Genomic DNA, 115,343 nt, shown 5'->3' on the forward strand with positions numbered 1-115,343 from the left:
TGGCGGCCACTTCGCGGCTCGCATGCACGCGGTGGCTCGGCAGCGGCGCGGCTGCGGGCGCGGGCGTCGCGCGGGGCAGGGCCCCGACGCGCGGGGGCGCGGTGACGGCCGCGCGGCCCTTCGGCGGCTCGGCTGCCTGCCCGCCCGCGGAGAGCTCGGCCGTGTCCGGCGCTTTGCGCACCACGTAGCGGAGCTTCTTCACCGGATCGACGGCCTTGTAGCCGTCGTCGAGAAGCTCGATCGAGAAGTTGCCGAGCGACCCGTCGTCCCCGCGCATCGCGCGGGCCTTCTGGAGCGCGGGCTGCCACTGCGGCGCCTCCACGGTGAGCTTTGCCGGAGGTTCGGCGGCGGGCCCGGCCGACGAGATTTCCACGAACCAGCGCATCGGTCGTCCATTCGGCGTTGGCGCCTTCCACGACGCTCGAACGCGGTTCTTTTCTACAGGCGCTGCAACGGCCGGTCAACGCGCCCGCCCTTGGAATTCATGGTCCCCCGTTCGGACGAGCCCCGTGCGTCGCGACGAGGTCTCGCGTGGGCCGAGCCGGGGAATCGTGTAAGAAGAGTCCCCCGTGCCCGCCACACTGGACAAAGACGAAGCGGAAACGGCAGCCCCCCTCGGGGCCCGTCGACGCGGCCCCGCCGACGACGCGGGGCTTTTCGCGCGCATCCTCGAGAGCTGGCCCGCGATCGACCGCGTGCTCTACCCCGTCTTCGCCTCGGCCTGCGTCCTCTACGCGGCCACCGTGTTCTACGGGTACATGCACGTGCAGACGCGCGGCGGCTGGTCGGCGCCGCTCGACGACGTCTTCATCCACTTCGACTACGCGCGCGCCGCGGCCCGCGGCTTTCCCTTCCAGTGGTCCGAGGGCAACGGCTTCTCGAGCGGCAACACGAGCCTGCTCTACCCGTTCACGCTCTCGCTCGGCTACCTCCTCGGCTTCCGCAGCCTCGACCTCATGGCCTGGGCGGCGTTCGTCGCGTGCCTCTCGACCACGTTCTTCCTCGTCGCCATGGGCCGCGCGTGCGCGCCGCTCGGGCGCGCCGCGAAGTACCTCGTCCCGCCGGCCGTCCTCTCGCTCGGCGCGCTCGACTGGTCGCTCTTCAGCGGCATGGAGAACGCGTTCCACCTCGGCGTCTGGGCGCTCATGCTGCTGCCGATCCTGGCGATCGGAAGCAAGCCCGACGACGCGGCCGCCGTGCGCCGCAACGGCCTCCTCGCAGGCCTCGCGGGCGCGCTGCTCTACGCGACGCGGCCCGAGTCCGTCGTGTGCATCGCGGTCTTCGGGTTCTACGCCGCGTTCGCCGCCTTCCGGCCCCTCGGCCTCCGCGCGGCGCTCGCGACGCTCCTTCGCGCCTCGATCCCCGGCGCGATCGTGGCCGTGGCCCAGGCCGTCGCGAACCGCGTCTTCACCGGCGAATGGGCGGCGGCCGGCGCGATCGTCAAGCTCGCGCTGAACCACCCCTACATGAACGGGGAACAGAAGCTCGACGAGTACCTCTCGCACCTGAAGTACGTCGTCCTCCGCAACACCCAGCACCACTTCGCCGACTGGATCCCCGGGCAAAACCTCCCCTGGGGCTGGATCGTCCCGCTCGTCGCGCTCATCCCGTTCTTCTCGAAGAAGACCCGCGGCGTCGCGGCCATGCTCTGGGCGCAGGTCGTCGCCTGGCTCCTCATGGTCTCGCTGAACGGCCAGGTCCGCTGGCAAAACGAGCGCTACACGATGAGCGCCGTCGCGTGGCTGCTCGTGCTCGCGGCGATGGGCCTCGGCGTGCTCCTCGTGCCCGCGCTCGAAGCGACGCGGCGCGCGCGGGGCCTCTTCGCGCTGCGGGTCGCGATCGCGTGCGGCGTCGTCGTCCTCTACGGCGTCCACCAGGCGCCGAACATGCGCGACCAGATCTGGTTCTTCGGCCGCGCGAGCCGCAACATCCGCGATCAGCACGTGGTCGCGGGCAAGGTCCTCGCCGAGCGCAAGGCGAAGCGCGTGCTCGTCGGCGACGCCGGCGCGCTGATGTACGCCTCGGACCTGCCCGGCCTCGACATCATCGGCCTCGGCGGCTACCACGACCTGCCCTTCGCGCGCGCCGGCGTGAATGGCCTCGGCTCCACGATCGAGCTCATCGAGCGCATCGCGCCCGAAGATCGACCCGACCACATGGCGATCTACCCGTCGTGGTGGGGCGACCTCCCCGGCCTCTTCGGCCGCCGCCTCGTCGGCGTGCCCGTCGTCGGCAACGTGATCTGCGGCGGCGCGGAGAAGGTCATCTACAAGGCCGACTGGAGCGCGCTCGACAGGAACGGCTGGCCGCGCACGCAACGCGAAGGCGAGCGCGTGATCGACGAGCTCGACGTCGGCGATCTCGTCAGCGAAAAAGCCCACGGCTACAACTTCCCGCGCCCGGGCATGGGCTTCGTCGTGCACCGCGTCCTGCCCGAGCCCGGCCAGAAGCTCCGCGAGCTCTTCGACGCCGGCCGTATCGTCCCGCACGGCGAACCCGAGCTCGCCATGGTGAAGGCGCCGCGACGCGGAGGCCGCCTCGTCGTGCGCACCGTCGCGGGCCTGCAAGTCGCGGCCGAAGTCCGCGTCGAAGGCCGCCTCCTCGGCAAGCTCGAAGCGCGCCCCGGGCCCACGTGGACCGAGCCCAGCATCGATCTGCCGGCCGATCTCCCGCCGCGCTTCCAGCTCGCGATCACGCCCATCGAGGGCGAGTGGATCACCTACCACGCGTGGATCCTGGAGGACGACGGCGCGCCGTCGGCGGGGCGCTGATGCGCTCCACCACGAAGATCCCGCTCGGGCTCGTCCTCGCCGTCGCGATGATCGGCTGCGGCCGAACGGACGCGGAGAACGCGCGACGCCTGGCCGTCTCGCCGCGCGGCGCGCGTATGGTCTCGATCCCCGGCGCGACGTTCTCCTTCCGCGAATCGATGGCGACGAGCCGCTCTGTCGTCACGGTGCAGCCGTTCCAGATCGAAGCGACCGAGGTGACGGTCTCCGGGTACGCCGCGTGTGTCGGCGCGAAGGCGTGCGTCGTGCCCGCGGGCGAAAGCCGCGTCGCGAAGCACGACGAGCCGATGTGCAACTGGGGCAAGCCCGGCCGCGGCGACCACCCGATCAACTGCGTGAGCCCGGCCGAAGCCGAGGCCTACTGCCAATGGAACGGCGGCCGCCGCCTGCCGACGATCTACGAGGCTTACTGGGCCGCGCTCGGCGACGCGCGCATGAGCGAAGCAGAGCGCCTCGGCGAGCGGCACCGCATCTATCCGTGGGGCCGCGACGAGCCGGAGAAGATCGAGCATTGCTGGCAACGCGGCTCGGTCCCAGGGACACAAGGCGGCGTGGTCGGACCGATCACGAGCACCGCGCCACCCGCCCCCGTGGACCTCGGCACCTGCCCCGTCGCGAGTTACACCGGCGATCGCAGCCCGTTCGGCCTCTACGACACGGCGGGCAACGTCGCCGAGTTCGTCTTCGATCCGAAGCCGATCACGTGCATCTCGACCGAAGGCGAGCTCCCGTGCCCGCGCGAAAAGATGTTCCGCGTGACCGGCGGCACGTGGCACGATCACGGGCTCATGGGCAACCAGTCCCCGGCGGACAACCACCCCGTCGCGAGCGAGCGACACCCTTGGTACGGCTTCCGCTGCGTGGCGGGGGCGGGGTGAGGAAAAGCCTCGCGCTCGCCCTCCTGCTCACGGGGTGTGCCTCGTTCGAGCCTCCGAAAACGAAGACCGCGGCCGAGCTCCTCGCGGCCGGTGATCCCGGGGGCGCGCTCGACGTGGCCGCTCCCTCCCTTAGGCTGGACGACGCCACCCGGGAGCGCGTCGCGCGCGCTGCCATGGCGGCCGCCGGGCCGATGGTCACGGTCGAGGCGATCCCGGTGGACGAGCTGAGAAAAACGACCGGCATTCACTTCCTGCGCACCGTGGATCCCGCGTGGGTCTTCTTGCGCGTGCGCGGCTCTTCGCGCGACGCCGCCTTCGGCGCCGTGGAGGCGCGCGCGCACATCAGGTCCGAGGACAAGCTGCTCTTCGCCCTGCCCAAGGACGCGAAGTCGCTCACCGTGCTCACGGGCGAGACCTATCCGCCCGATATCGAGCACTCGCAGCTCAAGTTCGCCGATTTCCCATTGCCTTTGCACATGCTCACGTTCGGCGTGCTCACGGTGCTGACGTCGCGCTTCGAGACGACGTACACGCGGCCGCCGGAGGAGATCGTGCGCGCCGCGTTGCCGCGCGCCCTCTTGCTCGAGAAGACGCTCGCCGGGAGCTCTACGAATGGCGCTTGGGATCGCCGCTTCGTGCTCAGGCGCCCGCTGCACGAGGACGCGCCGTTCTCGCTCGACGTGGTCGTGAATGTCCGGCGACCCTCGGGCGCGGTCGTGTCGGCGGTGGCGACGATCCCCTTGCCTGAAGGGGGCCGGCTCGAGGAGCGGCTCGCACGTGCGGCGACGAGCGTCCCCGTCGCGGAGCTCGCGGGCGCGCGCGTGGCGATCGGCCCGGGCGCCGTGCCGGACAGGGGGACTTGCGAGAAAGACTTCCTGCACTCCCCCGGCTCGCCCTGCGTCGCGAGCGCGCCGTGGCCCACGGACGCGTTCACGCCGATCGGTCTCGAGCTGCCGCCCGTCCCCGAGCGGATCGCCTCCGCGAAGGAGAGCCGCGCGGCGCGGCCCGCCTGGGTGACCGGTGACCGTGATGCGCCCATGCCGAAGGTCGCGTCGCTCGACGCATCCCTGCCCGTCGCGGCGCAGGTGGAGGGCGGCGTGCTCGCATGCGACACCGAGGCGTTCAACACCCCGGGGGACGATGCCGATCACGTGTTCGCGAAGGTGACGATCGACGGCCGCACCTCCACGGTGAGCGACGCCCCTTTCGCGCTCCCCCTGGTCTCGCTCGGCCCGAAGTCCAAGGTCACGGTTTCCTTTTATGACGCGGACTGGCTGAGCGGCTCCGACCTCCTCGCCACCGTCGCGCTGAAGCGCGAGGGCGCCACCCTGACAGGCTCCGTCGGCTCCGCGGCGCGCCTCGATCGGACGCACGTGGCCTTGAAATGCCGCCTCTTCGATCGGAGCGCCGTGGAGGCGGCGTTCGCGAAGGCGTGGTACCGCGCGGCGGACGCCCTCGACGCGTGCGCCGAGTCGCCGGTGATCGTGCATCCGGAGAAGCGCGATTACGGACTCGGCGACTCCCCTCTTGTTGAGGCGCAGCGCCGCGTGACGGATGCGGCGGCCTTCGTGGGGTGGAGCGATCCGCGGGTCGCCGGGCTCGTGTCTCGCTGGGACGAGCAAAAGAGGCGGTTCTGGCCGGGCGTACGGAAGTCGATCGAAGGGCTGAAGACGGATCCTTCGGGCAGGGTCGTGCTGGAGCGCTCCAACACGCCCGACGGGAAGATTCATGGAGTGAGCGTGCGCTGCGGCGAGGCGGTGACGCGCGACATCAAGGCGCACGGCAAGGCTGCGGCGAGGCTCTACGACGCGGCGTATCTCCCGGACGTCTGCGCGGTCGACATCGATTTCGAGAACCTCGGCAGGTACCCGAATTACCCGGGCACGCTCGGCGACAACAGCCAGATCGTGCTGGACGATGGCTACGCGCTCGACGTGCTCGTCCTCCAGGACGCCGCGATTGCGCCGGGCACGCGGGCGAAGCTCACGCTCGTGCCCAAGGCAACGCCACCTCCCTCGTCCCGCGCGGCGAAGCCGTGGAGGTTCGTGATGCGCGGCTTCCGCTGGACGGAGATCGTGCCCGTCTCGCCGCCGTGAGGGCCGGGGCGCACGCGGAGCGGCCTTTGGGGGAGCCCCATGCCGCATTCCGCGCTCTCTCAGAGACCGTCGCAGATCGGGGGCGGGAAGCCGCAGATCTTGTCACTGCAGAGGTGTGTCATGCACTCCATGCCCGAGTCGCAGGCGGCACCGTCCGGCTTCTCTGCGGTGCACATGGAGGTGGTGGTATCGCAATATCCTTCGGGCACGCAGCGACCGCCATTGCTACAACTCGCGCCGATTGGCAGCGGATCGACGCAAACGAGGTTGTCGCAGATACCGCTTTGGCAATCATCGGGGTAGCCGCACGCGGCCCCGGTGGGAACCGGCGCAGCGCATAGGTTCGTTGGGAATTTGCAGTACAGGCCCTGGGCGCACTCGTTGAAAAGGCAAGGTTCGCCGTCGCCCCGCGCCATATTGCACGTCCACGGGCTCTCATCGAGGGCCGCGGGAAAACAGAGCGCGCCCTCATCTTTGCAGTCGCCCTGGTCCAAGCACGCACCCCCGAGCGCCACGCCCGGGTCGATGGCTCCCTTGCAGTCCGGATCCTTGGAGGGGGTCCGGTTCACGTAGAAATCGACGCACGAGGCGGCCTTTGCCTTCGCGACGCACGCTTCCGCGTGGTCTGGACTGTAGATGAGCCGGCCGGCGGCGACCTTGGCCTTCGTCGGGTCCAACTGTGCGGTGAAATAAGCCGAGAGTTGCTCGGTGCAAGCTTCCACTGTCGCGGGCGGCGGGTCGAAGCCCAGGGCGTCGACGAGCTCTGTCATTTCGCAGCAATCGAATGCCTTCATGCACTCGACCTCCGCAAGCGCCGCGTAATACTTGTCGAGCGTATACGTGGTCCCGCTGCTCGGGTCGGGCTCGCTGCCACATCCCGCCCAGACCAGGCCGCAAACGAGCATCCTTGCGACCAACCCTTCGACCTTGCCTGAAGCCATAAGCTCTTCAACTCCCCGCCCAGCTCAAATTCCCGGCGTTCCGCGTGAACATACACCGGATTTCACCCTGGAACTTGGCGGACCTGCCTTTGGCGGAGCGCCAAGCGCTCCCCCACCGCGCGGACCTCGCTCTTGGCGGAGCGCCAAGCACTCCCCCACCGCGCGGACCTCGCTCTTGGCGCAGCGCCAAGCCCTCCCCCACACGCCCAAACCTCCCCTTGGCGCAGCGCCAAGCCCTCCCCCACACGCCCGGACCTCCCCTTGGCGCATCGCCAAGCCCTCCCCCACACGCCTGGACCTCCCGTCGGCGCATCGCCAAGCCCTCCCCCACACGCCCGCACCTCCCGTCGGCGCAGCGCCAGGCCCTTCCCACCACCCCCGCACCTCCCTCCGGCGCAGCGCCAAGCCTTTCCCACCACGCCCGGACCCCTCTTCCCGCCCCGGAACGTAAGCATCCCGCCATCCGCGAAGACTCCGCACCCCTTCGGCTTCCGATGTACCCTCTCCGTCCACCTCCCCGGCACCTCCCGCGCTTCCCCCCTTGACATCCCCCCGTGCGCTTCGGCCTCCCCCGTGACCCCGCGCAGATCGCCGCCCTCCTCGCCGCGCTGATCGCCCTCGCCTTCGCCCCGCGCGTCGTTCGACCCCAAGCGAAGAGCCGCCTCTTCCTCGCCCTCGCGTCCCTCACGGCCGCCGCCCTCTCCGCCGCGTACGTCGCGCTCTACCTCCGCGGCGGGCCACGCATCATCGACGCCACGAGCTACTTCCTCGAAGCGCGCGCCCTCGCGAACGGCCACGTCGCCTTCCCTCTCGACGAGCCCGTCGCCTCCACGCTCGGCCGCTTCCTCGTCCGCACGGACGGCCCCGACGGGCCCACCGCGGCCGTCCTCTTTCCGCCCGGTTATCCCGCGCTCCTCGCGCTCGGCTTCCTCGCCCACGCGCCCCTCGCGGTAGGCCCGCTCCTCGCCGCCGCGCTCACGATCGCGACCTACGCCCTCGCCGAGCGTGTGATCCCCGAAGGCTCGGCCCTCGCGGCGGATCGCCTCTCGATCCCTCGCCTCGCGACCCTCTTCTCCGTCCTCTGCGCCGCGCTCCGCTACCACACGGCCGACACCATGTCGCACGGCCTCGCCGCGCTCTGCTTCACGAGCGCGCTCGCCCTCGCGCTCACCGCCGTGCGCGCGCTCGAAGCCGGCACCGGGACGCGCGCCCTTCTCCCCTCGCTCGGCGCAGGCTTCTTCGCAGGATGGCTCGCCGCGACGCGCCCTCCCTCCGCGTTCGCCCTCCTCCTCGCGCTCGCCTTCCTCGTCGTCACGACACGCCGCACCATCGCGCGCGCTCCCGGAAGCTCGCGCCTCACCGCCCTCGCGCTGCTCGCCCTCGGCGCCCTCCCCGGCCTCGCCCTGCTCGTCGCCCATCAACACGCGGCCACCGGCGAGCTCTTCACCTCGTCGCAGCGCCTCTACTACGCCGTCTCCGATGGCCCGCCCGGCTGCTTTCGCTACGGCTTCGGCGCCTCGATCGGTTGCCTCGGCGAGCATGGGGACTTCGTCCGGCACAACCTCCCGAACGGCTACGGCGCCTACGCCGCCGCCGCGACCACGCTCCGCCGTCTCAAGCAACACCTCGTCGACGCCGGCAACGCCGAGCCCTTCACGCTGCTCGTCCTCTTCGGCGCGATCCTCGCCGCGCGCCTCCCGCGCGCGCGCCTCCTGCCGATCGCCGTCCTCCTCCAGATCGCCGCGTACGTCCCCTTCTACTTCGACGGCAACTACCCCGGCGGCGGCGCGCGCTTCTACGCCGACGTCCTGCCGCTCGAACACATCCTCGCCGCGCTCGCCGCCGTGCACCTCGCCGCGCGTGCGAAGGACCTCGGCCGCGCATCACGCCGCATCGCCGCGATCGTCGCCCTCGTCCCGCTCGGCTTCGCCTTCCGCGCCGGCTTCGATCACGCCTTGCTGCGGGATCGCGAGGCCGGCCTCCCGATGTTCGAGCCAGCCCGCCTCGCGAACCTGCCCGCGCGCGCGCTCGTCTTCGTCGACACGGATCACGGCTTCAACCTCGCCTACGATCCTTGGACCTCGAACGACCGTGCGATCGCCCGTCACCGCGGTGACGCTCTCGACCGCTTCGCCTGGGAGGCGCACGGGAGGCCTCCTGCCTACCGGTACGTCTTCCCCATCCCGCCCGACGGCGAGGCGCCTCCCTCCCCGCCGCACGTCGTCCCGTACTCCTTTGACCTCCAAGCACCGCTCACCGTCGAAGGCGAAAACCTCTGGCCCGCGCTCGCCCAGGAGGACGCCTGGGCCCTGCCCGCCTGGGCCACCGACGCCTGCGCCTCGGATCGCCGCTGGCTCGCCATGTCCCCGGCGGATCCCTCGAAAGGCGGCGCTGTCACCCTCTCCCTCCCCGCGCCCTTCGTCGCCGGCCACAGCCTCGCGCCGCGCCTCGCCGTCCTCGGCCCCGCCTCGGTCACCGTCTCGCTCGTCGTCGACGGTCGCACCCTGCACGTCCACGAGCTCGGTCCCGCCGCGGCCCCGCCCTCGCCTTGCGTCACGCTCCCGCCCTTCCCGATCCCGAGCGCCGCTCGATCCGTCGCGCTCACGCTCCGCCTCGGCCCCCATCCCGCGGGTTCGCTTGTCGCGCTGGACCGGTTGGATTTGTTGGAGAACGAAAGTCGTTGACGCTGAGCGTCCAGGATGCGAGGGGTGTCCTAAGTTCCTGGAATCGTAAGTCGTATCCGTCCGGACGTCGCATCGAGTCGGGGGGACGTAGGGACGGGGGGCGGCGTGACGGCCGCCGAGGGGTGTCCATGACGAAGAGCGAGCTCATCGACGCGATCGCGGGACGTGGCGAGCTCACCAAGGCTCGTGCGGAGCTCGTGGTCAACTGCATCTTCGATGCGATGACCGAGGCGCTCCAGCGCGGCGAAGGCATCGAGATCCGCGGCTTTGGAAGCTTCACGGTCCGCCCGTACAAACCCTACAGCGGCCGCAATCCGCGCACGGGCCAGCCCGTCCCGGTGCCCGCCAAGCGCCTGCCGTTCTTCAAGGTCGGCAAGGAGCTGAAGGAGCTCGTCAACCAGAGCCGCGCCTTCGCGATCACCGGCGGCAAGGACGACGAGGACGACGAGGACGACGACGAGGACGACGAGGACGAATGAACGTCCCGCTCGCCTGACGCTTGCGCCGCGCGCGCCGTCCGGCAAAGTCTCCCCCATGCTTTCCGCCGAGCGTCAGCTTTCGGAGTTGTGCCGGGGCGTCGTCGACTTCCACGTCCGCGCCGAGCTCGAAGAGCGCCTGAAGGAAGGGCGGCCTTTGCGCATCAAGGCCGGCTTCGACCCCACGCGTCCGGACCTGCACCTCGGGCACACCGTGCTCATGCAGAAGATGCGGCAGTTCCAGGAGCTCGGGCACCAGGTCATCTTCCTCGTCGGCGACTTCACGGCGATGGTCGGTGATCCGACGGGCAAGAGCGAATCCCGCCCGCGCCTGACGCGCGAAGAAGTACGCGCCGCCGCCGAGACCTACCAGGCGCAGGCCTTCAAGATCCTCGACAAGGACAAGACCGAGGTTCGCTACAACTCCGAGTGGCTCGGCAAGCTCTCGCCCTTCGAGATCGTCGAGCTCGGCGCGAAGTACACCGTCGCGCGCATGCTCGAGCGCGACGACTTCTCGAAGCGCTTCGAGGGCAACATCCCGATCCACATCCACGAGTTCCTCTACCCGCTGCTCCAGGCCTACGACTCGGTCGTGCTGGAGAACGACGTCGAGCTCGGCGGCACCGATCAGCTCTTCAATCTGCTCGTCGGCCGCGACCTCATGCCGCGTTACGGCAAGCGCGCGCAGATCGTCATGACGACGCCGATCCTCGAAGGCACGAACGCGCGCGTCGAGCTCGGCAAGGTCGTCGGCGCGAAGATGTCGAAGAGCGCGAACAACTACGTCGGCGTGAGCGAGCCGGCCTTCGAGATGCTGCAGAAGCTCATGCTCGTCGACGACCAGGTGATCTGGCGATACATGGAGCTGCTCTCGGCGAAGTCGCAGCAGGAGATCACCGAGCTGCGCGAGTACGTCGATCGCGGGCACGCCAGCATCATCGAGGTGAAGGAGGCGTTCGCGAAGGAGATCGTGACGCGCTTCCACGACGCCGCGGCCGCCGACGCCGCGATCGAGCGTCGCCGCAGCGTGGCCGCAGGCGGCGTGCCCGACGACATCGAGGAGATCAACGTCGTCACCGAGGCCGAGTCGCTCTGGATCGCCAAGGCCTTGTCGCTGGCGGGCCTCGTGAAGTCGACGAACGAGGGGCTCCGGCTCGTCAAGAGCGGCGCCGTCCACCTCGACGGCGAGGTCGTGCGCGACGAGCAACAGAAGCTCGAGCGGGGCCGGAGGTATCTTGTCCGCGTCGGATCGAAGAACCGCAAGTTCGCGCATCTCGTCGTCGGCTGACGTCACGGATCCGGACCGGCGCGTCTTCCTCGCCGCCGCGCTCGCCGCGCTCGCCTCCGCCCTCGTCGGCTGCGGCGCGGCGCCTCCGCCCGTCACGAAGCCCGAAGCCGCGCCCGAGCCGCCGCTCGCCGTCGCCTCGCTCGACAGCCTCTTGCCGCTCGCGGGCCTGCGCTGGGTCGTGCTCGTGAACCCCCAGGAGATCACGTCGATCCCGTGGCTCGTCCCCTTCGTCGGCACCGTCATCCCCGAGGCGCGTTTCAACCGCTTCGCCCACGGCACCGCGGTCGACCTGCGACGAACGCCCGAAGCCCTCGTCGCCTCCTACGCGACGAACGAAGGCGACGCGACCGTCGAGCTGCTCCGCCACACGAGCGATCCACGCGCCGTCGAGCGCGCCTTTCGTGATCGCCTGAGCACCGCGGCCACGCGCGCCGTCGACCGTCACGACCTCGTCCGCGTCTCCGGCAAGATCGGCCCGAGCGCGCACGCCTTTGCCGCGATCGGCCCCGACGTGATCTGCTTCCAGCAAGCGGGCTCGATCCTGCGCGGCCCTTGCCGGATCGCCTCCCTCTTCGCCCGCGGCGCGCTCGCCCGCGCGGCCCGCGCCTTCTCCGACCCATCGCTACGCGCGCTCGCCGAGCGCCTCGGCCCGGCGCCTGCCCGCGCGTTCGCGCTCGGCCCGTTCGAGGGCGAGCTCGCGCGCGGCGCCCGGGGCCTGCTCGCCGCGGCCACCGCGATCGGCGCCGCCGCGAGGCCGAGCGCGCGCGAGGGCATCTTGCTCTCCATCGCCGTCGCTGGAGACTTCTCCCGCACGGGCGAGGCCGCCTCCGAGGAGCTCGCGGGCGCGTGGAGGGACCTCGCCGAGGGCTCGTTCGGCCACCTGCTCGGCCTCGACGCGCCCGTGATGGCGCCGCTCCCCACGCACGCGCCCGACGCCGTCGCGATCGCGGTCGAGCTCGACCCGAGGAAGCTCGCGAAGGGCCTCGCGGACGCGACCTCGAACGAGATCGATCAAATCATGCGGTGAGGCGCGGCGGGCGCTAGAGCATCGAACGGTTCGATGCTCTGCGAGATCGCGAAGCGAGCTCGCCTCGGGGGGTGAATCGGCCGGGCTCCGCCTGGCCGAGAGGGGGACGCGAGGCGTCCCCCTCGGGACAAAAGAGCTAGAACATCGAGCGGTTGTAAACCGATCGATGTTCTAGCGCCGCCCCTTGAAGCCCATCATGCCCTGCACGACGGCCTCGCTCTCCTCGGCGATCGCGCCTTCCTGTGCGACGCGATCGGCGCAGTCCTCGCACATTTTCTTCTTCTTGGTCCCGACCTTCACCGTCTTCAGCTCGTCGACCTCGTTGTCGCACTCGCGGCACGTGGGCATTCCGGATCCTCCTCGGCGCGATCCTAGCCCAAGCTGCGGCTCGGGTCGGGCGATGGCAAAAAGTTGGCCCTACCGATCGCTTTCCCGTATCGGGCAGACGGACCTTCATGGAACGACGGATCGGCCCTCGCGCGCTCTGCGACTATCCCCTGGTTGCCATCGTGGATGGGCATCGCCACGCATGCCGCGCCGTCGACCTCTCGGTGAGCGGGCTCGTCTTCGAAAGGCCGCGAGGCCTCGTGGATCGGGAGCTCAGCATGATCACCGCGTTCGAGCTCGACCTGGGCGCGGGCCGACCGATTCGCCTGCGCGGCCGTCCGATCTGGTCGAAAGACCGGCTGCAGGCGATTCGATTCGTCTCGATGAACGACGCCGACCGGCTCACCCTCGCCGAGCAGCTCGACCGGAAGAAGGTCCTCGGCGACCCTTTGCATTGAGCGAGCGCCGCCGCCCGACGAAGAACGCCATTCCGAGCGCCATCATCGCCGCCATCGCGTCCTTCGTTTCCTCGCCGCCGCCCGCGGCGGTGCACGCGCATCCGCCCGTCATCATCGCGCTGTCGTCGCCGACGGTCTCCTGATTCGGACCCGCGCCTGCGCCGTCGAGCCCGCCGGCGCCCCCCACTCCATCGGAGCCGCCCGTCCCCGAGACGCCGAGCGCCCCGAACATGTAGACCGAGCCGGCATTGTCGCCCTTGTCGTTATCGTCGCCCGGCGCGCCGATGAGGACCGTGTCCGCGGAGACCGCGACCGAGATGCCGAAGAAATCGGCGTCGGCCCCGTCCGGCGCGAGGAGCCGGTGATCCTTGGTGAAGACGTCACCCTCGCGCACGAATACGTAGGCCGACCCTGCGCCCGTGACGTTCGGCCCGGCGAGATAGGTCCCCACGATCGCGACGTCGTCCGAGATCGACGTCGCGATCCCGAACCTGCCGAATTTCTCTGCCGTGGAGGGGAGGAGCTTCTGCCCTGCGCTCCAGAGCTTGTCCACCCGCGAAAACACATAGGCCGCGCCGCCGTCCTCGGCGACGTCGTCGTCCCCCGACGCCCCGACGACCGCCGTGTTTCCCGAGATGGACACGGAGAATCCGAAATAGTCTTGCTCGCCCGCGTCGTCCGCCACGAGCCTCTGCTCGACCTCCCAGGCGCCCTCGGCCCGATCGTAGACATACGCCGCGCCGACCGAGATCACCATACCGACGTTGTCCCGCGGCGCCCCGACGACCGCGGTGGTCGACGAGAGCGCCACCGACGCGCCGAAATGGCTCGACGTCCCGTCCGCCGGCACGAGCTTCTTTTGCAGGCCCCACATGCCGCCGGACGCGTCCCGAACGAAGACGTACGCCGCGCCGGAATCGAAGCCGAGCCCGTCCTCGCGGCTGGCCCCGACGAGCGCGATATCATCCACGATCGCCACCGACGTGCCGAACGAGCCGAGGATCTCCGCGTTCGGCGAGACGAGCTTCTGCTGCTCCTTCCATACGCCGCCCTCTCGCACGAAGATGTAGGCCGCGCCCGCGTTTTCGGCCGGGTCGTCCTCGTTCGGCGCGCCGACGATCGCGAGATCGCCCGAGATCGCCACGGCATATCCGAATCCATCCGTCGCCTCTGCATCGGCGGCGACGAGCCTCTGCTCGGGCGCCCAGACGCCGTCCTTTCGCACGAAGACCTGCGCGGCGCCGGCGTTCTCCGCGATCAGATCGTCGGCGTGTGCCCCGACGATCGCGGTATCTCCGTCGATCGCGACCGACACGCCGAAGTCCGCATCTTTTGCCCCGTCGGGCGCCACGAGCTTGTCGCCCTGTGTCCATTCCAGCGAATCGAAAGCGACTCCGGTGCGCTCGGCCTCCTCGGCCCCGCATCCGGCGCCGAGCGACAAAAGCGGGACGAGCCCGCAGCACAGCACGGAAGAAATGGTGCGCATGTGTCCCCCCGAATCGCGCGCGGGCGCTCCGCGCGTGATTCCCGGAAATCAAAACGCGCCTAGGTTTACACCTCCGGGCGCGCGTGACCACCCGAGTCGCCAGGATCACACAAAATCACGGCGCGCATCCCTCTTCCGCCGAAGACGGCCGCTTCAGCGCTCGATCACGCGTTCGTCCGTCACGACGACCGGCAGCGGCACGTCCCCGTCCGTCACCGGCACCTCCGATAACACCTGAAAATCGTACACCACGCCGATCGCCACGCCGGGCGGACAGAATCGCGGGATCGTTCGATCGTAATACCCCGCGCCATACCCGATCCGGTTCCCCTCCCCGTCCACGCCGAGCGCCGGCACCACCACCACGTCGACCTCCGCCGCCTCCGGCTCCGTGAGGAGCGGCTCCTGAAACCCGAGCCCTTGCTCCTCCATCGCCTCGGGAACGGCCGGGATCCGGAACGTCATCACCCGCGTCTCCGGGTGGATCGAGGGGAAGGCCACGACGACGCCCCGCGCCCCGAGCTCCGTGACGAGCGGCCGGAGGTCCACCTCGCCCCGCTTCACGATCGGCCAGAAAAGCGCGACCGTCCGCGCGCCTGCGAGCTCCGGCCGTGCGAGCAGCCCTGCGCGGATCTTCGCCGACCGCTCGGCCAGCGACTCGCGCGGGATGGAGTTGCGCAGCGCACGCATCCGCTGCCGCAGCACTCCCTTCGCGCGGTAACGCAGCTCGCGCATCGCCTCGGGATCGAAGTCTTCCATCGCCGGCACCCTACCCCGAACGTCCCCACTACGCACGCCGGTGTCCTGCGCGGCGCTCCCCGGCGCGCGCCTGCCGTGGTAACGGTGGTCGACCGATGCGTCCCTGCGCGATCATCCCCGCTTATCAGGCCGCCCGCACCATCGCCGAGGTCGTCCGCGCGACGCGCGCGCTCTGGCCCGAGCCCTCCGCGGTCTTCGTCGTCGACGACGGCTCCACGGACGGAACGGCCGAGCTCGCCCGTACGGCGGGCGCGACCGTCCTCCCGCACCCCAACAACCGCGGCAAGGGCGCCGCCCTCCGCACGGGCATGATGCACGCCTTGCGGCGCGGCTTCGACGTCGCCGTCACGCTCGACGCCGACGCCCAGCATCCGCCGGCCGAGGCGCACCGCATCGCCTTCGTCGACCCTGACCCGCGCGCCCTCGTCCTCGGCGTGCGTGACCTCGTCAAGGCCGGCGCGCCGCGCGCGAACCAGATGTCGAACCGCATCTCGAATTTCTTCCTCTCGCTCTTCAGCGGCCGCCCGCTCGCCGACACGCAATGCGGCCTGCGCCGTTATCCCATCCAGACCACGCTCTCGCTCGGCGCTCGGGACGACGGGTACGCATTCGAGGCCGAGATCATCCTGCGCGCCATTGCCGCGGGCGTCCGCGTCGTCGAGGTCCCCATGGAGGTCGTGTATCCGCCGGAGCACGAGCGCGTCACGCATTTCCACAGCGTGCGCGACCCGGCGCGTATCGTCTTCCGCGTCGTCGGCACCCTCGCCGAATCGAGGCTCGCCCCCGTCACGATTCCCCCGGCGCCCCCGCCCGCGCCCTCGGCCAAACCCTCGCGGCCCTCGCGCGAAGCCCCGCGCGAGAGCGCCCACGATCTTTGAGTCCGAGGCGCCGTGACCGACGAAGGCGAAAATAAGCCCGCCCCGAGGCCCCGCGCGCGCTGGAAACGGCGCCTCCTCGTGGCGTTCGTCCTCCTCGTCGTCGTCCCGACCCTCGCCCACGTCTCGATCCTCGCTGGCACGCGCATCGAGCCCCCTGCCATTGCCCAGGCGACCGGCGAGGCCGCGGAAACGCGCCCCGGCCTGCGCGTCCTCGGCCCCGCTTATGCCCGAAAACGCGGCGCGATCCTCGAAGTCCGCCTCGCCGGCACGCCCGAGGAGATCGGCCACCAGCATGCGCGCCTCCTCTACCGCGAGATGGTCGAGAACGAGGGCACGCTCTACGACCAGTTCAGCCATTACGTCCCCGTCCCGCCGTTGCGCTGGCTGCTCGTCGACCTGAGTCGCCTCGAATTCCGGCACGTCGACCAGGGAATGCAGGACGAACGCCGCCACGAGATCGCCGCCCAGGCCCGCGGCTTCTCCCCCGACCCGTACGACGGCTTCCTCTCGACGTACCATCGCTTCGTCTTTTTGCATTCCCTCTACGACATCGCCCTCTCCTTCGAGCATTCGCCGCTCATCGGCTGCACGAGCTTCGCGCTCGGCGACGGCGCCTTCGAGGACGGCCACACCGTCCTCGCCCGCAATTTCGATTTCGAGGCCGGCAGCATCTTCGACACCGGCAAGGCCGTCTTCCTCGTCCGCGAGGAAGGCCGCATCCCGTATGCCTCCGTCGCGTGGCCGGGCCTCATCGGCGCCGTCAGCGGCATGAACGCCGAGGGCCTCGCGCTCGTCGTCCACGGCGCCCGCGCCCGCAAGCCTCGCAGCGTTGGCGAGCCCGTCGTCCACACCACACGCGACCTCCTCGGCCGCGCCCGCACCACCGCCGAGGCCATCGATCTCCTCCGCGACCGGTCCCCCATGGTCTCGCACATGATCATGCTCACCGACGCCAAGGGCGACGTCGCGATCGTCGAGCGTGCCCCGGGCGAGCCGATCCACGTCCGTCGTGGACGCGGCAAGGTCCCGCTCACGAACCACCTCGAAGGCCCGCTCGCGGGCGACCCTGCGAACAAGCGCGTGGAGGCGGAGACCTCCACGCACCCGCGCCGCGCGCGCCTCGACGAGCTCCTCTCGAATCTCCCGCCCGCCGCGTCCGTCGAACGCGTGATGGGCGTCCTGCGCGACAAGAAGGGCCTCGGCGGGGTGGATCTCCCGATCGGCCATCGCCAGTCGCTCGACGCCCTCATCGCCACGCACGCCGTCGTCATGGACACGACGGCGCGTATCCTCTGGGTCAGCGAAGGCCCGCACCTGCTCGGCCGTTTCGTGCGGTTCGACGTCGCCCGGCTCCTCGAATCGGGCTACGAACCGAAGGACGACGAGCCCCTCATCACCGCCCCCGAAGATCCGCTCTATCGGTCCCCGGCCTACGAGGCCTGGGAAAAGGCGGGCCAGCCGCATCATGGAGAGCTCTGATGGACCGACGTGATTTCTTGCGAAATGCCCTCGCCGCCTCGGGCGCGCTCCTCGTCCCGGCGTCCTTTCCCGCTGATGCGCATGCCGACGAGGTCTCGGAGGTCCTTGGCCAGATCACGAAGGCGCGCGCGGATCTCAAGACGCTCGTCGGCCCGTTCGAGCAGGAGCGCACGATTGGCCTGCTCGCGACGGCCGTGAAGAGCGCCGGCGAGATGACCATGGTTCGCCCCGACCGATTGCGCTGGGAGCTCTTGCCCCCGGACGCGGTCACGTATTACGTCGGCCCGGAAGGTTTTGCCTTTGCGACCCCGCGCGGCGCGGCGAGCGTCGGCAAGGCCGCGGCGGGCCGGTTCGGCGCGGTGCTCGGGGATCTTCTGATTCTGATGGGCGGCGACCTCGAAAAACTCCGCGCCCGCTACGAACTCAGCATCCCCAGCAAAAAAGACGGCATCACGCTGCGCGCCGTCCCCCGGGCCGAGGACGTGAAGAAGCACGTCAAACGCCTCGAAATGCGCCTCGGCCTCGAGCTCTGGACGATCAGCGAGGTCACGATCGAGGAGCAGACCGGCGACCAGAGCGTCATTCGATTCGGCAAGCAAAAGCGCGACGTCCCGGTCGACCCGGCGAAGATGACGCCGCCGAAGAGCTGACTTCCTTCAGCGCCGTGCAGGCTTCCGCGCCGCCACGAGCCCATCCCTCAATGTCGCTTTCGTCGTGATGCCCACGAGCTCCAGATGGAGCTCCACCAGCGTGCGGGCCGCGGACGGCCCGAGGCCCGTGAGCACGACCCGCGCGCCGAGCAGCCCCACCGCTTTCGTCACGCGGACGAGCGCCTCCGCGACGGCCGCGTCCACCGACGGCACGCCCGTCACGTCGAGAATGGCGACCTCGGCCGCGTGCGTCACCACGCCTTCGAGCAGCGTCGCCATCATTTGCTCGGCCCGCGCGTGATCCACGCTCCCCACGAGCGGCATCAAGAGCACGCCGTCGCCGAGCGGCACGAGCGGCGTGGAAATCGCGCGGAGCATCTCCCGCTGCGCGCGAATGGTCTCCTCCTGCGAGGCCGCCGCCTGCGCGGCCCGCTCCGCCGCCAGCCGCTCCGTCACGTCCGTCAGCACCGCCTGCGAACGGACCACGTTTCCTGCCTCGTCCTTGTCGGCGATCGCCGAGAGCATCACGTCGAGCGGCGACCCGTCCTTGCGGACGAATTGATACAGGATGTTGTCGCATCGGCCCGACTTGAAAAACGCCGGCAGGACGACCTCGCGCGCATACCGCGCCGAGTCCGGCGTCAAGAACTCCGTCGAGCGACGCCCGATCACCTCGTCCCGCGTGTATCCCATCGCCTCGATCCAGCGATCGTTCACCGCGCTGATCCGCCCTTGCGCGTCGATCGAATGCATCATCGCCGGCAGATGATCGAAGAGCCAATCGTGGTGCGCCTGGACATGATCGAGCGCATCGCGCAGGCTCGCGACCGATTGCCTCGCGAGGGACGTGGCGGCGCGCTCCGCCGCGTCCTCCAAAAACGACGCCGCCGCGCCGCCGATCTCCCGCTCGCTCGACGCGAGGGCGTGACGGACGAGGGCGCGCCGGACGACGCCGAGCGCGAGGAGGGCCGTATCGAGCGGAATTCCCGTGATTTCCACGGTTTCGCTCAATATCGCCGCCACCGCCTCGACTTCGACGCCCTCGGCCCCGCGGAGCAGCCCGTCCACGAGCGGCGCGAGGATCGAAACGGGCGTGTTCGTCTCTCCACGCGCGGCGCGATCGTCAAAGTCCCGACACACTTCTTCCAGTATGGCTTCACGCTGGGAGAGCAGAGATCCAAGGGCGGCAGCGTGGCGCGGCGGGTACGGCATGAGCGCGCCGTTATAGGGGCTGCCGCGCGGTTTGAAAACGGTTGTTCGAACACCAAAGACTGTAATGTAAATTCGTAGTAGACTTCGCCCATGCGCGCTCTTTCCATCTCGATCCGGGCGCTCCTCTTCGCCCCTCTCGTCCTCCTCACGGCCTGCGCCACCCCGCTCGCTCACGGCCCCTCGAAGGGCCTGCGGCTGCGCCACGTCGTCCTTTATCAGAATGGTCTCGGGTACTTCGAGCGCACGGGGGAGATGTCCTCGGACAAACTCGCGCTCCGGTTCCGCGAGCGCGAGGTCGACGACGTCCTGAAGAGCGTGGTCGTCATCGAGGAGGGGCTCGGCCCGAACGAGACGCCGTCGACCGTCAGCGCCCATTTGCCGCGCTCGGGCCGCGGCGCCTCGCCCGAGGAGCCGACCGAGCTCGAGCTCGTCTTCTCCCCGCGCCCGTCCCGCCCCGTCTCCATTGCGTACGCCGTCCCCACGGCCGCCTGGAAAGCCACGTATCGCATCATCCTGCCGACGAAGGAGCAAAAGGACCGCCGCGCGCTCCTGCAAGCGTGGGCGCTCATCGACAACGTCGGCGACGAGGACTGGAACGGCGTGCGCGTCACGCTCGCGACGGGCGCGCCGCTCTCGTACAGCTCCGACCTCCGCTCGCCCACGATGATCGAGCGGCCCGAGCTCAAGGGCATTTACGGCCCGCAGGGCGGCGCCGTCGGCCCCGTGCTCGCCGAGAACGTCGCCAGCCGCGACAGCGACGGGGACGGCGTCCCCGATCGCGAGGACGCTTGTCCCAACGACCGCGGCACCGTGCATACCGATCCCAGGCTCGCCGGCTGCCCCTCGCACGTGCGCCTCACCTCGAGCGAGCTGCGTATCCTCCACGCCGTCCATTTCGACCGGAGCTCCGACGCCTTGAAGCCCATGGCGCAGCCGCTCCTCGACGAGGTCGCCAAGGCGCTCCTGGACCACCCGCACATCGAGCTCCTCGAAATCGAGGGACACACCTCGACCGACGAGCCGAACCCGACCGATCTCGCGACGCGCCGCGCCTCGGCCGTACGGGCCGCGCTCGTCAAGCGAGGCGTCCCCTCCAGCCGGCTCTCGATACGCTCGTATGCCACGGACCGGCCCCTGGAAAGCAATACGACGGAGCCGGGGCGCACGAAGAACCGGCGCGTCTCATTCAACATCACCAGGCACATCGGGAACGAAGAGAAAGATGCCACGACGACGGGGACGACCTCGCCCATCACGACGGAGGCCCTCGCGCGCGTGCCCGAGGGCGCGAGCCGTATCGACGCTTCGAGCGGCAGTTACCGCTACCAGATCGCGAACCCCGTCACGCTCGCCAAAAAATCGTCGGCGCTGATCACGCTCATCAATCGACCGATGAACGGCGACGACGTCCTGCTTTATCGGCCCGACCCCGCGGCCCCGCAAAGCGCGACGCACCCCTTCCGCGCGGCCGAGATCGAGAACAAGAGCGACATCGGCCTGCAACCCGGCTCGGTCTCGATTTTCTCGGGTGGCACGTTCGTCGGCGAGGGCGTGATCACGCGCCTTTTGCCGGGCGAACGATCGACCATTCCCTACGCCGTCGACACGTCGACGCGCGTCGCGCAGGTCCGTGCCTCGCTCGACGAGCCCGTGCGCATCGTCGCCCTCGCCCGCGGCGTCCTGCGCGTCACGGACCGCCAGCGGCTCGTGACGACCTACGAGATCGAGCCCGGCCACAACGTGCCGAGCACGCTCGTCCTGCGGCACCCGAGGACCCCCGGGTACGAGCCGCTCGCGCTGCCCGAGGGCACCGAAAAAAACCCCGACGCTTATTTCATCCGCGTCGCGCTCACGCCGCTGAAGCCGCTCAAAATCATCATCGAGGAGGCGCGCCCCGTCGAGCGGCAATGGCTCGTGCTCACGGCCGACGGCGAGCGGCTCGCGCTGTACCTGAAGGGCTCGGCGCTGCCCGAGGACACACAGAAACGAATGGCCCGCATCGTCGAGCTGCGCCGCGCGCTCGGCGCCGCAAACGACGAGCTCACTCGATTGCGAGACAAGCGGCAGGAAGCCGTCGATCGCGCCGTGGAGCTCCGCGAAAACGTGAAGGCGATCGAGAAGACGCCCCAGGCCGACAAGCTCCGCAAGATGTTGCTCGAACGGCTCGAAGGCGTGACGAAGGCTGGCGACGAGCTTGCCGTGAAGATCACCCAGCGGAGCGACGACGCGGCCATCGCCCGCGCCGAGCTCGACGACGCCGTGCGCGACCTCGTCATCCAGGAGGACGCGAAGGCGGCCGGCGGAACACCCTGATCAGAGCATCGCCACGGGATCGACGTCCACCACGACCCGCACGCGCCGATCGATTTCCGGGATCGCCGCCGCCGCCGCCTGGGTCGCGGCCCGGAGCGCGCGCCGATCCTTGGAGCGCAAAAGAACACGGAATCGATATCGGCCTCGCAGCCGCGCGAGCGGCGCCGCCGCGGGGCCGAGGACCTCGACGACGCGCGACTGCCCCTCGGGCGAGGTCTTCGCGTGCGCCGCGATCACGCCCGCCGCGCGCCGCGCCGCCTCCTCGTCGAGCGCGTCGACCCGGAAGAGCGACAGACGCGAAAAGGGCGGATACCCGACCTCCGCCCGATCGGCGAGCTCGTGCTCCAGGAATGCGTTCACGTCGTGCCGTTTCGCGAATTGCACGGCAGGCTGCTCGGGATTGCGCGTCTGAATGATCACCCGGCCCGGACGCTCCCTCCTTCCGGCGCGCCCCGCCACCTGCACGAGGAGCTGAAACCCCCGCTCCGACGCGCGAAAATCCGGCAAGGAGAGCGCCGCATCCGCATTGAGGACGCCGACGAGCGTCACATTGCCGAGGTCGTGCCCCTTCGTGACCATTTGCGTGCCCACGAGCACGTCGATCTCGCCCGCCCGCATCTTCGCGAGGATCGCCTCCGCCTTCGCGCCGTCGGCCACGTCCCGGTCGAGCCGCGCCACGCGGGCCGTGGGAAATGCCTCCGCGATCGTCTCCTCGAGCCGCTCCGTCCCGAGCCCTTCGAGCGCGAGCGCGGGCGCTTTGCACTCCGAGCATGCCGCGGGCATCGGCCCTTCCCAGTCGCAATAATGGCACCGCATGCGCCCGCCCCGCGCCCGGTGAAACGTGAGCGCCACGGAGCAAGCGAGGCACGTCGCCACGTGCCCGCACGACTCGCACACGACGCTCGGCGCGAAGCCGCGTCGATTGAGGAACAGGATCACCTGCTCCCCCGCCGCGAGCGTCTTCTCCAGGGCGCGATGCAGAGGGAGCGAGATGAGCTTGTTCCCCGTCGGTCCCGCTCCAATGCGGCGCAGATCGACCGTCGTCACCTCGGGCAACGTCGCCTCGCGGTGCGCGCGGTCGGGCAGGTGCAATTCGACGAGTTTGCCCTGACGCACGAGGTGCACCGATTCGAGCGACGGCGTCGCCGAGCCGAGCACGGCCACGGCCGCCGCCCGATGCGCTCGGAGCAAGGCCATGTCGCGGGCGTGATAACGCACGCCCTCCTCTTGCTTGAACGATCCGTCGTGCTCCTCGTCGACGATGATGAGCCCGAGGTTCGCGACGGGCGCGAAGATCGCCGAGCGCGCCCCGATCGCCACGCGCACGGCCCCCGTCCGCACGCGCTTCCACATCGCGTGCCGATCCGACTCCGACAAACCGCTGTGCAAGACGGCGAGATCATCGCCGAAGCGCGCCCGGAAACGCGCCACGAGCTGCGGCGTGAGCGCGATCTCGGGCACCATCACGATCGCGCCTCGCCCCCGCGCGAGGCAGCCCGCGATGGCCCGCAGATACACCTCGGTCTTTCCCGAGCCCGTCACACCAAAAAGCAAAAAGGCCGCCGATTTCCCTTCCGACAGCGCCGCCTCGATCCGCGCCTCGGCCGCGCCTTGCGCCTCGTTCAGCGCCGGCGGCTCGTCGCGCGGCTCGGGGCTCGCGAAAAACGCGTCCCGCGGCGGCTCCCGCTCCTCGGTCACCACGAGCCCGAGCTTCGCGAGTTTCTTCACCGCGGCCCGCGCATTGCCGAATTTCTCTTCGAGCCGCGCGATCGGCATTTCCCCGTTCGACCGGAGGAGGGCGAGCACCGACGCGGCTTGCCCGCGCAGCGCCCCCGGCTCCTCCACGGCGTCTGTCGGCCGCGCATACACAATCTTGCGCCCGCCCACCTGCTTCACGCGCGAGAGCGTGCCCGGCAGCTCGCCCTGTGCTTCGAGCGCGCGCACGTCCTCGCGCTCGACGGCCGGAAGCGCGAGCCGGAGGACCTCGCCGATCGGCGCGAAATAATACGACGAGAGCTCGCGCAAAAACGAGAGCAGCTCCGGCGGCAGGACCGGCTCGGGATCAACGACCGCCGTGATGGGCTTGAGCCGCACGCCCTCGGGCGCCGCGCCCTCGGACGTCGTGAGGACCACGCCGAGGACCTTCTTTCGACCGAACTCGACGAGCACGCGCGCGCCCGGACGAACCGAGGCGGCGAGCGCGAGCGGGACCTCGTAGGAAAAGGCCCGCGCGAGCGGGACGGGGACGGCGACCTCGCAGAGGAGGGGCATGGATGCCGGAGAGGTATCAGGTTTTCGGAGGTCGTGCACCCGGGAGGACGAGCGGGCACGTCCACACGCGGGACGTGTTAACCTCGACCGCATGACGCGAGACCAGCGCGGCCTCCTCGATTACCTTGGTGACGACGCCGAGCGACCGTTCCTGCTCGACGCGATGAATGGCGCGCTCGACGACGAAAAGCGCCTCGCCTATGCGGCGCTGCTCGATGGCCACGATCCCGAGCGCGCCGCGTGGCTGCGGCTCGCGGTCGCGCTGCACGAGAGCGCCGCCGAGGATCCGGCGACCCGCGCACGATTCAGCGAGCTCTCGCGCCTCGTCTCCCGCGACTGGACGGACCTCCTCGGCCGCAACGAGATCCTGAATTGCGGCAGCGCCAAACAAGAGAAGCGTTACGTCCGGTTCACGTTCGCATGCCCCGAGCGCTGGGAGACACTCGCGCCGACCGAGGAGGCCTCCGTGCGCTTCTGCGGCCGCTGCCAGGAGCGCGTCTATCTCTGCAATCGCGGAGCCGACGCAGCGGCGCACGCCGAGGCGGGGCGCTGCATCGCGGTGCCCCGGGAGCGATCGCTGGTTTTGGGGAGGCCCGATCCGAATGGCGACTGGGCCAACGCCATGTTCCCCGGCGACGACTGATTCGTTTCAGCCGCCCGTCGTGAGCTGGAGCATCACGAGCCCGGCCACCATCGCCGCCGCGAGCAGCAGAATCGCCCCGGCATACCCGCCCTCCGACGCCTCGCGCGGCGCGATCTTCATGAGCGCGCCGGCCTCACCCTGCGATTTCAGCGCCTTGCGCCGCTTCTTCGCGAGCCGCTTCTCCCGCTCCGCAGGATCGAGCGATCTCGCCTGCCGCACCCCGCTCGGCGGAGCGTCGGCGACCGCTTCCTTCCGCGGCACCACGCGCTGCGTGGGCGGCGTCGGCGTGTGGTTCGGGTTTTTCTGGGCCGCATTGCCGTTCGCCGGCCGCGCGCGCTTGCCGATCGGCGTGATCACCGCGACCGGGCCGCGCTCGATCGCCTCGATCGCGCGCTGCCGCGCCCTCCGCTCGGAGATCAGCTCCTTGCCGAAATGGTGCGTGAGCCACGCGCCGAACTGGATCGAGCTCGTGAGCATGCGCGTCTTCGCGGCGTATGCTTCGATGTCGCGCAGCATCGCCGCGGCCGTGGGATATCGCTCGCCCTCGTCCCTCGCGAGCGCGCGCCGCACGATGCCGAAGAGCTCCTCCTCCTCGGGCAAACCCCGGCTCGGCAGCTCCGGGATCTCGGCCCTGCGCGAAGCCTGGAGCAACGATTCTCCGGGCTGCGCCTTGTAAAGACGCCTGCCCGCGAGCAGCTCCCACAGAATGATCCCGACGGCGAAGACGTCCGAGGTCGCGGTGAGCGCCTCGCCCCGCGCCTGCTCGGGGCTCATGTACCCGGCTTTGCCCTGGAACGCCGTATCCACGCCCTCCACGGTGCCCGCCCGCGCGATCCCGAAATCGCAGAGCTTGACCTCGCCCTCGAAGCTCACGAGCACGTTCGCCGGCGAGACGTCGCGGTGCACGATGCCGAGCGGCGCGCCGGCCTCGTCCTTCAATCGATGCGCGTAATCGAGCCCGCAGAGGACCTCGCCCACGAGCATGAGCGAATACGCGACCGGAAACGGCACCTTCGCCGCGGCGGCGCGGCGCAAGAGCTCGCGCAGATCGAACCCCTCGACGTACTCCATCGCGAGGTACAGGCTCTCGCCATCGCGCCCGAGGTCGTGGACCTCGACGACGTTCTTGTGGCGGAGCAGGCTCGTGATCCGCGCCTCCTCGGCGAGCATCTCCGCCATGCGCGCGTCGTGCGCGAGCTCGGGCAGGACCTCTTTGATGACGCAGAGGCGAAACGCCCCGAGCTCCGTCTTGCGGCGGGCGAGATAGACGTTCGCCATGCCGCCGTAGCCGATCCGCTCGAAGAGCGTGTACGGGCCGAGCTTGCAAGGCAATCGCCGGCTCGCGCGCTGCTTCCGGCGCGAGGACGGAACGGCGGAGGGCGGGGGCGTGGGGGTCGGTTGGGCAGCGAGCGCGGCGGTCACGACACGTCCCCCATGCCAGAGGGCCGGGGGACGGGCCAAGAAACGGCAAAACGAGAGCGGCTAGAAGAAGAGCTCTCGCTGGCTCGGCGTGAGCGCGGGCACCTTGGGCGTCTTCTTGTTGCTGCCGAAGACGATGAACGGCTCGTCGCGCTCCGGGCCCGTCAAGCGCTCGTAGATCGCGTCGAGCGAGAGCAGAATGCCCGCGCTGAACTGCGCCGACGCGCTGTAGAACGGATCCTGGATCTGGCTCTTCGGGCTGAGGTTCGAGGCGACGTTGTCGTAGCCGAGCGAAATGCCCCATTCGACCATGGGGAAGTAGGTGAGGCCGACGCTGAACGCGGTGGAGAGCGCGTAATTCGGCGCCTCGACGTCCTGGTGCATGACGCACGCCGGACCCGTGGTGATCACGGCCTGATCGGTGCAGTCCACGCCGGTGCCGCCGCCGCCGGCTTCGTTCAGGATGCGGTAATTGAGGCCGCCGGCGACGAAAACCTGGAGCTGGCGGCCGAAGATGTTCTCGTCGAAAAAGATGAACGCGCTCGGACGAACGCTGTTCGTGTCGAGGAACCGGCCGCCGAGGACGTCATTGGGTCGCGAGAAGCCTGCGAGGTTCTGCTCCAGGTTCTTCGCCGCGATGTCGGGGTTCGTCGGGACGTCCGCGCGCGTGAAGCGGTGGTCGTACCGGACGCCGACGCCGAGGAGGATCGAATCGAGGAACGAGGCGTCCTTGCCGCGGATCGGGATGTTGAGGAACGCCGTCGCCCGCGGCGAGACGCCGAGGTAGATGCCCGATCCGTACGAATTCTTGGAGGTGGGGAGCGTGAACGTCGCGTTGAAGTTCGTCGCGAACGACCATTCCTTGTCCGCGCTCTCCCAGATGGGCTTGCTCAAGACGAACGCGACCGAGGTGTCGCGGAGCTGCGTCTCGTGAAGCTTCTTCGTGCTGCCGTTCGTGAGCTCGGTATCGAAGCCGAAGCCGGCCGCCACGCGGAGCGAATACCCGCGCGACGTGCCGTCGGCGAGCTTGGGCTCGAGGAGGTAGTAGTTCAGCGTGAGCCCGAGGCCCGTCACGAACTCCTCGTTCTCGCCGCCGATGTTGTCACGCCCGAGCCCGAGGGCCGTCGTGGTGACCGAGTTGTTCCAGTTGAGGTTCGTGCCGCGCCAGCGCACGCGCGGCGGCGCCTTCTTCGGCGTCACGCCCGCATCCGCGCCCGGCCCCGGCGGCTGCACCGTGAGCATCGGCTCCTGCCCCGGAGGCGGCGGCGGATTGAGCGGCGTCGTGGTGTTGCCCGTGAGGTACGGCGGGAGCGTGACCGGCGGCGGAGCGTCGGGCGCCCCGGCCGGATCCCCCGGCGGAGGCGGGGGCGGCGGCGCGTCCGGGTTCGGGGAGGGAGGCGGCGCGCTCGGGTCCGCCTGATCCGCGCCCGCGGCCGGCGCCGGCTGTGCCAGCGCCGAGGCCTGCCCGAAGAGCCCCACGCCGAGGGCAAAGACGATCCCGAGACGATGCTTCATGCCGTGCTTCTCCACGATCTACCGAGCGCCCTCGCCGCCGGTGCCGACGCCCCGAGGGACTCGGTTGCGTCTCACACCTGGCCCCCGGCGTCAATGACGGGGGGAGGAGGACCGACCGATCCAAGGCAGGATCCGTACCGCAGCCGAAGCGGCGCCGATCCACGTGTTTCGCCGCAAAAACGGCGTCGGGGTCGGGAGCGGGCGCGGGGGATCGTTACGGTCTTGACGAGGGGGGCCGTCGCGATGCTGACGAGCGGAGCACGACGGGCGGGGGCGTGGCGTGGGCAAGCTCGCCGAACGTCAGCAGGGGCAGAGGAAGTACGGGACCGCGACGCTCCGGATCGCGAAGCCGCTCGCGCTCTTGCGAAGGACCGATTGGTAGCCGAGCAACGAGGGCGACCCGTCCCGATCGAGGTGCACGAGGGTGCTCGGGAGGAAGTCGTCTGCGCCCTCGTAGAGCTTCACGAATCGGGCGTCCTTGGCGGGGCCGCCTTCGAGCTTCCAGAGCGCCGTGAGTTTCCCGCGAAACTCGCTGCAAACCTCGCCCGCGTCGGCGTCGAGCCACACGTACGTCGCGCCGTCGCCCGAAAAGACCTTTACGGTGGGGCTCGCGCCGTTGTGGTGCTCCCACGCGACGCCGGGCGTCTGGATGCCCGCGTTCTGGTAGCTCTCGTCGATCTCGGCATACCCCGCGAGGTCTCGCATCTCGGCGGCGGCGCGGGTCGCGAGCGCGATGGGCGCGTCCTTCACCGTGAACGGGCGCGCCTGGGGGAGCTCACGATCACGGGCGAACATCGCGTCCTTGCAATCGCCCTCTACGTCGCCGAGCTCCGCGACGAGCGAACGGCCGCCCTCGGCCATACCCCACGCCTCCTCGGCGATCTGCTCGGGCTTCGCGGGCGGGATCGGCGTCCCGTCGTAATCCTCGCCCTTCCATTGCTGGCGAACGCCATAATCGGGCTCGACCCGGCCGAGCAGGCTGAGCGGGCCGAGCTTGCCCTCGCAAACGACGCCCTTGGAACCATAAAGGCGAACGGGCGTCCCGATACGTCGGACGAGCGAGGCGGGGAGCGTGGCGGGCGCGATTTCGCGGCGCGTGATGACGGGGAAATCGTCGGAGACGAGGAGCGGCGCGCCCTGGGCCCAGCGATCGACGTCCGGGTTGGCGTCGAGGACGACGTAGGTCTTGCCATTCTCGACGAGGACGTGCGCGAAGAGGCTGGGATCGAGGTCGTCCAGCATCACGGCGGCTTTTTCGGGGGAAGGCGCCGCGGGAGCCGGGGCAGGCGAAGGCGCGGGGGCGGCGACGGCGGTCGGCTCGACGCTGGGGATCCGCACGAGGGCCTCTCGCTTCGAGCAACCGACGGCGGACACGACGAGCAGAAGAGCAGCGAGAGCAGAACCGAGACGCATGACGAAGCCTCCGGGCACGGTTACCATCAGGATCCGTGCCGGGCCTCATTTTCGGGTGAAGACGCGGCGCTCGCAGGATCGCGCCAGCGCGGGCCGTGTCTACCGGTCCACCAACCGTAGCGACGGCCCCACGTCTGCCTTGCGGCTCACGATCCGCTCAAGCCACCGCGGCTTCCGTCTTGGACTCGGCTTTTTTGGCGTCGGCCGCGGGCGCCGCGGCGGCGGCCTTGGGCTTGGCGTTCCACACGCGCGTGGCGAAGAGCAGGCCCACGGCGGCGACCGGCAGCATGGCGATCGGCCATTGCTTCCAGTTCGCCGGGTCCTTCGCGGCCTCGCCCGAAGGCAGGATCCGGGCATACAAGAGCGATTGGAAGCCCGTGCCGAGATACACGAATCCGTCGATGATCCCGGTCGCCACGCCCGCGTTTTTCTTGCCGCCGAAATCCATGCTCGCGGTGCCGGAGAGCATGCCGTGCACGCCGATCACGCAGAGCGACATGAACACGACGGCCCAGCCCGTGATGGGGCTGCCGAGCACGGCGAGCGTGACCGCCGCGCCCGCGAGCAAGCCCCCATAAAGGACCGACGCGACCGGGCCGCGCCGCGATTCGAAGACGTGGTCGGAGATGAGCCCCGCGAAAATGCCGCCGAGGATGCCGGCCACGCAGAGCAGGACGCCCCAGTTCGCCGAGACGAACCCCTCCTTGACGCCCGTCTTGTCGGCGAAGACGAGGTACCATTTCATGACGGCGTTCCGGAGAAAGCCGCTGCAGAACTCGATCGCGATGATGATCCAGATGACCTTCTGGGAGAACATCTTCCGCGCGACCTCGGCGAGCCCGACCGGCTCGCCCGTGTCGCCGCTCGACGCGTCGGCCGTATCGAAATCGGCAAAACCCGCTTGTCCGGGCGTATCGCGAATGATGAACGCGTCGATCACGAAGAAACCGACGAGCAGGGCCGCCGGGACCATGAAGGCCGCGGTCATGCCCATCTTGACCGCGATGAAGCGGCTCCAGTCGTAGGCGAAGTAGAGGCCGAGCGAGATCAGGATGCCGAAGACGCCGCCGAGCACGCCGCGCTCGCGGAGGTGGAACCAGGGCGCATTGACCTTGACGATCGAGACGGCGCCGAAGCTCTGGAAATACATGTTCCCCGCGAAGAGCACGGTCATCGCGGTGACGACGGAGCCGTGATCCATCTGGCCCGCCTGCGCACGCATCGTGATCATGCCGAGCAGGGCGTTCATGAGCGCCGAGCCGCCCGCCGCGATGAGGATCGTCGCGCGTCCGCCCCATCGATCCGTGAGCGGGCCGTTCAGGAGGAAGGCCACGCCGTAAAGGATGGAACCCACGCCGTCGATGTCGCCGTACTCCTGCTTCGTCAAGAGCCCGATCTTCTCCATCAGCGACGCGTTCGCCGAGAGGTTGTACCGGCCGAAGTAGAGCAGCGCGTACGTGAGCCCGAGGGGGAACCAGTTCAAGAAACGCCGGCGCTTGAAGGCCTCGGAGTGGCCGAGGTCGATCTTCGGCAAGCGGCTGACGACCACGGCGATCGCCGCGAGCAAGAGCACGATCGGCAGGAGGTTCTTGAGCCAGTCGGGCATGACGGACCGCATCCTACCCGAGCCTTCCCTCCGTTCGCACGCGTAAAGCCACGTTGCAGCGCAGCAGAACGCCTGCAACGCTGCGCCGCGCATGATGTCGGAGGAGAGGATCGAAGAGGTGGAGCTCGCGACAGACCCGAGCGTCGTGCGACGGGACAGACTGCTCGGCGCGATCTTCGCGGAAGATCCGGAAAGCTGCCTCCTACAGCACGGCCCCGTCGCCTCGCACGTGGTCACGACGAGCGCGCCGCCACAGATCCTGCTCCTGCCCACGCGTGATCGCGACGCGATGGACAGGTTGCCCAAGCTCCTCGCGCAGATCGTGGGCGCGTCCCAACAAGCGCCGGTCCCGACGCACGTCGTCGCTGTCGGCGGCGGTACCGAGGTCGTGAACGCGCTGCGTCGCGCGTCAACAAGCGACGCGGCAGCGAGGAAGCTCGGCTTTCACTACGTCGACGACGCGAGCCGGTACGCGCACGTGAGCGGGCCGAAGCTCGCGCTGCTCGAACACGCGGCCGAGAAGATCCGCGGGACGGAGCCGCCCACGCACGAGCGAATCCACGAGGCGCTCGTGAAGGGACGCGACCTGGCGCGACGGGATCAGCGCGCGCTCGCACAGCTCCGGGGAAGGACGCCGGCGACGTTCGGGCTCATCGCCGCTTGCGCCGTGGTCGGCGCGCTCGCGGTGATGTGGGAGGGGCGCATGGGGGGCTACTCGCCGGCCATCCTCTCGATCGGCGCGACGAGCAAGCTGTTCGTGTCGGACGGCGAGGTGTGGCGCCTCTTCGCCTCGACCTTCCTGCACGCGAGCAAGTCCCATTTCGCGATGAACATGTTCGCGCTCTGGACCCTCGGCGTAATGCTCGAGCCGATCCTCGGGTGGCGGCGCTTCCTCGTGCTCTACGGCCTCTCGGGTCTCGGCGGCGCGCTCGCGACGACGTTCCTCGGCAAAGGGTGGAGCATCGGCGCGTCGGGCGCGATCTGGGGCCTCATGACCGCGGGGCTCGCGGTCGTGTTGTTTCCGCGTGGCGTCCTGCCGCCGCTCCTCATCACGCGGCTCAAGCAGAACGCGTGGCGGCCGCTCGCCCTGAACGTGCTCATCAGCTTTCTACCGAGCGTGGATTACGTCGCGCATTTCGGCGGCGGGATCGTGGGGTTCGTGGTGACGGCGCTGTTCCTCGTTCGCGGGCTCAAGCCCGTCGAGGAGCGCGTGGACGCGGGCGACGTCGAGCCCTCGCCGCGCCCCTTGCTCTCAGCCTTCGCGGTGATCGCGGGCGGGGCGATGCTCGCCTCGGTCGCGGCGGGCGTCGTGTACGGCGGCCCGTGGACGATGGAGGTGCCGCCCGCGATGACGCGAAAGGCGCTGCCCGACCTGGGTTTGTCCGTGGAGGTTCCCGCGTTGCTCGCGAAGTTCCCTGGGACGGAGAAGCGAGGCAAAACGCCGCTGTTCACGTACGGCGGGCTTGATGCAACGCCCGTCTACATCGAGATCCTCGCGGTGGATCTGGAGCGGGCGCTGCTCCCCGAGGAGGTCGACGTGTTCATGGAGGACGCGCGCTCGCAGGCGGACACGGGTGCGCCGAACGACGAGGCGGTGCGCCTCGGCAAGGCGCGCATCGAGACCGTGGGCGCGCGCAAGGCCATGTTCGTCGAGCGCGAGCTGAAGATCGACCGCGAGCCCTACGTGCTCCGCGAGGCCATCGTCGTCGTGGGCACGCGCGAGGTCAACGTGCGCGGGTATGCGCGCAAGGGCAAGCGGCCCGTGGGGTGGAAGGATCTCGAGGAGAAGGTCGTGGCGTCGATCGAGGAGCGCTGACCGGCTTCACGGGCCGACGAACTTCGGATCCTCGATCGCCTCGGCGCTGCACTCGCTCGGCGCCGTCACGGGGTTGCATCGCGAGGGCGTGCCCCCCGGGATCTCGACCCAGTACTCCGTCGCCGGGACCTTCGCGGGGAAGTCGGTCGAGACGAACTGCGCGCCGCTCGCGATCGCCGCTTCCCGCTCGATCGTGCTGCCCGTCTCGATCACCTCGCCCGCGTTCCCGTCGGCGCGCGTGCGCACGAGCATGTTCGCCGCGAGCGCCTCGGCGATGGCGTCCGCTTGGCCGATGGGATCGTTGAGGATCGCGATCGCGGCCCACGGATCGGCGGGCGACGCGTTCGCGAAAATCATCCGACCGGCGAGGCTCGTATGGTTTTTCGTGTACGCCTTCCGCGCGGCGCCGGCGTCGTCCAGCGTGAAGAGCACCTGCCCGCGGACCTCTCCGAGCGTCGGCCAGCCCTTCGAAAGGACCGCCTCCCGCAGCGTGGGCGCGTCGCCCTGGACCTCGTCCGGCACGAGGATCCGATCGTCGGGCCAAACGCTGCGGATCTCCTTGTGCAGCGCCGCGAAATACCCCTCCGCCCCGGCCTCGTCGGCCGGCACTGCGTCCTTGATCTCGAATTGCACGACGATCGGGTGGTGGGCGCGGTGCGCGTCGGACCAGGTTTTCAGGACCCGTAGACAATCCGTGAGCTTCCTGCACGTCGTCTGCTCGTCGAGGACCGGCAGGTGATACACCTCGAACGATTCGAGATCCACGTTGTAACGTAAATCCAGCTCGACGTGCCGCACGCCCTGCGCGCCGAGCTGCACGTCGAGCGGCGCGTGCGTGTAGCGCCATTCGCCGACGGTATTGCCCTCGGTCTCGATGTGGTAGCTGTTGTGCGTCGATTTCGTCTGGAGGTGATGGACCCGCAGGACGTCGTCGAGCGGATAATCGAACTTCGGCGGAGGATCCGGGGGTTTGACCTCCTCGGGTTCGCCCCCGCCGCCGCACCCGACGAGCGCCGCGGCGAGGCCGAGGCGCGCCGCGGCCCGAAAGCGGACAAACATCGGATTCGCCCTTTCGTTCAAGGTCCGTACGCGAAATACGTAGCGCTCGAGGCCCAGTTCCCGCCAGCCTCGACCGTGCTGATCGCCCACTGGAACGAATGCTGCCCGGGTTTTCCGAGCTCGGGCGTCTCCCAGACCTTCGGCGCCGTCATGCTCCCCGGACACCAGTTCGCCCGCGGAGCCTTCACGCTCGAAATGGCGCCGCAGGGGTTCTCTTGGCAATAGGTAAAGCTGTTTCCGCTCGGCCAGGTGTGCGTCGCCTCCGTGCAGAGGTTCTTGCAGTCCGTTCGCCAGGGCTTCCACGTATCGATCACCGCGCCGTCGATCGAGACCGTGTGCGTGCGATTGCAGAACTCCTCGGCGGGCCCGATGCAACCCGCGCCGGCGGCGCCGCCTCCGTGCCCGCTCGTGCGGAATTCCATCTTGCCCGCCACCGCGCCCGCGGGCACTTCGAAGGTCAGCGCGCCCGGCCCCTCCGCCGTCGTCTGCGACCCGTAATACAGCGACTTGACCGCGAGCACGTTCCGCGGCGGCGCGCCCGGCACCATTTCGAGCTTCGCCGTCACGTTCCACCCGCCGTTCGAGCCCGAGACCATGCCCGCGCCGTCCGAATACGTCGTGATGTGCGCGCGCATCCGGTGCGCGCCCGGCAGGCCGTTCGCCACGTCCGTGACGTCGATTTCGAGGTGCAGCGGCCCGCCGAACGGCGTGATCGCGTGCATCAATTCGAGCCCCGGCGGCTCCGTCGCCGGATCCATCGGATCATCGAGCGAGATGTCGAAGTTGCGATCGAACGCGTCGCAATCGGCCGGCCAGTTCTGCCCCTGCGGCGGCGGGTTGTCGATCCAGTTGTCGAACGGATAACAGGTGCTCGCGAGGTCCACGACGAGCTTCGCGCTCGCGAACGGGCCGTCCTTGAAATCGACGTCCGTGAAGACCGTCTGGAAATTGGGCTGGCTGCCGTCGCTCGTGATGCGCGTGGCGTCGAATGCGGTGACCGTGTACGGATCCGCGTACGAAGGGCCGCCGCCGCCGCCCTGGCCGCCGCTGCCGCCCGAGCCGCTCGCGCCTTGCCCTCCTGCGCCGCCCTGGCCGCCCGAACCACCCCCGCATCCCACAAGCAAAAGCGCGCCGAGCAAAGCAGCCCAGCCCACGCGCACGGACGGCACGTTCCTCATCAAGCTCACCTCCGCGGGCGAGGGTACCGCAAGGTCGAACCCGGCCGCCAGCCATCTCCGCCAGGCGCCCAAACCCCCTCCCCCACCGGCGCCGCAGGCGCTAAAGAGCCCAGCCGATGAAAATCATCAAGGTCCAGGACGACAGACAACGACGTCACATTTTCACAGCCCCGCCGAGGCGCGTCGTCTCGCTCGTCCCGAGCGATACCTACTCGGTCATCCGCCTCGGCGCCAAAGACCGCCTGGTCGGACGAACCCGCTTTTGCATCGCGCCCGAAGGCGAAGTCGAGGCGATCGAAGACGTCGGCGGCACGAAAGACGTCGACGTCGACAAGGTCCTCGGCCTCGAACCCGACCTCGTGATCGCGAACCAGGAAGAGAACACCCGCTCGCAGATCGAGCGCCTCGACGCGTCCGGCGTCCCCGTCTTCGTCTCGTTTCCCAAGCGCGTCGCCGACGGAATCGCGCACTTCGCCCGTCTCGCCCTCGCGCTCGGCCTCGACGGCGTCGACGCGGCCCGCGCGCAGATCGCATCGGCCTACCACGCGCACCGCGAGGCCGAAAAGCGCCGCGGCGAGCGCGTCCCCGTCCGCGCGTTCGTCCCGATCTGGATGGATCCGCTCATGACCGTGCACGAAGAGACGTTCATCTCCGACATGATGGATCTCGTTGGAGCGCAAAACATCTTCGCGGACCGCCGTCGCCGCTACCCGCTCGCCGCGGATCTCGGCAAGGCCACGCCGCTGCCGCCCGAGCGCGTGGGCAGCCGCGACACGCGATATCCGCGGGTCACGCTCGACGAGGTGATCGCTCGGCAACCCGAGGTGGTCCTCTTGCCCGACGAGCCGCACGCGTTCACGGAGGCCGACGCCGAGGTCTTCCGCAAGCTCGACATCCCCGCCGCGAAGACCGGCCGCGTGCTCTTCTGCAACGGCAAGGACCTCATGTGGTACGGCGCGCGCAGCGTGGAGGGCTTCGAGCGGCTCAGGCGTCTGGTGAACAACGGCGAATTGGAGTAGGAAGCGCCCCATGACTTGGAATCGGGAATCCGTCCACAAAGAGCTGATCAAGGTGTTCGGCCAGCACAAGCAAAGCGAGGTCGACGTGAGCGAGACGAGCGAGATCGTCGGCGATCTCGGCATCGATTCGCTCGGCGTCATGGAGGTGCTCGCGGAGATCGAGGACACCTTCAAGCTCACGATCCCGGACGATGCGCTGCGCGACATCAACACGATCGGCGACGTCGCGACCTCGATCCTCACGCGCCTCGAAAGCGACGGAAGGCTCGAAGGATGAGCGCGCCTTCGCCCCGCACCGTCGCGCAGGCCATCGAGGACGCGGCGGCGAGCAGCAGCACGGGCTACCGTTTCCTCGAAGAGTCGCCCGACGTCGCGCCCTATCACTCCTACGCCGACGTGGAGCGCATGAGCGCTCGTTACGGCGGCGCGATGCAGGCGATGGGCCTGCGCAAAGGCGATCGCGTCGCGCTGATCCTCCCCGACAACGCCGATTTCGTGTTCGCGTTCCTCGGCGCCGTGCGGGCGGGCATCATCCCCGTGCCGATCTATCCGCCCACGGGCCTCGGCAAGCTCTCGGGTTACCTCGAAAACACGCTGCACATCGTGGCGAAGAGCGGCGCGCGCGTGCTGCTCACGAGCAGCGAGATCAAGAAGATCCTCGGCACGATCCAGGCCGAGGCGCCGGGGCTCGAGAAGGTCGTGGGCGTCGAGGGCGTGCGCACGGCGAACGACAAGCTGCGCCCGGAAAAGATCGATCTCGACGACGTCTGCTTCCTGCAGTTCACGAGCGGCTCGACCGCGCGGCCGAAGGGCGTGACGCTCACGCACCGAAACCTCGCCGCGAACGTGCATGCGATCATGCCCGTCGGCCTGAGCATCCAGGACGGCGTCGATCACGGCGTTTCGTGGCTGCCGCTCTACCACGACATGGGCCTCATCGGCTTCGTGATCGCGCCCGTCTACCACAGGAACTCGATCACGTTCCTGCCGCCGCTGCTCTTCTTGAAGCGCCCGGCGCGCTGGCTCGAGTCGATCTCGAAGTACAAGGGCACGATCTCGTTCGGCCCCAATTTCGCCTATGCGCTCGCGGTCAAGCGCATCAAGGAGAGCGAGATGGAGGGGCTCGATCTATCGAGCTGGCGCATCGCGGGCTGTGGCGCCGAGCCCATCCGCGCCGACAACCTCCGCGCCTTCGCGGAAAAGTTTTCCCGCATCGGCTTCGACGAGCGCGCGTTCGTATGCTGCTACGGCATGGCCGAATCGACGCTCGCGGTCTCGTTCAGCAAGATCTGGACGGGCGTGCGCGCCGACATCGTCGACGGCGAGACGCTCTGGTCGAAGGGCCGCGCCGAACCTGTGGCGGAAGGCACGCCGCGCGCCGCGGGCATCGTCGAGTGCGGCGCGGCCTTCGAGGGTCACGAGATCAAGACGTTCGCGCCCGACGACGAGGAGAGCGTGCGCCCCTTGCCCGAGCGCGAGGTCGGCGAGCTGCGCATCCGCGGGCCGAGCGTGATGCAAGGCTACTGGAACGATCCGGACGTCACGAAGCGCTCGTTCGCGGGCGGCTTTTTGCGCACGGGCGACCTCGGGTACATCGCGGAGGGCAAGGTCTACATCTGCGGGCGCTCGAAGGAGGTCGTGATCGTCAACGGCCGCAACTACTACCCGCAGGACATCGAGTGGGAGGCGAGCCAGGTCGAGGGCGTGCGCAAGGGCAACGTCATTGCGTTCGGCACGATGAAGGGCCCCTCCGATCGCGAGCGCGTGGTCATCGCGTTCGAGACGAGCGAAAAGGACGAGGCCGGCAAGAAGCGGCTCGAAGCCGACGTGCGCAAGGCCGTGCAGCAGAGCGTGGGCCTGACCGTCGACGACGTCCTGCCGCTCGCGCCGGGCGTCTTGCCGAAGACGTCGAGCGGCAAGCTGCAGCGCGCGAAGACGCGCGAGCTGTACGAATCCGGAGAGCTTCTCGGAAGGACGAGCGCGCGCGAGGTGGACAAACTCGATCTCGTGAAAGAGATCGCGAAGAGCCAGATCGGATACTTCCGGCACCGGCTCTTCGGAAAGAGCGACGATTGAAATGAAGAAGACGTACAAGGGGAGCTGTCATTGCGGCGCGGTCCGCTTCGAGGCGGACATCGACCTGTCGGCGGGCACGGGCCGGTGCAACTGCACGTATTGCGCGAAGGTCCGGTGGTGGGGCGTGATCGTGAAGCCCGACGCGTTCCGCCTGCTCGAAGGCGAGTCCGCGCTCAGCGATTACCAGTTCGGCAGCCTCAGCGGGCATCACCTCTTCTGCAAGAGCTGCGGGGTGAAGCCGTTCGGGCGCGGACATCTCGACGCGATCGGCGGCGCGTACGTGTCGATCAACGTGGCCAGCCTCGACGAGGTCGATGCGGAGGAGCTGGCGAGCGCCCCCATTCAGTATTTCGACGGGCGGAACAACAACTGGTGGAACCCGCCCGCCGTCACGAAGCACCTTTAAAACCCCGCCTCCACCGATAGCTGCGGGATCGTGATCGGCCCGAGCAGTCGCGGCTGACAGATCCCGCGGTCGCACGTCACGTCGAAGACCTCTTTGCTGAGCGTCGCGTTCTGCATGTCGAGCACGAGCGAGACGAACCCGCTCTCGCCGACCTTCCACCGCCGCGACACCCGCAAATCGAGCCGATAAAAAGGCCGGACCCGCGGCGGGTCCTCGATCACGGCCCCGCTGCCGGCCTCCTGCGCGGGAAAACCGCTGTAGAACACGTGGCGCACGCCGGCCTTCCAGCCCTTGCCGAGGTCGTAAAGCAAAGCCACGTGCGCGACGTGCGTCCGATCGACCGCCGAGGGCGTCGTGACGCCGCTCTTCGACGTGCGGGTCGACCGGGAGAGCGTGTACGAGGCGAGGAAGAGCAGATCCTTGCGTAATGCGCCGCGCGCCGAGACCTCGAGCCCGTAGGCGTCGCCCGTGCTGCGGGAGAGGAAACGCGCGGGGCCGAGGTTCGTGCCACGATCGGAGCCGATCGGGTCCGTGAGGTTGAACGTGACCTGGCGGAAGAGCGAGCCGCTGATCTCGACCGGAATGGGCGAGAGCTTGACCTCGGCGCCGAAGCTCGATTGCAAGGCCCGCTGGAGGCCGCCCGCGATTCCACCGATCTGGAGCGCCGGCAAGGGCGCGAAGCCCGGGAGCTGGGACGCCACGCCAAACGAGGGGATGATCCGCACGCGCTCGCCGACCCCGAACCGGCCCGTGATCTTCGGATCGATCGCGAGCGCCGTATTGCCCATCGACGCGTAATGGTCGACGCGCAGGCCGGGCGTGATCGTCGCCCGGTCCGAGAGGACGACGAGCGCGTCGGCCCACGCGCCGACGGCCGTGTCCCAGCGGCTCGGAAAGAGCGCGCGGAACGCCTCGTCGAGCTCGCCGAGCGGACCCGAGGCGCATTCTTCGAGGGAGATGTCGCACGGCTCCTTGTGCACGATGTCGTACCGGTCGACCATCAGATCGACGCCGCCGCGGAGGAGCGCCTTTCCCCCGCCGATCGGCTTCGAGCCGCGCAGCCGCGCCCCGACCTTCCAGTCCTGCGCGTTCTTCGCGCCGACCTGCCTCGACCGATCGAGGCCGAGCATCACCGCCGCGCGGAGCTTCGCGCCCGAATCGAATTCGTGATCGTATCGAACATCCAGCCGGTGAAAATCCGCGTCGAGCAGGACGTCCTTCGCCCCGCTCGCGTCGCCGGTCGTCGTCGTCGCCAGATAATCCCACGCCCCGAACGCGAGCGCCGTGAGCCGCCCCCGCTTGCCGATGCGGCGGCTCACGCGGGCCTGGTAATCGCCGTATCCGAAATCGATGTTGTCGATCAGCGCAGAAAGAATGTGTCCGCCGAACGCATAATGCCCGCCGACGAGGACCGTGGTCTTGTCGCCGATCGGCCCCTCCACGACGCCGCCCACGTCGACGAACCGGAACGCGCCCTCGCCCTTCCATTCCGTTGGAAACGGCGCCGCCTCGGCCTCGACGGCCGCGCCCGCGAGCCGGCCGATGTCCGCCGGATACGGGCCCATGTGCAGCGTCACGCGCGAGACGAGCGGCGCCGGGATCACGCTCGGGCCCGCGCCGACGTGAAAGAGAAGAGGGACGCGCACGCCGTCGTAGAAAAACCCGATGTTCCCGGGCGGCGCGCCGCGAATGTAATAGTAAGGCAATCCGCTCGTCGTCGGCGTGACGCCCGGCTGCACCTCGATGGCGCGGTACGGATCGCCGAGCACGCCCGGCATGTCCCGGATGTCCCGGCGCTTCAGCGAGACCGATCCGGCCGGCGCCTTGTCGCCCTCGACCGTCACCTCGATCGGCTGCGGAGGAGGCGGCTCGGGCGCGGGCTCGGCAGGGGCCGTCTCGGGCGCTTGCGGCGACGGCGTGGGCTCCGCGGGCGGCTCTTCGGCGAGCGCGGAGGCGGAGGCGAGGGACGTGGCGAGCGCGAGGCAAAGCCCCGCGCCGCGGAGCGCTTCACGCATCAAACATCCGAAAGGCCGGCCGTCTCCATCACGTCGATCGCGGCGGCCAGCGTCTTGTCTCCGCGCATCACGTGGCGAAGCTCGTCCGGCCCCTGCTCGCGGAGGTGCGTCCCCTTCGCCGCGTGCCGACTGAGCACCTCGGTGAGCCCATGCAGCAGCGGATGGCGGTTGAGATCGACCGCGAGATCCCCCTCGTGCAGCGCGGGTTCGAGCAGCCGCGCGATCTGCCCCTCGGACCATCCGAGCGATTTCTGCGCGTCCACCACGACGACGCGGAGCTGCGCCCAGAAGAGCCGCTCGGCGCGCTCGGCCGCGGGCCCGAGCAGCGACTCGGCGCGCGTGCGGATCGCGGCGCTCTCGTCCTTCGAGGCGCGGCGCATCTCCTTGTAGACCTCGCTCACGAGCCCGAGCAGATGCGGGTTCGGCCGGTCGGCCGTGAGCATGTGCCGCTCGGCGCGCTCGAACGCTTCGAGCAGCGCCGCCTCGGTCCGATCCCAGCGGCGCTGCGCGATCTTGAGGCGCGCCGAGGAGCAGAGCGAGGTCACCATGTCGTGCTCGGCGAGCGCCTTCGTATCGGCCGTCGCCTCGGGATCCTCGAAGACGGGCTCGAGCCAGGCGCGCAGGCGCCCGACGAGCGCGTCGATCTCCTCCTTCGGATCACCCGCGACCATGCAGAGCGCGACGCGCAGGAACATGGCCTGGCGCGCCTCGGCGTCGCGATCCGCGCGGTTCTCGCAGAGCAGGGGGATGGCGGCTTCGAGCTCGGCGGAGGCCTCCTCTTGCCGGCCGCGATCGAGCTCGGCGCGGGCGAGGTCGAAGTGCAGCGATCCGAGCCGATCTTTCGGATACGTCGGCTGCCTCTCGGCGCTGGCGATGGCGAGGCGCTGGTAGCGCGCCGACATGCCGGCGTTGTTGTCGAGCGCGTAAGCGAGCGCCGCGATGCGCGCAGCCTCGACGTACCGCGGATGCTCCCGGCCGAGCTCGTGCGCGATCTCCATGGCCTTCTCCGAAGCGACGAGGGCCTCACCGAGGAGCTTCGCCTCGAGGTAGGAGCGGACCGCGGAGATGGCGCTGCTCAGCCGACTTTCGACGTCGCTCATGGCGGGGCGCATTGCAACACGTGAGGCGACGACGCGCAACGCGGTCGCAGGATCTTGGACGTCTGGACGGAAGGCGGAGGCCGGATGGCGGAGGCGGCGAGGGGGACGGAGGGAGGCACCTCCTCCGGTCGGCGACCCTACTGCATCACGCTCGCGTCGACGGCAGGCAGCGCGACCATTCCTCGTCATCGAGGCAAACGCGTTATTGGGCCGTGTTCACTCCACCCGGAGAAGCACCCTCACGGGCTTTCTGTTCCAATTCCTCGCGCCGGGTACGAATCGCGGGGCATCGTTCCTTCATGACCGCCTCCCTGCAATCCTGCCAGGGCCAGAAGTCGTGGGAATCCCATACCCCGTCGCCATTCACATCATCGAAAAGGTGATCGCAACGCTCCGAGGCGATGTGCATGTTGCGCCAGAAGGTGGCGCCGCTCCGATCCTCGCAGGGGGTCCCGCACCACATCGGGTCGAGCTCGGTGCACGTGATTTGCGCGGGGCAGAGGTACATCACGCAGCCTGCCTGACAGGCGGCCCTGTCCTCCTCGTCGAGGATGCCGCACGGCCAGTGGGCTCGGCTCTCGCACCAGTCGAAGACGAACCCGAGCTCCGTCTTGCAGGACTCCGGGCTCGGCTCATGCCAATCATCCGCGCGCGACCCCAAGCCGAGGTTCAGGAAGGCGACGGAGGCGAGGACGATGAGCGCGGCTCCGTGACGTTTCATGTGATGATCCCCTCCTTCGCTCCGTCGAGCGAACCCTATACCACCGGATCCACGAACGCGAGCGTGTTTGTCTCCATCGCTCAGATCCCGCCCTGTCCCTCGTCGCCGGGATAGGCCCCGGCGCTCCCCGCGCCACCTTCCCCCTGCTCATCGGACCAGTAATCGCCGCTGCCTGCGCCGACGCCGACGCCCACGGTGATGAAAGTCTCGCCGGTGGGCGACGGACCAGGTCCGCCTGCTGCGGCGTCCATGTCCAGGCAAATGGGCGCGAGTGAGAACGTGGCCGTGCAACGGGTATTTCCGTCAATACGTCCTGCGGCGCGAAGGGCGTCTATGCATCGGTTTTCGGTCCAAGACCCCTGGTCGACGACCACCGGATCCTCCACACCCTTCAACACCTCAACACGGGGGGGACGCCCTTGTCTTCCTTCGCAAGTCACCACCGCATTGCACTGGACCGCGGGCCCCTCGATCATTTGTCCCCTGTAGGGCATCGTGGTCATCTTCGGAGTCCTGCACTTGTCCTCCGAGCACCCGCCCCCGAACACGGCCACCCCCACCACCAAGAGCCCCATCCCCAGCGCTCGCATCCTCGCCCTCCGGCCCGCTAAGCGAGCCTACGAGAGCGCATTGCGACCGGACAACATTTCTGCGGCACATCCTGCGCGGCGCGCGGCCTCGACGCCCGCTTCGACCCGCTCCACGCAATCGACGCTTTCTTCAACGCATTCGTCGCCGAATCCGACGACCACCTCGTCCTCACCGACGCCGGCCTCGCCCTCCCCCGACGCAATCGTCGACCCGCCCCGCGTCCTCGTCGCCCTCCTCGACGCCCTCGTCGGCCGCTCCCACGCCCTCGCCGCCCCCTGCGACGCCCTCGTCGATCCGCCCGACGATCCCGCCCGCCCCTTCGATGAAGTCGTCGACCTCCCCCGACGACATCGTCGACCCCGACGACGACCTCACCCGTCGCCGTCGTCGATTTCGTGCTGAATCACGCCGCCCCCTCGACGGCGCAATCCCTCTGGTTACGTTCCCGCTTCTCCCGCAACCCTTGCAAAAGAGGTATCGCGATGTCCAATGTAGCTGCAACGCCCTATACCGGTCCGCTCGAATTCTCCCTCAAGGATTGCGAGGCCGACCTCGTCGACCTCGCCCCCGGCGCGATGAGCCACCTTCGCTTCGAGCACGATGGCCTCGCCGACGCCCTCGCCGAGATCGCCGGCAGCGTGCCGGCCCTCGGCGCCGAGGCCGGCATCCCGTCGAAGGTCCATCAGCGCATCCTCGACGCCAATGCCATCATCGAAAAACTCGCCGCCCACGAGGGCGTCCTCGCCAAGGCCCTCGAAATCGTCCGGGAATCCCGCGCGAAGAAGGTCCACGAACGCGAGAACGACATCGCATCGATCGTCGACGCCGTGAAGTCGCGGGCGCGCCGCGGCGATGACAAAGCGCTGCTCAACGCATTCGAGAAGACCCTCAAATACAACGCGCAGGTCGCCGAGAAGGCCGCGAAGACGCGTCGCAAGAACGCCGAGGCCGAAAAGGTCGCCACCCCGACCGGCTAAACGATGCAAGGGCGCGGCGGCGCGCCCCCTCCGCGCGCCGCCGCGCCCTCCTCACGCCAATGCAAATGCATGCGCCCGATGCGCGTCCCTGTGCGCGAGGCGCGTGATGGCCTCGCGCAGCTTGTCCTCGCGCAGCTCGTGCGCGGCCACGCCATGGCCGATCCCTTGCAGCAAGGGCACGTGCGGCGAGCGGCCGGAGGATCGCTCCGACAAACCGTCGAGGAGCAAGAGCCGACCCTCGGAGTCGACGTTGCCGAGCGCGTCGTGCCACAAGCGCAAGCCGAGCCGCTCGAGCAGGCGGTGGATCGATTCGCGCTCGGCCTCCGTGTTCGTCCCGTGAAGCGCGCCGAGCGTCGTGTCGAGCGCGATGCCCACCGCGAGCGCCTCGCCCTGGCGGATGCGGCGCTCGGTGTGGAGCTCGATCCGGTCGGCCGACCACGCGCCGAACGCGAGCGGTCCTTCGGAGCCGTAGACGTCCTCGTCCGGCGCCGTGGCCGCGAGGTCGGCGTGCAGGGCGGCGCTTCGCTGGAGCAGCTCCGCGACGGCGTCGCGCTCGCCCGAGGCGAGGCGCTGGGCATGCGAGACGATCCAGCCGAAGAGCTCCTCGTCCCAGAGGAGCGCGGCGCGCACGGCCTGGACGAGGCCAAAGACCTTTTCGCGCGTCTTCTGGGTCTCGATGAAGCGTCTGTCGCACACGACCGCGTACGGCGCGCGGAACGTGCACAGGAAGTCCTTCGTGCCGAACGCGTGGATGGCGCTCTTCGGCAGGACCGCGGGGCCGGCCTGCGCGAGCGTCGTCGTCGGCACCCGCACGACGCGCGGCGCGCTCTGCACCGTCGACGCGGCGAAGCCCACGAGGTCGAGCAGCGACGCGCCGCCCACGACGAGCAGGACCGAGCGTCGATCGAGCTCCAAGGCGTGGAAGTACGCCTGCAGGCGTGACGGAAGCGTCGCGTCGTCCTTCATGCGCTCGCCGCCGCCCTGAACGATCGGCGGCGCCACGAGATCCAGCGCATCGTTGTGACACCGGGCATACCGCTCGATGTGCAAATTCAACTCGGGCTGGGCAGCGAGCGCACCACGGTCGACGATGGCCGCGACGCGGTGCCGGACGTCGGGCTCGCGCCGGAGGATGAGGTGACGCAAGTCACGGTTCATCGGCGAAAACACGTCGCTCGTGAAGCAGACCGGGTACTCGAACGACGATGCCGCGGCTCTGACGTGGACGATCACAGCGCTCTCCGGAAGTGAGTACGCCTGCATACGGCGTACCGACCGGTCGGGCGCGATCATGCGCACAAACGAACAATCCCCGGGAGGCGGGGCCTACCGGGGACTGCTTGTGGATCTCTCCGACTGTCTTGTCGGGGCGAGAGGATTTGAACCTCCGACTCCTCGGTCCCGAACCGAGTGCGCTACCAGGCTGCGCTACGCCCCGTACGCCGCGGGCTTTCGCCACCGACGTGGGGGCGGACCATGCTCGCACCTGACGGTTCTGTCAAGTCCCGACGAGCAGAGATTTGATCCGAGAGGCCACCGCCCTGGGCGTCCTCACGTCCGCCGCGGACGTCGGATGAGCGGAAAAATCTTGAAACGCAAGTAAAAAAGTGGATCCCAGAGCGGACGGGCTCGTGTTAAAGTGCTACTGGAATCGAGACGAGACCTGGGGGCGCTCAGAGCCCCCCCAGGCGCGAACATGCGGCGACTCCAGGGGGGGGGGTTCGAGGGAGGAGCCCGGCGGTCCGGGCGAGGCCTTCGGGCGTCGACGTGAGCTCTTTCAACGGTTGTGGGCTCCGCTCGGCGAATCGAGCTGTGCCCCCAAGCCCCCGGTCGATGTGGCCGCGAATAGGAGGACAAGGTGGCAATCGAGCTTCCGGCAGTTCGTATCCTGATCGTGGACGATGACCGAGCCATCTGCGACTACATGCAGACGCTGCTCGAGCGGGATGGCTACCAGGTCAAGACGCTGGTGGATCCATCGGCCGTGGAAGAGGAGGTCCGCACGGGCGGGTATCACCTCATCATCCTCGATCTGATGATGCCCAAGCTCGACGGCATCGAGGTGCTGAAGCGCATCCGCAAGGTCGACACCGACATCGCGGTCGTCATCTTCACGGGCTTCCCGAACCTGGAAAGCGCCGTGCAATCGATGAAGCTCGACGCCGTCGACTACATCAAGAAGCCCTTCAACGTCGACGAGTTCCGCGAGGTGCTCGCCCGCGTGATGCGCAAGAAGGGCCTGGCGCGCACCCCCGAAGAGCAGCTGCACCGCGTCATCGGCGACACGATCCGGAACCTGCGCAAGGAGAAGGATCTGACACTGAAGCAGATGGCTCGCCGCACAGGCCTCAGCGTGTCGCTGCTCTCGCAGATCGAGCGCGCCGAGTCGAGCGCGTCGATCTCGTCGCTCTACAAGATCGCCGTCGCCCTGGAGTCCCGCATCCAGGACCTCTTCGGGCAGTACTAGGGCGAAGCGCCCTTCGTGATCGCGCGGTCGAGCCGCGCGAGATCCACGCCGGTGATGCGGTCGACCCGCGCGCCGCGCTTGTCGTACACGACGACGTACGGGAGCTGGGGCACGTTCGCGAGGTAGCGCTTCGCGAGCGGCGTGTCCCAGTCGCCCACGTCGAGCCGCCGATACGCCACGTCGTTTCGCGCGCCGAGCACCTTCGCCATGTGCTCGTCCACCTTGCGGCACGGGCCGCACCACTCCGCGGAGAAGTCGACGACCGTGACCTTGCCCGTCGCCAGATGCGGCGCGAGGTCCGGTACGTCGCTTCCGTCCTCCACGACCGTGCGCACGTCCGCGCCCTCCGGGAACGCGACGTGTTCGAGGTAGCGGCCCTTGCCCGCCCCGAGGATCGCCTCGAACCCGTCCTCGGCGGCGAGCTTGCGGACCGTCGTGAAGACGTCGAAGCCCGGCGCCGCCACGACGAGGACCTCCGCCCGGCGCCGATCGAACCGAGCGTCGTAGACGCCCGGGCGCTCTCGCAAGTCGGCGACGATCTCGTCGCCGCAGTCGCTGCAGTCGATCTTGTCGAGCGAGACGACGACCGTGCGCGCGTCCTTCGGGTAGGAGCGCGCGCCGCCGCACGCAGTGAGCAGGACGAATGCGAACAGCGTGAACAGGTGCTTCGGCGAGGTGCGCATCCAGGTCACACGATGCCGCCCCGGTCACACGAGAGCAAGGCCGCGGCGTAGGCCTGAATCCACGCGGCAAGGGGCGCTCGCTCGGTGTAGGCTCTCGCGCGTGAGCAGCCAGATCCTGACCCGCACCCTCGCCGCCGATCACGTCACGCCCGTCCGCGCGTACAACGCGCTGCGGGCGCAGTCCGCCGGTCGCTCGTCGTTCCTGCTCGAATCCGTGCTGCCCGGAGAGCGCTGGGGGCGCTACTCGATCCTCGGCTACCGCGCGCGCACCGAGCACGCCTATCCGCCGGGTGCGAACGCGCTCGAGCTGCTCGCGGGCGACGCGGGCGAGCTGGAGAACGCCGAGGGCCTCGCCGCGCGCTTCTCGCAGGCGCTCGTCGGCTACCTCGTCTACGACGCGGCGAACGTGGCGAACGGCATCAAGCCGTGGCCAAACGAGGGCCTGAGCGGGCGGCTCATGCGCGACTGCACCGTGGTCGTGTTCGACAACCTCACGCAGACGCTCACGATCGCAGGACGCTCGAAGGGCGCGATCGATCGGTGCGCCTGGGAGATGACGCACGGGCCCGAGCTCGATCCGCTGCCGTCGCCCGATCCGACGCTCGAAGCGCTGTTCGCCGAGCCGAACATCGACGACGACACGTACGCGGCGAAGGTCGCGAAGGCGAAGCAGTACATCGAGGCAGGCGACTGCCTGCAGATCGTCCTCGGCCGCACGTTCCGCGCGCCGATGCGGAACGCGGACGCGTTCGACGTCTACCGCGCGCTCCGGGTGCTCTCGCCGTCGCCGTACCTGTTCTTCCTCGACTTCGCGGAGACGCCGTTCGCCGAGGGGATGGCGATCGCGGGCGCGTCGCCGGAGACGATGGTGCGCGTGTCGGGCGGGAAGGTGACGCTCCGGCCGATCGCGGGGACGCGCAAGCGCGGGGCGACGCAGGAGGAGGACGAGGCGCTCGAGCGCGAGCTCGTGGCCGATCCGAAGGAGCGCGCCGAGCACGTGATGCTCGTGGATCTCGCGCGGAACGACGTGGGCCGCGTGTCCGCGCCGGGCTCGGTGACCGTGACGAGCGAGATGCGCGTGCAGCGCTTCTCGCACGTGATGCACCTCGTGAGCGAGGTGGAAGGGACGCTCGCGGAGGACAAGTCGCCGATCGACGCGGTGCGCTCGGCGATGCCCGCGGGCACGCTCTCGGGCGCGCCGAAGGTACGGGCGATGCAGATCATCCGTCAGCTCGAGCCGGGCCCGCGCGGCGTGTACGGCGGCGCGATCGGGTATGTGCTGCCGGATGGAACGGTCGACTTCGCGATCCCGATCCGCACGGTGATCTCGCGCAGCGGGGAGTTCGAGGTGACGGCGGGCGCGGGGATCGTTGCGGACAGCGATCCGCTGCGCGAGGCCGAGGAGACGCGCATCAAGGCGCGCGCGGCGCTCGCGGCGATCCGGAGCGCGCAGGACGCGGTCGAGCGGCGCGAGGCGGAGGCGGCGGCGCTCCAGAAGCGGCGCGAGGAGGCGGAGCGGAAGAAGGCCGAGGCGGCCGCGGCGGAGGCTCTGGCCAAGGCGAACGAGGAAGGCGGGGAGGGCTCGGGCGCGGCGAGCTAGGGCTCGATCAGGGCGAGAGCTTGGCGAGGAACGCGTCACCGGACGTGAGGTTCGCGTTCAGCGCCCCGCCGCCGAAGTCGATCGACCCGCCGTAGAGCACGCCCGCGAGGATCGTGTTCCCGGCAGTGTCGACGGCGAGGCCGCCGAACCGCTGATCGCCGGCGTCGCCGAAATGCCCGGCCCAGAGCGTCGCGCCCGAAGGACCGAGCTTCGCGGCGAAGATGTCGTACGTCGACGTCGAAGAGCCGGGGACGGAGCCGAGGCCGAGATCGACGCTGCCCTGGTAGTGGCCGGCGACGCTGATGTTGCCGGCGGCGTCGACGTCGAGTTGTACCTGCTCCTGATAGTTCGGGCCCCCGAGGCGCTTGGTCCAGACGTGGTTGCCCGTCGGGCCGAGCTTGGCGACGAACCCGTCGAAAGCGTCGATGCCGTTGAGCGTCGGCCCGCCGAAGTTCGCGCGGTAGTAGAAGTGCCCGCCGAGGAGGAGGTCGCCGCTCGGATCGACGCGGAGCGAGCTCAGGATCTGGTCGTACTGGCCGCCGAGGTTTTTCGCCCAGATCGTATTGCCCGAAGGGTCGATCTCCGCGAGGAGGATCTCGACGCCCGTGCCGGGCAGCGGTCCCGTGCCGACGTCGGCGGAGCTGTTGTAGAGGAAGCCGAGGACGACGTCGCCCCCGGCGTCGACGTCGATCACGGGGAGCCTTTGCGATTTCGTCGCGACGAACCGCTTGCCCCAGACGAGGTTGCCCGCGGCGTCGAATTTGCCGAGGACGACGTCCTCATCGGCGCCGGCGAGCGGGCCCGCGCCGAAATCGAAGGGGGCGGTGCTGTATCCCGCATAGTAAACGTTGCCCGCGGCGTCCGCGGCGACGCTGCTGCCGTACGAGCCTCCCGCGAAGGATCGCGCCCAGAGCGTCGTGCCCGAAGGGTCGAGCTTCACGAGGAAGGAGCCGAGCCCCGCGACCGACAAGGGCCCGGTGCCGAAATCACAGGTGCCGCTGAAGATGCCGGCCGCGAACACGTTGCCCGCCGCGTCCGTCGCGACAGCGTAAATGGTGCCGCCGCTGGCGCCGCCGACGTTCGGGCAGAGGGGCTTCGCCCAGGCGGCGGAGCCGGCCGCGCCGTATTTGACCACGGCCATCCCGCCCGTGATGGGGATCGGCCCGCTGCCGAAATCGACGTTGCCGTTCGCGCTGGCGCCGACGAAAATGTTGTTCGAGGCATCGGTCGCCACGGGCCCGAACGACTGCCCTCCTGCATCGAGGACCCCGCGGCTCCAGACGTGCGTGCCGCCGGGGCAGCCGCCGAAGCCGTCGCAATCCTCGTCCTCGGGGGTGCCGCAATCCTCGACCAGCGGCGCCTGATCGGGCACGCATTCGAGCTCGGCGTAGGTGCCGCAGACGAGCGTGCCGGCGGCGCAAATGCCGGCCTGGCCGGTGTCGCAGGCGAGGCCGTACGACGGGTCGTCCTCGTCGACCTCGCCGTCGTGGTCGTTGTCCATGCCGTCGCAGACCTCGTCCGCAGGCGGCCCGACGATCGCCGGCGGCGCGCCGGGGACCAGCGGATTCGTCTGCGGCGTGGGATCTCCGGGCTCCGCGCCGCAACCGGCGAAGCCACAAGCGGCGACGAGCATGAGAACAGGGATGGAAGGAGTGAAATGGAAAGAGCGCATTCGGACCTCCCTGCGCGTGCCCCATCGACAATCGCGTCGATGGACGATTCGCAGAAGAGCCGAGCGTACACCGGTCGAGGCCGGTCGACAGCAGCTTTCGAAAATGTTGGAGTTGAAACTAGATACGCGCCGCGCCGATGCCGAAGGCCAGGCGCACGTTCGGGCGCGTCAGATAAACGACGACCAGGGCCGCTATCGCGATGGTGACCCAGGCCGGCCAGGCGACCGGCGCCGCGAAGACCGTGGCGAGCGCGAAGAGGCCGTTCACGGCCTGGACGCCGAGCGTCACGACCCACGCCCAGGCGCGCAGCATGAGAAGGCCCCACGCCACCGCGAACATGGCGAGCCCGACCGCGACGTCGAGCGCAATTGCCCAGGGCGGCAGCGCCGCGCCGGTGACGGCCGGGATACCGGAGAGCACCGTGAGCACGCCGCTGAGCGCCATGAGCACGGCTATCACGATGATACCAGCTGGCCTCGTCTTCACTTCGTCCATGAAGACGCGCCCATGCAAGACGCGCGCGCTGCGCGATTTCCGCTCCGGCTCGCCGCGCTAGGACCGATATTCGCGAAGGACGGTCAAATCGCGGGAGACCATGCGGAATGCCGCGCGCTCGGCCTCGGCGCGGATCTTCTCCTCGTCGAGCGTCAGGATCGTCCCGTCCGCGTAGATGAGTTTGCCTGCGACGAACACGTGGCTCACGTCGCTGCCCTTCGCCGCGTGCACGAGGTTCGCCACGAGGTCGTGGCGCGGCACGAGGTGCGGTTTGTCGAAATCGAAGAGCACGAGATCCGCCGAGCGCCCGGCCTCGAGCACGCCCGCCGTGGGAAAACCCATCGCGCGGGCGCCGGCCTGCGTGGCGATGCGCAGCGAGGTATCGCCGGCGATGGCCTCCGCGTCGCGGCACGCGAGCTTCTGGAGCAGCGGGAGAAACCGCACGGATTCCTTCATGTCCATGTCGTTGTTCGACGCCGGCCCGTCGGTCCCGAGCGCGACGTTCACGCCCGCGCGGAGCAGCCGCGGCACGTCGCCCGGGCCCATCGCGAGCTTCATGTACGTGATCGGGCAATACGCGACCGTGGCCCCGCGCCGCGCGAGGATCGCGACGTCGTCGTCGCTCAGGTAGAGCGCATGCGCCGCGATCGTGGGCACGTCGAGCACACCCGTCTCTTCGAGCAGCCGCGCGGGCGTCACGCCGTGCGTCGCGAGCGAGCGGCTCACCTGCTCCTCGCTCTCGGCGAGGTGGATGTGCAGGCCGAGGCCCTTCTCCTTCGCGAGCGCCGCGATCTCGCGCAGGAACGCGGGCGGGCAGACGTAGGGCGAATGCGGCCCGAGCATCGCGCGGATGCGTCCATCCGCTTTGCCGTTCCATCGCTCGGCGAACGCGAGCGCGCCTTCGAGATCCGCGCCGACCTCCTTGCCTGCGTCGAGCCCGAACTGGCACCACGTGAGCGACGCGCGCATCCCCGACGCCTCCACGACCTCGGCGACGTGATCCATGTAGAAATAGTGATCATTGAAGGCGACCGTGCCCGATCGGATCATCTCGCACACGGCGAGCAGCGCACCCGCGCGCACTTCCTCCGGGCCGAGCGCGGACTCGGCGACCCAGACGCGCTCGTTGAACCATCGATCGAGCGGCAGGTCCTCCGCGTAGCCGCGCACGAGCGACATCGACGCGTGACAGTGGGCGTTGAAAAATCCGGGAACGGCGACGTGATTCGCGCCGTCGATCGTCGCGTCGGCCACGAATTCGGCGGGCACTTCGCCGACGGCCACGAGGCTTGCGCCGTCGATGGCGATGGCGCCGCCCCGGATCACCGTGCCTTTTTCGTCGAGGGTCACGATGTCCACGTCCTTGATCAGCGTCTTCACGGCTCGTCCTCCGGGCTTCGGGCGCGTTCGCGCCGTGGCGCATCCTACAACGACTCTTTTTGGTACCCAAGCGTGCGGCGCGCTTCCCGGCGCGGGAGGGACAATGGTACTCTGGACAGCGCTTCGAGGACTTTGGGGGCATCCCCGGGAGAGCGTGGGCCATGGCTTTGACCGACCTCATCACCATCTCGTCGAGCGTGCTGCCGGACACGACACGCGTGATCGCATTCCGCGGCGTCGAGGCGATCTCCCGGACGTATGAGTTCGAAATTTTCCTCTCGCTCGAAGGGGAAGAGGGCGACGGGCTGGATCTCGGCGACGCGATCGGGGCGAAGGCGCAGCTCGTGATCGACCGAGCGGACGACAACCTGCCGCCGTTCGTGTTCGGCGGGATCCTCGCGAGCTTGGAGCTCTTGCACGCGGTCGAGGGCCGCTCGCTCGTCCGCGCCGTGCTCGTCCCGCGGCTATGGCTGCTCGGGCTCTCCAAGCACAGCCGTATCTTCACGAAGAAGAAGCTGCCCGAGGTGATCGAGTCGATCCTCGAAGACAACGGCCTCTCCGGCGACGATTACGAGCTCCGGCTCGGATCGTACGAGACCGAAGAGCACATCTGCCAGTACCGGGAGAGCGACCTCGATTTCATCTCGCGCTGGATGGAGCGCGAGGGCATTTTTTATTACTTCGTCCACGGCGAGGACGGCGAGAAGCTCGTCCTCAGCGACGGGTCTTCGTACGAGGAAGACATCCTCGGCAAGCCTGTGCGGTATTTCCCGCAGACCGGCCAGGATCGGAGCGCCGGGGCCTCGTTCCGCGCGTTCACGAGCCGCCACCGAACGCTGCCTTCGCTCGTCAAGCTCAAGGATTATGACTATGCCCGGCCAAACCTCACGATCGCCGGCTCGGCGCCCGTCTCGTCGAACGGCGCGGGCGAGGTGAGCCTCTATGGCGAGCGGTTCTTCTCGGCCGCGGCGGGCGAGCGATTGGCGAAGCTCCGGGCCGAGGAGATGCTCGCGCGCGAGGTCGTCTTCCAGGCCCGCGGCACGCGCTCGCACCTGCGCGCCGGGCACGTCTTCGAGATCGAGGAGCACCCGCGCGCCGCGCTGAACAGCAAATACCTCGCGATCGAGGCCCGCCACCACGGCAACCAGGCCGCGGGCGCGTCGGCGTTCCAGAAGCTGCTCGATCTCGACCACGACGAGGTGTATTTCGTCGAGGTCGACGCGATCCCGAAGGGCACGCAGTTCCGGCCGGAGACGCGGACGCAATGGCCGCGGATCTACGGATACGAGAACGGCACCGTGGACGGGCCGGCCGACAGCGAGTATGCGCAGATCGACGATCAGGGCCGTTATTCGGTCAAATTCAAGTTCGACGAGACGAACCTGAAGGACGGCAAGGCGAGCACGTTCGTGCGCATGATGCAGCCGCACGGCGGCGGCATCGAGGGCTTCCATTTCCCGCTGCGCAAGGGCACCGAGGTCGTCTTCAGCTTCCTCGGCGGCGACCCGGATCGCCCCGTCATCTCGGGCGTGGTGCCGAACGCGCTCACGCCGAGCCCGGTCACGAGCGGCAATCACACGAAGAACGTGATCCAGACGGGTGGACGCAATCGCCTGGAGCTCGAGGACAAGAGCGGGCAGCAGCGGGTCACGCTCTCGACGCCGTATTCGAATACCTACATCCGCATGGGCTCGCCGAACGCGGACCACGAGCTCATCATGCGGACCGACGACAACACGCATCTCAACGCCGGCAAGAACTTCGACCAGGAGGTCGGCCAGAACGGCGGCGGCTCGTGGACGGCGAACATCAAGAATAGCTGGGTCACGCACGTGCAGACGGGCGAACACGAGCTCTGGGTCGACACGGGCCGATCCGCCACGACGGTCAAGAGCGACACGCTCCTGCACGTGGTCAGCGGCAACCATTACGTGGATGTCGACGCGGGCACGAGCGACACGAAGATCAAGGGCAACACCACGCTGACGGTCGCCGCGGGCAAGTACCACGCAAAGGTCACTGGCGGCGAGACGAAGCTCGAAAACACGGACAACGCGACGAACGTCATCTCGGCGCAAAAGGTGACGGTCCAGTCGCAGAACGCGGGGATGGATCTGCTCTCGAGCACGGAGATGAAGATGGAGTCCTCCGGGAGCACCATCACGATCTCCGCGCCGAGCGGCGACATCTCGATCCTGACGCCCGGCAAGACGGTCACGGTCGATTGCACGAAGTTCGAGGACAAATCGCAGGAGAAGAAGAGCGCCTGGGGCAACGTCACCGATCTCGCCACGGGCAAATGGACGATCCTGAAGGGCGGCGAGTATTTCGAGGCCAGCGTCTCGGGCAAGATCGAGCTCTCCGCGGCGATCAAGATCGCCGTCTCGCTCGCGGTCAACATCGAGTGCGCCATGGGCCTCACGGTGAAGAACAAGGTCGGCCCGGCCGAGATCATCTACCGCAACGCGAGCATCAAGAGCGTGAACCTCTGGTTCAAGAACTCCGCGGGGCCGAAGGTCGAGAGCGCCATCATGGGCCTGCAGCGCGCCGGCCTGCACGTCGCGCTCGGCTGATCGCGCGTTCGATTGCGATGAAGACGCTCAAGCCGATGGCGCTCTCGGTCCTGCACGGGCCGTACGAGCGAAAAGGACGCACCCACCTCGTGGTCGCCGCCGCCGCGATGACGTCGCTCGACGGCGACGTGCTCGAGCACGAGCAGACGATGTGGAAGACGCTGCTCGAAATCCCCGGCTTCGCCGGCTCACTCGACGAGCTCAGGCCCAAGGTGAAGCCGGAGGTCCTCGCGCTCGGATGGGCCTTCGCGCCGCCCGGGCGCAAGGTCCCGGCCCGCAGCGCGAAAATCGAGGTCGGCGCGATGTCGAAGGAGCTCTGGGTGGTCGGCGACCGCGTATGGAAGGGCGGCGTCGCGAGCGAGCCCGTCCCCTTCGATAAAATGCCCATCTCCTGGGATCGCGCGTTCGGCGGCGAAGGGTATGGTCTGAATCCGGTCGGACGTGGGTTTGCCCCGACGAAACCCGAGGCGGGCGAGCCGGTGCACCCCCTGCCGAATGTCGAGCTGCCGAAGAAGCTCTGCGCGTCGCCGCGGGATCGCCCGCCGCCCGCGGGGTTCGCGCCGATCGACCCGTCGTGGCCGCGGCGCACGGGCAAGCTCGGCACCTACGACAAACGCTGGCTGGAGACGCGGTTCCCGGACTTCCCGGACGATTTCGATCCGTCGTATTTCAACATTGCGCCGGAGGATCAATGGCTCGACGCCCCGCTCGAAGGCGGCGAGCGCGTCGTCATCGAGCACATGCACCCGTCGAAGGACCGCATCGAGGGCCACCTGCCGCGCTTCTTGCCCCGCTGCTTCGTGAGCCGCGAGGGCGACCTCTTGCGCGAGATGAGCCTGCGCCTCGATACCGTCTGGCTCGTCCCGCACGCCGAGCGGGTCGTGCTCATCTACCGGGGTTTTACCGAGGTGCGCGACGACGAGGCCACGGACGTGCTCGACGTGCTCGTCGCGCTGGAGCGACCCGGGCAGGCGAAGGGGCTCGCCCATTACCGCGAGGTACGAGAGAAGCGCCTCGACCGGGACAAGGGCGCGATTTACGCGCTGCGCGACAAGGATCTCATCCCCGAGGGAATGGCGGCTGGCAAGGCAGCCGGAAACGTGGACCTCGAAAAGCACCTCGCGCGCGAGGGGCTCGTCGAGCGTGCCACGAGAAACCGCGCGCGGGCCGAGCTCGAGCGGACGCGCGAGGAGATGCGGGCGATGGGCGTCGACCCGGACGAGCACCTGCCCGCCGACGTGCCGGACGTGGACGAGAAGGTGCCGGAGCTCGACGGCCTCGCCGAATTCATCGAGACGACCGAGAAGCAGGCCAAGGCGGCGATCGAGGACGAGGAAAAGAAACGAAAGGGCCTGCTCGACGAGCTGAAGAGGCTCTGCGTCGAGAACGACCTCGATTTCGATCGGCTCGTCGCGGACGCCAAGAAGGACCAGGGCGGGCCGCCGAAGTTCAATGCGAAGGCCGAGATGGAGCGGCTGCACGACCTCGCCATGCTCTCGGCGAACTCGGGCGTGGCGATCCCCGACGTCGCGCAGCTCGCCGACGAGGACCTCGAACGCAAGCTCGTCGAGGCCGAGAAGGCGCTGAAGGAGACGTACCGCAAGCACGTGCATTACCTGCCGCGCGCGAACGAGATGCCCGAGGAGCACGCGGCGCGGACGCGGTGCGAGGTCGAGGATCTGCTCGCTTCGGGCGCGTCGCTCGCCGATCGCGATTTCACGGGCGCGGACCTCTCGGGGCTCGATTTCTCGGGGCGCGATCTGTCGCGCTCGTTCTTGGAATCGGCGCGGCTCGACGGCGCGCGGTTCGTCGGGGCGAACCTCACGGAGGTGGTCCTCGCGCGGGCGAGCCTGGTCGGCGCGGACCTCTCGCAGGCGAAGCTCCGCGGGGCGAACCTCGGCGAGGCGATCCTGCGGGGAGCGCGCGTCAGCGGGGGCGTGGACGCTTCGGAGAGCGTGTTTGTCCGGGCCGACCTCACGGACGCCGACCTGCGCGGCATTCTTTTGCACAAGGCGGACATCACGGAGGCGAAGCTCGGCGGCGCGGACCTCGGGGGCGCGCGGGCGAGCGAGCTGACCATTCTGCGGAGCGATTTCCGCGGGGTGAAGCTGCGCGGGGCGCGCATCGAGCGATCGAACCTTTTGGAGCTCGACGTCTCGGGGGTCGATTTCCGCGAGGTCGCGCTGCCGGGCACGGTGTTCCTCGACGTCATCGCCGACGGGGCGAATTTCGACGGCGCCGACCTCGAAAACCTGCGCGTCGTGGGCGTGGACCGGGGCTCCTCCCTCGTGGGCGCCACGTTCCGGCGGACGAACCTGCGCGGCGCGTTCCTCCGCGGGGCGCGGCTCGCAAAGGCCGATTTCACGGACGCGATCCTCGACGAGATCGATTTCTCGAAATGCGACCTCACCGGGGCGCGGCTCGACGGCGCGCGAATGCGGCAGGCGCGGCTCATGAAAGCGAACCTCACGAACGCGAGCGTCGATCGCGCCGACCTCATGGAGGCGCTGCTCGGCGGCGCGATCCTCCGCGGCGCGCGATTCGAGCAGGCGAGCCTGTTCCGCGCGGACACGGTGGGCGCTGTCGGCGATGATCGAACGAGCTTCCGCGGCGCCAACGTGAACTTCGTGCGCAAGCTGCCGAGGCAACATGGATAGATCGCTCATCGAGCAGCGGATCGCCCGCGGAGACGTCTTCGAGGAAGAGTCGTGGGACGGGCTCGATCTCTCCGGGATCGATTTCGGCGGGAGCGTGATCTCGCGGGTGTCTTTGGTGGGGACACGCCTCTCCGGGGCGCGGCTCTCGGAGGTCACGTTCTCGCAATGCGACCTCGGCGAGGCGAAGCTCGACGGCGTGGCGATGCGGCACGCGAACCTGGTGCAGTGCCAGGCGAGGGGCGCAAAGCTCGACGGCGCGAACATGGTCGCGGCGAACCTCGTCGAAACCGATTTCACCGGGGCGAGCCTCGCCGGCGCCGATCTGACGATCGCGAACGTCAGCGATTGCCGCTTCAATCGGGCCTCGCTGGCGAAGGCAAACCTCGATCGCTCGGCGTTCGTGGGCGCGACGTTCGACGACGTGGATCTCGCCGGCGCGAACCTGCGCAAAGCGACGATGTTCCGGGCCGATCTGCGCAAGGCGAAGCTCGACGGCGCGATCTTCGACACGACGATCTTCACGGAGTCGAACCTCGCAGGCCAGAACTTCCGCAAGCAGACGATGCCATTCGTGCAGTTCATCGACGCGAACCTCGAAGGGGCGCATTTCGATGAGGCGATGATCGAGCAGGTGAGCTTCAAGGGGGCGAAGCTCGTGAAGGCGTCGTTCACGAAGGCGCGCGCCAAGCAGGCGATCTTCCTTCAGGCGACGCTGACGGTCGCGGCGCTCGCGGGCGCGGACCTCTTCCAGGCGATCTTCCAGGAGGCGAGCGCCGAGGGCGCGGATCTCTCGGGCACGAGGCTCGAACAATCGATCTGGATACGAGCGAAATGCCGCGCGGCGAAATTCGTCCGCTGCGACATGACCTACGCCGATTTTTCCCACGCGGACCTCTCGCTCGCCGACCTGTCGGGTGCGAAGATGTTCCGAACGCGCCTGCATCGAGCGCGAAACGAAGGCACGATCCTGCCGCCCGGCGCGGCGGCGGCGCTCGGAAACGAAGAGCTCCTGGTGGAAGCAGAGGACTGGTGGGAGCGCCATCAGCCCAAGCGGACCTGACGAATCGAAAGCGACGAGCGGAGGACCCGATGGAGAGCGTGGCAAAAAAGCTGGAAGTCCGGGTGGTGCACCAGGAGTTCGCCGAGGTCCTTTCGGCCGGCGAGGTGCTCGAGCTCGCGGCGAGCACGGGGCGAATCCACGCGCGGCGCGCGGCGAGCTGCCTGCTCGTGCCCGAGGTGGGCGATCGCGTGCTCTGCGCCATCGAGAGCCGCGGCGACGCCTTCGTCCTCGCGGTGCTGGAGCGCAAGGAGGCGACGAGCCGCGCGACGGTGGCGCTGCCCGAGCGCACGGTGGTGCGGGCGGCCGAGCGGCTCTCGCTCGCGGCCAATGAAGGCGTCGATATCGTGGGCGGGGGCGAGGTCAAAATCAGCTCGGCCGCCGTGGAGGTGACGTCCTTGCGCACGCGCCTCGCGAGCCGCGCGCTCGAGGTCGTGGGCGACGCCGTGGGCGCCGAGCTCGGGCGGGTCAAGGTCGTGGCGAAATCAATCGACGGAATGATGGAGCGGCTGAGCCAGCGCATCAAGCGCAGCTTCCGCGTCGTCGAGGAGACGGATCAGGTGAAAGCCCACCACCTCGATTATGCCGCCGAGACGGTGGCGCATTTCCGCGGCGAGCATACCGTCGTCACGGCGAAGGATCTCGTGAAGGTCAACGGCGAGCAAATCCACGTGGGTTGAGGAGGGCGCCATGTTCGCGAATACGCAAATGGGCGGACAGAATTTCGGTTTTCCGGACGTCTGCTTGACGCCCGCGCCGCCCGCGCCGGCCCCCGTGCCGATCCCCTACCCCAACATCGCAATGGGGCCGATGGGCGTCGGGGCGGCCTACAATGTCCTGCTCGGGGGCACGCCCGCGCACACGATGGCGACGACGATTCCGCTGTCGAATGGCGACAACGCGGGCATCGCCACGGGCGTCGCCTCGGGGACGGTGATGGGGCCGTGCCGGCACCTCACGGCGGCCTTCACGGTGCTTCTGAACGGCGTGCCGGCCACGCGCCTGACGAGCATGTCGATCCAGAACAACACGAATTGCCCCGGCATGCGCGTGGCGCCGAGCCAGGTGCAGGTGATCCTGCTGGCGCCGTGATTAGCCTTTGGGGGCGATTTTCTTCCAGGTCTTGCGCATGTCCTCGACCCGATTGGGATCCTCGCCTTTGAGGTTCACGAACATCTCCATGTAGCCGCAGCCCAGGCAGACGTACGTGTCGAACGACGACTCCATGTAGGACCGGCCGCTCTTGAACGACATCCGCGTGCCGCTCGGGTTACGAAAGACCTCGGTCGCCTTGCATTTGGGGCACGAGCCGCTCTTCATGAGCCAAAGGTATCAGGCCCCGCGCCAGGAGCGAAGATCGATGAAGGAGCAAAACAAGAATCGCCTCGCGACCATCACGGGTCGATATGCCTCGCGGCAGCGCGAGAAGGCCGCGCTCGACCGGAAGGCGTTCGACGCGGCCTTCGTCGAGGTGCGCGAGAAGGTCCTCCGGCCCGTGCTCGAGGACATCGCGGCCGAGCTGCGAGGCGCGGGGCACGCAGCCGTCGTCGTGGACGACGGGGCGAAGGAGACGCCGAGCATCGAGCTCGTGCTCGGTATCGGTGGGAAAAAGCCGACCGACGAGGGCGATCGTATCGCCTTCGTCGTCATCATGCGTAGGCCGGACCCCGAGGTGCTCGCCTATCTCGTGGTGCGGCCGCCGGCGCTCGACATCGTGCGATTCGCGTCGCCGTCGGACATCTCGGCGGAGCAAGTGGAGCAGATCCTGATCGACGCCGTCGAGCACATCTTCGCGTGCCATTCGGTTTGAAACAAAGATCCGCCATGCTGAAACGAAATGCCACCGTCGCCGTCGTCGCCCCCGCAGGCATCCCGCAGCTCGCCGGCGTCGCGGCAGGCGTCAAACTCGTGGAGAGCTGGGGCTACGAGGTCGTCCGCGCGCCGAACCTCGAAAAGCAACACCATTTCACCGCGGGCACAGCCGAGGTGCGGACGCAGGATCTGCTCTGGGCGCTCTCGGCCGAGGGGATCGACGCGGTGTGGCTCGCGCGAGGCGGCTACGGGTGCATGCATTGCCTGCCGAGCCTGCCGCGCGAGGGGCTCGACGGGAGGCCGGTGATCGGCTGCTCGGACGCGACGGCGCTCTTCGCGGCGCTCGTGAGATCGCGCGGGGGCCACCTCGTGCACGGGCCGATGCTGGAGACGATCGCGACGAAGGTGGACGACGCGACGCGCGAGCGAATCCGGGCGATGCTGGCAGGCGAGGAGGTCGCGCCCATTGCGGCAACGCATTTCGCGGGGCCGAAGGAAGAGGTGCGCGGGCGGGTCGTCGGGGGAAACCTGTGCGTGCTCGCGAGCCTCTCCGGGACGCCGTGGGCGCTCGACGCGCGCGGGGCGATCGTGGTGCTGGAAGAGGTGACGGAGGTGCCCTACCGGGTCGATCGGCTGATCACGCAGCTCCGCCTGAGCGGGGCGCTCGACGGGGCCGTGGGGATCGCGCTCGGCGATTTCGTGAAATGCGATCCGCCGGAGGGCGCCCGCTACGAGCTCACGGACGTGCTGCGCGAGGCGCTCGAGCCGCTCGGGCTGCCGGTATGGTCGCGGCTGACGCTCGGCCATGACAAACGCAATCTGGCGTTTCGCATCGGCGAGGAAGGGACACTCGGGCCGGGCGGGCTGTCGCAGGCGCGATCGGCCTGAAGCGAGGGTCGGCTCGCGGACCCGGACGCCCAAAAAGCAAAGGGGCCGACCCATTTCGAGTCGACCCCTTGCTCACCGCTGTGCGGTCTTGGTTGCGCGGGCAGGATTTGAACCTACGACCTTCGGGTTATGAGCCCGACGAGCTACCAGGCTGCTCCACCGCGCGTCAATTTGGATTGTCCCTACAAAACAACCGAGCGTGGAGGACAGCGACTACGGCTGTCCCCACGCTCCGCTGGTTGCGCGGGTAGGATTTGAACCTACGACCTTCGGGTTATGAGCCCGACGAGCTACCAGGCTGCTCCACCGCGCGTCCTGTTCGCCAAACGAAGCGGCGACGACGGGTCGGAACCTACTCCTGTCCGTGCAGGAGTCAAGCCCCTCGTGACCGTTCGATCACGCTTCCCACGGGACGGCCGTTTTTCCGCGATTTGACGCGTCCCCCTCAGGCATTGAGGAGCCACGGCGGCACGAGCGCGCTCGGCTTCGCCGTCGAGATCACCCAGAGCTGATGCGCCGCGCGCGTCGCGCCGATGTGCAGGAGGTGCCGCGACTCGTCGTCCGCCGGGTACGTCGAGGCGTTGACGTCGACCAGCACGACATAGTCGTACTCGAGGCCCTTCACTTGCCGGATCTCGGTGACGTCCACACCCGGCCGGAAGAGGAAGTCGAACGCACGAACGCGGCGCAAGCTCGGGATCTCGGCCATCTTGAGCGCCTCGTAGTACGCGTCCGCCTGCTCGGGGTGGCGCGCGAGGATCGCCAGCGTGGCGCGCGGCTCGCGCGTGAAGAGCGGGCGGATCGAGTCCGCGAGGAATGCGACGGCCGCGCCCTGGCTCGGGAAATGATGGTGCTCGACAGGCGCACCCGTGCGCGGCGCGACGGGCGGCGTCGGATCGGCGAGCGGGCCGAGGATGTCACGCGCGACCGCGAGGACCTCGCGCGTCGAGCGATACGCGATGCGCAGAGGCTCGATGTTGACCGAGGACAGGCCGAGATCGTCGAGGACGCGGCTCCAGTCGCGGAAGCCCGAGTCCATGAAGAGGCGCTGCGCCGTGTCCCCCGCGAGCGTCACCGACTTCTGCTTGGTGACGACGCCGAGAAGGACGGCGAGATCCACGGGCGGGAGGTCCTGCGCCTCGTCGACGAAGAGGTGCTCGAAGACGTAGGGCTGTTTGCCCTTCTTGAGGTCGCCCTTGATGAGCTGGTAGGCGCGAAGCAGGAGCGCGTCGTCCTCGGGGTCGAGCAGCGCGCGCTCGTCCTCGTCGACGGGCCTGTCGTCGGCGCCGAGGCGCTCCTCGTCGTGTTCGTTCTCGACGGGCTCGTCCGCGAGCGCCGCCTTGCGCTCGGCGCGATCGCCGGGATCACGATCGAGGACCGCAGGGCAACGCTCGGCGCACCAGCGCCACGCCTGGCGCGCCTTGATGATGCCGAACTCGGGGTCGTTCGCCGCGAGGAACGCCTTCTCGATGCTGTCCTTGTCCGTGAGCAGATCGGCCCAGAACCAGAGGATGCCGCGCGAGTCCTTGCGGGTCGTGGGATCCTGCGCGTAGGCGACGGCGCGCTCTTCGAGCAGGCGCAGGAGCGCCGGGTGCGTCTTGTACCGCGTGACCGCGCTCGGCGTGTTCTCCTCGACGGGCACCTCGAGCCACGGGAAGGCGCGCGTGCGCGCGGCGCGGGCCCACTCGGCGAACGTCTCGACCTGGACCTCGCCGATGCCGAGCGCAGGCAAGACCTCGCTGATGTACGCCCGGAGCGCGGGGCTCCCGACGATGACGAGCATCTTGTCGGCGGAGAAGCGCGAGCGGTTGTTGAAGGCGAGGAAGGCCATGCGGTGGACGCCGATGGTCGTCTTGCCGCTGCCCGCGCCGCCCTGGATGACCACGATGCCCGCGTCGGGTCGCGAGATGAGCTCGAACTGGCGCGGATCGAGGAGCGCCGCGATCTCGGGCAGGTGCCGATCCTCCTTCGCCGCGAAGCTCGCGCCCGTGCCGAGCGAGCCGCGCATGTCCTCGGGACGAACGGCCTTGCCCTGCCCGCCCGCGAGCACGACGGCGCGGCTGTCGAGCCGGCGATAGCCGCCCTCGACGCGCACGAAGACGCCCTGCGGCGCGGCGATGCGGTAGAGCTCGCCATCCTCGATGGTGATGGTGCGCCGGGCGAGGACCTTGCCCTCGACCTCGCGGTCGCCGAAGGTCTCCTCGTACTCCGCGCCTTCCTCGTAGCGGTAATAGAGCTGGCTCACGGGCGCGTGGCGCCAATCGACGATGCGCACGCCGGCCTTGGCGTCGACGTGCGTGGTGCGGCCGATGAGGACGTCGCGGTCCTGCTTGCCGCGCTCGCGGAGGCGAAGGTGGCCGAAGTAGGGCGAGCGCGGGTCGACAGGCTCGGTGACGACCTCGGCGCGGCGCGCGGCGACGCCCGCGATGCGCTCCATCTGCTGCACGAGCGCGGGGACGTCTTCGAGGCGGCTCGCCGCGATCTGATCACGCAGCGAGATCATCTGCGACTCGTAGTCCTCCGTGGGCGGCGGGCGCGTGGGCTTCACCGTCGCGAGGTGCGAGCGCACGCGATCGAGCAAGGCTTGCTCCTCGTGAACGATCGCGAGCTCGTCCGCGCCGTTCGTCTGCGGCGTGTTCTGGGGGTTGCCCGAGCTCGGCTCGGGACGAAGCGGCTGCGCGGTCGTCTGCTTGGCGGTCACGGTGGGTTTACGTAGCGCGCGGAGCGGGGTTGGGAGGGACTTGGCCCCTCGATTTCCATTTCCATCCGTCGCTGCCCGGAGGACCGGTGGACGGACGACGGAGCTCGCGGATGTTCCGAAAAGCGTCGCTTCGGCCGCGAGGCGACCGCGCGTTTTGACCCATCCTCCGGGGCCGCGCAAGGTTTGTCTGGGGAGAGGTCCGCGCTCGGGTGGCCCGGTTCGGCCGTCCGAGCGCGGCGGAAGGAGCGGCGCTTCAGGTGCGCGCTTCGGCGTGCGCCTGGCCCGGCTCGGAGACCGAGGCCATCGTGGGCCGCCGCGCGTTCTCTTTCGTGCGGACGTCACGCACCTCGACGTGGATGCCGCGGAGAGCCGCGGAGAGCTGGAAGTCCTCGATCACCTCGATGATGTCCTGATCGATGAACTCGGCGCGCGTCCCGTCGATGATGACGGACGTGCCGTCGGGGATGCGCTTCAGCACGCCGATGAACGTCGCCTTGTTGAGGAAGGAGACGTCCTTCTTGAACGTGATCACGCGCTTCTTGCCTTCCTTCGCGACCGTGAAGGCCGCGCGCATGTGGCTGCGGAGCACGAAGGCGACGCCGACGACGATGCCCGCGAGGATGCCGCGGAGGAGGTCGGTGAGGAGGATGGCGGAGATGGTGAAGACGAACGGGATGAACTGATCCCAGCCGAGCTTGTAGAGCTTCTTGAAGAGCTCGGGCTTGGCCAGCTTGTAGCCGGTCATGAGCAGGATCGACGCGAGGCACGCGAGCGGGATCATGTTGAGGAACCGGCCGACGAAGAGGACGGCGAGAAGCAGGAAGAGGCCATGGAAAGCCGTCGCCGCCCGCGTCCGTCCGCCGGCGTTGATGTTCGCGCTCGAGCGGACGATCACGCTCGTCACGGGCAAACCACCGAGCAGGCCGCTCGTCGCGTTGCCGATGCCCTGCGCGACGAGCTCGCGGTCGAGCGGGGTGTTGCGCTTCCAGGGGTCGAGTTTGTCCACGGCCTCGATGCTGAGCAGCGTCTCGAGGCTCGCGACGATGCCGATGGTCAACGCGACGACGTAGACCTGCGGGTTCGAGAGCGCGGAGAAGGTCGGCACGCGGAGCTGACCGAGCACGCCGCTCACGCCGTCGAAGGCGGGGAGCGTGACGAGGTGCGTCTGTTCGAGCGCGATCGGAAGGTTGGCCTTGCGGAACAGGAGGTTCAGCCCGGTGCCGACGACGACGACGACGAGCGCGCCGGGGAGCCACGAGAGCTTGCGCAATTTCTCGGACTTCTCCCAGAGGACGAGGATGCCCATGGAGACCGCGCTGATGACGAGCGCGCCACGCTCGAGGCGGCCGAACGCGTGGAGGATCATCGTGAACGTGTTCTCCTCCTCGGAGACCACGAACTGCTCGGAGCCCTCCTGATCGAGGTCGTACCCGACGGCGTGCGGGAACTGCTTCAGGATCAGGATCAGGCCGATCGCGGCGAGCATCCCTTTGATGACCGACGAGGGGATGAGGTAGACGGCCGTGCCGAGGCGCGCGAGGCCGAGGCCGACCTGCAAGAGGCCGCCGAGGACCACGGCGACGAGGAAGTTCTCGAAGGAGCCGAGCTTGTCGATGCCCGCGAGGACAATCGCGGTGAGGCCCGCGGCAGGCCCGCACACGCTGAGGGGCGAGCGGCTGAGGAGCGGGATCAGAAGCCCGCCGATCACGCCAGCCGTGAGGCCCGCGAAGAGCGGGGCGTTCGATGCGAGCGCGACGCCGAGGCACAGCGGCAGCGCCACGAGAAACACGACGAGGCCCGCGGGCAAGTCGTACTTGAAGTTCGCGAGCGGGCTCAAATTCGGCCGGGTCACCCCGACGCCGCTCGTGTTGGCGTTGGCCATCGCTTCCTTGCTCCGTATCCGGCTTGGTTTTCCCCGCCGCCGTAGGACCGGTCGGGGGGTAGCGTACGCGGCAAACCCCTGCAAACGCCGAGGTCCGCCGCGAGCAAAATCATCCGAACTCGAAGGATCGCACAGAACGTGGCCAGGAGCGAATCGCGACGGTTCCGTGTCCCAAAGTACGCAGTTCGCCCGCGGTTCACGGCGGTCTTGAGACCGGGGCGCACTGGGCTTATGGGTTTTCGTGCATGGAACGCTCCTTTCCGGATGACGCGCTTCCCCTCCACGACTTGATCCTGCGCTCGTTCCGGCAACGGGAGGCGCTCTTCCTCCTCGTGCTCGCGACGTACCGGGTCGAGCTCACCAGCGTGCTCAGTCGCGCCGCGAAGACGGGGTTCGAGTTCGGAGACGCGAACATGGTGATCGATCTGGCCGAGCAGATCGCGTCGGCCGCGCGCGCCGCGGAGCTCACGACGATCCGCAAGGACGCGCTGTCGCTCCGCGCGTTCGCGTCGGCTGCCCAAGACGGCGGCGAGCAGGAGGAGGGCAAGGTGCTGCTCGCAGGGCTCCGGCTGATCGATCGGATCCTCGACGAGGCCAAAGAGCGCGCGAAGGCGGCCGAGCCGTCTGCGCCGCAGGTTCTGAACTAGCCGAGCACGAGGGCTCGCCGTGTCACCCCGGTGCGCACGCGTTCCCGAGGCCTGCTGGCGCGGTCCGTGCTGCACCGCGCGGCGCGGACGTCCGAGCCGACGCAGGTCGCCGAGGGGCGACACCTCCGCGCGCACGCCATGACTACCTGCGCCGTCCCCATGCCCTCCGCCCGATCCGCGCGTAGCCCGCAAAGGCACGCCGTCGCGAGCGCACCGATGCGCGTGTCGTTCGCCGGAGGCGGCAGCGACCTGCCGCCCTTCGTCGAGGGCATGCCCGGGCGCGTCGTGGGCAGCGCGATCGGCCTGCGCGTGCGCGCGCTCGTGGAGCCCTTCGATCGAGGCTGGGTGCGGTTCGAGGTGCCCGTGGCGGACGAGACGACCACGCGGCGAAGCCATGAACCTCCGTCGAACGAGCTCGCGTTCCGTCTGCTCGAAGCGGCGCTCGCGCGGACGGGTGTGACGGACGGCGTGAAGCTGCGGATCGACACCGACGTGGCGCCGGGCGCAGGGCTCGGCGGGAGCGCGTCGACCGCGGTGGCCGCGCTGTCGGCGCTGCGGTGGAGCGTGGGTGAGGTGACGGCCGAGGAAGAGCTCGCGCGCGAGGCGACGACGATGGAGCGCGAAGGGCTCTCGATCGTGTGCGGCGCGCAGGACGCGACGTTTGCCGCGTGCGGAGGGATGCTCGACCTCGCGTTCGGCGAGGCAGGCTGCACGCGGATCGAGCGGATCACGCCGGAGAGGGCGCTCGCGGCGGAGCTCGAAGCAGGGCTCTTGCTCGTCGACACGCGCGTGCGTCGCGTCTCGGGCGCGGTGCTGGAGCAGGTCGACGCGGCGGCGGCGCTCGCGAACGTGGCGGAGCTCGTGGAGTCCGCGACGGAGGTGGCCGCGGCGCTGCGCGAGGGATCCCTCGGGCGCACGCTCGCGGGGATGCGGCGGAGCGCGATGGCCAAGGTGCGACGCGCGCCGGAAGCGAGCGCGCTGGCGACCGAGCTCGGCGCGCGGCTCGCGGGGCTCGGCGTGGAGGTGATCCGCGCGTGCGGCGCGGGCGGAGGCGGGCACGTGCTCGTGTGGGCGCCCGAGGCGCGCCACGGGGAGATCCTGCGCGCGCTCGGCCCTGCGACCGTGCGAAGACCGACGCTCTGCGCGCCCGGCGTCCGGATCGAGCCGGCCTAGGGGACGAGCACGACGCGGCCGAAGACGGCGCGCGCTTCGAGGAGGGCGTGCGCCTCGGCGGCGTACCGGAGCGGGAGTTTTCGGTCGATCACGGCGCAGAGCGCGCCCGAGGCCGCGAGGTCGAGCACGTGTTCGAGGTCCCGCCGCGTGCAGGAGGCCGACCCGGCGATCGTATGACTCCAAAGGATCAAGGCGCCGAGCTTGAGCGAGACCTTCGCCTGGTCGATGTTGCCGACGACGACCATGCGACCGCCGCGGCGGAGCGTCTTCAAGGCGGAGCCGAACGTGGCGCTGCCGGTCAGCTCGAGCGCGACGTCGACGGGGCCGCCGAGGCGCGCCTTGACGTCGTCCTCGAACCTGCCGTCGGGGCTCACGAGGACCTCGTTCGCGCCGAGATCGGCGAGGGCGGCGGCCTTCGCGGGGCTACTGGTCACGGCGACGACGCGTGCGCCGAGGTGCCGCGCGACCTGGATCGCCGCGGTACCGACGCCGCCGCTCGCGCCCGTGATGACCACGGTCTCGCCCGCGGCGAGGCGCGCACGAGAAGCGAGCGCCTGGTAGGCGACGCCCGCCGTGCACATGAGCGTCGAGGCGTCCTCGAACGGGACGGAGGCGGGGATCTTCACGAGGGCGCGGTGGTACGCGACGACGAGCTCGGCGTAGGCGCCGTCGACGGTGTGGCCGAAGCTCTGGAAGGCACGCTCGCAGAGCAGCTCCTCGCCGCCCACGCAGCGAGGGCATTCGCCGCAGGCGGGCCGGTGCAGGTTGACCACGCGATCTCCCGGGACAAACTCGGCGCGCGCCGCGTCCTCGCCCACGGCCACGACCTCACCCGCGAACTCGTGGCCGAGGATCGTGGGCAGCTTCATGAGCGGGAAGCCGCCACGACGATCGATGAGATCCCGGCCGCAGACGGACGAGGCGCGGACGCGGACGAGGACCTCGTCGGCCGCGGGGACGGGGTCCGGGGTGTTCGGAGAGAGGACGAGTTTGTCCGGTCCGCCAATCTCGTGAAGGACGACGGCGCGCATGATCAGGTCGACGTCTTCAGCTTGCGGCGTCGCTCCGCCCGCGCGAGCGCGAGGTCGATGAGGCGCGCGACGAGCTCGCGCGGCGGGACGCCGCTCGCCTCCCAGAGCTTCGGGTACATCGAGATCGAGGTGAAGCCGGGCAGCGTGTTGATCTCGTTCACGTACACCTCGCCGCTCTTCGACATGAAGAGGTCGATCCGCGCGAGCCCGGAGGCTTCGAGCACGCGGAAGGTGCGCAGCGCGAGGAGCTGCACGGCGCGCGTCTCCGCCTCGGTGAGGTCCGCCGGGACGCGCGTGGTGACGCCGCGCTCGTCGATGTACTTGGCCGCGTACGAGTAAAACCCGTCCGGGTGATCGACGACGATCTCGCCCGGGATGCTCACGATGGGCTCCTCGTCGCCGAGGACCGCGCACTCGATCTCGCGCGCCCCTTCGACGCCCTGCTCCACGACGATCTTGCTGTCGTACTCGAACGCGAGGGAGATCGCGTCGGCGAGCGCCTCGTACGTCTTCACCTTCGTCACGCCGACGGACGAACCGAGGTTCGCGGGTTTCACGAAGAGCGGGAGCGCGAGCCTCTCGCAGCGCGCGAGGACCTCGCTCGGCTCACGCTCCCACGCGAGGCGACGCACGGTCTCGTAGGGGACGAGGGGCAGCTCGTCCTGCGCGAGCAGGCGCTTCATCACGTCCTTGTCCATGCCCACGGCCGAGCCGAGCACGCCGGAGCCGACGTACGGCACGCCAGCGAGCTCGAGCAAGCCTTGCACGGAGCCGTCCTCGCCCAGGGGCCCGTGCAGCACCGGAAAAACGACGTCGATCGCCTGCGAAGCGCCGCCGATCGTGAGCGCCGCTTCGCCGGCCGGGCTTGGGTGCGCGAGGAGCGCGACATCTGGGGCCGACTGGTTGAGCCGCGCGAGGCGCGGATCCCGCGAGGCGCCGAGGAGGAGCGCTTCTTCCTGCAAGAGCCATCGGCCCGCCTTGTCGATGCCGACGAGGACGGGCTCGAAGCGATCCCGATCGAGGGCCTCGACGACGTTGCGGGCCGAAAGGAGGGAGATCTCGTGCTCGGCAGAGCGACCGCCGAAGAGCACGGCGACACGGAGCTTGCGCAGGGCGCTCATGAAGGCCGCACCCTAGCAGGGTGCTCGGGCCCGGTGAAACATCCGGCCGAGGAGCCCCGAGCCACGCTGGATCGAGCGGGCTCCCCGCGGCCGAGCTCGGCTACTCCTTGGACTCGTCGGCGACGACGAACGCCTTGCGGATCGTGTCGAGCGCGACGCGCTTGAGCACGTGCCCATCGGCGAGCTCCACGTCGAGCGTGGCCACGCGGCCCTTCTGCAAGCCGACGCGCGTGACGTGGATGCGCGCGCCTTTGCTGAGCGCGGCGTCACGCAGGGTCACGTCCTCCATGGCGACGAGGTACATCCCCACGCCGATCTCGCGCGGCTCGCCGGCCGAAGGCGCGTCTTCCGTGTTTGCGTGTGCGACGCTCGACGTGGCCACGAGGCCCGCCGAAGCGGCGACCAGGGTCAGGAGCGAGGACAAAAACCGCGCACGCATGGCCACCATCCTACAAGATTCCCGCGATCGAGGCTCGAGTTTTCACCGGGCGGCCGCGGCGTTCACGGTTCCTTGGGGCGCCAACCATCGAGCGCCTTCTCCACGAAGAGCAGGCGGTCCTGACCCCAGAACAAGAGGTCGCCGACGAGGAAGCTCGGCGCGCCGCAGACTCCGATCCGCTCGGCCTGCTCGGTAACGTCCTTGAGGCGCTGCTTCATCCGCTCGTCCGTCGTCGCAGCGACGAGCGCCGCGCCGTCGAGCCCCACGGAGGTCGCGATGTCGGCGAGGACGTCGTCCGCCGAGATGTCGCGATCGAGGGCCCAGTACGCGCGGTACACGGCGTTCACGAGGGCGGGGACACGCTCCTCCGGCGCCGCGAGCACCATCCGCAGGGGCTTGACCGTGTTCATCGGGAAGCGCGTGGCGAAGCGGAACGGCACGCCCCAGTGATCGGCCCAGTGATGCAGGTCGGCCGTCACGACCCTTCGCTTCGGCTCGGGCATGGCGAAGAGCGGCACGTTGGGTGTGCCGATCGCCTTGAAGAGCGCGCCGAGCAGGAAGGGCCGATACACGAGCGAGGCGCCCTTCTGCGCCGCGAGGGCCTCGATCTGCGTGGAGGCGAGGTACGCGAAGGGGCTCGAAAAATCGAAGAAGAACTCGACACGCTTCATGGGCTCGGATCGCGAGATTCGACCGAGCTTCACGCGGGGCTCAACCGAAAATTCTTCCGTCCGCGATCAGGGCCCAAAGCTCGCCGAGGGCGCCGTGTCGGAAGGAGCGAACGGAGGCACGACGATGCGAAAGATCACGATCATCCTGCTCACGACCCTCGGCGCGACCCTCTTCACGAGCGCGGCGTTCGCCGAGCCGAAGAAGGAAAAGGCCGAGAACTACGGCTACACGTTCGACGACGACGACCTCCTCGGCGGCGACCTCGGCGTCCAGACCGGCATGATCAAGGTCCGGCAGAAGGGGACGCGCGACAGGCTGATCCGCCCGCGCGTGCAGTTCGTGAACGAGCTCTTGAAGTCCGTCGAGGCGCTCTGAGCCGCGACCTTCCGGACGACGACCCACCCCCGCCCCTCTCCCCGCACTTCCCCTCGCATCGTCACGCAAACGCCTCCGCGCGGGCCCTCTTGGCCCGCCCGCGCGGAGGCTCGTCGCTCACGTCGTCACGGGCGGCGGAGCGGAGTCGCGAGACGTGGTGCGCGGGGACAAACTCGCCACCGTCGCAGCGAGCTCGGCCGCGTCCACGGGCTTCGGGACGTGCATCTGGAAGCCCGCCGCGAGGACACGCACGCGGTCCTCGGCGCTCGCGTACGCCGTGAGCGCGACCGCGGGGAGCGCGCCCCAGCGCGCAGGCTTGAGCGCGCGGATCTGCCGGATGAGCGCGTAGCCGTCCTCGCCCGGCATGCCAATGTCGGAGACGAGGACGTCGGGGCGGAACTCGTCGAGCGCCGACAAGGCCGCAACGGCCGAGGACACGCACCGCACGACGGCGCCGCACTGCTGGAGCATCGCGGCCAGCATCTCGCGGCTGTCCTGTTCGTCGTCGACGAGGAGCAGGCGCAGGCCTTCGAGCGAGGGGAGCTCTTCGAGGCCCGCCGGCTGCGGCGTGTAGCGGTCGAGGCTCGCGAGCAGATCCGGGTTCGGGCTGAGCGGCAGGAGGACCGAGAAGACCGCGCCCTTGCCCTCGCCCGCGCTGTCGGCGCGCACCACGCCGCCGTGCAACTCGACGAGGTGACGCACGATCGCGAGCCCGAGGCCGAGCCCACCGTGCTTGCGCGTCGTGGTGCTGTCGCCCTGACGGAATCGATCAAAGACGTACGGGAGGAAGTCGGGTCGGATGCCCTCGCCCGTGTCGCGGACCGTGATGCGCGCATGCTGGCCCGATCGACCGAGCGTGAGCTCGACACGGCCGCCGTGCGGGGTGAACTTGATCGCGTTCGTCAGGAGGTTCCAGACGATCTGCTGCACGCGGCTCGGATCACCTTCGACGAGACAAGCGCCACGCTCGAGGCTGTTCTCGAGGCGGACCGACTTCGCCGTCGCGGCAGGGCGAACGGCCTCGATGGCCGCGTTGATCGGGCCGACGAGATCGAGCGTGCGCAGCTCGAGGCGCAGCTTGCCCATGACGATGCGCGAGGCATCGAGCAGGTCCTCGACGAGCCGGGCTTGCAGCATGGCGTTGCGCTCGATCGTAGCGAGGGCGCGCTCCTGCGAGGTGCCGTTCAACGACGCGGTGCGGAGCATGCGCGTCCAGCCGAGGACCGCGTTCAGCGGCGTGCGCAGCTCGTGCGAGACGGTGCCGAGGAACTCGTCCCGCATGCGCGTGGCCTCCTGCGCGTTCTGGTAGAGGCGCGCGTTCTCCAGGGCCATCGCGGCGCGATGCGCGAGCTCCTCGGCGAACGGTAGATCCTTCTTCGAATACCGGTCGCCGACGCGGAAGAGCGAGAGCGTGGCGGAGGACGTGTCACCCACGTTGAGCGGGACGACGATGGCCGAGCGCGCCCGCAGCTTGGCGAAGCGAGCGGCTTGCTCGGACGAACCCACGATGCGCTCGAGGGACGAGACGCCGAGGTCGGTGAACATCTCCGAGGTGCGGGCGGCGAGCGCGCGCGCGACGGGGCCTTCGCTCCAGCCGTCGCGCGCGCCGCCGCGGAGATCCTGGACGTCGCGCTCCAGGGTCGGATCCTCGTGGGCCACGGCGACGGTCACCGTCGTGCCGTCCTCGGAGGCGACGTCGAGCATCGCGTACGTGGCCATCGTGGGCACGACGAGCCGCACGATCTTTTCGAGCGTGGCCCCGTAGTCGAGCGAAGCGGAGAGCAGCGCGCTCGCCTCGGCGAGGAACGACGAGCGCCGGGCCGCGTCCTCGGCCTCCGCGCGCGCGATCTGCTCGCGGATGAGGCGCGTCCTCTCCTCCTCGGCGCGCTTGCGCTCGCTGATGTCACGACAAACGCCGACGAGGAAACGGGCGCGGCCCTCCTTGTCGAAGACGGGCTTGGCCGTGGTCTCGATCGGGACCGTCGTGCCATCCTTTCGAACACAAACGAGCTCACCGAGGAACGCGCCCTGATCGCGGATGCCACGCAGGATGCGCGGGCCGAGGCGCTGGACCGTGTCGGGGTGCGCGAGGATCGTGACCGGGCGCCCGACGGCCTCGGTCTCCGTGAAGCCAAAGATCTGCGTGGCCTTGCCCATCCAGCGCAGGATCGTGCCGCCGAGGTCGGTCACGAGGATCGCCTCGGGCATCTGCTTCAAGATCTCGTGCGAGAGGTGAACCGCCTCCTCGGCCGCGCCGGCGGAGAGCGAGGCGCGATCGAGGGCGTCGGCGCAATGCTGGGCGAGCGAGAGGATGAGCCAGCGCTCGTCGTCGTCGAAGGCGCGCGGCTCCTGGAACGAGAGCGCGAGGCTGCCGACGACCTGACCATCGACGAAGAGCGGAACCGCCGCCCACGCGTGGCTGCCCTGCACGAGATCGTCGAGCGGGAGGCCGGGATAACGTGCCGCCAGATCGACGCGCGATCGGAGCCAGAGCGGCTGCTTGATGCGCACGGCCTCGGCGACGGGCGCCTCCGTGGCCATGGAGATGCGCGGGCTGTGCGCGGGGATCACCTCGGGAAACCCCGCGGCATGGACGATCTCGAGCTCGGCGCCGCAAGGCGAGAGGCGCGCGATCACACACGCCCGAGCCCCGAGCACACGCGCGCCGTCCTCCACCACGCGCCGCGCGACCTCGTTCGGCGAGACCGCACGCGAGAGCGCCGCCGTGACCTCGGAGAGGCGCTTCATCTGCGAGAGCCCGCGCTCGGCCGCCTCGAGGGTCCGCTCGCGTGACGAGCGCGCGAGCGCCGTGTCGATGGCCGAAGCGCCGAGGCGAACGAGCGCCTCGATCAGCCCGCGCTCCTCGCGCGGCATCACCTCGCGGAACGGCCCCACGCCGACCGAGAGGACGCCGAGCGTGCGGGTCGCGACGCGCAAGGGGTAGACCACCTCGCGAAGAACACGCGTCTCTTGCGACCGCGCGGGCGTGGCCGTGCCGTCGGGATCGACCGTCGAGACGCGCATGGATCCACGCCGTGTCTGCGGCTCGCCCACTTCGAGGGCCCGGCGCGCGGCGCGTTCGTGGGCCTCCGCGTCGCCATCCGGGCTGCACACGTCCCAGAGTCGTTGCTCGTCGCGCATGTCCACGTGCGCCACGGCGACGCGGCGCAGCTCGCCGCGCTCGAGGAGGTCGAGCGTGCAGTAATCCGCGAGGTCCGGCACCGCGAGCCATACGACCCGCGTGAGCACCTCTTCGAGCGTCGACGCGCGCAGAAGCTCGTCGCCCGCCCGCTCCACGAACGCGGCGCGGCGCCTCGTCCGAGCGTCGTTGATGTGCGTCACCCCGGTCTGCGCCGGATCCCGGACGCGCTCCGTCTTCGATGCATCCCCCGCCATCGTGCCCCGATCGCTCAGCCTAACGATCGGTGTGCATGCTCGCCACTGTGCGGGTCCCTTGCTCTCTTGTCAGGAAGAGCCTTCTCCGTCCACGTCGAGCGCACGGCGCGCCGCGTAGACGAGCGACTGGACCTCGGCCCGCGCCCGCTCACGCAGCTCGCCGACATCGCCGCCGACGTCGACGATCGGCTCCCCCACGACGATCGCCGCGCGTGTCCTCGGCGCGCCGCTCACGCGGACCATGTGGTCGGCGAAGCTCTCGGAGCCGAACGACGCCGCCGCGCCTGCGTAGGCGAGGCCAACCGGGACGATCTCCGCCCCCGTGCGTTGCGCGGCGAGGAAAGCGCCGGGCTTGAAGGGTCGCACCTCGTCGCCCTCGTACGTCGTGCCTTCGGGGTACACGAGCACGCCGCGGCCTCGCTCGATCGAGGCGGTCATCGCGTTGATGGCGGCCGCTCCGCTCTGCTTGTTCGTGCGATCCACGAAGAGCGTGCCCACGCGCCGCGCAGCCACGCCGATGACGGGCCAGCCCGAGAGATCGGCGCGGCTCAGGATCGTGGCCTCGACGTGGGCGAGGCAGATCGGGATGTCGAGGCCGGAGCGGTGGTTCATCACGAACACGCGCCCGCGCCCCCCGGCGCCGAGACCGGGATAGATGTCGCCGCGCTCCACTTGCGGGCCGCGGGCGATCATTTTGACCCCATACAATTTGAGCAAGGCCTCGCCGTACCGACGGATCCACGCGTGGAGCACGGCTTGTCGCTCGGACGAAGGCGAGATCGCCGTGTCGAGCTCGAGCATCCCGTACATGCTGAACGTGAGGCCCACGAACGCCGCGGTGCGCCCGACGAATCGCCCCTTCTCCACGAGGGACTGCCCGCTCATGCCCCGCTCCCTTCGCCGAGGAGACGCACGAGCACCGCGTTCACCATCGCCGGATCCGCGCTGCCCTTCGTCTGCTTCATGATCTGTCCGACGAAAAACCCGAGGAGCGCCGTCTTGCCCGCGCGGTACGAGGCGACCTGCTTCGGGTTCGCCTCCATCACGCCGCGCGCGATGGACTCGATCGCCGACGCGTCGCCGAGCACGGCCATGCCTCGCTCGCGCACGACGTCCGCAGGCGCGCGGTCCGTACCCGCGACCGCCGCGTAAAGCTCCTTCGCTTGCTTGCCGCTGATCGTGCCGGCGTCGACGAGCCGCAGGATCTCGGCCACCTGCGCGGGCGTCACGGGGAAGCTCGCCGAGAGCCCCGTCGTCGTCACGTCGCGCAGGACCTCGCTCTGCACGAAGTTCGCGAGCTTCACCGCGTCCGGATAGGGCACGCGCGCCTCGTCGAAGAAGCGCGCGATCGCGGGATGCCCGCCGAGCACGCCCGTCGCGTACGCCGTGAGCCCGAGCTCGAGGGCCCAGCGCGTGCGCTTCGCGACGGGCAGCTCCGGCAGCGCCTCTTGGATCGACTCGACGTACGCGGCTTCCAGCACGAGCGGCGGCAGGTCCGGCTCGGGGAAGTAGCGGTAGTCGGACTCGCTCTCCTTGTCGCGCAGGAGGTAGCTCTCGCGCTTCTCCGCGTTGTAACCGCGCGTCTGCTGCCGGACCCGCTCGCCTCGCTCGACGAGGTTGATCTGTCGGCGGATCTCCACGTCGATCGCGTCGGCCACGAACTTGAACGAGTTGATGTTCTTGAGCTCGACGCGCGTGCCGAGCCGCGTCTCGCCCACCTTGCGGATCGACACGTTCGCGTCGCAGCGAAAGCTGCCCTGTTCGAGGTTCCCGTCGTTCACGCCGGTGAACATCAGGACCTCGCGGAGCCGCCGGAGATACTCGGCTGCTTCCGGACCGGAGCGTAGATCGGGCTCGCTCACGATCTCGATGAGCGGCGTGCCCGCGCGGTTCAGATCGACGACGGACTCGTCACCAATGCCGTGCAGGTTCTTGCCCGCGTCCTCCTCCATGTGGATCCGACGGATCCCCACGCGTCGCGGCGCGCCCTCGACCTCGACGTCGAGCACGCCCGAGAGCGCGAGCGGCAGGTCGTACTGGCTGATCTGGTAGCCCTTCGGCGAGTCCGGATAAAAGTAGTTCTTCCGGGCAAACACGCTGCGCGTCTGCAACGAGCAGCCGAGCGCGAGCGAGGCGCGCACCGCGAGGGCCACGGCCTCGGCGTTCAGCACAGGCAGCGCGCCGGGCAGGCCGAGGCAGACAGGGCAGGTGTGCGTGTTCGGCGGGTCGCCGAAGCTCGTGGCGCAGCCGCAAAACGCCTTCGTCTGCGTGAGCAGCTGCGCGTGCACCTCGAGCCCGATCACCGGCTCGTACGCACCGTAGGCGGTCATCGGGCGGAGTATGGCAAGCCGAGACGCGAATGCCCCTGTTTTCCCGCCGAAAGCAAAAACCCCCTCTCCCGCGAGGAAGAGGGGGTTTCTGTCCGTCAGCGAATCGCGGATCAGTGATCCATCTGCTCGCGCGACAGGCCGGGATGCGTCGGATCGCCCGGCTCGTGGCGCGGGTTCGCGGAGTTGCGCGAACCGTCCCGGCCGGTGAACTCCATGAGCAGGTCCTTCCGGTAGATGAACTGCTCGCGCGAGTCGTACGGCGTCGCGTGCATGCCGGTGTCCATGCGGATCGCGTCGCAGGGGCAAGCCTCGACGCAGAACCCGCAGAAGATGCAGCGCAGCTCGTCGATGACGAACGTCTTCGGGAAACGCTCGTAGCCGCGCCGCTTGTCGCCCTCGGCGTACTCGCCCGCCTCGATGTGGATGCACTGCGCGGGGCAAGCGGTCGAGCAGCACAGGCACGCCACGCAGCGCGGCGAGCCGTCGTCACGAAGCGTGAGGCGATGCAGCCCGCGGAAGCGCTCCGGGTAGGGGCGCTTCTCCTCGGGGTAGCAGATCGTCGTGACGCCCTCGTTGAGGGCCTCGAGCACCGGGTCGGGCTTCTGGCCGAGCATCATCTCCTTCGTGTTCTTGAAGAAGTGACGCATGGTGATCGCCATGCCCCGGAGAAACTCGGGCAGGTAGGCCTGGACCTCGGCCGTGCGGCGCGGCCGCGGGATGGGCTTGCCCTGAATGGGCGCGCCGGCCGGCTTGGTCCACGGGTTCGACGGAGTGCGCTTCGCCATCGTTCGATCCTCTCAGGCCTGCTGAGGCTCCGGCTTGACCCCGCCCACCGCGGCCGCAAAGCGCGCCGCAGACGAGGCGAGGAACTTCTTGCGCTCGACCGGCTCGAGCAACCCGACCACGACCGCCACGAAGCCCGCGAGCGTGGCAACCGCGACGACGCCCTGCGTGATGTCCGCGAGGAGCTTGACCCACGCGTCCGCCTCCGGGCCCGCGTTGCGGAGCGCCAGGACGACCACGCCCGTCACCATCATGTTCGCGATGGCGAGCGGCAGGAGCTTGGTCCAGCCGAGCTTCATGAGCTGGTCGTAACGGAAGCGCGGCAGCGTCCAGCGGAAGAAGATCTGCACCCACGTGACGAAGACCGTCTTGCCGAAGAACGCGACCGCCGAGAGGAGGCTCACCGCGAGGTGCGTCATCTTGTACTGGAACAGCACCGTGTTGCCGAACGCGACCGTGATGCCGTCCGGGTGCACGAAGGGCAGCGCGTAGCCGCCGAAGAAGAGCGCGACGAGCAGGGCGCTCGAGAAGACGAGCTCGATGTACTCGCCCGTCATGAACATGCCCCACTTGAACCCCGAGTACTCGAGGAAGTAGCCGGCGACGATCTCGCTCTCGCCCTCGGGCTGATCGAAGGGCACGCGCTTCGTCTCCGCGCAGAGCGCCGTCAGGAACAGGACGAACCCGAGCGGCTGCACGAAGACGCCCCACGCGTTCTGGCCCTGCCACACGGCCATGTCGCTCAGACGGACGCTGCCGTAGATGAGGAAGAGGCCGACGAGCGAGAGGCCCATCGCGACCTCGTACGAGACCATCTGGCTCGACGCGCGCAGGCCGCCGAGGAGCGCGAACTTGTTGTCGCTCGCCCAGCCCGCGATGGCCGCGCCGATGATGCCCGTGCCCGCGATGCCGAAGACGTAGAGGATGCCGACGTTGAGGTCGATGATCTGCAGCTTCACGCGGAAGCCGTTGCAAGCGCCGCTCGCGGGGACCGTGGCCACGAGGTTCGTGAGGTCCGAGAAGTCGAGCGTGCCGTTCTTGTTGCCGTCGGCGAAGCAGAGGTCGTTGCCGAAGGGGATGACGGCCATCACCGCGAGCGCCGAGAAGACCGCCAGGACCGGCGCGAGGCCGTGGAGGAGGCGATCCCCGTTCTTCGGGATGAAGTCCTCCTTCCAGATCATCTTGATCGAGTCGGCGAGCGCGTGGAGCGTGCCGGCGAGGCGCAGCGGGATCGGGCCGTCGGGCACGCGCGAGGTGGCGTAGAGGGCGACGATCAGGAAGACGCCGCCGAGCACGAAGCCCGAGACCTGCGCGGCGAGCGGCCACGCCGCCTGCGGCACGAAGCGCCCGACCACGAGGCCGATCGCGTGCACGCCGAGGCCCGCGAAGAAGATCGATCGCGGGTCCACGTCCTCGAACATCTGCTCGGCGCGGTTGATGGCGCCGGTGCTGCGCACCTTCGCGCAGAGCACGAGCAGGCTGAACCAGGCCACGAGGATCGTGAGCTGCACGTTCACGGTGAACCGCTCGACCGCCGCGCGCCCCGCGATCTGACCGAGCGAGGAGAAGATCGCGAGCACGCCGAAGAGCGCGGGCGGCAGGAGCACGATGCCCCGCGCCACCATGTTCGGCAGGTGCACGACCGCGCGGTTCGGGCCGACGCGGTCCTGCACCATTGCGCCCTGCCGACGATCGGCCCACGTGCTGAGCGCCGCCATGTTCAAGAAGAACAGGGCGAGGATGAGGATCTTGACGACTGCGAGGACGATCTCGACGAGGCTCATGCGCTCACCTCGGGCTTCGCGGCCCGATCCGCGTCACGGCTCGCGGCAGCCGCCTCGGGCGTCATGGCCCGACGCACGTCCGCGAGCGTCTTTTCGGTCATCGCGTAGCCGAGCTCTTTGCCGAGCTTCGCCACGAGCTCCCAGCCGGGTCGCGCGTCGCCGCGCGGCTTGAGCGCGCGCTCGCTCTTCTGCGCGAAGCCCTGGCGGTTGACGTACGTGCCGTCCTGCTCGGCCCACGCGGTCGCGGGCAGCGCGACGTGCGCGGCGCGCGCGAGCGGCCCGTCGTGCGCGGCGATCGTCACCACGCCCTTGAGCTTCGACAGCGCGTTCTCCGCGTCCTTGCCGTCGACCTCGATCTCGCCGCCGAGCGCGATCACGAACGAGTACTTGCCCGCCTTGATCGCGTCGAAGAGCGCCGCGATCGGCTTCGGCGCCGGCGCGCCCGCGAGCTGCATGACGCCGAGCGTGTTCGGGTTCTTGTCCTCGCTCATGAGGATCTTGTCGCCACGACCGAGCGGACGACCCGACACGTAGAGGTCCTTCGCGCCGATGAACGTGCGCGCGAGCTTGAGGAGCGCGAAGTTGTCCTCGTTCGAGTGCTGCGCGCTGAGCACGATGGCGACCCGGCCCGGATCATCCTTGATGCCCGCGAGCTGATCCTTCGCCGCCGCGAGCGCCTCTTCGAGGCTCGCGTCCTCGCCGCCGACGAGCGCCGCGCCGAGGCGACCCTCGACCGCGCGCCGGTACGAGAGCATCCCCTCGTCGCACATCCAGTACTTGTTGACCTCTTCGTTGTCGCGCGGGCGATGGCGATGCGGGACGTTCGTCCGCGGATCGTAGTCGAGGTACGCGTTGCAGCCCGTCGCGCAGCCCTGGCAGACCGTGCGCGCGCTGCGGAGGAACCACACGCGCGCCTTGAAGCGGAAGTCCTTGGAGGTCAAAGCGCCGACGGGGCAGACGTGCTCCGTCATGAGCGTGTAGTCGTGGTCGAGCTCGCGGCCCGGCGAGACGACGATCTCGTTGAGGTTGCCGCGCTCGCGCACGCTGAGGACCGGATCCTTCGCGACCTCGGCCGTGAAGCGGACGCAGCGCGTGCACACGATGCAGCGCTCGGCGTCGTAGACGATGGTCGGCCCGAAATCGACGGCCTTCGGCTTGTGCACGACCTCCTGGTTCATGCGCTTGCCCGTGCCTTGATGCTCGAGCCAGTAGTCCTGGAGCCGGCACTCGCCCGCCTGATCGCAGATCGGGCAGTCGACCGGGTGGTTCAGGAGCAAGAGCTCCTGCACCGCGCCGCGCGCCTCCTCGACGTGCTCGCTGCCCTCGGAGAGGACCTCCATGCCGGGCGCGCACGCCTGCTGGCAGGCGGGGACGAGCTTCGGCTTGCGGGCCGGGACGTAGTCCTTCTTCTCCGGATCCCAGCGCAGGATGTCGAGCTGCATCGCGGGACGGCCGGGAGGCGGCGCGACCTCGACGAGGCACATGCGACAGTTCGCCGCGACGGAGAGGCCCGGGTGCCAGCAGTAGTGGGGGATGTCGATGCCGGCGCGGTGCGCCGCTTTGATGATGGTTTCCCCTTGCTCGAAGGGGATCTCGCGACCGTCGATCTTGATCGTAGCCATCTCAGTGATCGCACTCCCCGCCGATCATGTTGAGGGAACCAAACGTCGGGACGACGTCCGGGATCATCAGGCCCGTGATGAGCTGCTCGAGACCCTGCGTGGTGGCGAAGCACGGGGGCCGGATGCGCACGCGGTAGGGCGTGCCGCTGCCGTCGGAGACCAGGTAGAAGCCGAGCTCGCCGTTACCCGCCTCGGTGTACGAGTAACACTCGCCCGCCGGGACCTTGATGCCCTCCATCACGATCTTGAAGTGCTGGATGGTGGCCTCGATGGTCGTGTAGACGTCCTGCTTCGGCGGCAGGACGATCCGCGGATCCTCGATGTTGATCGGGCCCTCGTCCGGCATCTGATCGAGCGCCTGCTCGATGATCCGCGCCGTCTGCCGGATCTCCTCCTGGCGGCACATGAACCGGTCGTAGTTGTCGCCCGTCGTGCCCACCGGCACGTCGAACTCCATCCGGTCGTAGACCATGTACGGGTGCGCGCGGCGCACGTCGTACGGCACGCCCGAGGCGCGCAGAACGACGCCCGTCCACCCGAGCGCGAGCGCGTCCTCCTTCGACATCACGCCGACGCCTTCGAGGCGGTCGAGGAAGATGCGGTTCTTCAGGAGGAGCTTCTCGCCCTCGCTGATGAGCTGCAGCACGCGCGGCACGCCTGCGCGGACCATGTCCTTGAAGTACTTCGTCGGCGGGTTCGCCATGCCGCCCACGCGGCCGAAGCTGTGCGTGACGCGCGCGCCCGTCTCCTCCTCGAAGATGTCCCAGATGATCTCGCGGGCGCGGGCGAAGTAGAGGAACGGCGTGAACGCGCCGAGCTCCATGCACATCGCGCCCGAGCAGATCATGTGGTCGCAGATGCGCGCGAGCTCGCCGAGCGCCACGCGGTAGTACTGGCAGCGCTCGGGCACCGTCACGCCGAGCATCTTCTCCACCGCGAGCGCGAAGCCCACGTTGTTCAGCATCGGCGAGACGTAGTTGCAGCGGTCGACGTACGGGAAGATCTGCGTCCAGGTGCCCCGCTCGCACATCTTCTCGAAGCCGCGGTGCAGGTAGCCGATCTGCACGTCGGCCTTCTGGATCACCTCACCCGAGAGCTCGAGCACGATGCGCACCGTCCCGTGCATGGCCGGGTGGGACGGGCCCATGTTGAGCATCATCGGCTCGCTGGGCAGCTCGAGGAGTCCCTCCTCGAGGTCACGATCCAAGGGTTCCATGACTCAGTTCGTCTCCTCGCCCCGCGGGTAGTCGTGGGTCTGACGCCCGAACGGCATGCCCTCGTCGGTGCTGAAGGGGGGCAGTTTGTCGGGGACATTTCGCAGCTCGACGAGCGGCTGGGTCTTGTCCGCCGGGTAGTCCTTGCGAAGCGGGTACCCGACGAACTCGGGGTACATCAGGATCCGCCGCAGATCGGGGTGGCCCTTGAAGTTCACGCCGAACATGTCGAAGCACTCGCGCTCGAACCAGTTCGCGCCTTTCCACACGGGCACGACCGAGTCGATCTCCACGTTGTTCGCCTCGTCGTCGCCGATACGCGCCTTCAGCCGGATGCGCTGGTTGCGCTCCATCGAGCGCAGATGCAGCACGACCTCGAAGCGCGGCGTCTGCCGGCCGATGTAGTCGACGGCGGTGAGGTCGACGAACATGTTCATCGCGCACTGCGGATCGTCCCGGAGAAACCGCGCGATCTCACGCCACCTCTGCGGGTTCACGACGGCCGTGTCGTCGCCGAACTGCGAGTGGGTCTCGTAGATGTCGTCGCCGAACTTGCTCTTCAGGATTTCGAGGACGCGCTTGCTCATGTTGCGGTGTTCTTCTTGCCGAGCCTGACGAGGTTGCCCGCTTGCACGGTGGGATCGCGGCGCGGCTTGACGATCGCGGGCGTGCGATCACCCCGCGCGATCTTGTCCTGCAGGAGCAGGAGGCCGTCGATCACCGCCTCGGGGCGCGGGGGGCAGCCAGGGACGTACACATCGACGGGGACGACTTTGTCGATGCCCGCGAGCGTCGTGTAGTTGTCGTAGAAGCCGCCGCACGAGGCGCACGTGCCGAAGGCGAAGACGTACTTCGGGTCCGCCATCTGCTCGTAGATGCGCTTGAGCGCGGGGGCCTGGCGCTGGCTGATCGTGCCCACGACCCAGAGCAGGTCCGCCTGGCGCGGCGAGAAGCGCGGCGCCTCGGCGCCGAAGCGCGCCATGTCGAAGCGCGGGCTCGCCATGGCCATGAACTCCATCGCGCAGCACGCCGTGATGAACGGGTACTGGAACAGCGAGTACTTCCTCGCCCAGTTCAAGAGCGCATCGAAGCGCGTCGTCGCGAACCCGGTCTCCGATCCCTCGAGGACCTGGATCGTCGTGCCAGCGCCGCCAGAGGTCATTTCTCCCATTCGAGGGCTCCCTTCTTCCAGATGTAGAGCAGCGCCACCACGAGCATGAGGATGAACGACCCCATGGTCGCGAGGCCGATCCAGCCGAGGTTCTTGAACTCCACCGTCCACGGGTAGATGAGCACCGCTTCGATGTCGAAGACCACGAAGAGGATCGCCGTGAGGTAGAACTTGACGCTCGGCTTCACGAAGCGACCGCCCGTCGTTTCGCTGCCGCACTCGTACGGGATCATCTTCTCCGGCGTCGGGTTCTTCGGCCCGAGCAGGGTGCTGATCGTGAACAGCGCGCCCGCGAGGACCGCCGCCACGATGAAGAGCAGGAACAGGGGGACGTAGGTGGACATCGTTTGCTCCGGGTGCTCCGGGTGCTCCGGGTACGCGATGTACTCCGGTTGTAGTGCCGGCCGAGAAGGTGGGCCCTCTCTCGCGATCGCTCGCGATCACGAGCGGGCGCTGGCAGGCTCCGAGATGCCGCGAAAACCGTGCGATCTCGGCACAATCGCCGCGGCTATGTAGCTTTGGGCTTCTGGGGTGTCAATTGGGCGGCCAGGGGGGTATGGGGCCCTGCCGATCTCGGTCAACTCCTCGAGCTCAGCACGAGGCCACGGAACGCCGTCAGCGCCGTGCCGAGCCGCGTCTCGATCTCGCGGATCTCCTCGATGAGCTCCGCGTCGGGCACGCCCGCCGCGCGAGCCTCTCGCACGCACGCGAACGCCGCCACGTACCGCTGACGCTTCACGTACGCCTTCGCGAGGAGCGGCCAGATGAGCTTGGGCGGCGCGCCGAGGCTCGCCGCGCGCCGGAGCCCGCCGATGGCCTCCCCTGCACGCCCGTTCTCGAGCTGCGCCTCCCCGAGCCGGCGGAAGATGTCCGCCGCCGCCGCCCCATCCTGCGCGTACTGCACCGCGAGGCGCATGACCTCCTCGCCTTGATGCTCCTCGCCGAGCTTGACGCACGCCGTGCCGAGGAGGCCGAGCCCCTTGGCGATGAGCGCGCGCGCATCGGTCGTGAGCATCTGCCCCTCGGGCGTGCGCAAGAAGATCGCGAGAGGCGCCGGCCACGCGCCGAGCAGTTGCACCACGCGTGACCAATCATTGCGCTGGCTCGCCGCTTCGGCCTCCGCCACGCGCGTCAGATCGATCGCCGAGCGCGAGCCCGCCGAAGCGCGCTCGAGCTCCTCGCGCACGTGCGCTCGGATGCGCGCGCGGAACTCTCCGAGCTCGTAGGTCTGTTCGAGGCCGTCGCGCAGGACGAGCAGCCTCGACGTGCGACCGTCGACGTAGAGCTTGCGCAGGCTGTAGCCGAAGAGCGGCGCGAGCAGGAGGTAGCGGACGCCGATGTGAAGCTGCAGCGCCTCGATGTCCGTGTCGCGCTCGGGCGGGCCGGGCGTCGCGTCCTCGGTGAGGAGCGCGCCGACGAGCCGATGCCGGAAATCGGCCAGCGTCAGCCGTTGCACCTCGCTGTCTTCTTCTTCGTCGCCCGGAGGCGCGATGACGAAGTCCACGAGGGTGTTGTCGGGGTTGCGGCGGTCGACCGTGAGCGCGGTGATGCGCGCTCCCGTGATCATCGAAAAGGCGAAGAACGTCTCGCCGACGATGTCGCAGAGAGCCTGAAAGCTGCCGATCCCGTCGCCGATGCGCTCGAACCAGCCGTCGGTGCGGACCGCATCGAGAGAGAAAACTCGTTCCTTCGCCATGAGCGGGAGATTGGGGAGAGTCGCACGAGGCGCGCGGGATGTCACCGCCCGTGGTCGTCGCAGGGCCCAGTGTTGCCCGTCCATCGGGTCGACGAAAAGCCCCCTTCTGCGAAGAATTTTGTGGCGCTTGCCACAAAGGACCCGAGAACCGGGGGGCGGGCCCACCAATCGACGCCGCGCACGCGAATTTTGCGCGTTTGCGAGGTCGGGTGGATCAGGTCGCCGGGCGCGCGCTGGCCGAGGCGCGCACGTGACGCTTGGGGCGCGCGCCGATGTTCGCCACGTCGAAGCTCACGCTGCCGCCGAGGCTGTCGCTCGAACCGCCCTTGTTGATGTTCGTGCCGCCCGTGCTGCCGTCGGGCATCTGAAGCTGCGAGACGACCTCGACCATCACGATCGCGCCCTGCGCGTACGACTCCGGGAGCGTGAACTGACGGCTCGCGAGCCGCCCGCTGACGGCGCCCGCGACCGCGGTCCAGTCGCCCGCGTTGCCCGCCGACGAACGCACGACACGCACGCTCGCCACGCGGCCGCCGGGCGCGATGCGCACCTCGAGCGTCGCGCGCGAAACGTCGGGCGTGCCCGAGCCGCGCACGACATCGGAGACGACGCTCGCGATCGTGCCCGCGCCCGGCAGATCCAGGCCGAGCTGTCGATCCTTTTCGCGCATCGTGTCGCTGATCAAGCGGCCCGCGATCTTGCGATCGACCTCCGGCGGAGGCCCGACCGTGGTCGGCGCAGGCTTCGGCTTGCCCGTCTCGGGGATGACGCCGGGCATCGCCCACACGGGGCCGCCGATCCCGGGAATCCCAGGGCCTCCAACCACCGGAGGCGGCGCGCCGTACTCGTCGGGCGGGCCTGCCGAAGGCGCCGCCGTCGGCACTGGCTCGACCTGCTGCGGCTCGGCGGTGCTGTTCGGTTGCGCGTTCGTCGGATCCACGACACGCGGGTCGATCGCGTCCGTCGTGCGCGGGCGCGTGTCGTTCATCGCGACGGCCGGATCCGGCTCATGCTCGGGACGAGGTTCGTCCTGGCGCATCGGCTCGATCGGAACGTCCTCGATGTCGATCTCCATGCGCCGCGCGATGCCGGACGAGATCGCGAGGAGCGGTCCTTGAGGCCGCGGCGCGACTCGAGCGACGACCGGGATGAAGACGTGCAGCCCGGTGGCAACGAGGACGAACGGGAGAAAGCGCACCTACGAGGACCTTGGTCCGCGCGCGTCGGCGCCGCAAGGGAGGAATTGGGGAGGCGCGCGGGGATCACGCCCTGCATGCGGCGTGGGGGACCGTTGGGAGGCAGAAATCCCGGCGGGCGAGATCGCAAACGGCCTGGAATCTCGGCCTTCAGCCTTCGAGGCGAGTGACGGCGCGCTCGACGAGAGCGGGGACCATCTCGCGGCGCCACTCGGTGTCGTCGTCGACGTTGGGCAGAGGTTTGCACTCGGCGTAGGCGCCCTCGGCGAGCTCGCGGGCAGCGACGTCGAAGGGCGTCCCGGGACGGATCTTCGCAGCGGCGCGCACGCGGCGCGGACGAGCGCCGAGCGCCGAGACGACGACGTCCGCGGCGTCGACACGCGTGGTCTCCACGCCCGAGACGTCGAGCCGCACGGCGATCGAGAGCAGCGGGAAGTCGATCGCATTCCTGCGGCGAAGTTTCTCGAAGCTCGAACGGCGGCCGCCCTGGCGCGTGATGGAGACACGCACGACGAGCTCACCGGGTTCGAGCACGGTGTTCTTCACGCCGTCGGCCACGTAAAAATCGTGGGCTTTTACGACGCGCGCGCCGCGCGGGCCGAGGAGATGGAGATCGGCGTCGAGCGCGATGAGCGCGGGCGCCGTGTCGTTCGATGCAGCGGCGACGCAGCGCGAACCGCCGCGCACGACGTGGCAGACCGTGCCGTCCTTCTTGAGGCAAAAGCCCAGCGATTTGCGCCAGAAGTAGGTCTGGTTGTAGTAGCGGCAGCGCGTGTCGAGGCAGATGTTGCCGCCGAGCGTGCCCATGGCGCGGTGGTGCGGACCGCCCACCTGGCCCGCGGCCTCGGCGAGCGCAGGCGCGACGCGACGCACGAGGATCGAGCTCTCGACCTCGACGAGGCGCGCGCCGGCGCCGACGACGAGTTTGTCCTCGTCCCCCTCGCGCACGAGCGAGATGCCACGCAGCTCCTCGATGCCGGCGATCGAGACGACGTGTTCGGGCTCGACGAGCCCCTGCTTCATGTTGGGCAGGACGTCGGTGCCGCCGGCGAGGACGACGGCCTTGTCGCCGAGGCGCGCGAGCAGATCGAGCGCCGCCGAGAGCGTTTTCGGCTTGTGATGATCGAAGACGGGCAGCGGTAACACGGTGACCTCACTCCGCGGCGGCGTGACGCGCGTTCTCGTCGGCCTGCTTCTTCCGAAGCGCCGCGAGCACACGCGCGGGTGAGAAGGGGAGCCTGTCGATGCGCACGCCGACGGCGTCGAAGATGGCGTTCGCGATGGCCGGGATCGACGGATGCAGCGGGCCTTCGCCGGACTCCTTCGCGCCGAGCGGGCCCTCTTGATCCTCGGACTCGACGATGAGCGCGTGCAGGTCGGGCACGTCGAGGCTCGTCGGGATGCGGTAGTCGAGCAGGTTCGGCCCCTTGTGCAGGCCGTCGGGACCGATGACGTGCTCTTCGAGCAGCGCTTCGGCCGCGCCCATGTACGCCGATCCTTCCATCTGCCCCTCGACGATCGTGGGACAGAGGGCCTTGCCGCAGTCGTGCGCGACCCAGATGTTCTCGACACGCACGATGCCCGAGCGCGCGTCGACCGAAACCTCGGCGACGTGCGCCGTGAACGAGTACGCGGGCGAGGCGCCGATGGTGCCGCCGCGGTACTCGCCGCCGAGCTTCGGCGTGTTGTAGTGGCCGACGGCGCCGAGCGTGCCGAACTTCGCCTCCGCGAGCTGGATGGCCTCGGTGACGGAGACGCCGCGCGAAGGGTCGTGCACGACGACGAGCGCGCCGCGCGTGACGAGCACGTTCCGCGGATCGACGTCGAGCTTCTCGGCGACGGCCGCGACGAGCTTGCTCTTGATCTCGCGCGCGGCCATGAGGCACGCGTTGCCGTTCATGAAGGTGCCGCGCGACGAGTAGGCGCCGAGGTCGACGGGCGTGAGGTCCGTGTCGCCGGAGATGACGCGCACCGACCCGAGATCCAGGCCGAGCTCGTCGGCGACGAGCACGGCGAGCATGAGGTCGCAGCCCTGGCCGATTTCGCTTTGACCTGAAAAGACCGTCACGACGCCGGAGCGATCGACCTTGAGCTGCACGGCGCTCTGGGGCATCGCGTTCGGGTAGATCGCGTAGTTCGTCCCGCTGATGTACGCACTCGTGGCCACGCCGAGCCCGCGCCCCTTCGGCAGCTTGCCCCAGCGCTCCTTCCAGCCGCTCGCCTTCTCGACGGCGTCGAGGCACTGCTCGATGCCGTTCGAGGTGACGCGCAGGCCGTTCAGCGTCGTCGTGTTCGGCGGGACGAGGTTTTTCCTTCGCAGCTCGATCGGATCGATCGCGAGCGCGCGGGAGATCTTGTCGAGCGAGACCTCGAAGGCGAAGCGCGGCTGCACGCTGCCGTGGCCGCGCTTCGGGCCGCAGGGAGGTTTGTTCGTGAAGAGGCGCGTCGAGCGGAAGCGGTACGTGTCGGCGAATGCGGGGAGCGTGAGGAGCTGGCCCGAGTAGTACGTCGTGACGAGGCCGAACGAGGAGTACGCGCCGCCGTCGATGAAGGTGCGCGCGTCGACGCCCGTGAGCTTGCCGTCGCGCTTCGCGCCGACCTTCATCTGGATCTGCATCGGGTGCCGGCCGCGATGCGCGTAAAACTCTTCTTCGCGCGTGTAGAGGAACTTGACGGGGCGGCCCGTGATCATCGCGAGCTTCGCCGCGCAGAACTCGAGCGAGAAGGGCTCGCTCTTGCCGCCGAACGCGCCGCCGACGGGCGGCTGGATGACGCGGATGCGCGTGGGCGAGACGCGCAGGACACGCGAGAGCTCGCGGTGCAGGTAGTGCGGGACCTGCGTCGTCGACCAGACCGTGAGCAGGCCGTTCTTGTCGAGGTTCCCGATCGCGCAGTGGGTCTCGATCGGGACGTGCGCGCTGCCCTCGTAGTAGTAGTCGCCCGCGATGACGACGTCGCTCTCGGCGAGCGCGGCGTCGACGTCCCCGAACGCGAGGTCGACCTCCTTCGAGACGTTGTCCTTGCCGCCCTTGCCGAGCCCGACCTCGGGTTTGTCGATCGCGGTCTGCAGATCCGTCGCGGCCGGCAGAATCTCGTACTCGACGTCGACGAGCTCGGCGGCCTCGTGCGCGAGGCGCTCGTCGGTCGCGGCGACGGCGGCGACGGCGTCGCCGATGAAGCGCGCGCGGTCGAGGGCGAGCGGATACTCGTCCGGCGTCCACGGGATGATGCCGAAGCGCTCGGGCATGTCCTTGCCCGTGATGACGGCGAGGACGCCGGGCCTGGCGAGCGCGCGTGACGCATCGATGCGCACGATGCGCGCGTGCGGATGCGGGCTGCGGACGATCCGACCCCAGAGCATGCGCGGCAGGTGGATGTCGTCGGTGTAGCGGACCTGCCCCGTCACACGCGGCGCGAGCAGCGTGCGCGTGCGGCTGCCGACGAGGCCCCGGAGCTCACTCGGCTTTCGCGTGTCCGTCATCGCTCGCCCTGCTTCCCCTCACGCGAGCTCTTGTTCGAAGGCAACGGCGGGGGCGTGTTCTCGATCCCCGGCAGGCCCACGCCCGCCTCCGCCTCGCCGCGACGGATCTTCGCCGCGAGCTCGATCGCGTCGACGATCTTCCCGTAGCCCGTACAGCGGCAGAGGTTGCCCGCGATCGCGCACTTGATCTCGTCGCGCGAGGGCCGCGGGTTCCGGTCGAGCAGCGCGGTCGCGGTCATCAGCATGCCAGGCGTGCAGAAGCCGCACTGCCCGCCGCCGAGCCGGTCGAAGCCGTCGAGCAGCGCGTCGATGTGCGGCGCGCCTTCGAGCGTCTCGACCGTGCAGACCTCCTTGCCGTCCACGTCGAGCGCGAGCGTGAGGCACGAGAGCGTCGCGACGCCGTCCACGACGACCGTACACGCGCCGCAATCCCCCTTGTCGCAGCCTTGCTTCGTGCCGACGAGGTCGAGGTCGTACCGCAGCGCTTCGAGGAGCGTCCTCCGCGCGGGGACCGCGAGCGGGACGGCGCTGCCGCCGATCTTCATGCACATCGGGACGAGTTTTTCCATGGGCTTCGGGGGCTCGGATGCGGGCGCCTCCTCGTGCGTCGCGCGGTAGGGGCGCACCTCGTAACGCGCGCCCCGCGTGACCGCGCCGGCGATCGGGTGCCCTGCGGGGATGGGATACCTCAGCGCGCGCGAGGCGAGCTCGCAATACTCGACGAGGCGCGCCTCGGGGACACGCGTGCGCGCGCCGAGCAGGCCGAGGTTCTCGACGAGCAATTCGAGGGGCGTGTTGCCCACGCGCTCGCCAACGCCGAGGCCGGTGCCGTGCACGCGATCGACGCCCGAGGCCGCGGCCCAGAGCGCGTTCGGCAGCCCGATGCCGCGATCGTTGTGCCCGTGCCAGTCGAGCTCGACGTGCCGCGCGCCGAGCTCGTCGAGGGTGCGCCTTGCAAAATCGACGAGCGCCTCGATGCCGTACGGCGTGACGTGGCCCGTGGTGTCGCAAAGGCAGATCCTGCTCGCGCCGGCGTCGATGGCGGCGCTGTACAGGGTGCGCAGGACGTCGGGGTTCGAGCGGGTCGTGTCCTCGGTGACGAGGCAAAACGGGAGGCCCGCAGCCTTGGCCTCGCGCGCGGCCGACGTGATGGCGCCGAGGAGGAAGCCCGTGTCCCAGCCTTCGACGGCGAGGCGAATGGGGGAGCTACCGATGAACGCGTAGACCTCGATGGGGATCCCGGCGCGATCGGCGGCGCGGGCGATGCCGTGGACGTCGGCGACGACGGTGCGGGCGGCGGCGGTGGGGATGACGCCGAGCTTGGAGCGGACGATCTCGCGGCAGAGGAGGAAACAATCCTCGGCATTCGAGAGGCCGGCGGCGGGGAGGCCGACGCTGACGACGTCGACGCCGATCGCGGCCATGGCGTAGAGCAGATCGATCTTCTGCGCGACGTCGGGCTGGTAGCCGGCCGCGCTCTGCAATCCATCGCGGAGCGTCTCGTCGACGACCTTCACGGGCCGCCCCCTGCGCGCGAAGTCGCGCTGCACGGGACCACCGGAGAGGGAAATCGCGCGGCCCGATTCATCGACGAACGGGACGCTGTCGTTCCAGTCGTACATGCGAACCCCCGGGCTGATACGGAAGCTTCGTACCACGGAACCAGGTCGGTCCGGGACGCGGGATCGCGCGGACGTACAGGGAAAAGCGTATGGCGCGGTGCGGCGGAACTCGATTCCAGTCCGAGGGCGATCGGCTGGAGCCGTTACGTTACTGGAACGGCTGCAATCCCTTTCGACGCAAGGAAGGCCATGAGCATCCTCGAAAAACACCGGTCGTAGAATGCGCGCACCATCCACGAATTCGATGATGAGGACCCGGATACCTCGGTGAGCCGCACGAACAGCGCCTCCATGCCGCCCACCGACGGCCAGGCCTGGAACGAGGAACGGCCCGCGCGACGCACATCCCCCGCGCCGAACCCTCGATCCCCGTATCCGCCCCTACACTCCCCCGCTCCCGCACGCGGATCCCCTGCTCCCCGAGCTCGATCCCCTGCTCCGGACACCGGATCCCCGTATCCGCCCCTACACTCCCCCGCTCCCGCACGCGGATCCCCACCTCCGGCGACCGATTCCCCACGGGGACCTGCCTCCCGGAACAGGGGACGCGGCGGACGGAGCAAGATTGCGTCGCTCCGCGGAGCGTCACAAACGTCCCCAGCGGGAACTCCCTATAAGCCCAGACCCCACAGGGAGGTTCCGTCATGGCAAGGCTCACCATTGGTCAGAAGGCTGAACGTGTTCTCAAGCTCCTCATCGCGCTGCGCAATCCGCGAATCGCGGCCGCGCTATCCCGGCACGGCTTCACGAACGTCGACCTCGACGAGGGGTGGACGCTGCTCAAGAACGTGACGCGCACGAAGCTCGACGTCGTCGAGGCGCCGCAAAACACGGACCCCGATGCCCTGCGCGCCCTCGACGCCTGGGAGAATCAATGGTTCGTCATCGCAGAGGCCACCTTGAAGCGGCACGCGCCGAAGATTGACGCGCAGGTCTTCCGCAACCTCTCCCAGACCGACGGCATGGCCGTCATCGTCTCGGTCGGCACGTTCCTCGAACGACTCGAAGCCATCGACCGTCCCGAATGGGACGGTGGCTTCGGCCAGGCGGGGAAAGAGGCCCGAGCGCTGCTCGCCCAGCGCGGGCTGACGGAAACCGTGGTCGACGAGGCCAAGGCGCTGCTCGAAAAACTCCGCAACGTCGACGGGCCGATGCCCGATCTGGAGAAGATCGCCGCCGAAGACGATAGCTTCGAGAAGGCCGAGGCGGCGCTCTGGGCCTGGTACCTCGAATGGAGCGCGATCGCGCGGAGAGCCATCACCCAGCGCGGCCTGCTCCGGCAGCTCGGATTCCTGCGCACGACGCCCAGCGGAAAGGACGTCGAAGTGACGGACGACGAGGTCCAGGAAGACGCGCCCGCCGTGCGCACCCCGCCGGTTCGAGGTGACGCCGTCGCGATTCCGGCGTAATCCATCCATATCGTCATCCCCCTCCTCCTCGGAATCCTCGGCGCCCTGCTCTTCGCGCTGCTGCTCGTCACGGCGTTCGGGATGATCCCGCGTCCGCGCGCGGAGCGGCGCGCGCAGGAAAGAAGCGCCGCCCGCGCGAACGCCGTCGCGGACGCCCTCGGGTTCGTCGCCGCGCAGGACGCCGAGATCCCCACGACCTTCCGACTGCATCCAGAAGGCACGACGGACGACGTCACGTTGTGGATGGGCTCGCCCGCGCTCATCGCGGGGATGTTCCAAAGGGAAAAGCTCATCGACTGGATGAAGCTCGAAGCCCAAGGCCCCGCCGGTTTCCCCGCTGGCGTGAACGTACGAACGCCCGTGCGGACGGTGTTCGAATGGCGCGACGGGCTCCCCGGCGAGACGCCGACGCTGGTCACGCCGGGCGGCGTCGAGCTCGTGATCGAGAACGAAGAGGGCGCGGCGATCGATATCGCGGCCCTCACCGGATGGATCGATTCGTTCCCGCAAGGAACGTGGCTCGTCTCGATGAACGCCGACGCGATGGAGCTGCGCGCAAACCCGCCCGCGACCGACGACGCGATCGCCTGCGCGCGGGCGATGCTCGAAAAGGCGCGCGGGCCGGGCGTTTAAGCGACGGACGGGATCGCAGGCTCGCTCGGGGCCCGCAGGATGATCCGACGCACGGCCTCCGGGTCGTTGATGCGGCGGAGCACCGGCTGCAGGCCCTCGGCGTCACGCTCGCCGAACGCGCCGCTCGACGCGAAGGCGCGCGCGCGCGGGCCGTCGAGGACCAGGAAGAGGTCGTTGAGGCCCCCCGCCGCGGGGCTGTCGATGACGTCGACGATGCGCGTGCGTTCGAGGTGCAGCTCCTCGTCGCCGCGCTGGATGAGGACACGGCGGTTCGTCACCCAGTAACGCGTCCGCGTTTCGAGCCGCGCAGGCCGGACGATCGAGGCATACACGACGAACGCGCCCGCCGAGACGAGCAGGAGGATCGTGAGCGCGAGCGAGGTGACGAGCGCGAAGAAGGAGAGCGACGCGGGCGAGAGGCCGCCGCGCACGACGGTGCGTGCCGCGTGCACGGCGTGGCTCGACGAGACGACCGCCGCCACGAAGAGGCCAAGGCCGAGCGCGAGGCCGAGCGCCGCGCGGCCGCTCGACGGGAGCCACTTGCGAAAGCCGTCCGGCGGGTGGCCCGACCAGAGGACACGTTCGCCGTCGTCGAGGCGCTGCGCGAGGAGGCGCTGGCCGTCGCCCGCGGGCGTGGAGGGCGTGACGCCGCGGACGATGGCCCAGACACGGTCGGGCGCGACGAGGCCCGTGAAGACGATCGCGAGGCGGCGACGCAAGGCGCCTGTGGGCACGGCGCGCACGAGCTCGAGGTCGCCGATGCCAGGGCGCTTCGGGTCCCAATGAATGCGGGCGAAGCTGATCGCCGAGCGATCCATCATGCGGCGGAGGCGGCCGCGCTGGAGGATGACGTGGCGCTCCGTGACGACGAACTCGAGCTCGCTGCGCCACCACTTGGGGCCGAGCGCGAACGCGACGGAGAGGATGGCCATCCACGCGGCGAACGCGAGGAGCGCGCCGGGGCTCGATCCGAGCGCCGTGGCGACGACGACGGCGGACGCGGTGGTGATCGCCGAGACGAGGCCCGCGATCACGGCCGCGATCTGGTAGAGCACCGGGCACGTGACGGCCTTGGGGCGCCCCGACCAGACTACCGACTCCTCGAAGAGCGAATCCCGCTTCAACGAACGCCCTCCGCCGTGGTGACAGTGGAGCGTGGAGCGTCCTTGGGTCACCGTAAAGGGGGTCCGTACGATCTCAGCGTCGTCGCGCCGCTTGCAGGACCCGTTCCCGCTCCTTCTTGCAGGCTTCGAGGCGCACGCGGCCGAGCGGCGCCCAGCGGTCGTCGTCCGGCGCACGTTCGAGGTACGCCTCCCAGGCGTCGATGGCCCGCGTGTACGCCTCCGCGCGGACGGCGCCGAGGTCGCTGGAGCGCGCCGTGCTCCAGGCGCCGAGCGCCTCGTACCAGGCCTCGTCGTGCGGCGGCGAGAAGAACCAGCTCGGCTCGTGGATCTTGCGATCGTCGCGATCATAGGCGCGGGCAAGCGCGATCGAGGCGAGCGCGCCGTCGAGATCACCGTCGCGATCGGTGGCGACGGCGAGGCCCCAGAGGGCCGTGACGCCGTACTGGAACATCTCGATCGGCAGGAGCGAGCGGAGCGCCTCGCGATAGCCCTGGATGGCGTCGTCGAGGCGGCCCATGCCCATGTACGACTCGGCGCGGTTGGCGAAGAGGACGGCGCGGTGATGGCCGAGCGGCTCGTGCGCGAGCGCCTCGCCGTACGCGTGGACCTCTTGATCACGCTTGCCGAGGACGGCGTAGGCGATCGCGAGCTCGTTCCACGCGTTGCTCGTGATCGCGGGCGGCGCGCTGCCGTGCGCCACGGTGAGCAGCACGCGGATCGCCTCGTCGAGGCGGCCCGGGTTCGGGGGACTGCGATCCTGACCGAGCCTCCGCAGCACGTGGCCCAAGCGCAAGCGCACGCGCGGGTCGGGGCTCTCCGCTCCGCCCGCTTGGTCGAGGCGCTTCTTCGCTTCGAGCAGGTAGACGTCCCGCATGCGCAGGAGGTCGACGGCGGGGCTCGCGTCGAACATGGACTCGTTCTGCGCGAGGTCGTGCTTGAGGAGGAACTGATCGGCCTCTTCGAGGAGCGAGGCGCGCGACGCGGCCGCGGGATCACGCGCCTGCGTCCACACGGAGGGCGCGGCGAGCGCCTCACGCGCGAGCGGCAAGGAGGCGGCGAGCGCGGCCACGACGAACGCCGCGCGGAACAACCTTCGTTTCACGTTCCCCCCTTCGCGCCGGCGGGTCGCGGCGCCTTCTTCGTGGCTTCGAGCCGCGCCCGCGCGGAGGCCGCCCACGGGGTCTTGCCGCCGGGGCCCGCGAGGTACGTCTCCCAGAGTTTGACCGCGGCCGCGCCCTCGGCCGCGAGCGCTTCAAGGCAAGCCTTGTCCTCGGCCGCGGCGAGGTAACTCGGTCCGCCCGCGCGCAGGCGCACGCCGGACGCGCGCGCATCGGCGAGGGCCGCATCGGCCTGCACGCGATCGCCGTTGCGATCGAGGACGAGCACGAGCGAGAGCAGCACGTCGCCCGAGAGCGCGCTCGGAGGCCGCTGGCGCGCCTCGCGCAGATACGCCGCGGCCTCGTCGAGCGGCGCGCGCTTCGGCTCGGTGGAAGGCGACTCGGCGGGCGCAGCTCCGGCGGCGGCGCGCGTGGCGGCGACGGCCATGGAGACGTGCGCGGCTTCGAGGAGCACGGCGACGCGGCGATCGGACGAGCCGAGAAGATCGATGCGCGGCACGAGCGCGCGGTAGACGGCGAGCGCGTCTTCGAGTTTGCCCGTGCGACGAAGGACCTCCGCGAGGTCGTGCATCGTGGGCGGGTCCTCGACGCTGCGCGGGTCCTTGGCGCGCGCGGCCTCGAACTCACGCGCCGCGTCGTCGACCTTGCCGAGCGCGAGGGCCGCGCGCGCGAGGAGCACGCGCGGAGCGGCATGGCCGGGCAGCACCTTTTCGGCGTTCTCGGCGGCGCTCTTCGCGGCGGCCGGGTCCGAGACGAGCAGCGCCTTGGCGCGCGCGACGAGGTCGCAATACCGCCCGAGCTCCGGGGCGCGCGCGAGCTCCCAGACCGTGGGACGTCGGGACAATCCACGCCGGACGGTCGAGGCGCACTCCCGCGGACGACCCGACGCGGCCGCGGCGGCGACGAGGCTCGTGCCTTGTCCGCTCGAGGGAGACGTCGGGGACGCGAGGAGGATCGAGGCGAGAAAAACGCTCGGGATCACGCGCGGCAGTATACCGGTCCCGCGCGTGACGCGCATCACGAGCTCCACGCGAGAGCGAATACGGACGGAGAGAGCGCACGCATTCGGCGCCTGTTGACCGTATCTTTCGGATCTCGCCTCCGGCAGTCTGTAGATCCGGAAAGAACGATCTCGAAGGGTTCGACGATGGAGGGCGAGCGCTGGCTCGAACGAGGGGCGCGGGTCGGGGACTACACCATCGAGGATCTCCTCGGTGAAGGTGGGTTCGGCGCGGTGTTTCGCGCGCGCAGCGACGCCGGCGTCCGTGCCGCGCTGAAGGTCTTCAAGACGACCGCGGCGGAGCTCACGGCCGAGCGCCTGATCAGCCAGCAGAACGAGATCGAGGCGCTGCTCAAGCTCGATCATCCCTCGCTGATCCAGCTCTACGGCTACGGGTTCGTCGAGGGCGTGGGGTTTTACCTCGCGATGGAGATCGCGGCCGGCGAGATGCTCGACGCCTACCTCGAGCGCGTCGGCGCGCTCGACACGCTGGAGGCGGTGCGGCTCATGCGGAAGGTGGCCGAGGCGCTGGCGCATTGCCACGCGCGCGGCGTGCTGCACCTCGACCTCAAGCCGAGCAACATCGTCATCGTCGACCCGCACGAGCCGCGGGTGAAAGTGCTCGATTTCGGGCTCGCCACGGTCACGTCGAGCTGGCAGCCGGACGACACGCGCGTGACCGCGGGGACCGTGGGCTACATGGCGCCCGAGTGCCTGCGGAGCGGTCGCGCGCGGCCCGATCCGCGCATGGATCTCTACGCGCTCGGCACCATCCTGTACGAGCTCGTCTCCGGCAAGCTGCCCTTCGAGGGCCGCGGGCAGCGGACGATCATGATGAACCGGACCGTCGGCGAGATGGTGCCGCTGCGCGACGTGGCCCCGGGCGTGCCGCCGGCGATCGCGGCGCTCATCGACGAGCTGCTCGCGCAGGATCCCTCGCAGCGGCCGGGGAGCGCGGCGCAGCTCTGCGCGCGGCTGAAGGAGATCTACTACGACACGCTGCGCGGCGCGGAGCCGGACGCAGAGCGGGGGCCGCAGAGCTCGCGGGGGCCGCAGAGCTCGCGCACGTTCTCCATGCCGCCGCGGCATGGCACCGAAGAGGCGCCGTTCGTGGGTCGGGAGAGCGAGCTGTCGCGGCTCGCCTCGCGCGTCCTCGGCACGACGTCGCGCTCCGCCGCCGTGCCCGTGGTGATCGTGGCCGACGCCGGGATCGGCAAGAGCCGGCTCGTCTCGGAGCTGCTCAACGTGGTCGAGCAGGACGGCGCGGCCGTGGTGATCTACGCGCGTTGCCGTGAGCTCAGCGCGCTCGTGCCGTACTCGCCCCTGCGCGAGGCGCTGAGCCGCGTCGCCACGGCCACGCGGCGCAAGAGCATGACGGGCGCGCTCGTGCAGGCCGCGATCGACGCGGCGAACGACGAGGACGCGGAGCTGCTCACGGCGCTCGTGCCCGAGCTCGGCCGGGGCCTCGGCGACGCCGACGTGCGACGAACGCTGCTCCGGCCCTCGTCGGCGCGGCGGGTGGCGGAGCTCGTGCGCCGGCTCGTCACGCGCATCGCCGCGGACCTGCCCGTGCTCGTGGCCATCGAGGACCTGCACTGGGGCGACGAGGCGACGCTCGCCGTGCTGGAGGTCCTCTCGGGGTCCTTCGGCGGAGCGAAGGTTTTTTTGCTTGGAACGACGCGGCCGCCCCTGCGCGTGGCCTGGCGCGGCGCCGAGCTCATGGATCTCGGTCCGCTCGATCGCGAGGAGAACGATCGGCTGCTCGCCGAGCTCGCCCGCGGCGGAGACGCGTCGCTCCTGCGCGAGCTCGAGCAGCACGTGCCGCTGCTCGGCGCGGGCAACCCGCTCTTCGGGATCCAGGTGATCCGCAACCTCGAAGCCGAGGGGTTCGTCGGGCGAACCGCGTTCGGCACGTTGTGCCTCGGCTCGCGCAACCTCGCCGATTACCGCGCCCCGGCCGCGATCACCGACGCGCTCCGCCGCGGCGTCGACAGCCTCTCCTCCGAGTCGCGCGAGGTGCTCGGCGTGGCCGCGCTCCTCGGCCGATGCTTTCTGCGCTCGGACCTTCGCGCGCTCGGGCTCTTCACGATCGATCGCATCGATCGCGCCCTCGAAGAGGCCGAGCAGCGTTGCCTCTTGCTCGACGATCCGACGTCCACGTCGTTCGTGCACGACGTCGTGCTCGAGCAGCTCGAACGACGCGCGGTGCGCGCCGATCTGCGCGAGCACCACCTGCGCATCGCTCGCCAGCTCGAACGACGCGGCGCCGATCCCGGCACGCTCGCGCGTCACCTCGAGCGCGCCGGCGAGAAGCTACGCGCCGCGGAGGCGTACCTCACGGCGGCGCTCGCGAGCCCCGGACACGATCCCGGCGTCGGCCAGAAGCTCCACCGCGCGATCGATCTCGTCGCCACGCTCCCCGCGTCCCCGGAGCAGCTCCGCATCCAGCTCGTCGCGACCGCCGAGCTCGTGCGCCTGCGATGCCTGCTCAGCGGCACCGAGGAGCTGCACAAGCTCGTGGAGCGGTGCACCGCGGACACGCCCGCGGCCACGGCCATGCTGGGCGCCGCGCTCGCCCGCGTGCACGAGGCGCGCGGCGAGCTCGCGGCGGCGCGCTGGTACGCCGAGCAATCGATCGCGCTCGCGGGGAAAGATCCTTCCCTCGAACGACACAGGACCGCGGCGACGAACGTCCTTGGCCGCGTGGATCTCGCGCGTGGCTTCGTCGAGGAGGCCGCGCGCTCTCTCGCCGCGGGCTCTTCGCTCGCCGAGCGTGAAGGCGACCTCGTCGAGCTCTGCCATGCGCGGAGCCTCTACGGCGTGGCGCTCGGCTGGACCGGCGATCTCGACGGCGCCGAGCGCGAAATCCAGGCCGCCGCCCACCTCGCCGAAGAGCTCGCCGATCCGGCGCGTCTGCTCGGCGCGTGGCACGCGTGCGCGCTCCTCGCGGAGGCGCGGTACGACTGGGACCTCGGCGTGAGCTCCACGGCGCATCTCCTCGCGTACGCCGAGGAGCACAAGCTCGGAGGCCACTACCTCTACACGGGCACGCTCCACGCGGGACGACACCAGTTCCACGTCGGCCACCTCCACCGCGCCCGCATGCTCATCACGAACGCGCTGAACCTCTCGCGCATCGTGGGCACGAGCCTCGGCCGCGCCCTCGGGCAAGCGTTCCTCGGCGACGTGCACCTCGTCGAGGGCCACCTCGCCGACGCGCTTCTCTCGTACGAACGCGCCATCGAGCAGGGCTCGGGGCCGAACGGCGACGAGCAGGCCGTCTGCCTCGGCCTCCTCGGCCGCATGCACGTCACCGCGCTCCGGCGCGGCGATCCACGGGAGGTTCGTCGGCTCGGGGAAGAGGCCACCTCGCGCATCATCGTCGCGGGCCAGCGCGCGCTCCTGCTCGGCGCGCTCGAGCGGTTCGCCGAGTCGCTCGCCGAGGTGAAGCTCGGCGACGATGCGGCGAACGTACGAGCCCGGCACGAGGCGCTCGCGCGCTCGCTCGACACCGGCAGCGGCGGCTTCTGGCCGCGGATCCCGGATCCGGACGTGCGCGCGGCGGGCATGCGCGCGCGCGACTACTGGCGGAGCAAGCAGGCCCGCAGCCGGACCTCGGGCGAGTGGAGATTGCCCACGGAGGCGGTTTCGCCGTCGCGGCTCCTGACGACGCGCGGCACGCAGAGCACGTCACCGGCGGCCGTGGCGTCGACGGCGCAGGTGATGCCGAGCCGGACCGTGCTCGGGCCGCAATCGGTGGGGCTTCAGAGCACGGTGCCTCGCACGGGGCTGCTCGAAGCGCTGGCGACGGTGGAAGGGTTCGTCCCAGCACTCTTCGAGGAGCTCGAGGAGGAAGCGGGGACGTGACCGCCCTGCCCCGCCGTTGCCGCGCCTTTCCTTTCCGTGTACGCAGGACGCATGATACGAGCCCACGGCTACGCTGCGCAGAATGCAGAGTCTCCCCTCGCGCCGTTCACGTTCGAGCGGCGAGACCCGGGTGACAAGGACGTCGTCATCCAGATCCTCTACTGCGGGGTCTGCCATTCCGACATTCATCAGGTCCGAGGCGAATGGGGCAATTCGACGTATCCCATGGTGCCGGGCCACGAGATCGTCGGCCGCGTGACCAGCCTCGGCAAAGGCGTGACCAAGTTCCGCGAGGGAGATCTGGTCGGCGTCGGTTGTTTCGTCGATTCGTGCCGCGCGTGCGGGAGCTGCAAGGAAGGAACCGAGCAGTTCTGCGAGGGCGGGATGGTCCTCACGTACAACGGCGTGGAGAAGGACGGGAAGACGCCGACGTTCGGCGGCTACTCCAGCGTCATCGTGACGGACGAGAGCTACGTCCTGCGCATTCCGGAGGGCATCGATCCCGCGGCCGCGGCGCCCCTGCTCTGCGCGGGGATCACGACGTATTCGCCGCTGCGGCACTGGAAGGTGAGCGCGGGGCAGCGCGTCGGCGTCGTCGGGCTCGGCGGGCTCGGGCACATGGGCGTGAAGTTCGCCGCGTCGCTCGGCGCCGAGGTCACGGTGATCAGCACGTCGGCGCGGAAAGAGGCCGACGCGCGGAGGCTCGGCGCGAGCCAATTCCTCGTGAGCACCGACCCGAGCGCGATGGCGAAGGCGATGGGGTCGTTCGACTTCATCCTCGACACCGTCTCGGCGTCGCACGACGTGCAGGCGCTCCTCGGCCTGCTCCGCCGCGACGGCACGCTCGTGCTCGTGGGCGCGCCGGACAAACCGCTCGCGATCGGGGCCATGGGCCTGCTCTTCGGCCGCAAGACCCTCGCGGGCTCCTTGATCGGCGGCATCGCCGAGACGCAGGAGATGCTCGATTATTGCGGCGAGAAGGGGATCGCCTCCGACGTCGAGGTGATCCCGATGCAGCAGGTCAACGAAGCGTACGACCGGACCGTCAAGGGCGACGTGCGTTATCGCTTCGTGATCGACATGAAGAGCCTGTCCGTTTGACGTTCAACCAAATGCGTCCCTGAGGACGATCGTCTCGTCCCGCCGCGGTCCCACCGACACCAGGAACACCGGCACGCCGAGCTCGGTTTCGAGGTACCGCACGTAGTCCTGCGCGGCCTCGGGCAGGTCCGCCATCGTCCGCGCGTGCGAGAGCGACTCGCGCCACCCCGGCCGCTTCTCGTACACGGGCTTCACGGCTCCGACGTGCCGGATCGGCAGCTCCTTCGTGCGTCCCTCGGGCGTGTCGTACGCGACGCACACCTCGATCGTGTCGAGCCCCGAGAGCACGTCGAGCTTCGTCACGGCGAGCCCGTCGAGCCCGTTCACCCGCGCCGCATACCGAAGCGCCGGCAGGTCGAGCCAACCCGTTCGCCGCGGCCGTCCCGTCACCGAGCCGAACTCGCCTCCCGCGACCCGCAGCCGCTCGCCGAGGTCGCCCGAGAGCTCCGTCGGGAAAGGCCCCTCGCCCACGCGCGTCGCGTATCCCTTCGTGATCCCGAGGACCCGCTTGATCCGCGTCGGCCCCACGCCCGCGCCCACGCACGCGCCGCCCGCCACCGCGGACGACGACGTGACGAACGGGTACGTCCCGTGGTCGAGGTCGAGCAAGGTCCCCTGCGCGCCCTCGAACATCACGCGTTCGCCCCTCTGGATCGCGTCGTTCGCGAGCACCGCCGTGTCCGCGACGAGCGGCACGATCCGCGGCGCGAGCGCGCGCAGCTCCGTCATCATCGCCGCGACGTCCGGCATCTCGCCGCCGAGCTCGCGCACGACCGGGCCCCACGCGCTCGACGCCCGCGCGAGCTTCTGCTCGAGGCCGTCGAGATCGGCGAGATCACCCACGCGGATCCCGCGCCGCGCCGCCTTGTCCTCGTAACACGGCCCGATGCCGCGCTTCGTCGTCCCGATCTTCTGCCCGTCCGTCGCGGCCGCCTCGCGCAGGCCGTCGACGAGCCGGTGGTACGGCAGGATCAGGTGCGCGAGGTCCGAGACGAACAGCCGCCCGCGCGTCACGTGGCCCTTCGCTTCGAGCACGTCGATCTCCGACACGAGCACGGCCGGATCGACCACCATGCCCTGCGCCATGATGCATCGCGCCTGCGCCCGGAGGATCCCGCTCGGCACGAGCCGCACGACGATCTTGTCGTCGCCCACGACGAGCGTATGCCCGGCGTTTGGCCCTCCGGCGAAGCGCACGACCACGTCCGCGCTCTCCGTGTACAGGTCGACGATCTTGCCTTTTCCCTCGTCCCCCCACTGGGCGCCGACGATCACGACCGCGGACATCCGGCCTCCTTGCATGCTGCTCGGTCCGTCACGAGGCGGAACGTTAGTACACTCCCCGCAGCCGTCCCACCCATGAGCCGCTCGATCGTCCCGATCCCGCCCGGGCTCCGCCTGCTCGCGCTCCCCACCTTCCGGGACGTTTCGCTGGTGGCCGGGCTCGTCACCTCGGTCTCGCTCGCCGCGGGCCTCGTCCGTTCGATGCCGCTCCTCCTCGCGCCGAGCGTGCCCGCGCGGCTCGGCTTGCCGTTTGCCCGCGCCGCGCTCGCCGTCTCGCTCGAAGTCGCGCTCGTGCTCGCCCCTCCCCTCGGCGCGGCCCTCGCGGCGGCGCGGCTCGTCGATCGTGGCGAGGCGCGCGCCGTCTTCGCCCTGGGCGCTTCGCCGCGCTCGCTCGTCGCGTCCGCCCTCCCCGTCTGGCTCCTCGTGTTCGTCCTGTCCGCGCTCGCCTCGCTCGCGTGGGGTCTCGAAGCCGAAGCGCCGGGCCGACTCGCTTCTCGCCTCCTCGCGGATGGCCGGGCGGCTTGCGTCGATCGCGCCTCGCGTGAGCCCGGCGCCCCGCACGCCGCGACGGTCCCGATCGCCGAGGCCACGTGGATCTGCTTGCCCGGCGAGCCCCCGCGCCTCGTCATGAGCCCTTCCCTGCTCGGCGGATCCGCGCTCGCGGCGCGCTCGATCGAGCTCTCGGCCGACACGGCTTCCCTCGTGGCCGACGACCTCGTCCTCGCGTTGCCTGCGAACGAAACGAGCGGCCCCATGACCGTCCGTGTCGCGCGCGCCTCCGTGCGTGGCCTCCTGCCGCTCGGCCGCCCCTCGAACCTCCGCGCCCCCGTCCGCGCCGCGCTCCTCGGCGTGACGGCGGCGGCGAGCGCCTTGCTCGCGAGCCTCGCCGTGCTGGCCTCCTCGATTGGCGGCCGCGCGCTCGCTCTTTTCATCGGCCTCGCCGGCCCGGCGCTCGCGCTCCTCGTCCTTTCGGCGCTCGAACGCGAAAAAAGCTCACTCTTGCTTTATGGGCTGGTCCCTGCGCTCGGCTTGCTCGGTCCGCTCCTGGCGGCCCGCTTCGCGCGATTTCTTGGGTCGCGCCGCGCCCCGGGCGCATGACGAAAGAAGACGGCGGATCCAGCGCCCCTCACCCCCATCGACCGCGATCCTGCGGCCTTGGCGTCCATTGCCCGAGGCGCCCGAGGGTGGTACGGGTGGTGGAGTGGACGCGGGAAGCTCGACGCTTCCCCGGACAGGAGCACGACCATGGGCCGACTGAGCATCACCGAACTCCTTCTCATCCTGGGCGTCGCTCTGCTCTTGTTCGGCGCCGGCCGCATCTCCGACATCGGCAAGGGCCTCGGCGAGGGCATCCGCAACTTCAAGAAGGGCCTCAAGGACGAGGACCAACCGCCGCCGAAGCAGCTTCCGAAGAAGGAAGACGAGGGCGGCGAAAAGTCGACGTCGTAGGCGCCAAGGCCCGCGATCTTTCTTTCCTGACGCGGGGGCGGCCGCGCAGCGCGTGGTCGACGCGGACGCCCTGAGGCCTATACTCGAGGCATCGTATGAAGATCCTCGAGCGTCTCGGGAAGATCGGCATCGCGTTTGCCACGTTCGCCATCGCCGCGTTTTTCGCGGTGCAGTTCGGGGCGGGCGGTCTGTGGCGCGGTTTCGAACCCGCGCTCGCCGTGACGGGCGGAGGCCCGACGGCGAAAGCGCCCTACGATCTGACGCGCCTCGAAGCCGTCAACGAGACGCTCAAGCTCATCCGCGACAAGTACGTCGAGCCAGGACGGGTCAAGCCGAAGGAGATGCTCCTGTCGGCGCTGAACTACGTCCAGCGTGACGTCGCCCAGGTGATCGTCGTGAACGACGATCCGAACGAGGTGACCGTCCGCGTCGAGACGGCGGAGAAGAAGTTCCGCATCGACAACGTGCAGGGCCCCTGGGACGTATCGGCGCGCCTGCGCGAGGTCTTCGCGTTCCTCCAGAAAAACCTGCGCGGCACCGAGGTCGATCTGCGCGAGGTCGAGTACGCGGCGTGCAACGGCATGCTGCACACGCTCGATCCGCACTCGGTCTTTTTGAGCCCCGAGGCCTACAAGGAGATGAACCTCTCCACGTCGGGCCATTTCGGCGGGCTCGGCATCGTCATCTCGATCCGCGATCAGGTCCTCACCGTGATCAACCCCATGCCGGAAACGCCGGCGGGGCGCGCGGGCATCAAGCGTCACGATCGGATCGTCAAGATCAACAACGAGTCGACGCTCAACATGCCGCTCGACGACGCCGTGCGACGGCTGCGCGGCGACCCCGGGACGAAGGTCACGGTGTGGGTCACGCGCGACGGCGAACAAGGCTGGCAGACGCCGAAGCCCTACGAGCTCGTACGTGAGGTCATCAAGGTCCGCTCCGTCGAGTCGCGCCCGCTCGAGGCGTCGGGCATCGGCTACGTGCGCATCAAGAACTTCCAGGCGACGACGTCGACGGAGCTCGACCTCGCCCTCGACGATTTGCGCACCAAGGGCTCGCTGAAGGGCCTCGTGCTCGATCTCCGCGGCAACCCCGGCGGCCTGCTCGATCAGGCCACGCGCGTCGCCGACAAGTTCCTCGCCGACGGCGTCATCGTCTCCACGGTCGGCGCCTCCGAGGGCCGCGACGAGAAGAAGGCCAAGGGCCCCGGCACCGAGCCTTCGTACCCGATCGTCGTCCTCGTGAACGGCAACTCCGCCAGCGCGAGCGAGATCGTCGCGGGCGCGCTGAAGAACCACGATCGCGCGGTCATCGTCGGCGCGACGACGTTCGGCAAGGGCAGCGTGCAGCTCGTCTTCCCCGACGTCACGCCAGAGAAGGCCGCGCTCAAGCTCACGATCGCGCAGTACCTCACGCCCGGCGACGTCTCGATCCAGGGCGTCGGCGTCACGCCCGACATCGAGCTCGATCCGATGACGGCCGACGACCTCGAGATGGATCTCACGATCCAGAAGGACGGCCTGCGCGAGCGTGATCTCTCGGCGCACCTGACGAACGGCAAGGCCCTCCCCGCGTCGAAGCCGCGCGAGGTCGTGCGCTACCAGCTCACGAGCGCCGAGCGCGAGGAGATGCGCGAGCGCGGCGGCGAGACCGACGACGACTTCCGCGTCGATTTCCCGATCCGCTTCGGGCGTGACCTCGCGCAGCGCCTGCCCCCCGGCGCCGCGCGGAACGCGCAGGTCGACGCCGCGCGCGACTACATCGAGAAGACGCGCAAGGACGAGCTCGACAAGGTCGCCGCGGAGCTGTCGAAGCTCGGCTACGACTGGTCCGACGCGCCCGAGGGCGCGCAGGGCCCGGCGAAGAGCGACCTCGAAGTGAAGGTCGAGACCGACCGCCCGAACAACGAGGTGACGGCGGGCGAGCCGATGAACCTCTCGGTCACGGTGAAGAACAACGGCAAGCAGCCGATCTATCGCCTGCGCGCCTCCACCGAGAGCGACAGCGGCTACCTCGACGGCAAGGAGCTCGTCTTCGGCAAGATCGCGCCCGGCCAGAGCAAGACCTCGAAGGCGCCGCTCGGCTGGTGCGAGGTCGAGGGCCGCAAGATCGGCACGACGAAGCCGCGCCTCGCGAACCAGAAGCGCGTCTGCAAGATCCCGATGGACGCGCTGAGCCGCGCCGACGGCTTGAAGGTGAAGTTCGAGGCCGCCGGCGGCTTCGAGCCCCCGACCGCCGAGATTCGCCCGACGATCCGCGCGCTCGAGCGGCCGCTCTTCCAGTACGCCTACCAGATCGTCGACGACCGCAGCGGCAACGGCGACGGCCGCATCCAGCGCGGCGAGGGCATCTCGATGTACCTGACCGTGAAGAACGTCGGCAAGGGCCGCTCGTTCGAGACGCAGGCGAACATCGCGAACCTCTCGGGCGAGGGCCTGCTCTTGCGCGCCGGCCGGTTCGACATCTCGAACATGAACCCCGGCGACGTGCGCAAGGTGGTCTTCACCTTCGACGTGCAGCCCGAGCTGCAAGACAACGAGGCGACGCTGAGCCTGTCCGTCGGTGATCGCGACCTGCGCGAAGTCGCGACCGAAAAGGTGAAGATCCCCGTCGGCAACGGGATGACGATCCCGAAGGCCTCGGGCACGGCGAAGGCCGGCCTGCAGGGCGCGACGTTGTTCGCGACGGCGGACGCGAACGGGCTCGTCTTCGGCAAGCTGCGGCCCGGCGAGACCGTGGGGATCCTGGGCAAAGCGGGCGACATGTACAAGGTCGACCTCGGCTCGAGCCGCTTCGCCTTCGTGCCCGTCGGCGAGACGACGCCGGGCAGCGGCGCGCCGTCCGTCACGCCCGCGTTCGATGACGTCTACTCGAAGGCGCCGCCCACGCTCGACGTGAGCGCCGCGGCCATCGCCACGCGCGACGACAAGGTGAAGATCACGGGCGCCGCCTCGGATGCCGAGCGCTTGCTCGACCTCTACGTCTTCGTCGGCTCGCGCAAGCTCTACTACAAGTCGAACCGGGACGGCGCCGACCCCAAGAAGGCGACGTTCGAGTTCGATGCGCCGCTCCGGCCGGGCGTGAACGTCATCACGGTCGTGGCGCGCGAGAACCCGGACACGACGACGCGCCGCACGCTCGTCGTGCGCAAGGATGGGGCCGACGGCGCGATCCTGAAGACGCCGAAGACGGACGATCCGGTCGCCGAGTGGCTCGGCGAAGCGGCGCTCCCCGAGGATTGACCCCCGAGAATCACCCCGAGTACGTTGGTCTGTCGTGGGACTCCTAGCCTGGCTCGGCCTCAAGCGAGAGGACACGTATCCGAACGTGGATGCGCTGCTGGCCGAGCTGCGTCGCGCCCTGCCTGACGACGAAAGCGTCCTGCTTCGTTACATCGCTGCGGTGGTCGTCCTGCTCGGCAAGGTCGCGGGCGTGGACGGCCGCCTCACCGAGGGCGAAGAGACGTCGCTCCGCGGCCTGCTCGCGCACATCGAGGGCCTGTCCCCCGAGGCGATCGAGGCCGTCACGCGCGCCCTCAAGGGCAAGCTGCCGGAGCTCCGCGACGAGGAGCTCACGCTCTGCGTCCGCGAGCTCAAGACCCTCTGCGACGGCCGCGAGCGCGTCGAGGTCATTCGTTTGCTCGCGAAGGTCGCGGTGGCGGATGGAAGGCTCTCGCCCGCCGAGCGCGCGGAGCTGCACCACGTCGCCGCGGATCTCGGCGTGCCCGAGAGCGAGCTCGCCGCCGTCGAGGAAGAAGTCGGCTGACTCCCCTCTCCCGAGAGGGAGAGGGCTAGCCCTTCGCGCTTCGCGCCGCGCGTTGTTTCATCGCCGTAAGGGCGACGAACAGGACGAACGTCACGGCCCCGCCGACCGCGATGAACATCCCCGCGTTGAACACGTAGTGCAGGTCGCGCGCTCCACCGAGGCCCATCACGAAGATACCGAACAGCGCGAGGCCGGCGCCGATCACCGGATCGGGCCCCTCCGCCTTCCTCGTGTCGAGCGCTTCCCCGGCCTCTTCCTCGTCGCCGCCGGTCCCGTGCAGCCCGTCTGCGCTCTCGTCCATGCGCACCTTCCTTGCTCGATCCGAGTCTAGCGCAGACTCGGCGATCCACGAAGCGCTGGCGGCCCGAGCCTCGCGGGCGCACGATGGCCCACGTGTCTCCCGGTCCTGCCTCCTTCGGCGGCCGCCTGGTCGTCTCCTTCGAGAGCCGGCGCGCGCCCGAGATGGCCTCGCTCGTCGAGCGGCACGGCGGCACGCCCGTCCGCGCGCCTGCGCTCCGGGAGGTCGGTCTCGACGCGCCCGAGGGCGCCCTCGCGTTCGCCGAGGCCCTCGCCGCGGGCACGATCGACGTCGTCGTCCTCATGACCGGCGTCGGCGTGCGCGGCCTCGTCGATGCGGTCGCGCCCGTCCTCGATCGGCCCGCGTTCGCCGCGGCGCTCGCCCGTGGGACCGTCGTCGCGCGTGGCCCGAAGCCCGCTGTCGCGCTGCGTGAGCTCGGCGTGACCGACTTCGTCACGGTCGCCGCGCCGAACAGCCATCGCGAGGTCCTCTCCGCGCTCGATGCACGAGGCCCGCTCGTGGGCAAGCGCGTCGCCGTGCAGGAGTACGGCGCTCCGAACACCGCGCTCCACGAGGGCCTTTTGGCGCGTGGAGCCGAGGTCCTGCCCGTCTCCGTCTATCGTTACGCCTTGCCCGAGGACACGGCGCCGCTCCGCAGCGCGCTCCATGGGATCGCGACCGGCGCGATCCCGATCGCCCTCTTCACGAGCCGCGCGCAGGTCGAGCATGCGCTGCTCGTCGCGGCCGAGGAGGGGATCGCCGACGCTGTTCGGGAAGCGCTCGGGCGCGGCCTCCTTGGATCGATTGGCCCTGTCTGCTCGGAAGCGCTCCGGCAGGAAGGCCTTGGCCCCGACGTCGAGCCGGAGCATTCCAAGATGGGCCACCTCGTCAAGGAGGCGGCGAATCGTGCCGACGAGATCCTCGCGCGAAAGGGCCGCCCGTAACGCGGGGCGCGGCCTTTTTGCTCACTCGTAATCTTCGTAATCGCTGCGGGCGACCTGGGGATCCTTGCCCGACTTCGTCTCGACCACGTGTCCGACGTTCACGACCTCGGCGCGATAAATGACCGAGCCGTCCTCGGCCGCGATCTCGCCGGAGAGGTCGCCCCAGGGGAATTTGTCGCTCACGACCGTGGTGAGCGTCGCCTTTTTCTCGCCGATCTTCACGCGGAAGCTCGTGCGCTTCGCGGGCAGCAAGTCGTTGCCCATCACGGCGACCACGTGCTCCGAGCCGAGGGCCGCCTCGTTCTCGTCGGCGACGACCATCGTCTTCGCCATCAGCGCCTCGTATTCGTCGACGCCGGCCGGGACGAGCTTGCCTTTTTCGATGCGGTGGACCGAGAGCACCTCGCCGCGCGTCTCGGCCGCGTCGCTCAGGCGCACGCGCAGCTCGCTCGTCGCCTTGCCTTCTTCCAGGATGAAATCGATCACGAGCGCATTCTTCTCGCGGGCCACGACGCGCTCGGTGAGCGTGACGGGCGCCTTCTGGAAGCTGCCCGAGAATCGATACACCACGTAATCGCCGACGTCGCGGCGCCCCTCCTCGGCCGGCTCCTCTGCGGCCTCGGGTTCGGCCTTCGCGACCGTCTCTTTTTCCACGGCGACGGCCGCAGGCGCCGGCTTTTCCGGGGCGAGCGCTTGCGTACGGACCGCGGCTTTGCCGCAGCCCATGGCGAGGAGCGATACGAGGGCGGGGAGCAGGATCCGATTCATGCGCATCGGGTACAACCGCCGGGCGGATCGGGACCAGTTTTGTGCAATCCATCGATCGCCGCCGGTTGGTCCCCTCGACCTGGGTCAACGCAGATCCACCCTGGGGCATCTGTCATCCACCCCATCGCAGCGGGGACGTCCTCGGGGCCTCGTTCGTACGGCTCGGGTGCAAACACACAGGCGGAGCGGATGGCGCAGGGCGTGCAAGAGCATTTGGGGCTTCTCGCCGCTCGGCGACTCGGCCATTCTCGACTCATGGGCATCCTTGCGACGATGAAACCGAAACAGCAATACTTTCGAGCCATTGCCATCGGCCTTGGGGCGCTCGCGGTCGCGGCTTCCACCGCCTTCGCCGGCTGCGTCGAGGCGCCGTCCGGCCTCGCGCCCACCCCCACGGGCGGCGGCACGGGTGGTGGTGGTCCCACGGACGCGGGGCTCGTCGTCACCAGCGGGCGGGATCTTTTCGAGTCCATGCAGGCGGACCTGATGAACGCCTGTGGCCTTTGTCACGACGTCGCCGGGCTCGCGGACACGCCGTTCCTCGCGGGTCCGGATCGTTATCAATCGTTCGCGAGCTGGCCGGGCATCGTCGCGACGGACCCGCAGCACAGCCTCTTGCTCACGTATGCAATGACGGGCAAGGGGCATAGCGGGACGAACCTCGATTCGCCGGCGCTCCAGAACACGCTCTTGCCGAAGGTGAAGGCGTGGCTCGCGCAGGAGGCGAAGAACTTCACGGAGCCGCCGCCGGCGGCGGGCCCGCACATCGATCCGTTCGTGCCCATCATGGGCTTCAATGCGATCTACCTCGGCGCGCTCGGGCCCGAATTCGAGGGCATGGCCGTCACGTTCCAGGCCGACGTGCTCGCGGAGACCACGCTCGAGCTCACGAACATCGAATTGCACCCGACCTCGAAGACGGGCGTGAAGATCGTCCACCCGCTCTGGGTCGTGCACCCGCTCGGCAAGGATCCGAATCCGGATCCGGTCGACAGCTTCTCGAACGTGGACACGATTTTCCAGGCCGGCGAATCCGGTGCGCTCGGCCCCGGCACGCTGATTCTCGTGAACTGGTCGAAGGAAGCGAAGCTCTCGCTCGCGTTCGAGCTCATCGAGAAATACGAGCCGGCGTCGCCGGACGCGGGCGACGGCGGCACGCCCACGGGCGGCTGCAAGGACGTGAACTCGTTCAACACGAACGCGAAGCAGCGCTTCGACATCTGCCTGAATTGCCACGGCGGTGGCAATGGTCAGGCCACATCGTCGGTCGACATGACGACGCTCAACAGCGACCCGGCGAAGGCCTGCGGGCAAATCAAGAATCGTATCAACGTGAACGATCCGCCCTCGAGCCAGCTCTTCGTCGTGACAAACCCCGGCGGGAATGCCGCACACCCGTTCAAATTCGCCGGGCAAGCAGGCGCATTTAATACCTTCCGCGACAACGTATCCTTGTGGATCGCAGCGGAGAAATAAAGAGGACGAAAGGTAGGCGGCCCATGAAGCGGACCAGAATGCTCACCTTGCTCGCCGCGCTCGCGGCGGGCGCGTGCTCAAGCTCGGGGCCCAGTAGCCTCGAGCCGCCGCCGGGAGGCGATACGCCCGGCGGAAACACCGACCCGGCTGGCGGCGGGAACACCCCCGACCCCGAGGCGCCCCCGATCCCGGACAAGACCGTGCTCGACGACCGGGTCACGAGTTATGCGGAGGCCCTGCGCACGGCGTCGCTGAAGCTCGTGCGAAACCTCCCGACGCTCCAGCAGATCAAGAACGTCGAGACCGCGACGGACCAGCGCGCCGCGTACGAGGCCGAAATCGACGCGATGCTCGCCGATCAGCGTTTCACGGCGCGCATGATCAAATGGTGGCGCGATACGATGCGCCAGGGCGGCGGCGCACAGGACAACAAGCCGAGCCGCGATACTGCGCCCGTCTTCGCGACGCGCGTGATGATCGAGGACAAGCCCTACACCGATCTCTTCACGGCCACCACGAACACCTGTCCGACGTACGACGGCGCGACGAACACGTTCACCGACGGCAATTGCGACAACGGCGTCCCCACGCACGCCGGCGTGCTCACGAACCCCGGCGTCATGATGCAGTTCTACGGCAACATGGCGTTCCGGCGCGTGCGCTGGGTGCAGGAGATCTTCGTCTGCACGAAGTTCCCGGCCGAATACGCGGCGCAGCCGACGCAGGTCAACGGCGCCGATTTCACCGGCCCCTGGCCCTTCGAATCGGTCGCGACGGCCCCGATCAATTTCCAGGACACGTCGTCCGTCGTCTGCGCGAACTGCCACGTGACGATCAACCGCGTCGCGCCGCTCTTCGCGAACTTCAACATGAACGGGCAATGGATGAACGACAGCCAGGTCGAGACCCCGACCGTGCCCGATCCGCAGAAGACGGTCCTCTCCCACTGGCTCCGGAATGGCGAGGGCACGGCGTGGCGCTTCGGCCAGCCCGTCGCGGATCTGCCCGCGCTCGGCCAGGCCATGGCCGCGGACAAGGACGTTCAAGATTGCGCCGTGGCGCGCATGTACAATTTCGCGATGTCGAAGGAAGACATCGTCTCCGATCTCGCGACGGTGCCGCCCGAGGTCCTCGCGCCGTTCGTCGATGATTTCCTCGCGAATGGCATGAACCTGAAGAAGACGCTGCGCACGATCCTGCTCAGCGACGACTTCACCAAGTTCTAGGCGCATGCGGAAAGAAAGGAGAGAGACCATGAATCGCATCATCTCGACGTTCCTCCGCGGCGCACCCCTTGCCCTCGTCGCGGGCATCTTCGCGACGGCCTGCGTGCAGGAGCCGCCGTCCGGAAACCTCTCGCGGCCGGCCCCCGTCATCGACGATCCGACCACGGACTTCGAAAACCAGCCCGGCGTCTTCGCGGGCGACGAGGACAACACGCACAGCCACATGGGCGACCTCGGCGATGGCGTGTTCAAGGATCCTTTCGAGGTCCTCGCGCAGCGCCAGGAAGAGGGCCCGCCGGAGGTGCGCACGCGCCTGCATTCGTGCCAGAAGCTGCAAAACACGGCGCTGCAAAACGTGCTCATCTCGCTCGGCGTGAACATCGACGCGACGGCGCAGGTGCCCACCGCGGGCCAGCTCTTCAAGGCCGGCGGCGGCGCGCTCGGCGCGGCGAGCTACGACGCCCGCGTCGGCGAGGCGGTCGTGTGGAGCGCGGCCGGCGCGGCGAAGCTCTTCGACATCTTCGTGCAAGCGGCGCCCGAGATCATCGCGAACCTGCCGAACGTCGACCAATGCAAGGTCAACGGCGTCGGGACCGAGATGTTCGACGCGAACAACCAGTGCAACCGGGACGCCATCGCCTGCATCACGGGTCGCCCCGCGACCGACTCGCACGTCGCGATCTGCAACAAGGTCGTGACGAGCGCCTCCGATGTGGAAAAAGGCAAGCGCATCGCTGTCGGTACGATGATGGCCGCAGCCCATTCGTGCGAGTGAGGAGGAGACCATGGTCGACGACAAGCTCAAGAGCCTCCAAGGCAATGCCCGGCGCAACTTCCTGCGCTGGACCACCGCAATGGGCGCCGTCCTCGCGCTCGATCGCGCGAAGGTGCTCGACGTCATCGCGGACTCGGCCGGCACCGCCATGGCCGACGACGCCTGCGCCGCGACGAACCGCTCGGTCCACCTCGTGGCCGGCGACGGCGGATTCGCGTGGTTCCAGCTCCTCTGGCCCCACACGCAGATCGCGAAGGCGAACAACGACAATTTCGCGTTCCACGCGTTCGGCCAGACCGAGGACGCGCCGGACACGGACAAACCGTTCGTCTACGCGCCCGAATCCCCCTGGCGGAAGCTCGACAAGCGCAAGCGCATCACGGCGTTCATGGCCGGGACGAACCAGACGCACACGCCGACGCCCGGCTCCGCCGCGACGCTCGGCAATGGCGTCAGCATGCTCGCCACGGCCGCCGCCATTCAGCGACAAACCCCGTCGCTCCTGCCCGTCATCGCGATCAACCCGCTGAACTTCGGCGCCGCCCCGGGCGCGCCGCAGGTCGCCACGGTGAACAACGCGGGCGGCATGGTCGATCTCTTCGACAGCGCGGCGTCGCGCGTGACGCTCGCCGTCGAGGAGGACGCGGCGCTCTTCGAGGCCTATTACAAGGCCTTCGTCGGCCTCAATGCGGCCGCCGGCCGGCCGACCTGGTCGCGTCAGCTCCGCGTGGGCAAGACGAGCGCGAACTTCCTCGGGAAAAACCTCTCCGCGCAGCTCGCGCCGACGGCCGACGACCTCACCCGGTACAACATCGGGCAGGGCACGCCGAACCGCCTCGCCGAGATTGGCCGCGCCTTCATCACGACGGCGCGCGCCTTCAAGCTCGGCCTCACGCAAAGCGTGATGATGCCGGCGATGCGCGACGACCCGCACGGGGCGTTCAACGACATGAACAACCTGCGCAATACGGTCGGGCAGCTCGGCAAGATGTTCGACGAGTTCATGAACGACCTCGCCGCCATCCCCGACCCGGTCTGCACGGCGCGCAACCTCGCCGACAACATCGTCATGACGGTGCACGGCGACACGCCGAAGAACCCGCGCGACCGCGGCGGCTGGCCCGACGGCACGCCGAACAATTCGAACTGGCTCTACGTCATGGGCAATGGCTACACGAAGACGGGCTGGTTCGGCGGCGTGCGGGCGGACGGCAGCACGGACGGCTTCGATCCCACGACGGGCGAGAACGTCCCCGGCCAGCAGAGCAATGCGACGAGCGCGGCGGCGGGCGCGGCCGTGGCCTTCGCGGTGGCCAAGGGCGACATGCGCCGGGTGCAGGACTTCTACACCGGTCCGAGCATCAAGGGCATCGTGAACGAGAATCCGGTCTGAGCACGAAGGGGGGTTTTCGGGACAACCCGAAAGCCCCCGTCCCTCCGCTCGCGCCGCTCATTCGGGAAGGCGAAACGACGAAGTCCGAGCCTTCGGGCGGCCCGGCGCGCGGTCGCGCTTGCAGACGACCTCGCCCTTTTCGGTGATGACACAAACCGCCGCGTGGGACATGGCCACGCTCGTGGCCTTCGGCAGGTCGAGGCGCACCGGCGCCTGACCGGTCAGCGCAAGGCGGTGTCGCGTCATGGGAATGACGACGATACACCGCCGCGCGCGGCCGCAGGGCTCGGAATTGCTAGAGCTTGCCCTTGCTCACGAGGTCGTCGAACGCGAGATCGAAATCGTCGCCGAGCAGCTCCGCGCCGACCGCCTTGGCCTGCTTGGGCACGCCCGGGTTCGGCTCCAGCCGGCGAATGCGGTCCTGCACGCCGCCGCGCGGATCCCGGTAGTTCGGCTCGAGCTGGCCGACGCGCTTGAAGTAATAGAGCGCCTGATCCGGGTTTTTCCGGGCCTCGTACGCGTC

The 115,343-nt window shown here is 69.3% G+C and carries 96 protein-coding genes, 3 tRNA genes and 1 pseudogene (1 of these 100 running past the window's edge); 44 read left to right on the forward strand and 56 right to left on the reverse strand.

What is annotated here, in order from left to right; translation table 11 throughout:
- Positions 1–385 (reverse strand): annotated as a pseudogene (locus QHF85_RS13270) (hypothetical protein); the annotation flags it as partial.
- A gap of 184 nt (positions 386–569) precedes the next feature.
- On the opposite strand from QHF85_RS13270, the gene QHF85_RS13275 reads away from it, so the two are divergent.
- The 3 genes from QHF85_RS13275 to QHF85_RS13285 are packed head-to-tail and all read left to right on the forward strand — an operon-like array spanning position 570 to position 5,763.
- Positions 570–2,771: a hypothetical protein gene (locus QHF85_RS13275; RefSeq protein ID WP_281327523.1), complete on the forward strand. Its 2,202-nt coding sequence runs from the start codon at positions 570–572 to the stop codon at positions 2,769–2,771.
- Positions 2,771–3,667, forward strand: a complete 897-nt coding sequence (locus QHF85_RS13280; RefSeq protein WP_281327524.1) for an SUMF1/EgtB/PvdO family nonheme iron enzyme — start codon at positions 2,771–2,773, stop codon at positions 3,665–3,667. Before QHF85_RS13275 ends, QHF85_RS13280 begins: the two co-directional genes overlap by 1 nt.
- On the forward strand, positions 3,664–5,763 hold the full coding sequence (locus QHF85_RS13285) for a hypothetical protein (RefSeq protein ID WP_281327525.1): 2,100 nt from the start codon (positions 3,664–3,666) through the stop codon (positions 5,761–5,763). Before QHF85_RS13280 ends, QHF85_RS13285 begins: the two co-directional genes overlap by 4 nt.
- 59 nt (positions 5,764–5,822) lie before the next feature.
- Here the strand turns inward: QHF85_RS13285 and QHF85_RS13290 are convergent, their stop codons facing one another.
- Positions 5,823–6,668, reverse strand: coding sequence for a hypothetical protein (locus QHF85_RS13290; protein ID WP_281327526.1), 846 nt, complete (start codon positions 6,666–6,668; stop codon positions 5,823–5,825).
- A gap of 590 nt (positions 6,669–7,258) precedes the next feature.
- On the opposite strand from QHF85_RS13290, the gene QHF85_RS13295 reads away from it, so the two are divergent.
- The 4 genes from QHF85_RS13295 (at position 7,259) to QHF85_RS13310 (ending at position 12,179) form a co-directional block, all read left to right on the forward strand.
- Positions 7,259–9,388 carry a hypothetical protein gene (locus tag QHF85_RS13295; RefSeq protein ID WP_281327527.1) on the forward strand — a complete coding sequence of 710 codons (2,130 nt, stop codon included), beginning with the start codon at positions 7,259–7,261 and terminating at the stop codon, positions 9,386–9,388.
- Between the two features lie 128 nt (positions 9,389–9,516).
- Entirely contained in the window at positions 9,517–9,867 is a 351-nt protein-coding gene (locus QHF85_RS13300; RefSeq protein ID WP_281327528.1) for an HU family DNA-binding protein, read from the forward strand.
- A gap of 55 nt (positions 9,868–9,922) precedes the next feature.
- On the forward strand, positions 9,923–11,152 hold the full coding sequence (gene tyrS, locus QHF85_RS13305; RefSeq protein WP_281327529.1) for a tyrosine--tRNA ligase: 1,230 nt from the start codon (positions 9,923–9,925) through the stop codon (positions 11,150–11,152).
- The gene (locus QHF85_RS13310) at positions 11,100–12,179 is read left to right on the forward strand and encodes a hypothetical protein (protein WP_281327530.1); all 1,080 of its coding nucleotides are present in this window, start codon (positions 11,100–11,102) and stop codon (positions 12,177–12,179) included. Before tyrS ends, QHF85_RS13310 begins: the two co-directional genes overlap by 53 nt.
- 171 nt (positions 12,180–12,350) lie before the next feature.
- Here QHF85_RS13310 and QHF85_RS13315 read toward each other — a convergent pair whose 3' ends face one another.
- Positions 12,351–12,527, reverse strand: a complete 177-nt coding sequence (locus QHF85_RS13315; protein ID WP_272417222.1) for a hypothetical protein — start codon at positions 12,525–12,527, stop codon at positions 12,351–12,353.
- A 107-nt stretch (positions 12,528–12,634) separates the two neighbouring features.
- Here QHF85_RS13315 and QHF85_RS13320 point away from each other — a divergent pair, with 107 nt between their 5' ends.
- Positions 12,635–12,964, forward strand: a complete 330-nt coding sequence (locus QHF85_RS13320; RefSeq protein WP_281327531.1) for a PilZ domain-containing protein — start codon at positions 12,635–12,637, stop codon at positions 12,962–12,964.
- On the opposite strand, the gene QHF85_RS13325 is transcribed toward QHF85_RS13320, so the two are convergent.
- The gene (locus QHF85_RS13325; RefSeq protein ID WP_281327532.1) at positions 12,909–14,450 is read right to left on the reverse strand and encodes an FG-GAP repeat protein; all 1,542 of its coding nucleotides are present in this window, start codon (positions 14,448–14,450) and stop codon (positions 12,909–12,911) included. The two genes, QHF85_RS13320 and QHF85_RS13325, sit on opposite strands and share 56 nt — an antisense overlap.
- A gap of 153 nt (positions 14,451–14,603) precedes the next feature.
- The gene (locus tag QHF85_RS13330) at positions 14,604–15,209 is read right to left on the reverse strand and encodes a 5-formyltetrahydrofolate cyclo-ligase (RefSeq protein WP_281327533.1); all 606 of its coding nucleotides are present in this window, start codon (positions 15,207–15,209) and stop codon (positions 14,604–14,606) included.
- Between the two features lie 95 nt (positions 15,210–15,304).
- Here QHF85_RS13330 and QHF85_RS13335 point away from each other — a divergent pair, with 95 nt between their 5' ends.
- From QHF85_RS13335 to QHF85_RS13345, 3 genes are read left to right on the forward strand one after another with little or no spacing between them, the layout of a single operon-like run.
- Positions 15,305–16,087, forward strand: coding sequence for a glycosyltransferase family 2 protein (locus QHF85_RS13335; RefSeq protein WP_281327534.1), 783 nt, complete (start codon positions 15,305–15,307; stop codon positions 16,085–16,087).
- Positions 16,088–16,099: 12 nt separating this feature from the next.
- Positions 16,100–17,566, forward strand: coding sequence for a C45 family peptidase (locus QHF85_RS13340; protein WP_281327535.1), 1,467 nt, complete (start codon positions 16,100–16,102; stop codon positions 17,564–17,566).
- Positions 17,566–18,216 carry an outer membrane lipoprotein carrier protein LolA gene (locus tag QHF85_RS13345; protein WP_281327536.1) on the forward strand — a complete coding sequence of 217 codons (651 nt, stop codon included), beginning with the start codon at positions 17,566–17,568 and terminating at the stop codon, positions 18,214–18,216. The genes QHF85_RS13340 and QHF85_RS13345 overlap by 1 nt, the downstream gene beginning before the upstream one ends.
- A gap of 6 nt (positions 18,217–18,222) precedes the next feature.
- Here QHF85_RS13345 and QHF85_RS13350 read toward each other — a convergent pair whose 3' ends face one another.
- Positions 18,223–19,356 carry a PAS domain S-box protein gene (locus QHF85_RS13350; RefSeq protein WP_281327537.1) on the reverse strand — a complete coding sequence of 378 codons (1,134 nt, stop codon included), beginning with the start codon at positions 19,354–19,356 and terminating at the stop codon, positions 18,223–18,225.
- A gap of 162 nt (positions 19,357–19,518) precedes the next feature.
- On the opposite strand from QHF85_RS13350, the gene QHF85_RS13355 reads away from it, so the two are divergent.
- On the forward strand, positions 19,519–21,741 hold the full coding sequence (locus QHF85_RS13355; RefSeq protein WP_281327538.1) for an OmpA family protein: 2,223 nt from the start codon (positions 19,519–19,521) through the stop codon (positions 21,739–21,741).
- Here the strand turns inward: QHF85_RS13355 and priA are convergent, their stop codons facing one another.
- Positions 21,742–24,012, reverse strand: a complete 2,271-nt coding sequence (priA, locus tag QHF85_RS13360) for a primosomal protein N' (RefSeq protein WP_281327539.1) — start codon at positions 24,010–24,012, stop codon at positions 21,742–21,744.
- 91 nt (positions 24,013–24,103) lie between these two features.
- Here priA and QHF85_RS13365 point away from each other — a divergent pair, with 91 nt between their 5' ends.
- Positions 24,104–24,655, forward strand: coding sequence for a hypothetical protein (locus QHF85_RS13365; RefSeq protein ID WP_281327540.1), 552 nt, complete (start codon positions 24,104–24,106; stop codon positions 24,653–24,655).
- A 6-nt stretch (positions 24,656–24,661) separates the two neighbouring features.
- Here the strand turns inward: QHF85_RS13365 and QHF85_RS13370 are convergent, their stop codons facing one another.
- From QHF85_RS13370 to QHF85_RS13385, 4 genes are all read right to left on the reverse strand, one after another.
- On the reverse strand, positions 24,662–26,077 hold the full coding sequence (locus QHF85_RS13370) for a serine/threonine-protein kinase (protein ID WP_281327541.1): 1,416 nt from the start codon (positions 26,075–26,077) through the stop codon (positions 24,662–24,664).
- Positions 26,078–26,137: 60 nt separating this feature from the next.
- A complete protein-coding gene (locus tag QHF85_RS13375) occupies positions 26,138–27,589 on the reverse strand; it encodes a hypothetical protein (protein WP_281327542.1) in 1,452 nt (483 codons plus the stop codon).
- Positions 27,590–27,889: 300 nt separating this feature from the next.
- The gene (locus QHF85_RS13380) at positions 27,890–29,002 is read right to left on the reverse strand and encodes a hypothetical protein (protein WP_281327543.1); all 1,113 of its coding nucleotides are present in this window, start codon (positions 29,000–29,002) and stop codon (positions 27,890–27,892) included.
- Positions 29,003–29,159: 157 nt separating this feature from the next.
- On the reverse strand, positions 29,160–30,608 hold the full coding sequence (locus tag QHF85_RS13385) for an MFS transporter (RefSeq protein WP_281327544.1): 1,449 nt from the start codon (positions 30,606–30,608) through the stop codon (positions 29,160–29,162).
- A 91-nt stretch (positions 30,609–30,699) separates the two neighbouring features.
- On the opposite strand from QHF85_RS13385, the gene QHF85_RS13390 reads away from it, so the two are divergent.
- Positions 30,700–32,424 (forward strand): rhomboid family intramembrane serine protease, encoded by a 1,725-nt coding sequence (locus tag QHF85_RS13390; RefSeq protein WP_281327545.1) that lies wholly within the window; start codon positions 30,700–30,702, stop codon positions 32,422–32,424.
- A 6-nt stretch (positions 32,425–32,430) separates the two neighbouring features.
- On the opposite strand, the gene QHF85_RS13395 is transcribed toward QHF85_RS13390, so the two are convergent.
- Positions 32,431–33,483, reverse strand: a complete 1,053-nt coding sequence (locus tag QHF85_RS13395) for a Ca2+-dependent phosphoinositide-specific phospholipase C (RefSeq protein ID WP_281327546.1) — start codon at positions 33,481–33,483, stop codon at positions 32,431–32,433.
- A gap of 17 nt (positions 33,484–33,500) precedes the next feature.
- Positions 33,501–34,661, reverse strand: coding sequence for a peptide-N-glycosidase F-related protein (locus tag QHF85_RS13400; protein WP_281327547.1), 1,161 nt, complete (start codon positions 34,659–34,661; stop codon positions 33,501–33,503).
- 116 nt (positions 34,662–34,777) lie between these two features.
- On the opposite strand from QHF85_RS13400, the gene QHF85_RS13405 reads away from it, so the two are divergent.
- The 4 genes from QHF85_RS13405 to QHF85_RS13420 are packed head-to-tail and all read left to right on the forward strand — an operon-like array spanning position 34,778 to position 38,162.
- Positions 34,778–35,680 (forward strand): helical backbone metal receptor, encoded by a 903-nt coding sequence (locus QHF85_RS13405; protein ID WP_281327548.1) that lies wholly within the window; start codon positions 34,778–34,780, stop codon positions 35,678–35,680.
- A gap of 10 nt (positions 35,681–35,690) precedes the next feature.
- A complete protein-coding gene (locus QHF85_RS13410; protein ID WP_281327549.1) occupies positions 35,691–35,957 on the forward strand; it encodes a phosphopantetheine-binding protein in 267 nt (88 codons plus the stop codon).
- Complete coding sequence (locus tag QHF85_RS13415; protein ID WP_281327550.1) at positions 35,954–37,756, forward strand: fatty acyl-AMP ligase; 1,803 nt, start codon at positions 35,954–35,956, stop codon at positions 37,754–37,756. The genes QHF85_RS13410 and QHF85_RS13415 overlap by 4 nt, the downstream gene beginning before the upstream one ends.
- 1 nt (position 37,757) lies before the next feature.
- Positions 37,758–38,162, forward strand: coding sequence for a GFA family protein (locus tag QHF85_RS13420; RefSeq protein ID WP_281327551.1), 405 nt, complete (start codon positions 37,758–37,760; stop codon positions 38,160–38,162).
- Here the strand turns inward: QHF85_RS13420 and QHF85_RS13425 are convergent.
- From QHF85_RS13425 to QHF85_RS13445, 5 genes are all read right to left on the reverse strand, one after another.
- Positions 38,159–40,177, reverse strand: coding sequence for a TonB-dependent receptor (locus tag QHF85_RS13425; protein WP_281327552.1), 2,019 nt, complete (start codon positions 40,175–40,177; stop codon positions 38,159–38,161). The genes QHF85_RS13420 and QHF85_RS13425 overlap by 4 nt on opposite strands.
- Positions 40,177–41,277 (reverse strand): hypothetical protein, encoded by a 1,101-nt coding sequence (locus QHF85_RS13430; protein WP_281327553.1) that lies wholly within the window; start codon positions 41,275–41,277, stop codon positions 40,177–40,179. Before QHF85_RS13430 ends, QHF85_RS13425 begins: the two co-directional genes overlap by 1 nt.
- 202 nt (positions 41,278–41,479) lie before the next feature.
- Positions 41,480–41,998, reverse strand: a complete 519-nt coding sequence (locus tag QHF85_RS13435) for a hypothetical protein (RefSeq protein WP_281327554.1) — start codon at positions 41,996–41,998, stop codon at positions 41,480–41,482.
- Positions 41,999–42,078: 80 nt separating this feature from the next.
- Positions 42,079–42,249, reverse strand: a complete 171-nt coding sequence (locus QHF85_RS13440) for a hypothetical protein (protein WP_281327555.1) — start codon at positions 42,247–42,249, stop codon at positions 42,079–42,081.
- Between the two features lie 508 nt (positions 42,250–42,757).
- Positions 42,758–42,940 carry a hypothetical protein gene (locus QHF85_RS13445; RefSeq protein WP_281327556.1) on the reverse strand — a complete coding sequence of 61 codons (183 nt, stop codon included), beginning with the start codon at positions 42,938–42,940 and terminating at the stop codon, positions 42,758–42,760.
- Between the two features lie 131 nt (positions 42,941–43,071).
- Between QHF85_RS13445 and QHF85_RS13450 the strand changes: the two genes are divergently transcribed.
- Entirely contained in the window at positions 43,072–43,566 is a 495-nt protein-coding gene (locus tag QHF85_RS13450; protein ID WP_281327557.1) for a hypothetical protein, read from the forward strand.
- 51 nt (positions 43,567–43,617) lie between these two features.
- Here QHF85_RS13450 and aroB read toward each other — a convergent pair whose 3' ends face one another.
- Together aroB and QHF85_RS13460 are read right to left on the reverse strand one after the other, a co-directional pair.
- Positions 43,618–44,799 (reverse strand): 3-dehydroquinate synthase, encoded by a 1,182-nt coding sequence (aroB, locus tag QHF85_RS13455; protein WP_281327558.1) that lies wholly within the window; start codon positions 44,797–44,799, stop codon positions 43,618–43,620.
- A gap of 131 nt (positions 44,800–44,930) precedes the next feature.
- Positions 44,931–45,004: transfer RNA gene (locus tag QHF85_RS13460), tRNA-Pro, on the reverse strand.
- 420 nt (positions 45,005–45,424) lie between these two features.
- Between QHF85_RS13460 and QHF85_RS13465 the strand changes: the two genes are divergently transcribed.
- A complete protein-coding gene (locus QHF85_RS13465) occupies positions 45,425–46,033 on the forward strand; it encodes a response regulator (RefSeq protein WP_136930390.1) in 609 nt (202 codons plus the stop codon).
- On the opposite strand, the gene QHF85_RS13470 is transcribed toward QHF85_RS13465, so the two are convergent.
- Entirely contained in the window at positions 46,030–46,716 is a 687-nt protein-coding gene (locus tag QHF85_RS13470; protein ID WP_281327559.1) for a thioredoxin family protein, read from the reverse strand. The genes QHF85_RS13465 and QHF85_RS13470 overlap by 4 nt on opposite strands.
- 100 nt (positions 46,717–46,816) lie before the next feature.
- Between QHF85_RS13470 and QHF85_RS13475 the strand changes: the two genes are divergently transcribed.
- Positions 46,817–48,316: an anthranilate synthase component I family protein gene (locus QHF85_RS13475; protein WP_281327560.1), complete on the forward strand. Its 1,500-nt coding sequence runs from the start codon at positions 46,817–46,819 to the stop codon at positions 48,314–48,316.
- 7 nt (positions 48,317–48,323) lie between these two features.
- On the opposite strand, the gene QHF85_RS13480 is transcribed toward QHF85_RS13475, so the two are convergent.
- The 3 genes from QHF85_RS13480 to QHF85_RS13490 all read right to left on the reverse strand — a co-directional run bounded on the left by QHF85_RS13480 (position 48,324) and on the right by QHF85_RS13490 (position 51,864).
- Entirely contained in the window at positions 48,324–49,949 is a 1,626-nt protein-coding gene (locus tag QHF85_RS13480; protein WP_281327561.1) for an SBBP repeat-containing protein, read from the reverse strand.
- A gap of 157 nt (positions 49,950–50,106) precedes the next feature.
- A complete protein-coding gene (locus QHF85_RS13485; protein ID WP_281327562.1) occupies positions 50,107–50,448 on the reverse strand; it encodes a hypothetical protein in 342 nt (113 codons plus the stop codon).
- A gap of 93 nt (positions 50,449–50,541) precedes the next feature.
- Positions 50,542–51,864: an amidohydrolase gene (locus tag QHF85_RS13490; protein WP_281327563.1), complete on the reverse strand. Its 1,323-nt coding sequence runs from the start codon at positions 51,862–51,864 to the stop codon at positions 50,542–50,544.
- Positions 51,865–52,025: 161 nt separating this feature from the next.
- On the opposite strand from QHF85_RS13490, the gene tssI reads away from it, so the two are divergent.
- The 5 genes from tssI to QHF85_RS13515 are packed head-to-tail and all read left to right on the forward strand — an operon-like array spanning position 52,026 to position 59,243.
- The gene (gene tssI / locus QHF85_RS13495; RefSeq protein WP_281327564.1) at positions 52,026–54,437 is read left to right on the forward strand and encodes a type VI secretion system tip protein TssI/VgrG; all 2,412 of its coding nucleotides are present in this window, start codon (positions 52,026–52,028) and stop codon (positions 54,435–54,437) included.
- 17 nt (positions 54,438–54,454) lie between these two features.
- Entirely contained in the window at positions 54,455–57,094 is a 2,640-nt protein-coding gene (locus QHF85_RS13500; protein ID WP_281327565.1) for a DUF2169 domain-containing protein, read from the forward strand.
- Positions 57,087–58,154, forward strand: a complete 1,068-nt coding sequence (locus QHF85_RS13505) for a pentapeptide repeat-containing protein (protein ID WP_281327566.1) — start codon at positions 57,087–57,089, stop codon at positions 58,152–58,154. The genes QHF85_RS13500 and QHF85_RS13505 overlap by 8 nt, the downstream gene beginning before the upstream one ends.
- 29 nt (positions 58,155–58,183) lie before the next feature.
- Complete coding sequence (locus tag QHF85_RS13510) at positions 58,184–58,831, forward strand: DUF3540 domain-containing protein (RefSeq protein WP_281327567.1); 648 nt, start codon at positions 58,184–58,186, stop codon at positions 58,829–58,831.
- A gap of 10 nt (positions 58,832–58,841) precedes the next feature.
- Entirely contained in the window at positions 58,842–59,243 is a 402-nt protein-coding gene (locus QHF85_RS13515; protein ID WP_281327568.1) for a DUF4150 domain-containing protein, read from the forward strand.
- Here QHF85_RS13515 and QHF85_RS13520 read toward each other — a convergent pair whose 3' ends face one another.
- Entirely contained in the window at positions 59,244–59,471 is a 228-nt protein-coding gene (locus tag QHF85_RS13520) for a hypothetical protein (protein WP_281327569.1), read from the reverse strand. It abuts the gene before it with no gap.
- Positions 59,472–59,511: 40 nt separating this feature from the next.
- Here QHF85_RS13520 and QHF85_RS13525 point away from each other — a divergent pair, with 40 nt between their 5' ends.
- Together QHF85_RS13525 and QHF85_RS13530 are read left to right on the forward strand one after the other, a co-directional pair.
- Positions 59,512–59,961: a hypothetical protein gene (locus tag QHF85_RS13525; RefSeq protein WP_281327570.1), complete on the forward strand. Its 450-nt coding sequence runs from the start codon at positions 59,512–59,514 to the stop codon at positions 59,959–59,961.
- Positions 59,962–59,975: 14 nt separating this feature from the next.
- Positions 59,976–60,851, forward strand: coding sequence for an LD-carboxypeptidase (locus QHF85_RS13530; protein WP_281327571.1), 876 nt, complete (start codon positions 59,976–59,978; stop codon positions 60,849–60,851).
- Positions 60,852–60,940: 89 nt separating this feature from the next.
- Here the strand turns inward: QHF85_RS13530 and QHF85_RS13535 are convergent.
- From QHF85_RS13535 to QHF85_RS13550, 4 genes are all read right to left on the reverse strand, one after another.
- Positions 60,941–61,017: transfer RNA gene (locus QHF85_RS13535), tRNA-Met, on the reverse strand.
- Between the two features lie 70 nt (positions 61,018–61,087).
- Positions 61,088–61,164, reverse strand: a tRNA-Met gene (locus QHF85_RS13540).
- A gap of 132 nt (positions 61,165–61,296) precedes the next feature.
- Positions 61,297–63,552, reverse strand: a complete 2,256-nt coding sequence (locus QHF85_RS13545; RefSeq protein WP_281327572.1) for an ATP-binding domain-containing protein — start codon at positions 63,550–63,552, stop codon at positions 61,297–61,299.
- A 253-nt stretch (positions 63,553–63,805) separates the two neighbouring features.
- A complete protein-coding gene (locus QHF85_RS13550) occupies positions 63,806–65,434 on the reverse strand; it encodes a SulP family inorganic anion transporter (RefSeq protein WP_281327573.1) in 1,629 nt (542 codons plus the stop codon).
- A 245-nt stretch (positions 65,435–65,679) separates the two neighbouring features.
- On the opposite strand from QHF85_RS13550, the gene QHF85_RS13555 reads away from it, so the two are divergent.
- Both QHF85_RS13555 and QHF85_RS13560 read left to right on the forward strand, forming a co-directional pair.
- On the forward strand, positions 65,680–66,081 hold the full coding sequence (locus QHF85_RS13555) for a hypothetical protein (RefSeq protein ID WP_281327574.1): 402 nt from the start codon (positions 65,680–65,682) through the stop codon (positions 66,079–66,081).
- A 216-nt stretch (positions 66,082–66,297) separates the two neighbouring features.
- The gene (locus QHF85_RS13560) at positions 66,298–67,254 is read left to right on the forward strand and encodes a hypothetical protein (protein ID WP_281327575.1); all 957 of its coding nucleotides are present in this window, start codon (positions 66,298–66,300) and stop codon (positions 67,252–67,254) included.
- Here the strand turns inward: QHF85_RS13560 and QHF85_RS13565 are convergent.
- From QHF85_RS13565 to QHF85_RS13580, 4 genes are all read right to left on the reverse strand, one after another.
- Complete coding sequence (locus QHF85_RS13565) at positions 67,251–68,285, reverse strand: zinc-binding dehydrogenase (protein ID WP_281327576.1); 1,035 nt, start codon at positions 68,283–68,285, stop codon at positions 67,251–67,253. The two genes, QHF85_RS13560 and QHF85_RS13565, sit on opposite strands and share 4 nt — an antisense overlap.
- A 2-nt stretch (positions 68,286–68,287) precedes the next feature.
- Positions 68,288–69,397, reverse strand: a complete 1,110-nt coding sequence (locus tag QHF85_RS13570) for a D-alanine--D-alanine ligase family protein (RefSeq protein WP_348652738.1) — start codon at positions 69,395–69,397, stop codon at positions 68,288–68,290.
- Positions 69,398–69,506: 109 nt separating this feature from the next.
- Positions 69,507–69,845, reverse strand: a complete 339-nt coding sequence (locus tag QHF85_RS13575; protein ID WP_281327578.1) for a hypothetical protein — start codon at positions 69,843–69,845, stop codon at positions 69,507–69,509.
- 62 nt (positions 69,846–69,907) lie between these two features.
- Entirely contained in the window at positions 69,908–70,516 is a 609-nt protein-coding gene (locus QHF85_RS13580) for a 2-hydroxychromene-2-carboxylate isomerase (protein WP_281327579.1), read from the reverse strand.
- 124 nt (positions 70,517–70,640) lie between these two features.
- Here QHF85_RS13580 and QHF85_RS13585 point away from each other — a divergent pair, with 124 nt between their 5' ends.
- Positions 70,641–70,892, forward strand: a complete 252-nt coding sequence (locus QHF85_RS13585) for a hypothetical protein (RefSeq protein ID WP_281327580.1) — start codon at positions 70,641–70,643, stop codon at positions 70,890–70,892.
- 117 nt (positions 70,893–71,009) lie between these two features.
- Here the strand turns inward: QHF85_RS13585 and QHF85_RS13590 are convergent, their stop codons facing one another.
- The 15 genes from QHF85_RS13590 to QHF85_RS13660 all read right to left on the reverse strand — a co-directional run bounded on the left by QHF85_RS13590 (position 71,010) and on the right by QHF85_RS13660 (position 91,187).
- Positions 71,010–74,288: a GAF domain-containing protein gene (locus QHF85_RS13590; RefSeq protein WP_281327581.1), complete on the reverse strand. Its 3,279-nt coding sequence runs from the start codon at positions 74,286–74,288 to the stop codon at positions 71,010–71,012.
- A 69-nt stretch (positions 74,289–74,357) separates the two neighbouring features.
- Positions 74,358–75,173, reverse strand: a complete 816-nt coding sequence (locus QHF85_RS13595; protein ID WP_281327582.1) for a lysophospholipid acyltransferase family protein — start codon at positions 75,171–75,173, stop codon at positions 74,358–74,360.
- Positions 75,170–76,618 (reverse strand): Asp-tRNA(Asn)/Glu-tRNA(Gln) amidotransferase subunit GatB, encoded by a 1,449-nt coding sequence (gene gatB / locus QHF85_RS13600; protein WP_281327583.1) that lies wholly within the window; start codon positions 76,616–76,618, stop codon positions 75,170–75,172. The genes QHF85_RS13595 and gatB overlap by 4 nt, the downstream gene beginning before the upstream one ends.
- A 110-nt stretch (positions 76,619–76,728) precedes the next feature.
- Entirely contained in the window at positions 76,729–77,403 is a 675-nt protein-coding gene (locus tag QHF85_RS13605; protein WP_281327584.1) for an NADH-quinone oxidoreductase subunit I, read from the reverse strand.
- 12 nt (positions 77,404–77,415) lie between these two features.
- On the reverse strand, positions 77,416–79,185 hold the full coding sequence (locus tag QHF85_RS13610) for a complex I subunit 1 family protein (RefSeq protein ID WP_281327585.1): 1,770 nt from the start codon (positions 79,183–79,185) through the stop codon (positions 77,416–77,418).
- Positions 79,182–80,807: a molybdopterin-dependent oxidoreductase gene (locus QHF85_RS13615; RefSeq protein WP_281327586.1), complete on the reverse strand. Its 1,626-nt coding sequence runs from the start codon at positions 80,805–80,807 to the stop codon at positions 79,182–79,184. The genes QHF85_RS13610 and QHF85_RS13615 overlap by 4 nt, the downstream gene beginning before the upstream one ends.
- Before the next feature lies 1 nt (position 80,808).
- A complete protein-coding gene (locus QHF85_RS13620) occupies positions 80,809–82,023 on the reverse strand; it encodes an NADH-quinone oxidoreductase subunit D (protein WP_281327587.1) in 1,215 nt (404 codons plus the stop codon).
- 3 nt (positions 82,024–82,026) lie between these two features.
- A complete protein-coding gene (locus QHF85_RS13625) occupies positions 82,027–82,608 on the reverse strand; it encodes an NADH-quinone oxidoreductase subunit C (RefSeq protein WP_281327588.1) in 582 nt (193 codons plus the stop codon).
- The gene (gene nuoB / locus QHF85_RS13630) at positions 82,605–83,192 is read right to left on the reverse strand and encodes an NADH-quinone oxidoreductase subunit NuoB (RefSeq protein WP_281327589.1); all 588 of its coding nucleotides are present in this window, start codon (positions 83,190–83,192) and stop codon (positions 82,605–82,607) included. Before nuoB ends, QHF85_RS13625 begins: the two co-directional genes overlap by 4 nt.
- Positions 83,180–83,536, reverse strand: a complete 357-nt coding sequence (gene ndhC / locus QHF85_RS13635) for an NADH-quinone oxidoreductase subunit A (protein ID WP_281327590.1) — start codon at positions 83,534–83,536, stop codon at positions 83,180–83,182. The genes nuoB and ndhC overlap by 13 nt, the downstream gene beginning before the upstream one ends.
- A gap of 233 nt (positions 83,537–83,769) precedes the next feature.
- Positions 83,770–84,888 (reverse strand): hypothetical protein, encoded by a 1,119-nt coding sequence (locus tag QHF85_RS13640; protein ID WP_281327591.1) that lies wholly within the window; start codon positions 84,886–84,888, stop codon positions 83,770–83,772.
- Positions 84,889–85,102: 214 nt separating this feature from the next.
- Positions 85,103–86,086, reverse strand: coding sequence for a hypothetical protein (locus QHF85_RS13645; protein WP_281327592.1), 984 nt, complete (start codon positions 86,084–86,086; stop codon positions 85,103–85,105).
- Between the two features lie 148 nt (positions 86,087–86,234).
- Positions 86,235–87,230: an FAD binding domain-containing protein gene (locus QHF85_RS13650; RefSeq protein ID WP_281327593.1), complete on the reverse strand. Its 996-nt coding sequence runs from the start codon at positions 87,228–87,230 to the stop codon at positions 86,235–86,237.
- Positions 87,231–87,237: 7 nt separating this feature from the next.
- Positions 87,238–89,565: a molybdopterin cofactor-binding domain-containing protein gene (locus QHF85_RS13655; RefSeq protein ID WP_281327594.1), complete on the reverse strand. Its 2,328-nt coding sequence runs from the start codon at positions 89,563–89,565 to the stop codon at positions 87,238–87,240.
- Positions 89,562–91,187: a 2Fe-2S iron-sulfur cluster-binding protein gene (locus QHF85_RS13660; protein ID WP_281327595.1), complete on the reverse strand. Its 1,626-nt coding sequence runs from the start codon at positions 91,185–91,187 to the stop codon at positions 89,562–89,564. The genes QHF85_RS13655 and QHF85_RS13660 overlap by 4 nt, the downstream gene beginning before the upstream one ends.
- Before the next feature lie 644 nt (positions 91,188–91,831).
- On the opposite strand from QHF85_RS13660, the gene QHF85_RS13665 reads away from it, so the two are divergent.
- Together QHF85_RS13665 and QHF85_RS13670 are read left to right on the forward strand one after the other, a co-directional pair.
- Entirely contained in the window at positions 91,832–92,596 is a 765-nt protein-coding gene (locus tag QHF85_RS13665; protein WP_281327596.1) for a hypothetical protein, read from the forward strand.
- Positions 92,597–92,677: 81 nt separating this feature from the next.
- On the forward strand, positions 92,678–93,229 hold the full coding sequence (locus QHF85_RS13670) for a hypothetical protein (RefSeq protein WP_281327597.1): 552 nt from the start codon (positions 92,678–92,680) through the stop codon (positions 93,227–93,229).
- Here QHF85_RS13670 and QHF85_RS13675 read toward each other — a convergent pair.
- From QHF85_RS13675 to QHF85_RS13685, 3 genes are all read right to left on the reverse strand, one after another.
- A complete protein-coding gene (locus QHF85_RS13675; RefSeq protein WP_281327598.1) occupies positions 93,226–94,353 on the reverse strand; it encodes a hypothetical protein in 1,128 nt (375 codons plus the stop codon). The two genes, QHF85_RS13670 and QHF85_RS13675, sit on opposite strands and share 4 nt — an antisense overlap.
- A gap of 73 nt (positions 94,354–94,426) precedes the next feature.
- Positions 94,427–95,455 carry a hypothetical protein gene (locus QHF85_RS13680; protein ID WP_281327599.1) on the reverse strand — a complete coding sequence of 343 codons (1,029 nt, stop codon included), beginning with the start codon at positions 95,453–95,455 and terminating at the stop codon, positions 94,427–94,429.
- A complete protein-coding gene (locus tag QHF85_RS13685; RefSeq protein ID WP_281327600.1) occupies positions 95,452–96,453 on the reverse strand; it encodes a tetratricopeptide repeat protein in 1,002 nt (333 codons plus the stop codon). Before QHF85_RS13685 ends, QHF85_RS13680 begins: the two co-directional genes overlap by 4 nt.
- A gap of 165 nt (positions 96,454–96,618) precedes the next feature.
- Here QHF85_RS13685 and QHF85_RS13690 point away from each other — a divergent pair, with 165 nt between their 5' ends.
- Both QHF85_RS13690 and QHF85_RS13695 read left to right on the forward strand, forming a co-directional pair.
- The gene (locus QHF85_RS13690; RefSeq protein WP_281327601.1) at positions 96,619–100,338 is read left to right on the forward strand and encodes a serine/threonine-protein kinase; all 3,720 of its coding nucleotides are present in this window, start codon (positions 96,619–96,621) and stop codon (positions 100,336–100,338) included.
- Between the two features lie 51 nt (positions 100,339–100,389).
- Positions 100,390–101,439 carry an NAD(P)-dependent alcohol dehydrogenase gene (locus QHF85_RS13695; protein ID WP_281327602.1) on the forward strand — a complete coding sequence of 350 codons (1,050 nt, stop codon included), beginning with the start codon at positions 100,390–100,392 and terminating at the stop codon, positions 101,437–101,439.
- A gap of 3 nt (positions 101,440–101,442) precedes the next feature.
- Here QHF85_RS13695 and QHF85_RS13700 read toward each other — a convergent pair whose 3' ends face one another.
- Positions 101,443–102,726 (reverse strand): adenylosuccinate synthase, encoded by a 1,284-nt coding sequence (locus QHF85_RS13700; RefSeq protein ID WP_281327603.1) that lies wholly within the window; start codon positions 102,724–102,726, stop codon positions 101,443–101,445.
- 72 nt (positions 102,727–102,798) lie between these two features.
- Between QHF85_RS13700 and QHF85_RS13705 the strand changes: the two genes are divergently transcribed.
- The 4 genes from QHF85_RS13705 to QHF85_RS13720 all read left to right on the forward strand — a co-directional run bounded on the left by QHF85_RS13705 (position 102,799) and on the right by QHF85_RS13720 (position 107,940).
- Positions 102,799–103,821 (forward strand): hypothetical protein, encoded by a 1,023-nt coding sequence (locus tag QHF85_RS13705; RefSeq protein ID WP_281327604.1) that lies wholly within the window; start codon positions 102,799–102,801, stop codon positions 103,819–103,821.
- 147 nt (positions 103,822–103,968) lie between these two features.
- A complete protein-coding gene (tatA, locus tag QHF85_RS13710; protein ID WP_271914246.1) occupies positions 103,969–104,172 on the forward strand; it encodes a twin-arginine translocase TatA/TatE family subunit in 204 nt (67 codons plus the stop codon).
- Positions 104,173–104,267: 95 nt separating this feature from the next.
- Complete coding sequence (locus QHF85_RS13715; RefSeq protein WP_281327605.1) at positions 104,268–107,417, forward strand: MXAN_5808 family serine peptidase; 3,150 nt, start codon at positions 104,268–104,270, stop codon at positions 107,415–107,417.
- Positions 107,418–107,451: 34 nt separating this feature from the next.
- The gene (locus tag QHF85_RS13720; RefSeq protein ID WP_281327606.1) at positions 107,452–107,940 is read left to right on the forward strand and encodes a TerB family tellurite resistance protein; all 489 of its coding nucleotides are present in this window, start codon (positions 107,452–107,454) and stop codon (positions 107,938–107,940) included.
- Positions 107,941–107,965: 25 nt separating this feature from the next.
- Here the strand turns inward: QHF85_RS13720 and QHF85_RS13725 are convergent, their stop codons facing one another.
- Positions 107,966–108,241, reverse strand: coding sequence for a hypothetical protein (locus tag QHF85_RS13725; RefSeq protein WP_281327607.1), 276 nt, complete (start codon positions 108,239–108,241; stop codon positions 107,966–107,968).
- 92 nt (positions 108,242–108,333) lie between these two features.
- Between QHF85_RS13725 and QHF85_RS13730 the strand changes: the two genes are divergently transcribed.
- Positions 108,334–109,182, forward strand: coding sequence for a uroporphyrinogen-III synthase (locus QHF85_RS13730; RefSeq protein WP_281327608.1), 849 nt, complete (start codon positions 108,334–108,336; stop codon positions 109,180–109,182).
- Positions 109,183–109,203: 21 nt separating this feature from the next.
- Here the strand turns inward: QHF85_RS13730 and QHF85_RS13735 are convergent, their stop codons facing one another.
- Positions 109,204–109,950, reverse strand: coding sequence for a hypothetical protein (locus tag QHF85_RS13735; protein ID WP_281327609.1), 747 nt, complete (start codon positions 109,948–109,950; stop codon positions 109,204–109,206).
- Positions 109,951–110,223: 273 nt separating this feature from the next.
- Here QHF85_RS13735 and QHF85_RS13740 point away from each other — a divergent pair, with 273 nt between their 5' ends.
- From QHF85_RS13740 to QHF85_RS13755, 4 genes are read left to right on the forward strand one after another with little or no spacing between them, the layout of a single operon-like run.
- Entirely contained in the window at positions 110,224–111,426 is a 1,203-nt protein-coding gene (locus tag QHF85_RS13740; protein ID WP_281327610.1) for a hypothetical protein, read from the forward strand.
- A 23-nt stretch (positions 111,427–111,449) separates the two neighbouring features.
- Complete coding sequence (locus QHF85_RS13745; protein ID WP_281327611.1) at positions 111,450–112,652, forward strand: DUF1549 domain-containing protein; 1,203 nt, start codon at positions 111,450–111,452, stop codon at positions 112,650–112,652.
- Between the two features lie 28 nt (positions 112,653–112,680).
- The gene (locus QHF85_RS13750; RefSeq protein ID WP_281327612.1) at positions 112,681–113,427 is read left to right on the forward strand and encodes a hypothetical protein; all 747 of its coding nucleotides are present in this window, start codon (positions 112,681–112,683) and stop codon (positions 113,425–113,427) included.
- Positions 113,428–113,437: 10 nt separating this feature from the next.
- The gene (locus QHF85_RS13755) at positions 113,438–114,820 is read left to right on the forward strand and encodes a hypothetical protein (protein WP_281327613.1); all 1,383 of its coding nucleotides are present in this window, start codon (positions 113,438–113,440) and stop codon (positions 114,818–114,820) included.
- 57 nt (positions 114,821–114,877) lie between these two features.
- Here the strand turns inward: QHF85_RS13755 and QHF85_RS13760 are convergent, their stop codons facing one another.
- The gene (locus QHF85_RS13760; RefSeq protein WP_281327614.1) at positions 114,878–115,066 is read right to left on the reverse strand and encodes a hypothetical protein; all 189 of its coding nucleotides are present in this window, start codon (positions 115,064–115,066) and stop codon (positions 114,878–114,880) included.
- A gap of 49 nt (positions 115,067–115,115) precedes the next feature.
- Positions 115,116–115,343: the 3' end of a tetratricopeptide repeat protein gene (locus QHF85_RS13765; protein ID WP_281327615.1), read on the reverse strand. 2,181 nt of this gene lie beyond the right edge of the window; 228 of the gene's 2,409 nt are visible here — the last part of the coding sequence; its start codon lies beyond the right edge, outside the window — the gene reads right to left on this strand; the stop codon is at positions 115,116–115,118.

It is taken from the genome of Polyangium sp. 6x1 (assembly GCF_029946515.1).
Taxonomy (GTDB): Bacteria; Myxococcota_A; Polyangia; order Polyangiales; family Polyangiaceae; genus Polyangium.

Bases quoted from the DNA above. Each gene is read 5' to 3' on its own strand.
- QHF85_RS13565 (WP_281327576.1), bottom strand. From the start codon at position 68,285: ATGCGCGCCGTCGTCCTTCACGAGATTGGCGGACCGGACAAACTCGTC.
- QHF85_RS13500 (WP_281327565.1), top strand. From the start codon at position 54,455: ATGAAGACGCTCAAGCCGATGGCGCTCTCGGTCCTGCACGGGCCGTAC.
- QHF85_RS13380 (WP_281327543.1), bottom strand. From the start codon at position 29,002: ATGCGTCTCGGTTCTGCTCTCGCTGCTCTTCTGCTCGTCGTGTCCGCC.
- QHF85_RS13725 (WP_281327607.1), bottom strand. From the start codon at position 108,241: ATGGACGAGAGCGCAGACGGGCTGCACGGGACCGGCGGCGACGAGGAA.
- QHF85_RS13430 (WP_281327553.1), bottom strand. From the start codon at position 41,277: ATGAGCGACGTCGAAAGTCGGCTGAGCAGCGCCATCTCCGCGGTCCGC.
- QHF85_RS13410 (WP_281327549.1), top strand. From the start codon at position 35,691: ATGACTTGGAATCGGGAATCCGTCCACAAAGAGCTGATCAAGGTGTTC.
- QHF85_RS13445 (WP_281327556.1), bottom strand. From the start codon at position 42,940: ATGTCGTCGGGGGAGGTCGACGACTTCATCGAAGGGGCGGGCGGGATC.
- QHF85_RS13655 (WP_281327594.1), bottom strand. From the start codon at position 89,565: ATGACGGACACGCGAAAGCCGAGTGAGCTCCGGGGCCTCGTCGGCAGC.
- QHF85_RS13365 (WP_281327540.1), top strand. From the start codon at position 24,104: ATGACGCGAGACCAGCGCGGCCTCCTCGATTACCTTGGTGACGACGCC.
- tatA (WP_271914246.1), top strand. From the start codon at position 103,969: ATGGGCCGACTGAGCATCACCGAACTCCTTCTCATCCTGGGCGTCGCT.
- QHF85_RS13530 (WP_281327571.1), top strand. From the start codon at position 59,976: ATGCTGAAACGAAATGCCACCGTCGCCGTCGTCGCCCCCGCAGGCATC.
- QHF85_RS13690 (WP_281327601.1), top strand. From the start codon at position 96,619: ATGGAGGGCGAGCGCTGGCTCGAACGAGGGGCGCGGGTCGGGGACTAC.
- QHF85_RS13390 (WP_281327545.1), top strand. From the start codon at position 30,700: ATGATGTCGGAGGAGAGGATCGAAGAGGTGGAGCTCGCGACAGACCCG.
- QHF85_RS13330 (WP_281327533.1), bottom strand. From the start codon at position 15,209: ATGGAAGACTTCGATCCCGAGGCGATGCGCGAGCTGCGTTACCGCGCG.
- tssI (WP_281327564.1), top strand. From the start codon at position 52,026: ATGGCTTTGACCGACCTCATCACCATCTCGTCGAGCGTGCTGCCGGAC.
- QHF85_RS13745 (WP_281327611.1), top strand. From the start codon at position 111,450: ATGAAGCGGACCAGAATGCTCACCTTGCTCGCCGCGCTCGCGGCGGGC.
- QHF85_RS13375 (WP_281327542.1), bottom strand. From the start codon at position 27,589: ATGAAGCATCGTCTCGGGATCGTCTTTGCCCTCGGCGTGGGGCTCTTC.
- ndhC (WP_281327590.1), bottom strand. From the start codon at position 83,536: ATGTCCACCTACGTCCCCCTGTTCCTGCTCTTCATCGTGGCGGCGGTC.
- QHF85_RS13400 (WP_281327547.1), bottom strand. From the start codon at position 34,661: ATGAGGAACGTGCCGTCCGTGCGCGTGGGCTGGGCTGCTTTGCTCGGC.
- QHF85_RS13395 (WP_281327546.1), bottom strand. From the start codon at position 33,483: ATGTTTGTCCGCTTTCGGGCCGCGGCGCGCCTCGGCCTCGCCGCGGCG.
- QHF85_RS13750 (WP_281327612.1), top strand. From the start codon at position 112,681: ATGAATCGCATCATCTCGACGTTCCTCCGCGGCGCACCCCTTGCCCTC.
- QHF85_RS13450 (WP_281327557.1), top strand. From the start codon at position 43,072: ATGTCCAATGTAGCTGCAACGCCCTATACCGGTCCGCTCGAATTCTCC.
- QHF85_RS13425 (WP_281327552.1), bottom strand. From the start codon at position 40,177: ATGCGTGAAGCGCTCCGCGGCGCGGGGCTTTGCCTCGCGCTCGCCACG.
- gatB (WP_281327583.1), bottom strand. From the start codon at position 76,618: ATGACCGCCTACGGTGCGTACGAGCCGGTGATCGGGCTCGAGGTGCAC.
- QHF85_RS13755 (WP_281327613.1), top strand. From the start codon at position 113,438: ATGGTCGACGACAAGCTCAAGAGCCTCCAAGGCAATGCCCGGCGCAAC.
- QHF85_RS13740 (WP_281327610.1), top strand. From the start codon at position 110,224: ATGAAACCGAAACAGCAATACTTTCGAGCCATTGCCATCGGCCTTGGG.
- QHF85_RS13315 (WP_272417222.1), bottom strand. From the start codon at position 12,527: ATGCCCACGTGCCGCGAGTGCGACAACGAGGTCGACGAGCTGAAGACG.
- QHF85_RS13355 (WP_281327538.1), top strand. From the start codon at position 19,519: ATGCGCGCTCTTTCCATCTCGATCCGGGCGCTCCTCTTCGCCCCTCTC.
- QHF85_RS13385 (WP_281327544.1), bottom strand. From the start codon at position 30,608: ATGCCCGACTGGCTCAAGAACCTCCTGCCGATCGTGCTCTTGCTCGCG.
- QHF85_RS13335 (WP_281327534.1), top strand. From the start codon at position 15,305: ATGCGTCCCTGCGCGATCATCCCCGCTTATCAGGCCGCCCGCACCATC.
- QHF85_RS13580 (WP_281327579.1), bottom strand. From the start codon at position 70,516: ATGAAGCGTGTCGAGTTCTTCTTCGATTTTTCGAGCCCCTTCGCGTAC.
- QHF85_RS13575 (WP_281327578.1), bottom strand. From the start codon at position 69,845: ATGCGTGCGCGGTTTTTGTCCTCGCTCCTGACCCTGGTCGCCGCTTCG.
- QHF85_RS13520 (WP_281327569.1), bottom strand. From the start codon at position 59,471: ATGAAGAGCGGCTCGTGCCCCAAATGCAAGGCGACCGAGGTCTTTCGT.
- QHF85_RS13420 (WP_281327551.1), top strand. From the start codon at position 37,758: ATGAAGAAGACGTACAAGGGGAGCTGTCATTGCGGCGCGGTCCGCTTC.
- tyrS (WP_281327529.1), top strand. From the start codon at position 9,923: ATGCTTTCCGCCGAGCGTCAGCTTTCGGAGTTGTGCCGGGGCGTCGTC.
- QHF85_RS13560 (WP_281327575.1), top strand. From the start codon at position 66,298: ATGCGCGTGTCGTTCGCCGGAGGCGGCAGCGACCTGCCGCCCTTCGTC.
- QHF85_RS13345 (WP_281327536.1), top strand. From the start codon at position 17,566: ATGGACCGACGTGATTTCTTGCGAAATGCCCTCGCCGCCTCGGGCGCG.
- QHF85_RS13325 (WP_281327532.1), bottom strand. From the start codon at position 14,450: ATGCGCACCATTTCTTCCGTGCTGTGCTGCGGGCTCGTCCCGCTTTTG.
- QHF85_RS13715 (WP_281327605.1), top strand. From the start codon at position 104,268: ATGAAGATCCTCGAGCGTCTCGGGAAGATCGGCATCGCGTTTGCCACG.
- QHF85_RS13625 (WP_281327588.1), bottom strand. From the start codon at position 82,608: ATGAGCAAGCGCGTCCTCGAAATCCTGAAGAGCAAGTTCGGCGACGAC.
- nuoB (WP_281327589.1), bottom strand. From the start codon at position 83,192: ATGGGAGAAATGACCTCTGGCGGCGCTGGCACGACGATCCAGGTCCTC.
- QHF85_RS13735 (WP_281327609.1), bottom strand. From the start codon at position 109,950: ATGAATCGGATCCTGCTCCCCGCCCTCGTATCGCTCCTCGCCATGGGC.
- QHF85_RS13290 (WP_281327526.1), bottom strand. From the start codon at position 6,668: ATGCTCGTTTGCGGCCTGGTCTGGGCGGGATGTGGCAGCGAGCCCGAC.
- QHF85_RS13670 (WP_281327597.1), top strand. From the start codon at position 92,678: ATGATCCCGCGTCCGCGCGCGGAGCGGCGCGCGCAGGAAAGAAGCGCC.
- QHF85_RS13470 (WP_281327559.1), bottom strand. From the start codon at position 46,716: ATGCGCACCTCGCCGAAGCACCTGTTCACGCTGTTCGCATTCGTCCTG.
- QHF85_RS13700 (WP_281327603.1), bottom strand. From the start codon at position 102,726: ATGTCCGCGGTCGTGATCGTCGGCGCCCAGTGGGGGGACGAGGGAAAA.
- QHF85_RS13620 (WP_281327587.1), bottom strand. From the start codon at position 82,023: ATGGAACCCTTGGATCGTGACCTCGAGGAGGGACTCCTCGAGCTGCCC.
- QHF85_RS13280 (WP_281327524.1), top strand. From the start codon at position 2,771: ATGCGCTCCACCACGAAGATCCCGCTCGGGCTCGTCCTCGCCGTCGCG.
- priA (WP_281327539.1), bottom strand. From the start codon at position 24,012: ATGCCCCTCCTCTGCGAGGTCGCCGTCCCCGTCCCGCTCGCGCGGGCC.
- QHF85_RS13480 (WP_281327561.1), bottom strand. From the start codon at position 49,949: ATGCTCGTCGCCGCTTGTGGCTTCGCCGGTTGCGGCGCGGAGCCCGGA.
- QHF85_RS13415 (WP_281327550.1), top strand. From the start codon at position 35,954: ATGAGCGCGCCTTCGCCCCGCACCGTCGCGCAGGCCATCGAGGACGCG.
- QHF85_RS13320 (WP_281327531.1), top strand. From the start codon at position 12,635: ATGGAACGACGGATCGGCCCTCGCGCGCTCTGCGACTATCCCCTGGTT.
- QHF85_RS13525 (WP_281327570.1), top strand. From the start codon at position 59,512: ATGAAGGAGCAAAACAAGAATCGCCTCGCGACCATCACGGGTCGATAT.
- QHF85_RS13555 (WP_281327574.1), top strand. From the start codon at position 65,680: ATGGAACGCTCCTTTCCGGATGACGCGCTTCCCCTCCACGACTTGATC.
- QHF85_RS13605 (WP_281327584.1), bottom strand. From the start codon at position 77,403: ATGGCGAAGCGCACTCCGTCGAACCCGTGGACCAAGCCGGCCGGCGCG.
- QHF85_RS13590 (WP_281327581.1), bottom strand. From the start codon at position 74,288: ATGGCGGGGGATGCATCGAAGACGGAGCGCGTCCGGGATCCGGCGCAG.
- QHF85_RS13510 (WP_281327567.1), top strand. From the start codon at position 58,184: ATGGAGAGCGTGGCAAAAAAGCTGGAAGTCCGGGTGGTGCACCAGGAG.
- QHF85_RS13640 (WP_281327591.1), bottom strand. From the start codon at position 84,888: ATGGCGAAGGAACGAGTTTTCTCTCTCGATGCGGTCCGCACCGACGGC.
- QHF85_RS13435 (WP_281327554.1), bottom strand. From the start codon at position 41,998: ATGAAACGTCACGGAGCCGCGCTCATCGTCCTCGCCTCCGTCGCCTTC.
- QHF85_RS13550 (WP_281327573.1), bottom strand. From the start codon at position 65,434: ATGGCCAACGCCAACACGAGCGGCGTCGGGGTGACCCGGCCGAATTTG.
- QHF85_RS13405 (WP_281327548.1), top strand. From the start codon at position 34,778: ATGAAAATCATCAAGGTCCAGGACGACAGACAACGACGTCACATTTTC.
- QHF85_RS13300 (WP_281327528.1), top strand. From the start codon at position 9,517: ATGACGAAGAGCGAGCTCATCGACGCGATCGCGGGACGTGGCGAGCTC.
- QHF85_RS13610 (WP_281327585.1), bottom strand. From the start codon at position 79,185: ATGAGCCTCGTCGAGATCGTCCTCGCAGTCGTCAAGATCCTCATCCTC.
- QHF85_RS13760 (WP_281327614.1), bottom strand. From the start codon at position 115,066: ATGACGCGACACCGCCTTGCGCTGACCGGTCAGGCGCCGGTGCGCCTC.
- QHF85_RS13595 (WP_281327582.1), bottom strand. From the start codon at position 75,173: ATGAGCGGGCAGTCCCTCGTGGAGAAGGGGCGATTCGTCGGGCGCACC.
- QHF85_RS13705 (WP_281327604.1), top strand. From the start codon at position 102,799: ATGAGCCGCTCGATCGTCCCGATCCCGCCCGGGCTCCGCCTGCTCGCG.
- QHF85_RS13515 (WP_281327568.1), top strand. From the start codon at position 58,842: ATGTTCGCGAATACGCAAATGGGCGGACAGAATTTCGGTTTTCCGGAC.
- QHF85_RS13665 (WP_281327596.1), top strand. From the start codon at position 91,832: ATGGCAAGGCTCACCATTGGTCAGAAGGCTGAACGTGTTCTCAAGCTC.
- QHF85_RS13615 (WP_281327586.1), bottom strand. From the start codon at position 80,807: ATGGCTACGATCAAGATCGACGGTCGCGAGATCCCCTTCGAGCAAGGG.
- QHF85_RS13440 (WP_281327555.1), bottom strand. From the start codon at position 42,249: ATGGACGCCGCAGCAGGCGGACCTGGTCCGTCGCCCACCGGCGAGACT.
- QHF85_RS13695 (WP_281327602.1), top strand. From the start codon at position 100,390: ATGATACGAGCCCACGGCTACGCTGCGCAGAATGCAGAGTCTCCCCTC.
- QHF85_RS13505 (WP_281327566.1), top strand. From the start codon at position 57,087: ATGGATAGATCGCTCATCGAGCAGCGGATCGCCCGCGGAGACGTCTTC.
- QHF85_RS13585 (WP_281327580.1), top strand. From the start codon at position 70,641: ATGCGAAAGATCACGATCATCCTGCTCACGACCCTCGGCGCGACCCTC.
- QHF85_RS13660 (WP_281327595.1), bottom strand. From the start codon at position 91,187: ATGTACGACTGGAACGACAGCGTCCCGTTCGTCGATGAATCGGGCCGC.